A 115343-nucleotide genomic window follows, 5' to 3' on the forward strand; every position below is an offset into this window, starting at 1 on the left:
CAACAGATTAAGCACCGCAGGGAAAGCGGCATCCGCGCTGTGATTGACCAGTACGGCGGGCTTTTGATGGCGATCATTAAGCGCCACGCCCAGGGTTATGAGGCCTACCACGAAGAATGTTTTAACGACACCCTCTTAGCGATTTGGGACCATATTGCTGCCTATGACGCCAAGAAGTCATCCTTCAAGAACTGGATTGGCGTCATCGCCCGCTACAAGGCCTTGAATCTGGTCCGTGATAACCGGCGCATTGCCCAGCAGGAGACCTATGACGACCACTATGAATCTGGGGACAGGCAAATTCTCGACCAGTTGATCCTTAGAGAAGACCTCGAGCATTTAATTTCGTCCCTGTCTGAGGAGGACCAAGCCATCTTCCTCGCCCTCTTCTACGAGGGGCAGGACGTCAAGGAAGTGGCCCAGGCCCACCAGCTGAGCCCCAATGCCCTCTACCAGCGTATCCACCGCGGCCGCGAAAAATTAAAAGGAGAGAGAAAGCATGAACAAGACTAAGATCTACCAACTGCTCAACCAGACCAAGATGAACTTATCGGACTATCCCGACGAACAATTGTCCACCCAGCAAAAAGACCGCCTCTACGCTCAATTCCAGGCTTCTGTCGTCCAAGAAAAGACCAAATCCTATCGACGCCCCCTAATCCTAGGCCTAGTGCTTGCCATCGCCTTACTGACCCTCACCCCCTGGGGCCAGCAAGCCTCCGCTTCTGTCAAGTCGCTGATCGATACCACCCATTTTACCCTCTCTGCCAGCGCCGGAGGCATGGATGAAAAGACCTTCCCAGTCGGACAGACCATCCAAATGGGCGACCACCAAGTCAAGCTCGAAGATGCCCTTCTGGATGAGAACTCCGTGACCGCTTCCTTCCTGGTCGAATCGCCGGAAGCCTTATCTCCCCAAGATTTCTATGACTTTGTCGGCATGGCTATCGCCGTTAATGGAAAAACGACCCGGATCAATTCAGCAGCTGGGTCAGCGCGCTTGTTGGATAACGGCATCTACCAAACGACCATGACCTATAGCTTCGATGAACCGGTCGAGCTTCAGACCAATAACCAGATCTACCTACAGATTTCTGGCTTGATGAAGAATGCTAAGGAAGTCATTTCCATGAACGACGCCGCCTTTGACCTCAGCGGACGCCCCGAAGACTTAAACGGGGGCAGCCGGTATATTAACCCCAATAAGGGCGCCCCAGCTAAGCAAGACGCTGTCAACATCCAAGCCGTCAAACTCCACCCCTTAAAAACCCAAATCCAAGCTCAAATCCCTGAAGCAGACGCTAAAGACGCCATGATCGAAGCCGACCTTATCCTCCCCGATGGCCGCCGCTTGACCCTGACAGGCGCTTCTGAAATGAAAGCCTCAGCCACACCCGGCCTAGTCGACTTCCAAGCAGCCAACTTTGACTTCTCAGGCGATGCCAGAAGCAAAGAGACCTACCAAGACCTAATCAAGCAAGACGCCATCCAAGTGGAACTCTTTAAGATCCCCCTACCTGAAGAAAGCGGTCGAATAGCAAGGGACCAGCGGACCTCCTTGGGTGAACCAGTGACGGTTGAGTTGGATGGGGGAAGACAGTAAAGTGATTAAAAAGTCGCAGCATTCTTAACAGATTACTTGTAAAAGGCCTAGCCTCATAGCCTCCTATCAAGATTTCAGATAATCGCTATGAGGCTTTTTATTGTGGATAGGGTCCTTCAAATAAATTATTGACATCTAAAATAAGAAATAGTCTGGAGCCAGCAAAATTTACACAAAATTTACATCTTTTTTACAAAAAAAAACAATCCTCAGGTATGATGTTAACTGATCATATTTAAAGATTATTTTGGAGGTTATATTTTATGAAAAAATGGCTTAAATCTGCTGGGGTTCTGTTAACTTCAGCTCTTATGTTAACTGCTTGTTCAGGTGGCGGCGGTGAAAGTTCAAGTGCTTCCTCTTCGAATGAGGGGGCTGCTGAAGCTGATTCTAAACTCGTTATCTACTCCAACTCCTTGAGTGATGGCCGTAGCGACTGGTTGAAAGAGAAAGCAAGCGAAGAAGGTATGGAGCTTGAATTCGTTGATGCAGGAGGCGGTGATATCTATAACCGGCTCTTGGCTGAGAAGAATGCCCCACAAGCAGACGTCACTTTTGGGATGGATGAAGGCTACTTCAAGAAGTTAGACGAAGAGGGCATCCTCCACAATTACACAGCAGACTGGGTAGCTGATATTCCTGAAGAAATGCTTCAAAACAAGGAAGCCTATGCCCCATTGGTTGAGCAACGGATCTTTATGATCGCTAATCCAGACCATATCGATGAAGCAGACCTGCCTAAGTCTTGGGAAGAACCTGCTAAAGACGAGGCCCTTAAGGAAAAATACCGGGTACCTGCTGGCGTTGGCGGTGGTACCGACCAAAAGGCAACCATGAGCGTCCTCTTCAATTACCGTGATGAAAACGGTGAACTCGGCATCTCTGAAGAAGGTTGGAATACCCTTCAACAATGGTTCGACAACGGCTATATGCCTTCTGAGTCAGAAGAAGCCCTCCAACTATTCGCTGATGGGACCACGCCAATCTCTTACTACTATTCGTCAGGTATTCCAGCAGCTGAAGAAGAATACGGCTTCAAAGCTCAACCAATTAATAGTGAAGGCGGTGTCTTCTCCATGTCCGAACAAATCGGTATTGTAAACAAAGGCGACGACCACAACTACGAGACTGCTGAGAAATTTGTCAACTGGTTTGGTTCAGCTGACATCCAACGGGAATGGGCCAAGGAATTTGGGACCTGGCCTGTGAACCCTAAGGCCCAAGACGGTGCCTCTGACCGTATGAAAGAATTAATGGAACAAACCACAGCTAAGCGTGTCGATTGGGACTTCATCAACGAAAACATCGACGCCTGGATTGAAAAAGTCGAATTAGACATCTTACCATAACATAATGCCACAGGGGAAAGCCATTTTTCCCCTGTCATTTATTTAAAGGAGAAAAAATATGTTATTAGTCGAAGATTTACAAGTAAAATACGGTGACTTTGTTGCTATTGATGGGGTCAACTTAGAGATTCAGGATGGCGAATTCTTTACCCTGCTCGGGCCATCTGGCTGCGGGAAGACGACCACCCTCCGAGCGATTGCGGGCTTCCAATTTCCTTCTAAAGGGAAGATCGTCCTCAATGATCGTGACCTGACCCATGTACCAGTTGAAAAGCGTGAACTAGGCATGGTCTTCCAATCTTACGCTCTCTTCCCTACCATGAGTGTCTACGACAACATCGCTTATGGGATGGAAGTAAAGAAAGTCAGCAAAGAAGACATCAAAAAACGGGTCATGGAACTCGCTGCACTCGTGGACATGACGCCCGAACAATTAGAAAAAAACGTATCTGAATTATCTGGGGGCCAGCAACAGCGGGTCGCCATTGCTCGTGCCCTGGCCATGCGTCCAGATGTCGTTCTCTTTGACGAACCCTTGTCCAACCTGGATGCTAAGCTCAGAAAGCAATTGCGGGTGGAGCTCAAACGTATCCAACGCGAAACGGGCATGACTGCTATCTATGTGACCCACGACCAGGAAGAAGCGCTCGAACTTTCTGACCATATTGCCGTCTTTAATAAAGGTTTTATCGAACAAATCGGTACCCCTGAAGAAATTTACAACCATTCAGCAACTGAATTCGTCTGCGACTTTATTGGTGAATCGAACTTATTAAACGATGGCTTAGTCCAGAGCATTAATGAGCAGATTCCAGCCCAGCTTGATCCCAAGCTGCGCCATTACATCCGTCCCGAAAAGATCCGCTTCTACAGTGTCGATGAAGGCAATACAGCTAAAGTGACCGGAACCGTCCAACGTGTCGGCTACAAGGGATCTTTCAGCAGCCTCTTTGTTGATGTCAACGGTAGCGACTTGCTTGAGGTGATTAATAAAGAAGACCGGAATTCTAGATTTGGCATTGGCGATACGGTGACTTTACTCATTCATCCGGAAGACATTCTAAGCTATGAGGTGGTCTAAGATGGACAAATTATTCAAGAAACAATCCAATGACCTCAATCTCTTCAAGATTATCTTTATTGTCTTTTTAATTTGGTTCGCCATTACCTTCTTAGTCTATCCGCTGGTTGGCGTCTTTTTACAGACCTTTGTCCAAGACGGTAGCTTCTCTTTTACAGCGATTGATAAGATTTTGGATTCCGAGCGGGCTCTCAAGTCCGTGGGCAACTCTTTCCTCTTGGCAGTTGTCTTGACCTTCACAGTAAATATCGTCGGCACCTTTATCGTCTTAGTCACCGAATACTTCGATATTAAAGGGTCAAAAATTCTTAAAGTCGGCTTTATGTCGACTCTAGTCTTTAGCGGATTGATTGTAGCCAATGGTTGGCTCTACCTCTATGGCCAAGAAGGTGTCATTACTAAGTTTCTGAACAATTTCTTTCCTAATATGAATACAGCCTGGTTCACGGGTTTTCCAGCGGTCCCCCTGGTGATGACCTTTGCCTGTACCTCTAACCACATGCTCTTCTTGAGCAATGCTGTACGCAGCTTGGATAACAATACCATTGATGCCGCCAAAAACTTGGGAGACAGTCAATGGTCTATCCTAAAGAAAGTTGTGCTACCTACTTTTAAGCCTACTTTTCTGACCTTGATTGTCATGACCTTCGCCACTGGTCTGGGTGCCTTCTCAGCGCCCTTAATGGTTGGAGGCAAAGATTTCCAGACCATTGCGCCCATGATTCTAACCTTCTCCGGACGGCCAGCATCACGTGATATTGCTGCCTTGCTTTCCATTATCCTCGGGGCTGCACAAATACTCTTACTCTTTGTTATTACAGCCAACGAGCGCAAGGGTAACTATCTCTCGATTTCAAAGACCAAGGGAAAGTTAGTCAAGCAAAAGATTAATAATCCGACGGCTAATCTAATTGTCCATATTGTCTCTTGGGCCCTCTTTGTGATTTATACCTTGCCTATCGTCTTTGTGATCCTCTTCTCCTTTATGGATACAGCTTCGATTGCAGCTTCTAAGCTGTCACTCTCAGGCTTCACCCTGGAGCACTACAGTAAGATCATCACCAATCCCGCTACCTATGAGCCCCTCCTGCGTTCAGCAGCCTTCTCTGCCTTTGCGGCGGTTGGGTCCGTACTTCTAATGCTCCTCCTGGTGCGCTGGATTATGCAGAAGAAGAGTGGCATCTTCCGAACAGCTATGGAATACACCTATTACATTCCCTGGCTCTTCCCTACCATCATGATTGCCCTGGGCTATATCCTAACCTATGACCGGCCCCACCCCCTACTCATCGGCCAATCCGTCATCGGGTCGCAGTGGATTCTTCCCATCGCTTACATGGTTATTCTCCTGCCCAATACCATGCGTTATCTAAAGAGTGCCTATTATTCTTTTGACTCCAACCTCGAAGATGCTTCTAAAATCTTAGGGGCTTCCAGCATGCGGTCCTTCTGGAAGGTCATCCTGCCGGCTCTCATGCCAACAGCCCTGGCCTTGATTGCCTTGAACTTCAACAGCAATCTGGCTGAATACAATATGTCAGCCTTCCTCTTCCAGCCAGGGAGCGAAACCCTCGGGATAATTATCCGGGCCAACTCCGACCCCTCGTCGACCATTGACGCCAAAGCTATCAACTTGGTATACTCAGTACTCTTAATGGTGATTAATACCCTAGTAATCTACTTCGTCTACGGGCGGGGAGCCAATCGGACACTTGGAGGCAAGAAATAAGATGAAACAAGCACCACTGAATAAATTTACAGACCGTTTACAAGGAACTGACTTCCTCATCATGGCCCACCGCGGCTTCTGGGGCGGGAATGTTATCCAGAACACCCGGCAGGCGGCAGTCCTTGCCAAGCGAACCGGAGCGGACGTGGTGGAAGTCGATGTCTGCCGGTCCAGCGACGGGGTCTACTATCTCTTCCATAATGAGAATGAGGCCAGCCTGCTCGGTATTCTGGGCAAGGACTTCTCCGAACTGCCCTCTAGTCTGATTGACCAACTGGAATATACCAATTCCACTGGCGACCCATCGGGCTTCTATCCCGAACGCCTGGCCGACTTCCTAGACTGGCTACCGGCAAATTACCTGGTCAATATTGACCGGGCCTGGGCTTATTTTGGGGATGAAGCCTTTATTGACATCATCAGGAATTCAGGCAAGGCGGACCAACTCCTCTTTAAGTCACAGGTGGAGGAAGGCCCCCTCCAGGCCCTCAACCAGGTCAACCTGCCCCTGAACTATATGGCCATTATCCACAGTCAGGCGCAGGTGGAAGAAGTGGTCAAGTATGACAGCATCCACCTGGTCGGCTTTGAACTGATTGTTAAGGGCCAAACGAATGATCTAATGGATTCCGCTTGGCGCCAGGACCTCCTCGAGAAGGGCTATATTCTCACCGTCAACTCGGAGAAACTAGGCAAGCAGCCCCACCTCTACCTGGACTACAGTGACCAAGAAGCCCTTCTAGGTGAAACTGGCTATGAGGTTTGGAGAGCCATGCTTGGCCACGGCACTAATGCCTTTATCACGGACTGGCCCAACTTTATGGCGGACTTCCGTAGCCAAGGCAAGAAGTGTGAGTGATGGTATGCAGATTATTGAACAATTTCTCCAAGGTAAGGATGGCCCTCGGTCTTGTGAGGATATCATCTACACCTCCGAGGACTTTATCGCCGTGATTGACGGCGAATCAGCGAAGAGCTCAATCTGCTTCGACGGCCAGCGCCCAGGTAAGCTGGCTGCACAAATGATTCAGCAAGTCTTAGCGGACCTCCACCCCAGGGCTAGCTACTCGTAGTTCATCCAGGAAGTCAACCTCAGCATCCGGGACTACTATGCCGCCAAAGCAATTGACCCGAAACTGAAAGCAGTTGGCCTCCAAGCTGTGGCCGTCATCTATAGCCGAAACCGCCAGGAAATCTGGCTGATCGGCGACTGCCAAGCTCTGGTTGATGGCCAGCTCTACCAAAAAGCTCGCCCCGCTGACCAGGTTCTCGCCCACATGCGCCGCCTCATCGCCTACACCGAAATGCGGATTGATCAAAAGAAGCCCGCTATTTACTTCGACCAAGAAGACAGCGCCCGCCTGCAAATCCTGCCCTGGCTGGTGCGGGCCAGTGAATTCGCCAACCAAAGCGACAGTCCTTATGGCTACGCCATCCTCAACGGCGATCCCATACCGGCAGACCTCATCCAGATTATCCCAGTAGGCAGGAAGGACAGTGTCGAGATTGTCCTCGCCAGCAACGGCTACCCCGAGCTCGCACCGAGCCTAGAAGCTAGCGAAAACAAGCTCCAAGAGCTCTTGGCCGCCGACCCCCACTTGATTGACCAGCACATTGCGACCAGAGGCCAGGGGCAATCCGCGTCCTTTGATGACCGGGCCTATGTGCGCTTTCGAGTCTAGGAGCTGCTGACCGAGCTTTATAAAAAAGCGATCCCATCCCTCTACCCAGCTATTGCTGGGTAGAGGGATGGGATCGCTTTTTCTGTGGATTTTTCTTGGTTATGGTCGGAAATTTAGTTGATCATCTACAATCGACAAGTTTGTTTTCTTGATTCAACACTAGCAGAACCTCTTGTTGGTTGTTTTGACTTCAAAGTATATGCTATAAATGTGGGAGGCAAAAGTCCTTAAATGGGACAAACTATAATCGTAAAGCAGTATGAATAAGAGTAGATATAACTCTTAGTTCTTATAAAAGGTGGTCTCTTTTCAACGAAACTTTGAAACCTTTTATAATCGACATATGCAATAAATATTTTATTGAATTCATAGGCGGTTAAAGCAATATTTAACGATTTCCATTAAACTCTCTTCATCATTATTGATGTTTTCTTTCGCCTTGTTCTAAATAGTAGAAAAAGTGGGACATACTATGTTCATTAGAATCAACGGCCTTATTATGTCTATCTTTTGCTATTAAATTAGAAGGATGAACACCTATTGAATATAAAAAATTATTAAATGGCCCATTTATCTTATATGATTTATAATCTTTCTCTTTCCCAAATGATATAAATTCACTTAATTTAACATCATAATTTTTTAAATGCTCAGTAATATTATTTTTATTTTCTTCTGAATCATTCTCTGTATCTAACGATTTTGTTAAATGATTTGCTAAACCTGGGTTATCAAACGTTACCAAACTAGTTGCACTATTCCCTTTTTTATATAGTTCTTTTGCAACAGCTTCTGCTAAGAATCCCCCTAAGGAGTGCCCCACTACATAAATATTCTTAAATCCTTTTATTTGCTCAAGAGCAAAAGAAATCGCGCTGGCCACATAAGGATGATTACCATTTATTATTGGATAATTAATAAGGAGTAATTCATATCCTTTTTTGAACAAATCCTCCTCACTCGTCCCTCTATAAGATAATATTATTGTTGAATTTTCATTATTATTTGACTCATTATTTTTAAATGCAATAATATTGGAATGGAATATCGAAGATACTGGTTCGGGTATTTGATCTTTATTATCAGCTACACCTACAATATATTCAGATGGATACTCTTTAAACTCAGTGTCAAATTTTTCTAAAATTCCTACATCAGACCCGGACGATTCTGTTTTAAAATTTATACCTTGTAATTTTTTTCTAGACCTGTTAAATTTAATTTTTTTAAATTTTCATACTCATTTTTACTAAGATAAGCTAATTGAGCCATTATCGCTAAATCTCTATCTCCTATATTCCAGTATAATGGTTCTTCATCATTAGAATCAATAACCCCATCCATGTCACTATCTAATGAATTTGGATCAAAATCTACTTTTAAATGACTACCTGTTTCATCATTTACAGTAATTAATTCTTCTCCATTTAGTAATCCATCTTTATCCATATCTTTAGGCAGATCATTTATCAAATAGTCTAGTATCTCTTCATCTGTAGGATTTTGCTTCTCTATATTCTTTTCTACAAAATCTTTAAAAAATTCCTCATAGACATTAAGTCCAGTACGTACCAAAGATGCCTTAGACTTAGATTTATTTTTTATAATAGCCCGAATAATATTATCGCTAATTCCATCTCGATTGCTGTCTTTGCTATTATATTTTAATTGTTCTCCTAAAATATTCAAATCTGAAATATCTGTAGCATAGAAGAAAAGTCCTCCTGTCTTATGTGCAATATCTCTAAGGATATCATTATATTTATCAACATTAGCTAGTGCAATTACATAAATTTTAACAGCTTTTTCTTTAGCCAAATCTATAATCTTGGAATTATCAGAAATCTTAGCCACTCCATCTGTTAAAAGAATTATACTTCTGTTTTCACTATGCTGATTTGATTTAAGATATTCAAATTGATTAAGTGAAATCTGTAAGCCTTCAATAAGTTCTGTACCTCCATTGTTGGTCTTATTTTCATTTAAAAAACTAATAACTCTTGAAGTGGGAAGATTCATATCTACTTTTATTTCAGCAGTATCATCAAAAGTAACAACTCCTATTCCATTTTTTATGGCTTTATCATTTTGGATAGAAGTAACTAGTTCATTTATAAATTTATATCTATCATTATTTTTATCATTCCAATCCATACTTTTGGATGTATCAATAGTAAAAATAATATTGGGATTATCTTTTAAGAAATTAACATCATCCCAAATATATTGTTTATCTAGATGTACTTGTGTTTTATCTGCCAGTAAGTAAGTAGATGGTTTAAGTAATTTAGCAACTGCTTCTAGTTTTCCGTTTTTATTTGGATAAAGACTAAATCTAGTATTCACTTCTTCTAAGCTTTGTAAACTTTCATTAAAGGAATAGATAGTAGGAGTAACATAACTTCCGTCTTCATTTTTTTGAATATCTAGTTCAAATTCAAATTTAATATTGGCAAAATCTTTAGGCGTTACCATGTTAACGCTAACCGGATTTGACATTAACCCCGGTAGAGTTTCAGGAAGTAGTAAATTATTAACTTTGTTGATTTTTAATTTTTCAGCTTTTTGACCCGGTAGTTTACTTGTTACTGTAACTGTCACGCCTCTATCATCTTTGAAACTTTCTGAAACTTTCAATAAGTGATCAAATGTCGTAGGATTGGCCCCATGCTTAACTTCCCACCCATCACTAGCTCCATCTCCATCGGTGTCTACTTTAAAAGGATCAGTATGATGAATTTTAACTTCTTCACCATCTTTTAAGCCATCGTAGTCACTATCGTCAAAACCTGGATTCGTCTGATAAGTTTCTACTTCTTCAATATTTGTTAAACCATCTTTATCACTATCTTCACTTGCGTCGGGAACACCATTTCCATCCGTGTCAGCGAGCAAAGGATTCGTAAAAGTACGAGAGATTTCAATAAAATCAGTCAGCTGATCATCATCTGTATCAATTTTAAATTTATTAGTCCTATAGTGCTCTTCAAGATAATCTGGCAATCCGTCACCATCACTATCCAAAACTGCTAGAATTGCTTCAAATGTTAATTCCTTGCTTGAACCGTCAATAAAATTAACTTTAACTGTATTCTTACCTGAAGCTTGTGCAGAAATTGTAAGAGCTTCTTCATTAAGAATCTCACTAATTAGTTTGCCTTCTTTCTTCTTCTTATTTTTTCGAATGAAGTCAAAAGCATAATTAACAATCTTATTATGTGTTCCAACAACATCTGTCAAACTATCCATTTCAATAACTGTTGCAGGAATTGTAAGATCAAATTGATCAGCCATTGTTTTTGTCTGATTTCGATTAATTCTAACACTAAAAGGAATAAATTCTTTTCTTCCATCTTTGTAATCTAGGTATATTCGGCGTTCACCAGAATCTTCATTAATATTAAATTCTGATCTTATTTTATTTAATTCATCTTTAGAATATAAATTTTGTAGATAGGGATTAATAGACTGATCTAATTGTTTTTGAATGTCTTTAGCAACGGCTAAAGGATCGCTATTATCTTCCCATTGAATAGAAATTTCTGGGATATTAAGTTCTTCATTCTGAATATAATTTGTATTTTCTAGATTCTCTGTTTTTCTTTCTCTTTCAGATTCTTTTTTATCTTCATATGACTTCCCAAGTGATTCGCCAACAGTGGGATCATCCTCACTTTTATTTAAAAATGAGTTAATTGCTAGTTTAGAATTTTCACTCTCTATTGATGACACAACCGTTGCCTTATTAAAACTTTCTGTACGAAGGTTCGCCTTATCTTCCTTACTTTCAGACATGTTAATATCATCTATACCTTCAGCTTGAACTGAATCAATAGAGTTCATAGCGAAACAAGACGCTACTGCACATGAAACTACACCAATTGATAATTTTTTAATACAGTACCGAAAACATTGATTATATTGTCTTGACTGTTTTTCTTTCAAATTATTTAATCCTAACATGGCTTCCTCCATTATTTATTTTTTAGGTGCCTTAAAAAGAAACGATATGCCCACTGAACTAAGTAGGATTCCCAATGAATTCATGAATTCTGGAATTGAAGCTCCGGTTAGAGGTAATTTTTGTAAATTTGAACTTACACTAGTAGCGAGTGCTTTAGCATTAGCTTTCTCTTGATTTGATTGCTTCATTACTTGTTTTTTATCTGAATTACTAGAATCCACTTTTAATGTAATTGAAGGAGACACAGAAGTTTTTCTCTGAATAAGTCTTGTACTAATTTTGTCAGTCTTACCTACTGGTGTAGAAATATTGTTTACTGATGGCATTGGCGTATCATCTTTACGCTTTGGATTATTATTTACTAGTGGCGTTGGCGTATCATCTTTACGCTTTGGAACATTGTTTACTGGTGGCGTTGGCGTATCATCTTTACCTTTTGGATCATTGTTCACTGGTGACGTTGGCGTATCATCTTTACCTTTTGGATCATTGTTCACTGGTGACGTTGGCGTATCATCTTTAACTTTTGGATCATTGTTCACTGGTGACGTTGGCGTATCATCTTTACCTTTTGGATCATTGTTCACTGGTGACGTTAGCGTATCATCTTTACCTTTTGGATCATTGTTCACTGGTGACGTTGGCGTATCATCTTTACCTTTTGGATCATTATTTACCGGTGGATTAATTATATTAGCATCATCAATAGGCTGTTTCGTTTCTTTTGTACCTAAAATAACCACCTTATTAATTGGTGACTTAATAATACGTCCTAATTCGTCTTTTAGACCTAGGACTCCCTGAACAATAACAACTTCTTGTCCTTTTTCTAAACTAGCATCTTCATGATAAATAATTTGGTAAGGTATTTCTAATGTTGATGAGATAGAATTTGTGGTAGATAAAGAAAAAGCTGGAGTGATAGTTTCACTTGCGTGAACACTTTCTGTATTTGTTAAATACAAGCTAGTTAGAGCTGTAATTGATAACATAGCTAATTCTTTTTTGGGATAATCCATAATATTTCTCCTTTAGTGTTATTTTTTAAAATTATATTAACACAAGAAGATCTATAATTGTTTATTCACCCCTGAATAGTACGATTTAACTCCTAATTCCTAATAATGTAAGAATTTACTCAAAAAAGCCAATTGACATCTCTTTCATCACTTGAGCCTTGCAGGCGAAGATAATCTAAAATGCCAATCAGCTTTTTAATATCGTTGCTACTATCTACTTACTCTACTCTTCAATTTTCTCTTTCTTTCTGCTCTTTAAGAAATTAACCATCAAAGCTGTTACTAAACCACCAATCAAAATAGAAATAACATACGTAATCATGTTATCTACGAATGGGATTGCCATAAAAGTAGACATCATCGTTTGGTGTGTTCCACCAAAGAAACCGTTCAATCCTGCACCTACCGCCGTTCCGACAACAATACTTGGAATAACTCGCGTTGGATCAGCAACTGCAAAAGGAATCGTTCCTTCAGTAATACCGATAATCCCCATGATTAAAGCAGACTTACCATTATCTCGTTCGGCTTCTGTATATAATTTTTTATTTAGTACAGTAGCTAGCCACATCCCAAAATTAGGTAAGCCTATACCGATTAACATGGCTGTACTTGCTACATACGACCCTGATGTAAATGCTGCTGTACCAAAAGCATAGGCAATCTTATTAATTGGGCCACCCATATCTACAGCCATCATAGCTCCTAACAGTGCTGATAATATTACAGCATTTGTTCCCTGCATACCATTTAACCATGATGTTAATAAATTAGTCAGGGCTGTAATTGGTGGACCTACAACATACCACATTAAGATACCAACAACTGCTGTTGCAACAAATGGAATAAAGATAATTGACTTAAGCGAAGCTAGATTCATTGGAACTTTAACTTTCTTAAGTAACTGAACAAAATATCCAACTGCCAGGCCCGTAATCATCCCACCAAGGAAACCGGTTCCCATTTCATTTGCCACAATACCTGTAATGAAACCTGGAGCTAAACCAGGACGATCAGCTACACTATATGCAATATATGCCGAAATCATTGGAACAATGAATTGCAAACCTGACTGCCCAATAAGTCGAACGACTCCCCAGAAAGTATCAGTTTGATCCCATACTTCTTGCCCACCAAAGATAACAGCTAATGAAGTTAATAAACCAGCTGCGGTTACTAAAGGAATAATATAAGATACACCACTTTGAAAGTGCTTAACGATATCCTTTCCAAACTTTCGATCTGCCATGATCTTTTCCTCCTATTTTATAAGTTCTTCAGCTTTCTTTATAACTGCTTCGCCATCACGAATTGTTTCTTTAGTTGATACTTCTAGTATCTCTTTTCCTTCAAATCGATCACGTTCTGTTACATTGGTATCGACAGAGAAAATGACAACATCAGCTTCAGTAACTTCTTCTGCTGAGATTTTGTTTTCGAGACCCATCGCACCTTGTGTTTCAACCTTAATCTGATGACCTGCTGCTTCTGCAAATTTTTCTAGATTGGCTTTTGCCATATAGGTATGTGCTAAACCGGCGATACAGGCTGTTACTGCAACTATTTTCATTTTGATTACCTCGTTCCTTTACTTTATTAAAGTAATAAATTTATTTTTATTCAATTCTTTTACATATTCTTCTTGATTCGTTTCATCTAATTTCACGGGAGTCCATTCAAGTAATTCATCAGGTAAGTCTACCGTTCTTTTCAGATAAGGATTAAATACCCTTAGAACACTTTGACCTTTATTATTTATATCGCCTTTTAAGCATGATACGCCTAAATCTTCCACATCAACTTCCATAAAGGAGTCAGAAATCTCGTAGAGTTTTTCTTCTCGTTTTTGACTAAATATCATCCGTCCATTTAAGAAGTCTGCACGTTCATAACTAGGAATATGCGTTAAATAATCTTTAGAAAGACGTGATAAATTCATAGCTTCAATATTTTGACTGCCGTTGATATGAACTGCAAATTCACAACTTATCTTCCCTAATAATTGAGCATCTGGTGTTTCAACAATCGATTCACCTGAAGCACGTCCAGGACGATACAAGAGATCTTCCTTCCCCATATGACTAAAAGTTCTAAATAGGGTCAATTTTAGGGTATCGTCTGCATCACCCACAACTTCGTATTCCCGAACTCCTCCAGTTATTACTGAAAAAGTCTCCTTATCTTGACTTAAAGCACAATAGCTTTGCATGGGTTCAATTGATATGGGCATTTCATCCCACTCTTCTTCTTCCCATATAGCCAATTCTGGCAGATGAACTTTACGTTGAACAGGGCCGAATAACTGATCAGCATAGGAATATTCTGAAGGAATGCCAGTCTTAAACTCAACAGCAAATTTATGACTCAATATTTGATTGTCCACATCAACTTTAAATTTAATAATTTGACTGTCTTTTTCGAGATCAATTCTTACTGTGAGAGGAACTGTAACCGAGTTTTCTTTCTTCGCCCGCTCCTCAAGATCATAAGGTAGCTCTACTTGCAATTGGATGATTAACGCCTCATTGATTTCAGATTGATATTTTTGAACTTTTATACGCGTAGCTTGAGTAGAATCAATTCTATGATCTTGGCGTGGTGGAGAATAGTTATATGAATCTCCATCATCCCCTTGATCAACAAATATCATTTGATCTTTATAAGTTTTCCCTGTTTGTTTATCTAAAATACTGATGGCATTATTATCTTGTAAAGTTACTACATAATTATCATTTTCAATCTTTAGATCATCTTCTATCAATTCATACCGATTCGAGTCAATTGTATTTTTACTCTCTATAGCATAAGAGTTGTACCCCAGGCCATTAAGATCCGTAAAATAAACTTTAAATTTAACTTTATATACTTTTTCTGGAATAAAGATTGGCTGACTTGAGTCAATTTTAATCGTTTGATTAAGTACATAATCCGTTAGGTCTACACTTTTCTCAATTACAATTGGAACAGTTTTATTAGTTCTTAAATCTTTTAATTGAAAATTGAGACTAGGCACATAGGCTTCGACTTCAACCATTCCTGTATATTTTTCTGGAAATGGATTGAAAACTGTTAGTAAAATTTGCTCATCTGATCTTATTCGATTGGAAATTGTTCGCATAGTTCGTTCCAATAAATTAGATGCTAAATCGTTAGCTACTTTATAACGATACTCAACATCACGGTTGGTCCAATCGCTATTGCATCCACCAATACTGTCGTGAGCAGCATTTTTAAATAATTGCTTCCAAATCTTCTCCACAACCCCATGTGGGTATTCCATTCCTAATTTTTGACTTATTAATAGAACTGGCTCCAATACATTTACCAAGTAATTTTCAGTTTCATTATTTAGTTGCTTTAAATCGGCGCGAGTTGAGAAGATTGTCTTATGAATTCGACTATGTTTCCCCTGAGTCAATTCACCCGTCCAGGTTGTTAACTCCTCTTCTTTTTCATTTAATTCTTTAAAGAAATTCTCAGGATCTCCCATCACATACTGATTAGAAGAATCAACCTGGTTCATTCTTTTAACTAATTGCGGTAAATTTTCACGAATTGGAGCTTGATCATGGCCATAGGGAGCATATACAACATTAGTATTTGACTCCTCGGCAACAACTTTTTGGAAACGATTTAAATAGTCTAGCATATCCTCCTCTTTTTCTGGTACTCCAAATTCACCTCCGAAATTATAGCCATGTCTGAAGTTGTTAGCTATTACTATGCTACCATCGTCACCTTGCCACTTAAATTGAGTGTCTTTAAAACTTGTATCTGCAATACCTCGCCAAAAAACAACATCTGTAATTCCAAAACTTTGGTAAATTTGTGGCATATTGCCTCCTTGACCAAAGGCATCTGGCACATAACCAATTTGCATAGAATGGCCTAAACTTTTTGCTAATCTTTGACCATACAATAAGTTTCTAACAATTGATTCCTGGCTAACAACTAACTGGTCGGTTTGTGTATACCAAGGTCCTATATAGAGCCTTTTATCAGTTACTAATTTTTTAAATCTATCAATATCTTCTGGATGATAGTCTAAATAATCTTCCGCCAAAGAGCTCTGTGCATCTAAAATATAGGCCGTATACTCTTTATCTTCCTCCAGAACATCCATCACTTCTTTAACATGTTTTAAAAGATAAACTGTCGATCGTGATGTGTTGAAATACCATTCTCTATCCCAGTGTGTATGAGGTATAATATGAATCTTTTTCGACATATAATCTCACTCCTTATAATTAACGCTGATTCAAACTTATAGTTAATTCATCTAGATTTTCTGCTTGTTTTAAAGCTTCAACATAAGAATCATCCATTAATTTAGTAGACAGGTAAGCTAACTGTCTCAAATGTTCATCTTTTTCGTCTCCATCTTTAATAGCTAGTAAAAAAACATATTGCACTGGTTCTTCATCCTCCTGAGACCAAGAAACAGGATATTTCAAACGGGCCATAGCAATTGAATACGATTTAACCGTTCTGCTCTTACCATGAGGAATAGCAATTCCTTTTCCTATATTTGTCGGGATTTCTTTTTCTCGTTTCCATACGCTTTCAATGAATTCATCTAAATTACTAATATTATGTGATTCCAATAAACATTTACTTAAAGATTCAATAACATCCGATGGTTCTGTAGCTACTAAATCATAAATTATATTTTCTTTTGTTATTTCTATGGTTATATTACTCACTACCCTAGCTCCTCTCTAATAATTGTCTTGAATTCCTTGTAGCTTTGAGATTTGATAAGATTGTTGACAGTTGATTCTGAAGAGATTAGAGCATTAAAATCAGAATAGATTTGTGATAAATGTTCTTTTATTTCTTGATTAACCATAAACATAAATACTATATATACTTTATCTTTATCCCATTTAATTCCTGATTCATTCTTATAAACCATTACAGCTGATTGCTTGACATAATGGTAATCACCGTGCGGCATTGCAATTCTTCCTATGGCTGTGGAAGATAATTTTTCACGATTTAACACACTTGTTTTAAAGTCTGCTGAAATGAATTCTTTCTCTTCAGCTTTAGAAATAAGCTTAGCAATAACAGATTCTTGTGTATCTAACTCGGTAGATGAAGTTATAAATAAATCTGAATCTATTAAATCAATAAATCTCACAGTACCTTCACTAGGTTCATTCAAATAACGAGAAATACGTTTAAAATCGTTACCATCCATAATTGGCTTTACATTAATGATTGGAGTATTTGTTTCATTAATAGGAATGGTTGATATAATCGTTACATTCTTATAATTATTTTGCTGGTATTGTGTTAAACCAACTGTATCGATAATATTAATTTGATGGCCAAATTTATTTTTTAACTGCTGCTCTAATAATTTAGCAGTTCCTAGACCACTTCCACATACAATAAGTACATCATTTGTTAAGCTTTGCTTTTTACGTTCAAAAAATGCCTGAATATGAATGGCTACATATGCAATTTCATCCTCTGTAAATGAGAAATCCTTTGACTTGAATAAATGGCGTACAAGTTCCTCGCTTAGTTCAAAAGCATAAAAATATTTCTCTTTAATTTGATTTAAGTACGGATTTCGAATACTCATATGGTTTTTTATACGATTAACTGCTGTTTGTAAATGAATTTCTAAATCTCTGAGTAATTCAGCATCAGGGTTAATCGTCCTAAGATCTTGGTAAATTTTTTGCTGCAAGTCACTATTATTTGCTCGTATATCATCTTTTTTTGGATAGTTAATTTGATTAACATTATTTTGCTGAATCATTTTAATATGTAAATTCAAATAGTATTGTTCTTCATCTGGCATCTCAAGGCCAAATTCATTTTCAACCTTAGTTTTTAATATTATAGTATTATGCTCTAATGGTTCCTTACTATTTATATTTGAAACCAAAAATTTTTTTAACATTCTTTCAACTGCAATACTTGTGTGAATGACTAAGGAAGAGAATTCAAATTCCCCCAAATATAAACTAGTTTCAACAGTAAATTCATTGATAAGTTTGCAAACTCTATCCACAGTTTCTAAATTGACTAAGTCTTCAGCAGCTTTCGATATGCGAAGAGACAGATCCAAATGATTTTTTGGATTTGATTTTGCTACAATTTTATTTTTGTAAGAATTGATTAATGTTGATAATAATTGCCTCTTTCCTTTTTCATTACAATCAATTTTTAAGCCCCGCGCATTTCCTATAATTTCGATATCATATTCAGCTAACTCATCTCTAACTTCTTGAAGTAAGCGCTCAAAGGTGGTGCGACTAACAAATAACTGATCAGAAAGGTATTGAATTGTTAACTCCTCTTCAGCATTTAATAACATTGCTAGTGTTTCTAATTTACGCTTCTCATTCACTTGATAGTCACTAGTTTCACTCCATTGTGAATTTACTATTTTTGACAATTCTCCCTTAATTTGGGCTCCCTGGTAGGGAATCATTTCAATTTGAATATCATAGCCTTTCTCCTTGAATTGTTGATTAACATCATCAATTAGACTGCTTACTTTATATCGCGAAAGATTTAATTCTCTGGACAAATCACTATAAGTTAAATGCCTATTATCTAAAATTAGTTCGATGAGTTTTTCAGATTGATTCACATCTCATCCCCTCCTAAACCTTTCATACTTATTATACTTTAGGAAGATTTTTTGAAAACGCCAACTATTTTAAAACGCTTTCAATTCTATGAGGTACCTATTAATAAAATAAAAAACGCCTTGGAGCAGTTTATTCAACTGCCTCGAGGCGTCTTGATAAATCCACATTATTGTTATTGGTTAATTTGTTTAAAAGCTTCTGTTTGAGCTTTAATGCTTCGTTCTGAAGCTAAGCGTTCGATACTTGAAGCTCCAAAGAAACCAACAATACCATCTACACGATCGATAATATACTTAGCATCATTTGGTTCTGCAATTGGACCACCATGACAAATGACTAAAATATCTGGATTGACTGATCGGCCGGCATTCACAATTTCTTGAATTCGCTCAACACAATCATCGAGTGTAAGAGCCGTTTGAGCTCCGATATTACCTTTCGTCGTCAAGCCCATATGAGCGACCAAGAGATCTGCTCCAGCCTCTGTCATTTGTTTAGCCTGGTCAGCATCAAATACGTAAGGCGTCGTTAGCATATCCAGTTCATGAGCTTTTCGAATCATTTCAACTTCTAGATCATAACCCATTCCAGTCTCTTCTAAGTTTTGACGGAAGGTGCCATCGATTAAGCCGACCGTTGGGAAATTCTGCACTCCGGCGAAGCCTTGAGCTTTCAATTCTTTCAGGAAAACATCCATTACACGGAAAGGGTCAGTTCCGTTAACGCCAGCTAACACTGGAGTATTCTTCACTACTGGGAGAACTTCATGTCCCATTTCTTGGACAATTGCATTAGCATCACCGTAAGCCAATAGACCAGCTAATGAGCCTCGGCCGGCCATACGGTAACGGCCTGAGTTATAGATAATGAGGAGATCTGCTCCACCAGCTTCACTGCTCTTAGCAGTAATCCCTGTTCCTGCACCGACTCCCAGTAAGACATGCCCCTCTTCAACTTGTTGTTTAAATTGTTTTAATAAAACTCCTCTTGATTGTGTCATGAGTATTTACCTTCCTTTTCTATATTTTTAATGAGTTCATCTACGGCAGATTTAGCAAATGCTTCATCATTAATATGCAAGTCTTTTTCTATAATCGCAACATCTGTTCCAGACAGTTCTTCCTTTATTGTATCCATGACTAGTTGATCAACTTCAGGATTATAAAATTCCTTACCTACTTCATCTAGCCCTGAGAAACCTTTTTTAGGAAATAGAATGCTCGTTTCCTTGCCTGCACTTTTAAGTTTCTGAGCGATTATTCCAGCAATATCCTTAGCCTCTTCTTTGGTCACTCGCATCAGAGTTACTGTCGGATTATGTTCATAGAATAAACGATTTGAAAATTCTTTAGGTACAGTTTCCTTGGGTCCAAAGTTGACCATATCCAGAGCCCCTAGAGATACGACTTGAGGTACTTTCTTGGAAACGGCTGCTTCTAAGCGGTGGGGACCTGCATTCAAAACGCCGCCTACGACTTCATCACACCATTCGGTTGTTGTCAAGTCAAGAACGCCATCGAAATAATTTTCAGAAATCAAACGCTCCATTGTTCGCCCGCCGCTACCTGTCGCATGGAAAACAATCGTCTCATAACCTCTTAATTCAAGTTCTTTTTCAGCATATTTAATAGCTGGTGTGGTCAAGCCAAACATACTAGCAGCAATCAGCGGTTTATTATCCTTTTTCGCTTTGTAGTCATAACTTAACATACCAACCGTGGCATGAATCGCATTTGAGAAGATATGCCTCGAAATGTCATTCAAGCCCTCAACATCAACAATTGAAGGAAACATCACAATATCACTAGTCCCTACATATTGACTAACATTTCCGCTAGCCATTGTAGATACCATCACTTTAGGAACACCAATTGGTAGTTGACGCATACCCGCTGTAGCAATGGAAGAACCGCCAGATCCTCCAAGGGCAATTACACCATCAAATTTTCCTTCTTGATAGAGTTGCGGAAGAATTTTTTCCAGTCCTTGACTAAGAACTTTGGTTGCTTTAGCTCGGTTTCTATCTTTTGCTATTTGTTCAATATCTTCATTGACTGCTCGTGCAATCTCTTTATTATTCACCTCAACTTCTAATTCTGATTCAAAAACACCAATATGAATCAAATAGGTCTTTAAGCCTAGTACTTCAAATTCTTCTTTTACAAAACTAAATTCGCGTGCTTTTGTGTCAAAAGTTCCAACAATGGCAACTGTTTTATCCATAATTGTCACCTCATAAATTATTAGTTATCGATAACTTACAAGGCTATGATACCGTTTACAAAATCAATTATACATGTCTTTAGATAACTAGTCCTTGTCTTTATATGACTTACGATAAAAACTTGGTGATTGCCCGTAATATTTTTTAAACAGTTTACTAAAATGACTGTAGTTAGGGTAACCGACTTGTTGTGCTACTTCTTTAAGGGGGAGAACCGAGCGGCGGAGTAATTTTTTACTCAAATTCAATCGATAATTAACTACATATTCCGTAAAACTTATTCCAATCTCCTTCTTAAATAAGCGTGAGAGATAAGCAGTAGATAAATGCAACAAATTAGCTAATTCAGATAAGGAAATCTCCGATGCGTAATGCTCATCAATAAAGCTCTTTATAAAGCGGATATAGTCCGATGGTTCCATCGTATCATCTGTTAGATTCATTAAATAATTACGGGTCTCTTCATTACGAAATTCATTCACTAGATACTTAAAACTATGTTCAGAAGGTATCCGTTCAAAGACTGATCCCCCAATATATCCATCCACGTAAGGATTATTATTAAAAATAAAATGAGTATCTGGCGCATTATCAATTGGTCCACCGTATATCATAAAAAAATGATTGCTTTGTTTGTTGATACGTTTGAAAGTATTTAAGACGAAACGATGGGTAGATTGTAATGAAGATATCTTCTTGGCACCTAGAGAGCCTCCAGTTGTCAATCCAAGATGCAAGCATAGGATATCAGGGCTAATTTTCTGCATAGTCAGCGCTTCTTCAAGAGTATGGACAAAGGCCACGGTAAAAAGGCCTTTCTTTTTGGCTGCTTCTAATAACTTGACCTCGGTCATGAAGCCTAACTCCCGACTCTCTAAGGCTGAACGAAAACGACCATCAATTAAAGTGACCGTAGGATAATTCGTGATACCTGCGACTCCTCCATCTATTAGATCATCCATGTACTGGTCCAGATCAATCGTTGGATCACTAGCAAATAGGCCTAATATCAATGGACTTGCCAAGTTGCGTGGCCAAATTTCATGCTGGTAGAGCTTTAGAACCTCCTCGTTACTATTAGATGAAGACAAGTAGGCTCCGTAAGAACTAACACCTCTTTGACGGTAAATTCCTGAGCTTAAAATAAGCAAAAAATCGACATCACTCTCTTCTGCATTCTTAGCGGTTAACCCTGATCCCACTGAAGCACCAATTAAATATTCATGATTATCTCTTTTGCGCTCAAGACTTTTGAGAATATCGTGTCGCTTCATAGCCCTCTCCCTCCAAATGAATTTATTTTATTATAGCATTAGACATTCAAAGGTGAAATCTCTTGTCCTAGCAAGTACTTTAGCATTCCAATCCAAACTAATTCCCCCTTTACACATTCCACACACAATCTTAACCCAATCTCAACACGCCTCTGCTATATTTGAATTAGAATACCACACTTATATTTTACGAGGAGGTCAGCCATGCATACGCCCAAAATTTTCTGCACCAAGTCTAGCCGCTTTCTCTTATCCTTGATGGCTTCTGGAGCAATCTTCGTCGCTGCTAATGTGGTCCAAGCATCTGAGCTTTCCACGAACCCGAATTCGAGTGAAAGCCAACCAACAAGCACTCTTAGCCCCGAGACCGAACCTAGCAGTCTACCTGTTTCTTCTACGCAAGCAGCTGGTCAGATCATAGACGATCCAGCTATTCCGAGCCAGGGGCGCTGGACCAGTGGGGAAGTCCATGTCCACACCACTTCTTCCAATGATGCGAATGCTTCTTATAATGAATTTGAGAATATTTTAAATGCAGCCTATCGAGAAGATGTGGACCAGATTCCTAGTGCGGGTCAGGCGACGCTTGACCACAATAGCGGTTTTGATTATTTAATGGTGGCGGATCACCTGCGCAAGTCTTCCCGGAATCCTCAGGGTCAGGAAGAAGTCACACCACAGTACAAGGTCATTGAACAGCAGGTTGACCAATTTAACCAACTTAAAGAACAGGGCACATATAAGGGTAAGATCTTCTATTCAGGTTTTGAATGGGATATGTTCCAGTTCGACCACGGCACTGTAGGTATCATTGAAGCTGGGACCAACCGCGTGCCGATTGAAGCCATTCAAGAATTTGAGTGGAAGTTTGCCTATGACACGCCTACTGAGATCTTTAATGACAATGAGCGAGACAAATTCGGTGAACGCCAAAATGAGAAGGCAGATATCAATAACACCTTCAAAGGACTCCACTGGCTGCAAGAGAATTATCCGAAATCTATTGTAATCGCCAACCACCCTTCCCGCCATGCTGAGGGGAAGGGCGAAGTGCGAATTGAACACCTGCGCAAGATGCATGATACCGCACCCGATGTCTTTATCGGTCTTGAAGGCATGCCGGGTAACCAGCTAGGCTATGACCGGGCAGAACTCCCGAATGGTTATACCCTAGGCGGTGCTGATAAGATGATTGCCGAAGTTGGTGGGGTATGGGACGCTCTTCTAGGAGAAGGACGTCATCTCTATAATTTCGCTAATTCGGACTTCCACTTTAAGGTCAGCGATAACCGCATCTATAGTTCGGGCTACTGGCCAAGCGAGTATTCACGCACCTATACTTATGTAGAGGGCGATACTTTCGAAGATGTCGCCGATGGCATGCGGGCTGGTCAATCCTTCAGTGTTTATGGTGACCTCATCACGGGACTCGATTTTACCATTGAGCAGGGCAACAAAATTGCTGATATGGGTGGTGACCTAAATGCTATCAAGGGTCAGGATGCTAAACTTGTCATCCGTTTTAGAGAGGGCGACTTTAACAATTACCAGCCCATTAGCCCTGACCACCAGTCCAAGCTAAGCAACCAGCCCCACTTAGACCACATCGATGTCATTTCTGGACGCATCCTAGGGCCAAACGCTGACGTCACCCAGGCGACTAATCCAAGCACTGAGGTCATCTATCGCATCACCCGCGACCAATTTGGTAAGAAAGATACAGAGGGCTTCTATACAGTTACTCTTCCCATCCAGGTAGACCAAGACCGCTACTACCGGCTGCGTGGGACCAACCATGGCTTGAACGTGCCCGGTGAAACGGATGCTGAAGGGAATCCACTCCCCGACTACCATTTGACCAAGCCTCAAAAAGAGGAGGGTGAATTGGATGCTTCCTATGTTGAACGCATGGCTGCCCACCTGAACGAAGTCAACGATCGAAACTATAGCGACTTATGGTTCTACTCCAACCCTATCTTTGTTTGGGCTGTAGCGGTTAAGTCGCAACCTAAACCCATCACTCCCCTACCAGGTCAGCCTAGCTCAGACCCTACTAGAAAGCCTAGTCCTTCTCCAGTAAAAACTGAGAATCAAGCTTCTAATCCTGTGACTCCAAATCTGAACAAAGATGGTCAAGAGCCGGTCATTGAGACTATACATTCTAAAGCTAAACATGGAGTGAAAGCCTCCGAAAAATGTCAGCTTCAGCCTGTCCAAAATTCGACTAGTGCAAGCTCAGATTCAAGCCAAACAAGCTCTCATTCTAAGCATCAGTCAACTAAAGCAGCCAAAGCTAATAAAGCAAACTCTACCCAGTCCAAACTCCCTCAAACAGGCGCCAATACCCTAGCTGGACTCGGCCTCAGTTTGATTACGCTAGGTAGCTTATTGAGTTTCAGAAGCAAGAAATCCTAATTTCCTTCATAATTTATAGCCAAAATAAAAATCCAGCAGCTTCACTGATTTCTCCGTGGAAGCTGCTGGATTGATTGTTTTTTTATTCCTTATAAAATAAAATTAGCATTATTTTCAGGCTTTAAATAAAACTAGTATTAAAAATTTTCCTGCTATTTCTCCTAGTGAGCAGGAGTGGAGCTTGAAAGTGATCGTTAGCCGTGATCCAGCAAGCGAAGCGAATTACGTATCGTAGGCGGAGCCATACGAGACGTTTGAGTCTCGCTAGGTGAGGGACCTTGGCCCGAACCGGTGCCACGGCTCTTTAACGATCACTTTCAAGACGGAACGCATGCTCACCAATACAATTCACTAAATATTTTTTCATTTAATAAAACCCTATCCCCTAAAATAATCCAACAAATGCTGCCAGACCTCGCCGTCAAAGACCTTAAGGAAGAAATAGTCGCTGACCAGGCCATAGCCTAGCATGAGGCCGATAAGAAAGAGGCAGACCAGGGCCAGGAGATAGAGGCCCCAGCGCTGCCAGGTCCTCAGGCCGCGCCTTGATTTCGCCATAGGACCACCTAGTCGAAGAAGTCGCTGGCTGGCCGGCTTTGCAATTCGTCGGCGTCAATCCGCTTGATATCCGCCCCCAAGGCTTGAAGCTTATCTTCCAAGTGGTGGTAGCCCCGGTCCAGGTACTGCAATTGAGAGACAACAGTCGTGCCTTCTGCCACCAGACCCGCGATAATCAAGGCTGCAGCGGCTCTCAGGTCGGTCGCTTGGACACTGGCAGCTTGGAGTTGACTAGGGCCTTCGAAGCTCACGGTATCGCCGTGGATCTTGAATTGGGCATCCATACGGCGGAGTTCTTCCAGGTGCATGAAGCGGTTCTCGAAGACCGTCTCTTCCATAACCGAACCACCTTCTGCACGAATTTGGGCGATGGTAAAGGGCGCCTGGAGGTCGGTTGGGAAGCCGGGATAAGGCAGGGTTTTGACATTTGTTGCCTTCAACTGGCCTTCTGATTTCACCAGGACAGCGTCCATTTCTTCCACGATTTCGACTCCCATTTCTCGTAACTTGGAGATCAGAGGCAAGTTGTGTTCGACCAGAGCATCCTTGACCAGGACCTCGCCCCCGGCAACGGCAGTGGCTAGGATAAAGGTTCCGGCTTCAATCCGGTCGGGGATGACGCAGTGGTCGGTCCCGTGCATGGATTCGACACCCGTAATCTTAATGGTATCGGTCCCGGCGCCCTGGACTTGGGCTCCCATCCGGTTGAGGTAGTTGGCTAAGTCGACGATTTCTGGTTCCTTGGCCACATTTTCAATCGTGGTGACTCCTTCGGCCAGGACGGCGGCCATCATGATGTTTTCGGTCGCACCGACGCTGGGGAAGTCCAGATATATATCAGTCCCCACAAGCTGGTCGGCCCGGGCTTCAACATAGCCATTGGTCATGGTGACCTCAGCTCCCAAGGCTTCAAAGCCCTTGATATGGAGGTCGATCGGCCGCGAGCCAATGGCACAGCCACCTGGCATAGCGACCTTGACATGGCCAAAACGGGCCAGGAGCGGACCCATGACTACAACGGAAGCACGCATCTTGCAGACCAGTTCAAAGGGCGTTTCGGTCCTTAACTGGCCTTCTGAGACCACTTCAATTTGTTGCTTGGCTTCGTCAAAGTGGACTTCTGCGTCCAAGTAAGCCAGCACTTCTTTCATAATATAGACGTCCGATAAGAGCGGAACGTTGTTGATTAAATTTTTCCCTTCAGAGGCTAAGAGGGTCGCAGCTAAAATCGGTAGGACCGCATTCTTGGCCCCATCAACCTTGACCTCTCCCTGGAGGGTCTTGCCTCCCCGCACAATTATATTCTCCATGTAACTGGAAACACCACCTTCATCAGTATTCAATTAACTATTATACACAAAAAAATCCAAGTGATAAAGTCTCCCCACTTCTAGTGAGGGACTGACTTGGATTTTTGTATGCGGCTGGCTTAGAGGGTCCCGAAGAGACGGTCACCAGCGTCACCGAGGCCCGGAACAATATAGCCATGTTCATTTAGTTTTTCGTCCAGAGCGGCTGTATAGATGTCGACTTCTGGATACTTGTCTTGAATAGCCTTAACCCCTTCTGGTGCGGAAACCAGGCAGACAAAGTCAATGTGGGCAGGGTCCACATCGCGTTTCACCAAGGAGTCGATAGCCATAAGGGCTGAGCCCCCAGTTGCGAGCATGGGGTCGACAATAATCACTTGGCGCTCTTCAATGTCATTAGGCATCTTGAAGAAGTATTCTTGGGGTTCCAAGGTTTCTTCATCACGGAACATGCCAATATGGCCCACCTTAGCAGCTGGTACCAGGGTGAGGATCCCATCAACCATACCCAAACCAGCTCTCAGGATCGGTGCGATAGCGACTTTTTTACCGGTGATCATTTTTTGTTTGGTCATAGCAACTGGTGTTTCGACTTCCACTTCTTCAAGTGGTAGACTGCGGGTGACTTCATAGCCGAGGAAGACCGTAATCTCATTGACAAGTTCACGGAAACCCTTGCTCCCTAAGTTCTTATCCCGTAACAAGGTCATCTTATGTTGGACCAATGGATGATCAATCACGTGTAATTTTCCCATTTTTTGCCTCCAATATTTAGATTCGTAGTCAAACTTCTCTACTTACTTTACCACTAATTCAGCTAATTGCAAAGAGAAATAGCTGTTTAGTCGATGAAAAGCTCAGCCTAGGCAAAGACCTGGCTGCTGGCCTTGAGCAGGCGGTTCTGGTAGCCTGCTGAGGCTTCGCCCGCGTCGATCCATTCCACGAGGATCAGGTCAATATCCTGGCTGTCATCGGCTTTCCGCAAGGCGTCGAAAAGGCGCTGGGTAGCAGTCTCCAGGCTTGGGCCCAAGGAATAGGTCTGGGCGACAGGAGGCAGGCCAGCCAAGCTAGCCTCCTGTCCGGCGCAGAAGATGGCCTTATCAGTATTAGCTTGAATGACTTCCGCCATCCGCTCAGCCGCCACGGCATAAACCGTCTCATGGGGGCTGTAGTGGCGGTACTTCATCCCGGGTGCCTTGGGTTGTTGGTCAGCTTCCACCGTTAATTGGTCGGGGTAAGATACCTCAGGCCCATCAAGAACCGTCTCGATCTCGCCCCTAGAGATATGGCCTGGGCGCAGGATAAAGAGGCCGCGCGGGTCTGACAGATCGAGGACCGTAGACTCAACCCCGATTCGAGTGGGTTGGCTAGCTAGGATACCCGCAATCTTCCCGTCGAAGTCGTGGCGGACATGGTCTAGCTTGGTCGGACTAGGCTTCCCTGACAGGTTGGCAGAAGGCCCCACAAGCGGAAAGCCCACCGCTTCGATTAACTCTAGGGTCAAGGGATGGTCCGGCATCCTGAGCCCTACCGTATCCAAGCCACCCGTCACTGTAGGGGCGAAGACCCCTTCCTTGACGGGCAGGATTAGAGTCAAAGGACCTGGCCAGAAAGCCTCCTGGAGTTTTTTCACCCAGCTTACTTGGTCAGGGGTCAGGTCTCTCACATAGGCGAAGAGGTCTTCCTTGTGGGCCAGGTGGACAATCAGGGGATTATCGCTCGGCCGTCCTTTGACTTGGTAGACGGATTGGACGGCTTGGTCGTTATTGGCGATGGCGCCGAGACCAAAGACCGTCTCTGTGGGAAAAGCCACCAGTTGGCCATCCCGTAATTGCTGGGCCGCTTCGTCAATACGGTCACTCTGATAAATTTCCGTCATCTTCTCGCTCTCCTTCCTTGGACACCACCAGAAAGCGGTCGTGCCCGGCAAAATCTTCTTCAATACGGTAGTGGTAATTATGCGGCAAGTGAGTCTGGCAGTAAGCTAGGAGCTGGTCGCCTTGGCGGTAGCCGATTTCTGCGATGAAACTGCCGCCTGGTCTGAGATAGGCATCCAGGTCATCGATAAGTCGGTAGTAGATAGCATAGCCCTCTTCTTCAGCAAAGAGCGCTAGGTCGGGTTCATAGCGCTGGACATCTTCCGCTACTTCATCTATCTCCTGGCGACCAATATAGGGCGGATTGGACACGATCAGGTCAAAAGTCTGCCCCTGGATGGCCTGGTAGAGGTCGCCCTGGGCCAATTGGATATCTGCTTGAAGGGCTTGGGCATTGTCCCTGGCCACGGCCAAAGCCTCTTCTGACAGGTCAGTCGCTGTGATTTGCAGGTCGGGGCATTCCTTCTTCAGAGTCAGGGCAATGGCTCCCGTCCCTGTTCCAATATCGACGACCTGGGCCTGACGGGGAAGCTCTCCCTTAGCAAGCAAGTCTTTCACCCGGTCCACCAAGAGTTCAGTCTCCTGGCGGGGAATCAGGGTGGCCGGCGTCACCTTAAACTTGTAGCGGTAGAAGTAGGCCTCCCCCAGAAGATACTGGTAGGGATAATGGTCCTTGGCAATACGCTGGATGCCCGCTTCATAAGCTGCGTAGTCTTCCACTGACATGCTTTGGAATTGGTATCGGTACCAGTCGTTGGGCTCCCAATCCATCAGCCCTAGGAGATAGTGGTAGGCAATGGCCTCCTCACAGCCCCGGTCGCTTAAAAAAGAAGAAGCCCCTAAGAGAGCTTCTCGGTAGGAGCCGTTAAATACTTTGTTCATTGAGTTCCTCTAATTTCTGAGCCTGGTCAGCCAAGATGAGGGCATTGATAATTTCTTCCAGTTCACCTTGCATGATCCGGTCCAATTTTTGGATGGTCAGGTTGATCCGGTGGTCGGTGACCCGGTTTTGGGGGTAGTTATAGGTCCGGATCCGTTCCGACCGGTCCCCTGTCCCTACCAGGTTCTTCCGCTTGCTGTCGTATTCACTCTGTTGTTCCGCTTGGACATGTTCATAGACCCGGGACCGTAAGATCAGCATAGCTTTCTCCCGGTTCTGTTGCTGGGACCGTTGATCTTGCATGGCCACTACAATCCCAGTTGGAATGTGGGTCAGACGGACAGCGGAAGCCGTCTTGTTGACGTGCTGGCCCCCAGCCCCTGAGGCATGGTAGATGTCGGTCCGGATATCGTTGGCATCGATTTCGAAGTCTAGGTCTTCCAATTCTGGCATCACGCCGACTGTCGCTGTTGAGGTATGGACCCGGCCCTGGGATTCGGTCTTGGGTACCCGTTGGACACGGTGGGCCCCACTCTCGTATTTGAGCTTGGAATAGACCTTGTCGCCAGTAATTTGGAGGATAATTTCCTTGTAGCCGCCGATGTCATTGCTATGGGCTTCGACCACGGAGATCCGCCAGCCCTGGCTCTCCGCATAGCGAGAGTACATTTCATAGAGGTCAGCCGCAAAGAGCTGGGCCTCATCCCCACCTGCTGCCCCGCGGATTTCCATGATAATGTTCTTGTCATCATTAGGATCGCTCGGCAGCATGAGGACACGGATTTCTTCTTCTAATTGGTCGCGCTCTTCCTTGAGCTCTTTCAGTTCTTCCTTGGCCATTTCTAAGAGTTCTTCATCTGATTCATCAGCCAGGATTTCTTCGGCCCCTTCAATTTGGTCCACGACATCCTTATAATGTCTGAAGGCCTCAACTTTAGGTCGGAGGTCAGCTTCTTCCTTGGATAGGTCGCGGAAGCGCTTGGCATCATTGATGACATCGGGGTCGCTCAATAACTCGGCCAATTCCTGGTAACGGTTGATAAAAGTATCAATTTGATCTAATAGCATGCAATCTTCACTCTCTTTTCCTTTTATACTCGCTTAGCAATCTTACCGTCCTGCATGGGCGGTTGCTTGTAGTGTTTACGGCAAACGGGATAGTAGGATTCATTTCCCCCAATTTGCACCTGGTCGCCATCATAGCAAGGCACCTCATTATGGACCCGCATATTCATGATCGCCTTCTTCTCGCAGAACCAGCAGATGGTCTTCACTTCTTCAATCTTATCCGCCACTAGCAAGAGCCGTTCTGAACCGGTGAAGAGATGGTATTGAAAATCATTCTTCAAGCCAAAAGCCATGACCGGGATATTCAAGTCGTCGACGATCTGGGCGCACTGGTCGATATGGTCAGCGCTCAAGAACTGGCTCTCATCGATAAGGACACAGAAAACACGCTCTGCCTGGTTTTCCCGAGCAACATAGTCATAAATATTTAAGGTTCCATCAATCGCCACAGCAGGCCGCTCATGACCCACCCGGCTGGCAATCACGCCCTGGCCGGACCGGGTATCCACGGCGCTCGTCATCACGATCACCCGCTTAGCCTGTTCTTCATAATTGTGGGCCACCTTGAGAATTTCAATCGATTTCCCACTGTTCATTGCTCCATAGCGAAAATATAATTGTGCCAAAATACCACCTATTCCTTCCCGACTATTCACTTAGTCAGATAAATACCTTATTAATCATACTTGGCAGTCGGCACTTAGTCAATATTTGCCCCCAAGTTCTTGGCAGAAGATGGGAAGTTCGAACGCTTAAATTATAACATGTTTGCATAAATTTATACATTTAGGCCCTTCAAATTATGGTATCATAGGGAGCAGACAGGGTCCAAAACCCGATGAAGTGGAGTAAGAACAAAGCGCTCTGGTTCACACCCTAGTTGGGTTCGGTCTGGCAGCTTTCCTGTCACTTCATAAGTCTCCGCCGCAGTCTGTTAGACTGCTCTGCTGACTTGTTCCAGTGAAGGAAAGCTAAAACGCCAGCCTTCATACCCTTTACAGTCGGGTTCGAGGATGCATAAAGGGCTCCTCTTCGCAAAAGCCCGTCGAAGGCTTTCAGCCTTCTCTGGTTTTTTACTCCAGAGGTCCCTTTCTCCCGCATCCTCTCACACCCTTTAAATTAGAAAGGAATTTATCCATGCGTTTGAAAACTCAATTGGCGGCTTTGGCTGGCCGGGCTTCTTACTGGGGGCTCCATACCTTTACTAAAGGGGGATCGAGTTTGCCTGGTAAGATTGCCAAGAAAGTCGATCCGGATGTCTTACAGGAGCTAGCTAAGGACTACCGCATTGTGCTGATTACAGGAACCAATGGCAAGACGGTGACGACTGCTTTAGCGGTCAATATCCTCAAGCAAGTCTACCCCCATGTCTTGACCAATCCTACTGGGTCCAATATGATCCAGGGCATTACGTCGACCTTCGTGAGCCAGGCTTCGACCAAGTCAGGCCAAGACAAAATTGCTATTCTCGAAGTGGATGAGGCCAGCCTGCGCCATGTCACCGCCCAAGTGACACCTGAATTAATTGTTGCGACCAATATTTTCCGCGACCAGATGGACCGTTACGGCGAGATCTATACCACTTACGACTTGATCTTAGAAGGGGCCGCTAAGACGCCTCAAGCCCGCCTGCTCTTGAACGGGGACGCCCCTATTTTTTCTTCTAAAGAGACAGCTAATGAACGAGCCTACTTCGGCTTCGCTAATGGAAATAAGGAAGAAGACTTCCTAGCCCACTACAATACCGATGGGGTGATCTGCCCTAAATGTGAACAGATCCTCCACTATCATATGATTACTTATTCCAATCTGGGTGACTTCTACTGCCCGAATTGCGGCTTCCAACGCCCCGAGCTCCAGCATGCGGTGACGGCTATCCACGACCTGACCCCAGACCAGGCTAGCTTCGCGATTGACGGCGAGGACTACACCATTCCCGTGGCCGGACTCTACAATGTCTACAATGCCCTAGCCGCCTATTCCGTGGCCAAGCACTTTGGCCTCGACCACTTGACCATTAAGCGCGGCCTAGCCTCTGCCCAACGGATCTTCGGTCGGCAAGAAACGATCCAGATTGAAGACAAAGAGGTCCGGATCAACCTGATCAAGAACCCCGTTGGCCTCAACCAAATCATTGAACTGATCAAGCTCGAAAAAGATGATTTTGACCTCATCTCCATCCTCAACGACCAGCCGGCTGATGGCCAAGACATTTCTTGGATCTGGGACGGCAACTTCGAGGACCTAGCCCAACTCGACAAGGTTCAAGACACCGCCTATGCCGGCATGCGGGCCACTGACTTGAAACAGCGCCTGGTAGTAGCTGGCTTTGACAAGGACCAGCTAGACCCGGTTGAAGACGCGGTCAGTCTCATTAAATACATTAAAGAATCACAGTCACAGAAAGTTTATATCTTAGCCACCTATACCGCCATGCTCGAACTCAGACGGGCCCTGGCTGCGGAGGGCTATGTGAAGGAGCGGATGCAAGCATGACCCTCAGAATCTGCCATCTCTACGGCAACTTGATGAATACCTACGGCGACAATGGCAACCTCCTCATGCTCCAATATATGGCCAAGGAGAAGGGAGAAGCAGTTAAAACCGACCTCGTCTCCCTCAATGATCCTTTCGATCCCGAAGCCTATGACCTGGTCTTCTTCGGCGGCGGCCAGGACTATGAACAATCTTTGGTAGCTAAGGATATCCAAACAAAAAAAGCGCCCCTGACCCAATACATTGAATCAGGCGGCGTCCTTGTGGGCATCTGTGGCGGCTTCCAGCTTCTGGGCCACTACTATATCAATGCCCAACACGAGCGTTTGGAAGGCTTAGGAGCGATTGACTACTATACCGAAACCGAAGCCAACCGTCTGATTGGAGACATCGAGATCTACAATGAACGCTTTGACCTGACCCTTAAAGGCTATGAAAATCACGCCGGCCGCACCTATCTGGGTCCTGGCGTCCAAGCCCTGGGCCAAGTCAAAAACGGTTTCGGCAATAACGGCCAGGACCAAACAGAAGGCTGCCTCTACAAGAACACCTTCTGCTCCTACTTCCACGGCCCCCTCCTCGTCCGCAATCCCAAGCTGGCAGAGATCATCATCGACCTCGCCCGGAAAGTGGACTAAAAATAAAAGCCTATAAAAAATCTCTTTACCCACTGGACTTTAAAAAACAATAATATTTTTTCCACTAAAAAGAGGCTGGATACTTGTCCAGCCTCCTTTATATTTAAATCCAAAATTCAAAAGCAAAACGGATGCTCACCAGCACAATTCAAATTAGAACAAGTTTTTTTAGAGGATTTTATTCATCCGAATCCCATTCAGCCAGCAGGTCTTCCTCATAGAGCCCTGAAACTTTGCGGTACCACTTGAAGAAGTAGGTAAAGATCAGTTTGAGGATGGCGTAGCTTGGAATGATAATAATAATCCCGATAATGCCGAAAAGTTTCCCCCCAGCGATCAAGAGCAACATAATGGTAACGGGATGGATGTCCAAGTTGGAACCCAGGATGTGGGGCGAAATCACCCGGCCTTCGATGGTCTGCTCGATCATGAAGACGACGAGGACTTTGACCACCATGATAGGCCCTTGGACAAGAGCGATAATAACCGCTGGGATCATGGCTAAGAAAGAACCCAGGTAAGGGATCAAGTTTAGGAAGCCCGCCAAGACACCGAGAATAATCCCGTACTGAAGGCCAATAATCGAATAGCCCAGCATAAACATAATGGCTACCGAGATGCCGACCATAATCTGCCCACGCACATAGGCTGAGACTTGTTGGTTCATCTCAAAGAGCAGCTGCATGGTCGACGAGCGAATCGGATTAGGCACCACCAAGGCCAGGTTTTGTTTCAACTTGGGCCCGTCCTTTAACATGTAGAAGAGGATAAAGGGCGCCGTTACAATGGCCAGGATGAAGTTGGACAGGACGCCCACAATAGACCCGATAGAATCAATGGCCGAATTAAAAATCGTCGACCAATTAATGGAATTGCCCTGGATGAAGTTGAGCCCCCAGTCGTTCAAGAGATTGACCCCTTCTTCAAACAAGGGATTGTGGTAGAATCGCTGCAAGGGCTGGTCATAGCTTGAGATCAGCTCATCCCAGTTGGATACTAGAGACTGGGACTGGGCAAAGAAGACAGGCGTCAGATAGGTCAGGATCAAGACTGCTATCCCCATCAAGACGAGGACCAGGATAGCCCCCCACTGCCGCTTGACGCCCCGCTTTTCCAAGCGGTTGACGATAGGCACGGTCAGGTAATAGAGGATGGCTGCTAAGATAATGGGCAAGGCAATCACGCTCACGAAATCTAAGACGGGATGGAATAAGTGGGCAATCCGACTAAAGATCAATAGGAATAAGGCAATTAAGATGAGTACAAGCAGCAATTGAAGCCAGCGATTGCTCAAGAAAGACCGGAAGGAATGGTAGTTAATCTTCTGCAGTTGGTCGCTTCGTTCTTGCCAGTACTGGTTCATTTTATCATTTGGGTTTCGCTTATCAGTCATCGAACTCCCCCTCTAGGAATAATTTACTTTTATTGCTTAAGTATACAATATATTTTGTTTTTGGCCTAACCCAGGTCCTGAACTTATAGTAAAATTAATATGAAAGGTGGATTAACATGGACCAATTTTATCTTGGGGCCTATACCGATGGCTCCAATACGGGCATCCACAGCCTGAGCGTGGACCCTAACTTAGACCAGCCGCTTAAAGTCGATCGCCTCATAGAAGAGGCCGACCCCTGCTACTTCTGTCTGTCAGCCGACCAGAAGTCGCTCTTCACTCTGTCCAATGCAGGGTCAGAGCCGGGTGTTAGCTACTACCGTTGGACGGGTGAAGGCTACCAGCTCGCAGACCGCTTAGCTTTTCTCGAAGAGCCAGCCTGCTATGTGAGCCTGAGCACAGATGAGCACTATGTCCTCTGCGCCTCCTACCGACAAGCTAGTCTTATCTTAATCAAAGTCCAGGCAAATGGCAAACTCGAGCTAACGGATATTGTCCAGCGCACCGGCTCAGGGCCCCATCCCAACCAGGACCGACCCCACTGCCATTACTTCAAACAGTACCGGGACAGCCCCTACTTCCTAGCCTGCGACCTAGGGACGGATGAAGTCCTTAGCTACCGCATCCAGGAAGACAAGCTCCAGCTGGTCGATACTCTCGCTATCCCAGCCGGCTCAGGCCCCCGCCACCTGGTCGCCCATCCCACGCTCCCCTATGTCTATGTCCTGAGCGAACTCTCTTATACGGTAGATGTGGTCCAGATCGATGAGACGACCAGCCAGCTAACAGCTCTCGGCCGCTACCAGACCCTGGATCAAGCCCCCCAAGCCTTCAACTCCAGCGCTGCTATCCGGATTTCTTCCGACGGTCGCTTCCTCTACTGCTCCAACCGAGGAGAAAACACTTTGACAGTCTTTGCCCTGAGTAGAGATGGTCGAAGCCTGGACCGCATCCAAGTCATTGCCAGCCAGGGCGACTTTCCTCGGGACTTCAACCTATCTCCCGATGAATCCTATCTCCTGGTGGCCCACCAAAACGATGGCCACTTGCGCCTCTTCGACCGCGATCCCGAAACTGGCCTTCTAACAGCTAAAGACTTCGACTACCAGCTCGACCAGGTCGTCTGTGTCCAAAGTATTTCTTAAATTTTCTTCAAATTTAGGTCAGAAGCCCGTGGTAGAGGCGAAACTTTGTTATATTGGAAGCTGCTTATTTAAGCGCTAAGAAGTAACTCACAGAAAGGAAAAGCTGTCTATGCTTGAACTCTTAAAAATTATCTTAATTGGCCTGATTGAGGGCATCACCGAATGGCTGCCCATCTCGAGTACCGGCCATATGATCCTCGTGGAGGAATTCGTCCAACTCCAAGTCCGCCCCGAATTCTGGGACATCTTTATCGTTGTCATCCAGCTCGGCGCTATCTTGGCAGTCATTTGGATTTACTTTAACCGACTCAACCCCTTCTCCCCGCAAAAAACTAAGGAAGAAAAACGAGAAACCTGGGAGACCTGGTTTAAAGTAGCGGTTGGCTGTATCCCTGCCGCCGTCCTCGGTCTCTTGATCGATGACTGGATGGAAGCCCACCTGATGAACTGGTTGGTCGTGGCCCTGGCTCTAATTATCTACGGTATCGCCTTTATCCTGGTAGAAAATTACAACAAGACCCGGACCAGCCAAGTCAACAGCATGCGCGAACTCTCCTACCGACGGGCCTTTGAAATCGGCCTCTTCCAGTGCCTGTCCCTAGTGCCCGGCACCTCCCGTTCCGGGTCTTCAATCCTCGGGGCCACCATCATGGGCACTTCCCGTCCCGTTGCCGCTGACTTCTCTTTCTTTATGAGTATCCCCATCATGTTCGGCGCCAGCTTCCTAAAACTGGTCAAAGGCTTCCTTGAAGGCTTCCGCTTCACCGGCTTAGAGCTCGGTTATCTGGCAGTGGGCATGGTCGTTGCCTTCCTGGTCTCCGTTATCACTATCAAGCTCCTCCTCCGCTACATCCAAAGCAACGACTTCAAGCCTTTCGGATGGTACCGGATTGTCCTGGGATTAGTCGTTATCATCTACTTCGCTTGGATTCGTTAAGCAGAGTTTAGTTTTCCTAAAACATAAGCAAAGTTATTTTCATTCGATTGAGTCGATGCATAATATACCTGAAGCTTAATAAGGCTCAATTAGCCCACAGCAACTATCATTGAACGATTGAAATTAAATTTTCCCTTTAGAGTAAATATGCTACAAGCAGAATCTACTCTAAAGGGATATTTTTATGGATTTCAATGAATTTAAATAATACAAGCTACCATCCTTTTTAGTATTGGATAAGGAGCTTTAATTAATTATGAGCAGTAGGGGAGCTTTGAATTTGATCGTTAGCCATGAACAAGCAAGCGATGTGAATTACGTATAGTAGGCGTTAGCCGTACTAGACGTTTGAAGCTCGCTAGGCGAGAGACCTTGGCTCGAGCCGGTGCCATGGCTCTATAACGATCAAATTCAAAAGCGCAACGGATGCTCATATGTACTATTTAGTTTAAATTAAAAAAGGGAAGACTCAGCTTCCCTAGTTAAATTAATTCTTTATTTATTATCAGATTCGAAAAATTCCTTATAGATAGCGGCAACGGCGCGTTCTTCTTCATTTTCGTTGATACCAAACATAATGGAATTCTCGGATGAACCTTGGTTGATCATGTCGATATTAACCTGAGCTTCACCTAAGGCCTTGGTTGCCCGAGCCATCAGTCCAATCTTATGTCGCATATTTTGCCCCACCAGCATAACTAAGCAAAGATTGTCCCGTTTTTCCACCACGTCGGCCGCTGTCTTGACCTTGATCTCCACTAAGAGGTCTTGGAACTGTTTAGCAGTAATCATTTCTTCCTTGAAGACAATATCAATGTCGTCGATCCCCGAAACAATGTGTTCCAAACTGATATTATAATCTTCCAAGACATCCAGGACCCGGTTGATGAAGCCAACTTCCCGGTTCATCATGTACTTGCTGATGTAGATGGAAGCAAAACCAGACTTGCTAGCAACGCCAGCGAGGGGGTATTCAGATTCAGACCGCGTCCGGGTGATCTTAGTCCCTGGCGCTGTTGGATTATTCGTGTTCTTGACCACAACGGGAATCCCTTCCGCAAAAGCAGGATAGAGGGCTTCATCGTGGACAACAGAGAAGCCAGAGTAAGAGAGTTCTCGCATTTCGGTATAGGTTAAGTCTTCAATCGGCACTGGCTTCTCGATAATACTTGGGCTGGCTGAATAGATACAATCCACATCGGTAAAGTTTTCATACAAGGTCGCCTTGACCCCATTAGCCAGGATAGCCCCGGTCACATCGCTCCCCCCGCGTGAGAAGGTCACCAGCTTGCCAGTCTTGGTAAAGCCAAAAAAACCTGGGAAGATAATAATCTCGTCATAGTCTCTCAAGGCAAAGAGATTTTGATAGGATTCGGGCAAGATTTGGGCATTGCCCGGCTCGTCGGATAAGTAGAGGCCCGCTTCCTTCGGGCTAATATAGCGGGCAGGAATGCCTTCTGAGCGCAGGTAGGCGGCAATGAGTTTGGCACTATTATCTTCCCCGCTGGCTTTCAAAGCGTCCATGAAATAAGATTCTTCCGTCGTGTCCCCTTCAATCAGCTCTTGCAGGCTGTGGGAAATTTCACTCACAATATCCTCATCAATGGCCAGGTCCGTCGCAATTTCTTTGTAACGGTTGACAATTTGATTAAAGACATGAGAGACCCCCTTATTCCCATTAAGCACCTGAGAAGCTAAGTCGATTAAGAGGTCGGTCACCTTGGTATCTTCTGGAAAACGCTTACCAGGAGCCGAAACGACCACGATACGTCGGTCAGCGTCACTTACAATGATATCTTTAATTTTTTTAATCTGCTCAGCACTAGCCACCGAGCTTCCACCAAATTTAATCACTTTCATCAGCATAACCTCATTCATGTTTAATTTTCTCATTTCTCTATAATATATCATACCTGTTCCTGCTAGACAAGAATCTTTCATTGGCTTTTTCAGGAAAGTATTGTTTTTCGACGGCCTTTAGGCTATGGTAGAGGTATTATATTTTGAACGCTAGGAGAAAGGGAGAATAACAATGAATGGGGACTTAGAGGCTTTATTTACGGCAGTTGATGACATGGAGGAGGACTTGATCCAGCTGAGGCGGGACTTCCACCAGTATCCGGAGACAGCCTGGTTGGAATTTCGAACGACTTCACAAATCATCACTTACCTAGAAGAAGCCGGGATTCCAGTCCACTTCGGTCCTGACCTGGTCAATCCCGATTTTGCCTGGGGGCGCCCTGACTATGCCAGTCGCCAAGCAGCCAGGGACCGCGCCATCGACCAAGGGGCTGATCCTCAGATTATCCGGCAGATGGCTGGCTTTCCTGGAGCAATCGCCCAAATTGATACAGGTCGACCGGGACCCCATCTGGCCTTCCGCTTCGATATCGATGCCAATGACCTCCATGAAACTCTGAAAGCCGACCACTTCCCTAACCAAGCCGGCTTCCGGTCAAAGAATCCGGCTGCCATGCACGGCTGCGGTCATGACGGCCATACAGCAATCGGCCTCGTGCTCGCCAAACTGGTCCACCATTACCAAGAAGATTTCTGCGGGAAAATTAGCTTTATCTTCCAAATCGCCGAAGAAGGGGCACGCGGGGCCCGGGCCATGGTCGAGGCAGGCGTCTTAGAAGATGTTGACTATCTCCTAGCCTGCCATATCCTGAAGAGCCCCGATAATGAGCTGGCATTCTATAGCGACTGGTCCGGCCTCTACGCCACCAGTAAATTCAATGTCAGCATCCACGGTCGGTCCGCCCATGCTGGCCTGGCCCCAGAGTCTGGTCACAATGCCATTCTCGCAGCCACCTCAGCCATTGCCAATATGAACATGTTTTTCCAGGATTCCCATGGCAATGGCCGACTCAATATCGGGACCATTAACGGTGGAACCGGACGCAATGTCATTCCCGACTTCTGTTACTTTGAAGCCGAGACCCGGGGGCCCAGCCGGGAAGTCAACCAGCACCTCTATGACAAGGCGGTGACCTCCATTCGAGCAGCCTGTGAGATCTATGACTGCCAGTATGAGCTAGAAATCGTCGGCGGCTCCATCAATGCCCAGGCCAGCCGCGAATTCGCCGAAAAGGTCTACCAGGCTAGCAAGGCAGTCCCCGACTTCGACCATTCCTACCGCCAATATGCCAACCGCGGAGCGACCGATGACTTCGCCTATATGATGCAAGCCGTTCAAGACCAGGGCGGCCAGGCAACCTACGCCGTCCTCGCCTGCCCCCTAGCTGCCGGCAACCACAACGATGCCTTCGACTTCGACGAAGCCTGTCTTAAAGCAGGCGCCAAAGCCTTCCTCTCTACCCTCTACCAGATCAACCGCTGTTAATCATCCAACACAAAGGCCCTGCCCCAGAACTTGACTGGGGGCAGGGCCTTTTATTTTAGGCTTCCAATAAGGATTGGTAGACTTGGATATAATCTTCAGCCGGTCCTTGCCAGCTGAAATCGCGGCTCATAGCCTCTTGAATCAAAGCTTGCCAGGCCTTCTTATCATGCTCATAAACATCAACCGCATAGTTAAGAATCTTCAAGAAGTCGCGGCCATTGAATTGGTTGAAGCTAAAGCCAGTTCCCTCGCCTGTAAAGTGGTTGTAGGGTTCAACTGTATCGGCCAAGCCCCCCACCTCATGGACTAGGGGCAGGGTTCCGTAGCGCATAGCAATCATCTGGGACAGGCCACAGGGTTCAAAGGCACTCGGCATCAAGAAGAGGTCAGAACCCGCATAGATCTGTTGGGCCAGGTGGATGTCAAAGTCAATATAGGCACAAAAGCGGCCTGGATACTTGTGTTCAAAGTAACGGAAGGAGTGTTCAAATTCATCGTCCCCCGTTCCCAAAACTAAGACTTGGACCCGGCGCGTATTCAAGAGCTCTTCCGCCTTCTCTTGGATCAACTGCATGCCCTTCTGCGGTGTCAGCCGTGACACCAGGCCCAATAGAGCTGCGTCTGGGTCTTTAGCTAGTCCAACTCGCTCCTGGAGCTTGATCTTATTCTTAAGCTTAGCGGACTGGACAGTCTGAGCGTCATAATTCACCGCTAAATTCGGGTCTGTTTTCGGATTATTTAAGTCATAGTCAATACCGTTAATAATCCCTCGAATCTTAAAGTGGTTGTCACGCAAGCAGGCATCTAATCCCTCACCGAATTCTGGCGTCTGGATCTCACCAGCATAGCGGGGACTCACTGTTGTCACAATATCGGAGAAGTTAATGCCCCCTTTGAGATAGTTAACCGCGCCATGGTGCTCACAACCCTTGTCGTGGAAGGTAGCGTCCGTCGTATTGAAATAAGAGTAAAGGGCTTCCTTGTCCGTCCAACCCTGGAATTGAATATTGTGGATGGTCAGGACCTTACGGATATCGCGGTAATCTTCCAGCCAATGGTACTTGTCCACTAGGAGGGCAGGAATCATGGCCGTCTGCCAGTCATTGACATGGATAATGTTTGGAATAAAGTCTACTTTCTGCATCATTTCAATCACAGCTAAGTCAAAGAAGGCAAAGCGTTCACAGTCATCCTCATAACCATACAAGGAAGGTCGATTGAAATAATCCAAATTATCCACAAAGTAATAGGTTAAATCGTCTAAAATCAGGCGTTTGATCCCTACATAAGCTTGACGTTGGTAGCCCATCTCCACTTGGAAGTTCAAAAGGTCTTCACAAGCCTCCTTATACTCTTCAGGCATGAGAGTGTAATAAGGAAAGACTACCCGAACATCAATGCCCTGGGCTTTTAGGGCCTTAGGCAGGGCATAGGACACATCGCCCAAGCCCCCTGTTTTAAAAAAGGGGGCTGCTTCAGCTGAAGCAAATAAAATTTTCATTTTTGTCTCCTTTAAACTATTGCATTAGGCTTTAATCCGTGTATTCTTAGCAACCACTAGGGGCTCTTCGGGCGTTCCTTCGACCACAGCCCCGGCCTCAACATAGACCCGCTTATCCAGGATGGCATGCTTGACCCGGGCGCCCTCTTCAATGACACAGCCTTGGAAGAGGATAGAATTCTCGACTTCTGCCCCCTCGTGAACCTCAACCTTGCGTGAAATTTGCGAGTGGGAAATCTTACCTCGGATATCGGTATGGGTCGCGATCTGTGCATTGTGAACCTCAGCCTTTTTGCCGTAATAAGTTGGAGCCCCATTATGGGTCCGGGTAATAATCGGCAACTCAGTGTGGAAAAGGCTAGTGAAGGCTTCCCCTTCCAGCATGGAGAGACTGGTATCATAATAGGCCTTAACGGAATCAATATTGGCCACAAAGCCCTTGTGTTCATAAGCTTGGACGGTATAATCCAGGAGATATTTCTCAATAATTTGGTCGAGATTATCATTGAGGTTCTCCGCATTGGCCTTGTCAATAATTTCAAGCAAGATATTGGCAGGCATGATGGTCATGTTCATATCGAAGTTAACTGTTTCGCCTTCAATTGGCGTAACGCCTTCCTTAGCCAGGTCAGTCACATAGCCCTTGTCATCGATGGTCAATAAATTCTCATCAGGATGATATTCGACGAAAGTCTTTTCCTTCTTAGCATACATCCGCATCACTTCGGCGCTGCCCGCTTCAAAAGTATCCAGCATGTCCACTAAGTTGACGCTAGATAGGATCTTAGACCCCGAAATAAAGACATACTCGCTATTGGCCCGTTCGATAAAGATCTTGTGGTCTTCATAGAAGTCACCAATCCGGCTGGCCGCTTCATAGAGAGCCTTCTTATGCTTCATCTGCGAATAAGTGAAGATCCCGCCTGAATTCGTATCCAGGTCCCAAGCCTGGCCGCTGCGGATGTGGTCATAGACGGACCGGCCCGTTTCATTAATGAAGATAGCTGCTGAGCGCACATCGGCGTGTGACAAGCTCGACAGGGTAAAATCTAGAAGGCGATAGCGGCAGGCAAAAGGCAGGGCGCCAATTGGCCGACTATCCGTCAGCGGAGCTAGCTTGTTATCATCTTCAGTCATATTAATAATGGCACTTAATTTATTCTTCTTCATTGTCGCTACCTCCCACTACTTCTTCATAGCCGACGACTTTAATTTCTTCTGGGGTCCCAATCACTTGGGCATTGTCCGCAATTTGGGCGCCTTCCCCGAGAATAGCATACTTAATCACGGCATTTTGTCCCACGCGCGCTCCAGTCATCAGGATTGACTTCTCCACTTGGCTGTCTTTGCCAATCTTCACGTCTTGTGAAATAACTGAGCGGTTGACCCGGCCACGGATGAAGGCTCCATCACAGACCATGGATTCCGTCACCTCCGCCTCTTCCGTTAATAATTGAGGAGGTGACACGATATTTTTACTATAAATAGGCCAGTCATTTGAGCGAATATTGAGGGGGTGGTCAGGGTCCAGGAATTCCATATTGGCTTCCCAGAGACTTTCGATGGTCCCCACATCCTTCCAATAGCCATCAAAAGAGTAAGCATAGAGGGCTTCATCATTGTCCAGATAGGCTGGAATCACGTCTTTCCCGAAGTCTTCCATTTTTTCAGGGTCTGAAGTGAGATAGTCCCGCAGCTTGTCCCAAGTAAAGATATAGATCCCCATGGAAGCTAGGTTCGACTTGGGATGCTCAGGTTTCTCTTCAAACTCAATAATCTTATCATCGTCATCGGTATTCATAATCCCAAAGCGTGATGCCTCTTCCATGGGCACCGGAATGACCGCAACGGTACAGTCTGCCCCGTTGGCCACATGGTCTTCTAGCATGCGTTCATAGTCCATCTTATAGATATGGTCCCCCGACAGGACTAAGACATATTCCGGCTTCTGGCTATCGATAAAGCTAATGTTTTGGTAGATAGCATTGGCTGTCCCTCTAAACCATTTTTCCCCATCTTCCGTAGAAGAGTAAGGTTGGAGGACATAGGCGCCACCTTCGTTAGAATCTAAGTCCCAAGGCACTCCCACCCCAATATGGTCATTGAGGACTAAGGGTTCATACTGGGTCATGACCCCCACTTTTTTGATGCCAGAATTGGCACAGTTACTCAAAGGAAAATCAATAATACGGTATTTGCCTCCAAAAGGAACAGCTGGTTTGGCAATTTCTTTGGTTAATTTACCGAGGCGGGTCCCCTTACCCCCAGCAAGTATCATAGCTAATAGTTGTTTTTTCATAATGATCGAGATTACTCTCTTTCCCCTCCTTAAACTAAATCTTCTTTCTTTAATGGTTCTGGCCTCTCCGTCAAAAGCTGATCGGGCTTCAATAGGAAGGTCGACAGGGAGGGCAATACGACAGATAGCGAATAATCAAAGCCTTGGTGGGGCACTTGCTCTGCCGTATAAGTTTCCTGCTGGTATTCCCAATTGCCTCCAAATTCCTGCATTTCACTGTTCAAGAGGACACGATAAGTTCCTGGATACGGTACCCCCAAGCGGTAATTCTGACGTTCCACGGGGGTAAAGTTATAAGCACACACAATAAAATCTTCTGGATCTTGGCTCTTTCGGATAAAGGCCGCCGTAGTTTCTTGGTCATCATCCGCTTCCAGGAAACGGATACCTTCTGGGCTCAGGTCCAATTGGTGGAGGGCTGCTTGGTCTTGGTAGAGCTGGTTCAAGAACTGGATGTAGTGCTGGTATTCCCGGTTATAGGGCCGGTCCAGGTCCTCCCATTCCAGCTGGCTGTAGAAGCGCCACTCTAAGAATTGGCCAATTTCATTGCCCATGAAGGATAATTTCTTACCTGGATAGCACATCCGGTAACCCTCTAGTGTTCGCAAGTTTGAGAACTCATCATAACGCGTTTGCCCCGGCATCCGCCCTAAGAGGGACTCCTTGCCGTGGACCACTTCGTCGTGGGAGAAGGGCAAGATGAAGTTCTCATGGAACATATACATGAAGGTAAAGTTCACTAACCTATAGTTGTGAGACCGATAGATGGGGTCCAAGCTAAAGAAATTCAAGGTATCATTCATCCAACCCATGTTCCATTTGAAGTTAAAGCCCAAGCCCCCCTCGGAAGTGGGGCGGGTCACCCCATCCCAAGCCGTGGATTCTTCCGCAATCATGAGATAGGAGTCATCCCGCAAGAAGATCTCCTGGTTCAAACGGCGGAGGAAGTCTACCCCCTCCAAGTTAACATTATTGCCATAGCGGTTAGGCTGCCAGTCCCCAATATCATAGTCCAAGTAGAGCATATTAGAAACGGCATCCACCCTCAAGCCATCGACATGGAATTCCTCCAGCCAAAAAACAGCATTCGAAATCAAGAAGCTGTGGACTTGGCTCTTGCCTAGGTCAAAATTATAGGTCCCCCAGCGGTTATTAACCGCACGCTGGGAATCTTGAAATTCAAAGCACGGGGTCCCGTCGTAATAGGCCAGAGCATCATCATTGCGGACAAAGTGGCCGGGCACCCAATCCACCAAGACCCCAATCCCCGCCTGGTGGCAGGCATCCACAAAACGCATTAGGGGTTCAAAGTCGTGGCCGAAGCGACCTGCGATCGAAAAATAGCCCGAAATCTGATAGCCCCATGAAGCCTCCAAAGGGTGCTCCATCAAAGGCATGAATTCGATATGGGTATAGCCCATTTCTTTGACATAAGGAATAAGTTCCTTCCTCAAGTCATCGAAGCTATAAGCCGACCCATCCGGATGACGGCGCCAGGAGGACATATGGACCTCGTAGATGTTTAATGGCCGGTCATAGCGCTTAGCTTTCCGACGCTCGGCCAGCCACTCGGCATCCTGCCAGTCATACTGGGGCAAGTTCTGGATCACCGAAGCTGTCTTGGGTGGGACCTCACTGGCAAAGGCGAAGGGGTCTTGCTTTTCCTTTTTACGCCCTGCTTGGTCCGTGATCACAAATTTATAGAGGTCCCATTCCTTAGCCCCAGCCTTAAAGATGGTCCAAGCCCCAGTCTCCCCCACTGCTTCAAGGGCCTCTTCCTGCCACTGGTTAAAGCTTCCAATAATTGCAACGGTCTTAGCCCGGGGAGCCCAGACTGTAAAACGATAACCCTCTTGGCCGGATTCATCGCGGCAAGGCTTGGCACCTAGAAAATGATAAGCGGAAAAATGATTGCCTAAATTGAAATAATACATTTCTGTTGACAGTTGGTCTTTGGTCAATTGCGGCATATTCCCCCTCCTCCCTTTTTATAAAAACGCTTGCATTTATTTCTAAAAAAAAGCGAGAACAAAGTTAATTGTTCTCGCTTTCTCCTAGACAAGGGATAAAGCTGTTCACAGCAACTTTATCCGAGCACCTACTTCCTGTAGTGTTGCTAAGCAACGTGTGCTCTCTATATTCTCAATACACAGTTAAGTGTACTCAGCTCATCGCGAGATAAGTATAGCACAGTTTCCACTAAAAAGGCAAGTTATTTCCAAGCCTCTTCGTCAATAACTTCAATCTTGTAGCCATCTGGGTCAGTCACAAAGTAGTAGAATGGCTCTGTCCCAGGTAAGCCGACATAGTCTGTTACAGGATAACCCGCTTCCTTATGAGCTTGGTGGAGTCCTTCGGCATCTGCGGTTACAATCGCAATATGCCCATAACCATTCCCTAAATCATAGGCTTCATGGTCATAGTTATAAGTTAACTCTAATTTATAGTCTTGGCCTGGTAAAGAAAGATAGCAAAGCGTAAATTCATTATCTGGGAAATCCCGACGCTCCACCTCTTCAAAACCAAAGGCATCTTGGTAAAACGTAATGGACGCTTCTAAATTTTTAACGCGTACACATGTATGATCCACTACTGGCATTCAATCATCACCTTTCCTTATGTCTATTCTACCTAACTTTCATCCTTTTTTAAAGAAATATGATAAAAAAATGATAAGTTTATCAAAGAAATTCTTTAAAGCACATAGCCCAGCACACTGATAGCTTTCTCTTTTTCAGAATGAAAAACTTATCCTAGCAAGCTTTCTTCCCTAAAAACCGACTCAAAACTTTTCTCAAAGTAAACAATAGCAGCCACAAACTGGCTAAGATCAGATTCCTTGTTAACATCATCAGGCCCAGACAGCCAGCCCCTCCTTTCATGACAGGTCATAAGTTCATTCTATCATGAAGTGAGGATATTTGCCTGCTTGATTGTTAAAAAGGCCCTCCTTTGTGGCAAGCATTTCGGGCAAGCGCAAACGATTTCGGGTGCAAAATGCATGCAAAAATATTTTTAATTCTTTGCACTTCTCCTGAAAGCTCAAATTTTTTTAAAAATAGAAAAAGGCTAGAAAGCATTACTTCTACAATACTTTCTAGCCTTTTCTCACATTCAGTAAGCTTCTTGAGCTTTTTATGAATGCGGGTAACAGGACTTGAACCTGCACGGGAGTTACTCCCACTACCCCCTCAAGGTAGCGCGTCTGCCTATTCCGCCATACCCGCGTTGCTTAACACAAGATATATCTTACCGCATATCGGTTAAGCTGTCAACCGTTTTTCCTAATTTTTTTAGAAAATAATGTTCACTAAGAAAATATTAAGCAAGACAAAGCAAGCAATAGCGATTAATGCTGCATAGTAGCGGTTGATCCAGGATACCCGCGACTCATAGAGGTAATAGAGGAGCGGGATCGAAATCAGGAAGACGATGAACTCCAAGAGCATTAAGAAGAGAACCAGGATGGAGAAGAGCAAGGGCGCGATTAAACTACAGAGCATGGCCAAAATGGCAAGGACCACGGTCAGACTATTCATGCCCATAAAGCGCGTCACCCATTCCAAGTTGCTCTGGTCCAGCTTAAAAATCAAGCGCATGGTGGCCTGACTAATCGCGGCGATTAACCAGAACATCACAAAGAAGTACACCAAGGCCTGGATAAAGAACAACCAAGGATTAAAGTAATAATCAATGTTGGGTAAGATCGAGATGCTGGATAGCCAGGCATAATTAGAGAAAGCAAAATTCGCCATGGCTGTTAGGGTCACCGTATTGGTCAGGGTGAGGATCACCAGCATAGCCACCCCATAGTAGGAATTGATATAACTAGGATTTTGGATATTCTTAATCGGATTCTTCAAAAAGGCCAAGAAGCAACGGGAGAAGTCTTTGGCATAGGCGGTCCACTTCTCCTGGTCAGCCCGTCTTTTCCGGCTCATTTTTTTGGCCTTCTTATCTGTTTCTTCTTCAGTCTTACTGTCCGCTTCTTGCAGGTAGAAATCTTGCTCAGTCTGGATAACCTGTCCACACTTAGGACAAACTAGGTCATCCTCTGCAAGCTGGCAGTCACAATTTTGACATCTTTTAATCACGGCAGACTCCTTTCATTTTAATGTAAGGGTGTGAGAAAAGGCTAGCCCTTAACTGTCACCAAGGCCATCTTCAGGCCCCTCGACTTGTACTAAGACCCCTAAGCAGTCGCCACACATGGCGCGAGGGTTGATGCGGCGCTCGCGCTCATAAAGTTCATGGCAGCATTGACAGCGGTAGTAATAGAGCTTTCGCTCGGAGGGATCAAGCAAGTCGGGCACATAGTCAATCCCCCCAACTGCTTCTAAAAGCTCCTTGAATTGCGAGTTGCCATGCCGGTAACCACTTCCTTGTCGGTAAAGGTGGTAGTGGCAAAGCTCATGGCGGATCACTTTAACGAGCAGGTCTTGGTCATAACGGTCAAGAATTCTAGGATTAAAATCTAACTTACAGGACGGGGAATGGAAGCGCCCGCCGGTTGTCCGCAAGCGCCGGTTCCATACCGCCTGGTGGCAAAAAGGGCGTCCGAAGTCTTCAAGAGACACCTTCTCCACTAGAGCCTGTAAGGCAGCATCTGAATAAGTCTTTTTAGTTTTCAATCATCGTCAGTCCAATCCGGCCTGTTTGGGTATCCACCGATTCCACCCAAACATTGACAATTTCACCCACAGCCACGACATCACTTGGGTGTTTCACAAATTTCTTGCTGAGCTTGGAGATATGGACCAGGCCGTCCTGCTTGACCCCAACGTCGACAAAGGCCCCAAAATCGACCACATTGCGGACGGTTCCTTGTAAGGCCATGCCTTCTTTGAGGTCACTCAGTTTCAAGACATCTGAGCGCAAGATTGGCGCATCCAAGTCATCCCGCGGGTCGCGACCAGGTGCCAGGAGGGAATCTTGGATGTCCGTGAGGCTCTCTTCCCCTATCTGGTAATCAGCCGCAAGACGTGAAATATTCCAGTGTTTAATCTGCTGGCGGACAGCATCTTCATGGATGTCGGCCAGGCCAATGCCCTGGTCAGCTAGAATTTTATTAGTGAGTTTGTAACTTTCCGGGTGGATAGCCGTCGCATCGAGGACTTCTTCCCCGTTGAGGATACGCAAGAAGCCGGCACATTGTTCGAAGGCTTTAGGACCTAAGCGGGAAACATCCTTGAGTTCTTTACGGTTCTTAAAGAGCCCATTGTCATTGCGATAGGCCACAATATTCTTGGCCACCGACTTGTTGACGCCTGACACATGGACCAGCAAGGAAGGACTCGCCGTATTCAAGTTCACCCCTACCCGGTTCACCACGGTTTCGACGGTAAAGTCAAGAGAGTCGGAGAGTTCTTTTTGGGAGACGTCGTGTTGGTATTGGCCGACCCCAATGGATTTCGGGTCAATCTTCACCAATTCTGCCAGCGGGTCTTGGAGGCGGCGGGCAATGCTGACGGCAGACCGTTCTTCGACATTAAAGTCTGGGAACTCCGCCCGGGCCACTTTACTGGCGGAATAGACCGAAGCCCCGCTCTCATTAACAATCATATATTTGAGATTTGGGAAACGATTTTGGATTTGGTCGGCCACGAATTGCTCCGATTCTCGACTCGCAGTCCCATTCCCAATGGCCACCATTTCTACCCCATATTTTTCAACCAGTTGGCCGAAAATTTTAGCAGCTTCTTCGACTTTATTGACTGGGTGGGTTGGATAGATAATTGCCTTATCGAGGAATTTCCCCGTTTCATCCACGACTGCTAACTTACAGCCGGTCCGGAAGGCGGGATCGAGGCCTAAAACAACCCGGCCCTTGAGCGGAGCCTGCATGAGCAAGTGGTAGAGGTTATCAGAGAAGGTTTCAATGGCGTGGGCTTCAGCCTCCTCGGTCAATTCGGAGCGGATTTCCCTTTCCACTGCCGGCAGGAGGAAGCGCTGCATGGCGTCCTGGATCGCTGCCTGGAGCTCCTTCAAGCTGACAGGGTGCCCATCGATCACCTGGTTAACTAAGTACTCTAAGACTGGAAATTCATCAAACTCAAAGTTCAAGCGCAGGATTTTTTCTTTCTCGCCGCGGTTCAAGGCCAGAACTTGGTAGGGTTTGAGCTTACCGAGAGCTTGGGAGAAGTCATAGTAGACCTTGTAGACCTGCTTATTATCTTCCGCTCCCTTGGCCTTCTCACTCACTAGGCGCCCCTCTTCTTTGACATAGCGGCGCAGCCATTGCCGGTAGCGAGCCGTTTCGCTGATCCATTCACAGAGGATTTCATGGGCTCCAGCTAAGGCTTCTTCTAGACTAGGGACTTCTTCAGTGACATACTTGGCCGCTTCCTCTTTAGGATCTCCCGTTTTAGGACTGGCATAGAGCCATTCAGCCAAGCCTTCCAAGCCCTGGTCTTTGGCAATCGTTGCCTTGGTCCGGCGCTTGGGTTTGTAGGGTTCATAGAGGTCTTCTAATTCTTGGAGCTTATCTGCCTTTAGGATTTCTTTTTTTAGCTTGGGTTCCAGCTTACCTGCAGCTTCAATGGTGTCGAGAATCGTTTCCCGGCGTTTCTCCAGATTTTCAATATAATCATAAGTTTTTTGGATCTTACGAATTTCCACTTCATCGAGGGATCCCGTCTGTTCCTTCCGGTAGCGGGCGATAAAAGGAACCGTATTGCCCTCCTCCAACAAGCTGAGGACACTTTGGATTTGTTTCTTCGAATAAGTCGGCATCTCTTGATGCACTAACTTCAAATAATCTTCATTCATGAATATTTGACACCTAACTTCCTTTAAAAATTCCCTTATAATTTTTTATTATAACACGCGAAATATAAGTAAATCTAATTTTACTTGCACGCTATTAATGCAATGCTTTTATTCTCTATCCTACTGATTCTAGATATAGTAAAATTGATAGATATTTTATCGAGTTACATTCTTATTATAAAAATTTTGAAGCTTTGTCAACTTAGCTAGCGTTAGATTATCAATTCTCTTTCTATTTCGTGCATTATTAAGAGAAGAACGTGATGGTATTTCGCACTCTACACAAATCTCATAAATTGAAAAATCACTATCGAATAAAAGATATTCAATTTCTTTAGTATTAATTATCATACTGCTTACCTTCCTAAATAAAGACAGGGCTTACGCCCCGTCTAATTCAACCTTCTCTATGCTGCTCCATTATAGCATTCTTCTCTCGCTTGCACACCTTAAAATAATTAACAAGAATTCGAGTTATAAATTGCATTTTCGTCTTTTATCCTCTATACTAACTATACATATTAGTGTACAAATCATAAGGGAGTAACCTGCAGCATGTCTGCGGTAATATCAACAGGCGCAGTCAATTGTATTGCTGGTATTACCTTAATTTGGTGAGACTTATGCTACTGGGGGACGACAGTAGTATGAGTCTTTTTTTACACTATTATATAATAAACTGCTCAGTTGAGCGAAGAAGGAGTGTTTATAATTGGACCAACAAGAGTCAGGGAAGAAGTATTTCACCATGGATGTTCCTGCCGTTGAAGATGAATTCCAAACGTCAACGACAGGCTTGACCAATGCCCAAGCCAAAGAACGCCTGGACCAATACGGCCCCAACGAGATCCAAGAAGGTGAAAGTAAGTCTACTTTCCAAAAGTTTATTGATCAGTTCAAGGACCTCATGATCATTATCCTGCTTATTGCAGCTGTGCTTTCCGTTATCCTGGAAGGCTATGAGGGGATGGTCGACGCGATCATTATTCTTGCCGTTGTTATTATTAATGCCATTCTTGGGGTTATCCAAGAGAACAAGGCTGAAGACGCCATTAATTCATTGAAAGAAATGTCTTCGCCCCAAGCCAATGTCCGCCGTGACGGTGAGATTCGTGCCATTGATTCACGCGAAATTGTGCCTGGCGACGTTGTTTTACTAGAAGCTGGGAATGTTGTGCCAGCCGATATGCGCTTGATCGAAAGCAATTCTTTGCAGATTGAAGAAGCGGCCCTTACCGGGGAATCTGTACCTGTTACCAAGAACTTAGAATTGGCGGACGACACAGCAGCTATCGGGGACCGTAAAAATATGGCCTTCTCCTCCACTAACGTCACTTATGGACGCGGTGCCGGGATCGTTACTGGGACTGGAATGAATACAGAAGTCGGCCATATCGCGACCATGCTGGATAATGCCGAAACTAAGAAGACGCCACTCCAGGAAGACCAAGATAAGTTGTCTAAATTCCTTACCGTGGCAATCATTGTTATCGCTGTTATTATCTTTGTGGTTGGTTTAGTTCAAGGCCGCTACTGGGTCGATATGCTCTTAACCGCGATTTCAATCGCTGTTGCTGCCCTTCCTGAAGGGCTGCCAGCCATCTCAACCATTATCCTCGCCCTGGGGACACAAAAGATGGCCGACCGCAATGCCCTTGTGCGTAAGTTGCCAGCTGTTGAAACCCTGGGTGGAACTGAAGTGATTTGTTCCGATAAGACAGGTACCCTGACCCAAAATAAGATGACCATCGAAAAGGTCTACTACAATGGCCAAATCCATGATGCTAGTGAAGACATTGACTTCGAAGAACCTGTCTTCAAGATCATGAATATGGCGAATGACACCACGGTTTCATCCGACAAGAGCCTGGCTGGGGACCCAACCGAGACCGCCATGGTTCAATTCGGGATCGACAAGGGTTTCAAACTCGATGAAGCTCTCCAAGCCCAACCTCGGATTGGTGAAATTCCTTTCGATTCTGAACGTAAGATGTCAACCACTGTTCATCCAAGCTCAGACAAGGCTCAAGGTCAATTCGTTGTGATGACGAAGGGTGCGCCTGACGTTATTATTGACAACTGTGACTATTACTATGAAAATGGTCAGATCCATGAAATGACCGAAGCCTACCGTGACAAACTCTTAACAGCTAACCACGATATGGCTGTTGAAGCCCTGCGTGTCCTCGCTATGGCTTTCAAGTATATCGATGAAGAAGCTGACGAGTATACCAGTGAAGAACATGAACGTCATTTGGTATATGCTGGTATGGTCGGTGAAATCGACCCTGAACGTCCAGAAGCTAAGGACGCGATCGCTACCGCTAAGGCAGCTGGTATCCGGACTGTTATGATCACGGGTGACCACCAAACAACAGCTGCTGCCATTGCAGAACGTTTAGGTATCATTACCGAAGAACATGATGAATCTGCGGTAACCACTGGGGCTTACCTCGATACCATCGACGATCAGCAATTAGAACAAGAAGTCGAACAATACTCTGTTTATGCTCGGGTTGCCCCTGAACATAAGGTAAGAATTGTTCGTGCTTGGCAATCCAAGACCCACAACAAGGTTGTTGCTATGACCGGTGACGGGGTCAACGATGCACCATCCCTCAAACAAGCCGACATCGGGATTGGTATGGGGATCACTGGTACAGAAGTTTCCAAGGGTGCTTCCGACATGGTGCTGGCTGACGACAACTTCGCCACCATTGTCCATGCGGTCGAAGAAGGACGTAAAGTCTTCGCTAATATCCAAAAAGCGGTTCAATACCTCTTATCAGCTAACCTAGGTGAAGTCATGACCCTCTTCATTGCCACCTTTGCCAACTGGACGATCTTAGAACCTATCCATATTCTCTGGATTAACCTGGTTACCGATACCTTCCCAGCCATCGCCCTAGGTCTAGAAGAAGCGGAACCTGACGTGATGGAACACACCCCACGCGGTCGCCGGACCAACCTCTTATCTGGTGGGGTCTTGGAAGGCATTATCTACCAAGGGATTTATGAAGGTGGGATTACCCTCTTCGTTTACTGGTATGCCATTAACCGGATGCAGGTCGAACACGTTGACGCGGAAGCCATGGCCTTCTTAACCCTGGCCTTTATCCAATTGGCCCACGCCTTCAACTGTAAGTCCGTATACCGGTCACTCTTCTCAAGTAATCCATTTAACAACAAGGCCTTCAACTTGGCCATCCTAGTTTCTGCTGCCATGCTGATCATTACCGTCTTTGTTCCAGGCTTAAACGATGCCTTCGGTACCATCCACTTGGTTAATGATCCAAATGCCGGTCAAATGTGGACAGTTATCATTGTTGCTGCTCTGTCTATCATCCCTTACGTAGAGATTATCAAATTCTTCCTACGTCAATCCGGCTATGCAGCCAAATCAGAAGATCACAAATAAGAAGCCAAGTCTCTTAACTCGGCTTAAGTAAAAAACAGAGCCTCCTGTCCAAAAGACGGGAAGCTCTGTTTTTGTGTTGTCGAAAAAAATTAAATAAAAAGATCCAAAATATCGCTTAGAGACTTTCCAAAAATGGTCTTCCCTTCCTCTGCTTCGGCCTGCTCAAGGGCCTCTTGGCGGTAGCCATTGCTATGGAAGCGGATAGTTTCATCTTTATGACTTCTCTCTTCTTTCGCAGACTGGTCATCTGCTGTCTCTGGCAGCTTTTCTAAATAAGCGTAGGAGAAACAATACTTAGCTGGGAGGACGGCTTGGGACTGACCGTGGTTGTCGTAGCAGCGAAATTCCAAGTCCCCCTGGTCATTATAGCGATAGGCGTAGGCCAGAAGCCAGTGATTACCATAGGGAGACCCTAGGAGACCTGCTGTTCCCACGACAAAGGGCCCGTAGCCTGCAGCCATTAAGTCAGGGACTTTAACTTCTGAAAAGAGACCGACCTTGACCCGGTAGCCTTGGGGTCCCAAGAGACTGTCTAAGCCCGAATAAATGTTCCAAATAAAGGTACCCTTGTGTAAGTGCTTGTCATCGACTAACTCTTGGCTGGCCCCGAGTAAGCGGCCCGGGTCCAAGGCCCGTCCTGTATCAGCCAGAACACGGTCATGGACTAAGGCAGCAGTGACATAGGACCCACAAATTCCAGGCTCCTCGCGGTTAATCCAACTTCTATATTTTGCAAAGCGGTCTGCTGGCAGACCCTGCCATTGTTCAACCATTCATTTCCCTCCATATCGCGAATATCATATCCCTATTCTACCATTCTTACTTGCCTTTGTCAGAGGATGAGGATCGGCCGAGCAAAGCTGGTCTTGATTTTAGAAATTCTTTGTACTTCTCTAGCTATAACGTGGTATCATAGTAACTAATGATAAGTTATAAAGGAGGAGGTGATTCGCATGAAGACCCTCTCAAGCGATCGTTTACCCTGGGACCTGCAAGCCTTGCTCTTGATGATCTTATTAATTAGCAACTTCTTCCCCTTCTATATTACGGTCACCGTGATGACGGTTATTTTTATTATTTTAGGGGGCTGCGGGCTTTTCCGCCCCAGCTTTACGGATAATAGTGGGGTCATGGCAGCCTTTTGGATATTTATCGCTTACAATATTAGCATTTCCCTCGTCTATCAAAACTGGTTGGGTGTCCTCATATCTTTTGGCTTTGCTATCTACTTAATTTTTTTCAAGTATTATTTTGATGCCATCAAGCCTTATTTTGTGGAAGACTTGATCAATGTCAGCCTTATCGCCAGTTTTATTCTTTTTATTTTTGCCCTGCTCGAGCACTTTCAGTTCATCCAGGAATGGGACTACACCTTTATTTCCGAAGCTATGGGCAAGCAGCATGCGGACCGGGTCGAAGCGACTTTTTTTAATCCGAATTACTATGCTATGATGCTTGAATTCTTCATCATTATTGGCCTCTACAAGTTGACGCGAACCAAGAAATTGCGAAAGAAATTAGCCTTCGCCTTCATTACCCTCTGTAATCTGTCCGCTATATTCTTTACTGGAGCTAGGACCAGCTTTATGGTGGTTGTCGGATCAATCGTCGTCTTCTACTATGTTTACGGCTACCACAAACAGGCCTTGGTCAGCTTAGGGCTGATGGTGCTTGGCGTTCTTGGTTTAATGGTGACCGACCTCTTCCCCCGCATGGACTCCCTATCTTGGGCCTTGGGGGACCGGATCCATATCTGGCAGACAGCCTTGCGAGCGCTCCGCCATAACTATCTCTTTGGCCAGGGCCCCTTGACCTACTTGCAGGTCTGGAACGAGTACCCTGGGGGAAAATCAACCATCCATTCCCACAGCATCTACCTGGATCCCCTGCTCAGCTATGGGATAGTCGGCTGCAGCATCCTCTTTCTCCCTTTCTACCGCTTTGCTAGCTTGATTAATACCATGAGAAAGCATCCTGCTCTCCGTCTTCGTTTGGCCCTGATCTGCTCCTTTATTTCCATTGTCCTCCTCCACGGTCTCCTAGACCTGACGATCTTTTGGATCCAGACCAGCTTCCTCTTCCTTATCATCGTCCTACCGATTAAAAATATGATCCAAGAAGCCGAAGCCGGACTCTATCCCGAAAAATAAAAAGAAGCCTTGACCCTTTCAGTCCAACTGATTGGTCAAGGCTTCTTTTAATATGATAATTGATTGCTCAAGTTTTTAGCCCTTCCCTACATTTCATGTGGTGCAGCGACACCGAGCAGGTTCAAAGCTGCTTCTAGAACAATTGTCGTTGCTTTAACGAGGGCTAAACGTGACTCTAAGCCTTCATCCTCTTCAAGGATACGGTTGTGAGCATAGTAGCGGTTAAAGTTCTGAGCGAGGTTGATCGCATACTTAGCAATCACGCTTGGCTCATAGTGGCGGTAGGCCTTTTCAATGGTTTCTGGGAAGTCATTCAAGGCCTTAACAATAGTATAGGCTTCTGAATCTTCTAAGGTATAGTCAGCCGCCAGGTCAAGGTCGCGACCTGATTTGCGCAGGATGGAATGCGCCCGAGCATTGGCGTATTGGACATAGGGCCCAGTCTCCCCTTCAAACTGGACAATTTCACTGAGTTTGAAGTCAAAGTTATTCATCCGGTCATTCTTCAGGTCGTGGAAGATGACAGCTCCGACCCCAACTTGGTGGGCGACCTGGTCTTTATTGGCTAAATCTGGGTTCTTTTCTTCGATTTGTGCTTCAGCCAGGCGGATAGCTTCATTGAGAACCTCTTCGAGAAGGACCACCTTACCTTTACGGGTAGATAGCTTCTTCCCATCCTTGGTCACCAGACCGAACGGAATATGGTGGATGTCATCGTACCAGTCGTAACCCATTTCTTTGAGGACCGCCTTCAATTGCTTGAAGTGGATACTCTGCTCATTGCCCACCACATAGAGGGACTGAGCAAAGTCATAGTGGTCCTTACGATAGAGGGCAGCGGCCAGGTCGCGGGTCATATAAAGGGTCGCTCCATCTGACTTTTTGACTAAGGCAGGAATCAAATCATACTTGTCTAAGTCAACAATCGTCGCCCCATTATCGACCTTGAGCAGGTCCTTTTCTTCCAGGAGCTCGATCACTCGGTCCATCTTGTCATTGTAGAAGGCTTCACCCTTGTCAGAATCGAATTCAATGCCTAACATCGCATAGATGCGGTTGAATTCTTTGAGGGACTCGCTTCTAAACCAACGCCAGAGGGTCAATTCTTCTTCCGAACCTTCTTCCAAGGCCTTAAAAGCTTGGCGGCCCTTGTCATTTAAGCTCTCATCTTCCTCGGCTTCTTCGTGGAACTTCACGTAGAGGCGTAAGAGTTCCTGGATCGGATTCGCCCGGACCTCTTCTTCCGTTCCCCATAAGCGATAGGCCACAATTAATTTCCCGAACTGTGTCCCCCAGTCACCCAGGTGGTTGATCCGAATGGGGTTAAAGCCGACCTTGGCCAAAATATTCCCAATCGCATTCCCAATCACCGTAGAACGCAGGTGGCCCATGGACATAGGTTTTGCAATATTCGGGCTGGACATATCGATGGTGACATTGCCCCCATGGCCTAAGTCCTGTTGGCCGTAATCTGAACCCTGGCTGAGAATTTCTTTTAAGACTTGCTTAGACACTTGGTCCGGCTTGAGGAAGAAATTCAAGTAAGGGCCCACTGCTTCAACCTTGTCTAAAGCAGGGTCATTTATCTCAGCAGCGAGTTCTTGAGCAATGGCTTGGGGTGCCTTGCGCAAGGCCTTGGCTAAGAGGAAGCAGGGAAAGGCAATATCGCCGTGGTCACTATGCTTAGGAGTTTCGAGGGCAGCTTCAATCTGATCCACATCCAAGTGGTCAGAAACTGACTCATAAATCACTTCGGCAACATGATGTTTTAAATCCATAACACAACTCCTTGTCTTTTTGGGTGCGGATTTGAGCACCTCTTTCATCTTAACTATTTTAGCATAGAATCTTCTATACTTATAGCACCTACCAAATCACCACACGATTTTCTTTGGCTAGGTACATGGGATCGCCCTCCTGGATGCCAAAGCAAGTATGGAAGGCATCGATATTCTTGACTTGAACATTAGCTCTCAGTGGACTTGGGGCATGGACGTCCATATTGAGCAGCAATTGCTTGTATTGGTCCCGAGCTTTTTGGCACCAGATCCTTGCCCAATTAATGAAGAAAGCTTCTAGGTCATAATCTTCCTCGTGCTGGCAGGCCTCAAGAGCCGCTTGGAGACCGCCGGCATCGGCAATATTTTCAGAAACCGTCATCCGTCCATTCACTTGGCCCCCAGCAAAAGGCAGGCCGTCAAATTGGTCGACCATCTCTTCTGCTTTAGCAGAAAAGACCTCATAATCTTTTGCTTGCCACCAATTGGTCATATTCCCCTTCTCATCGAACTGGGCCCCATTGTTGTCGAAGGCGTGGGAAATTTCATGAGCAATCACGGCTCCAATCCCCCCGTAGTTCTGGCTCCGGCTCTGGTCAATGGCATAGAAAGGCGCCTGTAAGATGGCCGCAGGGAAACAGATATGGTTGAAACTTGGGTTATAGTAGGCATTGACCGTCGCTGGTGACATCCCCCATTCCGTCCGGTCAACCTTTTGGCCATAACGCCCCAAACGGTCAGCAATCTTTATCCGGCTGAAAGCTTGGAGGTTGCCGTAGAAGCTGAGCTCAGGGTCTACCTTGAATTTGCTGTAGATGTCAGGATAGGTATCCGGATAGCCGACCAAGATATCGATGGCGTCGAGCTTGACAATGGCCTTGTCAATGGTTTCTGGACTCAACCAATCGTTAGCTTCTAAGCGTTTCTTGTAAACTTCAATCATTTCCACAACCATCTGGCGGACATCTTCACGGGCTTGGGGGCCAAAGTGTTTCTTGCCGTAATAGAGCCCGATGACTTGGTCAAACATGGCTGTGCTAGCGTAGAAGGCTTGTTTCTCCTTAGATAGGGTCTCAGGATTACCGGACAGGGCCAGGCTATACTGGCTGCCGATCTGGCGCATTTCTTCACTGAGGCAATTCGACGCTGCATTGACCACTTGGACGAGGAGCCAAGCTTTCATTTGGTCGAAGGAATCGGCATTAACAAGCTCATCAAAATGCTCAAAGAAAACCGGCTGGGTCACAATCACCTGGTCCGGCACTTGACCTAAGAGGGCTTCAAAGTAAGCTTTAAAATCAAAGCTAGCCGAGTAAGCTTGCACCTGGTCCATCGACCGTGGGTTATAGAGCTTGGGATAGTCCGCTAATTCTTCATTGCTCTTCATATACTGGACCAAGGACCGGTCAAAGGCCAAGGCATGAGCGGTGACTTGTTCCGCTTGATCAATCCCACAATAGCTCAATAATTCCTCGGACTGCTTGGCATAGACAGCTAGTAAGCTTTGGCCCGCTTCGTTTCCTTCTTCATAATAGGTCGTGTCTGGCAAGACCAAGCCTGGGGTATCCAGGTAGAGGGTATAGTGGTCGGTATCCTTCATATCCGCTTCCACGCTGATCGCAAAGGGCAAGTCATTATTCTTAAGGGACCAGTCTTTTGCAAAGGCTTGCAGGTCAGCTAAGCTCTCCAAGGCTTTGACTTGGTCAATTTCTTCTTCTAAGGGCTGACTCCCTTGGGCTTCGCGCCCCTCGAAGTCGAGGGCCTTATTGTAATAGGCCACGAATTCTTCCAATTCTGGCTGGTCCAAGGCTAATTTGCCCTCGCGCATGGCTTGGGTTTCTTCTAATAAGAGGTCTTCCATCTGGTCTCTTAAACTGGTAAATCCGCCTGTAGCTGGCTTATCAGCAGGAATCTCCGCTTGGGCTAGCCAGTCTCCGTTAACTGCTAGGTAAAGGTCATCTTTAATCGAATCGTAATCGATAGTCATTATCGCTCTCCCTCTCCATATAGTCTGTACCCTCTATTTTAACATACGGTATCGGCCCCTGACCTTTTAAAGTTTACTAAAAAGTAGTTTTAACTCACTTTTGCCAGCTAGTAACAAGTGCCCATAATAAAATATTATCCACTCAAACTGTGAATTTATTTACAAAAACTTGTAAACGCATACATTTATAGGTACAATTAATAAAGGAAAGTCACTGTAGAGCTAGGAGGAAATTTACATGTCCAAAGAACTGATCACTTTCTTAGAGTACGAGTACCGGGTCCAGCCCGGCCAATATTTTCAATTTGATTATTCCTTTACTGAGGATTATTTAATCCGCAATGTCATTATTGACCAGGATGATGTCTTCACTAAATTGTTAACCATCTATCCGATTAACGAGACCCGAGACTTCGTCATGTACATGGAGCAGAACCAAGAAGGCTCACTCTACCGAACCAATTATCCCCTCAAATTAAAGGAAAATTCAGACGTCTATGAAGCCATCCTTCCCAACTTTAATTAAGCAAAAAGCAGCAAAGTATCTGCTAAACTTTGCTGCTTTTTATTTGATTTCTAATTGGTCCGGATGAATATTTAAAACCTCTGCTATTTTTAATACATTAGCATAAGAGGCATGGTAGAGATTCTTGGGGTCTTTCTCATAATTGGCAATGGTCCTGGTCGTAATGTGGACAGCCTGAGCCAATTGTTCCTGGGTCATTCCCCTACTCTTGCGCCAATCTCCTAAATATTTTCTTTTCATAGCAAGCCTCCTCATATGAATTATATAGTTAGGGTATATGTAAGTCAAATTTATACGCCTGGATTTCTAAAATAGCGAACTGTAATTCTAATAAATAGAAACGAAATTAATTTCATGAATTTAGTTTCATTATTTATATGAACATGCTATGATTAATATAAATACTAAGGAGGCTTGCCTATGTTGGCAGAAAATTTAAAATTTTTACGCGAAAAAAATAATTATTACCAAAAGGACATCGCCAAAAAGCTCAACCGCAAAACAAATTCAACAATTTCTGACTGGGAAAACGGTAAGTACGCCCCTTCCCTGGATGTCGTCGAAGAGCTAGCCGCCATATACCATGTCGGCATCGACGAACTCTTAAAAGAAGATTTGCGAGAAAAATACCAGAGTCCTAGCGACCAACTCATTGAAATTTATGAATCCCTAGATACCGATAAACAGGCTCAGCTGCTTCACTATGCTCAAGACCTAAAGGAATAAAAAAGAGAATCTACCCACTAGCAACTAGTGACGTGTAGATTCTCTTTTATTTTGTTCAATTTTACTAGGGCTGCAATAAGCCTTTCAGGATGGACTGCTAACTGGCTCCAGCGAACAAAAGCTAACCGCCAAGTCTCACACCCCCTTATAGTCGGGTTCATGCTGGCAGAAATAGGTCTTCTTCACAAAAGGGAACGTTCGGCTTGCAGCCGTTCTTATCCCTTTTGCTCCAGAGGTCCACTTCTACCCGCGCTCCCTCACACCCTATGTAGTCGGGTTCGGTCGCACAGAAGTGGCTCCTCTTCACAAAAGGGAACGTTCGGCTTGCAGCCGTTCTTATCCCTTTTGCTCCAGAGGTCCACTTCTACCCGCGCTCCCTCACACCCTTATTTATTAGAGAAGTTTTCCCAGTCTTTGAGGAAGCCCTCGATTCCGGAGTCGGTTAAGGGGTGTTTCCATAATTTAGGGAATAATTTGCCTGGGATGGTAGCGATGTGAGCGCCTCGTCGAACGACTTCTTCAAAGTGAGGCAGGGTCCGGATGCTAGCTGCAATAATTTCCGTATCATAGCCGTAGAAATCCAACATGTCCCGAATATCAGAGATCAGGGCATAAGCGTCTGTCCCAATATCTTCTAAACGGCCGACAAAAGGACTCACATAGCTAGCTCCAGCCTTGGCAGCCATGACTGCTTGGCTGAGGGTAAAGACCAGGGTTACATTGGTCTTGATGCCTTCTCCTGCTAATTGGTGGACTGCAGCCAGCCCAGCTTCGGTCATGGGGATTTTAACGACTACATTGGCTGACCACTTAGCCAGTTCACGTGCTTCTTTGACCATGCCTTCTGTATCTAAGCTGACCACTTCCGCGCTGACGGGCCCATCAACAACGGAGCAGATTTCCTTAATCACTTCTTCAAAAGGCCGTCCCTCACGCGCGATGATGCTAGGATTAGTTGTTACCCCATCTACCAAGCCCAAAGCGGCGATGCGTTTGATTTCACCCACATTGGCTGTATCTAGGAAAAATTTCACCTGATCTCCCCCTTATAATCATTTTTTAATTTTATATCTTCATTCTACCACACCCTGCCAAGACCTAACAAGCTATATCCCAGTTAAAAAGTTTTAGGCAATTGAAATATAAATGTTGGTAGGGATTTCAAGTGTACAAGTTTAAAATCCGAGCATGGTCATGGCTAGGAAAGTAGAATAAGAAAGAAATAAGAGCCTTTCGGGAAGATATTGGCTATCATACATGCAGAGCTTTTTCTAGTATGCTTGATTCATTTAGTATACAGTAGCTTATGAAAAAGTATCTGTTTCAGATTATTTACATATCTTTCCATAGTTAGTTAATCAAACTTTTTTCACCTTGTGACTAAGGGGGCTAAACTTACTTCCCTTTATAGTTATTGTAGCAAAGGAGACGATAGGCAATGGATATTCTATCCACAGACTAAATCTCTACTTCTAGAGGCTGGGACAAAAGTTCCAGCCTCCTTTTAAATAACAAACATTTTTCAAAAAACTACTCCAAAAGTCAGGCCTGACATCCACTTCACGAACTATGAGAAATCGTTAGTAAACGTTTTCTCTTAGTTTGCTCCAGTGCTTCAGGCCTGATCGACTTTTGTCATACTCTCTTTTGTATCTCCAAGCACTCTATAAATTTCCAGCTAAATAAAAAGACGCCCAGCGTCATCTGATGGATGGACCACCACGACGACACTGGACGTCTCTAGCTATTTTATAAAAATTACCACACAAATTTTTCCTAGGGGCAAGATTTGAAGAGATTAACGATGACAGAGCTAAGAAAGGCCTGGCCATCAACCTCCTATCATCTTCTAGCCTACAGACCCTTCCATTTCATAAGAAATCAGACGGTTCAATTCAACCGCATATTCCAGTGGGAGTTCCTTGGAGAAGGGTTCTACAAAGCCCATGATAATCATCTCAGTCGCTTGGCCTTCGGTGAGGCCCCGGCTCATGAGATAATAGAGCTGTTCTTCTGAAATCTTGGAGACCTTGGCCTCGTGTTCCAAGTCAACTTGGGAGTTATGGATCTCGTTCATCGGAATAGTATCTGACTTGGAGTCCTTGTCGATCAGGATAGTATCGCATTCAATGTGGGACTTAGAGCCCTTTGAATTTTTACCAAATTTCACATCCCCTAGGTAGTCGGTGATTCCTGACCCCTTGGCGATCGACTTGGAGATAATAGAAGATGAGGTATGAGGGGCATTGTGGATCATCTTGGCCCCAGTATGTTGGTGCTGGCCTGAATTCGCAAAGGCGACAGACAACATGGTTCCCCGGGCCCCTTCGCCATCCAAGTAGCAGGATGGATATTTTTGGGTAAGCTTGGCGCCGAGGTTGCCGTCTACCCATTCCATGGTCGCATTTTTACCAACCTTGGACCGTTTGGTAACCAGGTTGTAAACATTGTCCGACCAGTTTTGGATGGTGGAGTAGCGGCAGTAACCCCCCTCTTCAACGAAGATCTCAACAATCGCAGCGTGCAGGCTGTTGGCCGAATAAGTTGGGGCCGTACAACCTTCGATGTATTCCACTGAGGCCCCTTCGTCGACAATGATCAGAGTCCGTTCAAACTGCCCCATGCTTTCGTCATTCATCCGGAAGTAGGTCTGGAGCGGGATGTCGACCTTAACACCCTTAGGCACATAGATAAAGGTCCCCCCTGACCAGACACTGGAGTTGAGGGCCGCTTGGAAGTTATCCGATGGTGGCACTAAAGTAGCGAAGTATTTTTTGAAGAGTTCGGGATATTCTTTCAAGGCCGTATCGGTATCGGTGAAAATAACCCCTTGGTCTTCATAAATTGCCTTGGTGTTGTGGTAAACGGCTTCAGATTCATACTGGGCCACGACACCGGCTAAGCTATCCCGTTCAGCTTGGGGGATCCCAATCCGTTCAAAAGTTTCTTTAATCTTATCAGGGACATCATCCCAAGTTCTGGAATTCGTATCTGACTTCTTCTTATACAGGGTAATGTCATTTAAATTTAAGTCGGAGATATCTGGGTTCCAGTCCGGAATGTGACTGTTTTGAAAGCGTTTAAGGCTCTTGAGTCGGAAGTCTAACATCCACTCAGGTTCCTCTTTTTGGGCGGATATTTCACGGATGACTTCCTCAGTTAGGCCGGTATCAATCCCAATTTCAACTTTGGAATCCACATCGTCGTGAAAACCATATTTATAATCATCAATTACTGGAAGTTCACTCATTTATTCGTCTTCCCCCTCTTCTACATCTTCTTCAACTGTTTCTTCGTCACTATGAATACCTTCTTGGAGGGCCTGCCAACCTAAACTGGCACACTTGACCCGGGCCGGAAACTTGCGGACTCCAGATAGGAGGGAAGCTTCGCCGAGTTGGTCATGGTAGTCAGTATCCTCATCCAATTCAGGCAAGGTAATCATTTCATTAAAATTATGAGCTAAGCTAAGGGCTTCTTCCACAGTCTTGCCCTTAATTAAGTCCGTCATCATACTAGTACTTGCCGTAGAGATAGCACAACCTTGGCCATGGAAGGCGAGGTCTGTGATCTTGTCATCTTCGATCTTCAAGTCTAAGAAAATGACATCACCGCAAGTTGGATTGAGCATTTCAATCGTCTGAGTGGCCTGGTCCAAAGCCCCATGGTGGTGGGGATTTTGGTAGTGGTCCACGATGACAGCGCGGTATAGATTTTCCATTTTAGATAAAGCCATCGGTGAAAAATTCCTCCACTTCTTTTAAGGCGCTGACTAAGCGGTCAACATCAGCTTTCGTATTATAGTAAGCGAAACTCGCCCGGGCAGTTGCCCCTTGGCAGAGTTCCCGCATCAAGACCTGGGCGCAGTGGTGTCCGGCCCGGACAGCAACGCCTAGTTGGTCAAGACCAGTTGCCAGATCATGGGGGTGGACCCCTGCCAGGTTGAAGCTAATCACACCGTGGTGGTGGTCTGGATTAGCAGAGCCGTATATAGCCACCGCCTCATAGTCAGCTAGGGCAGCCATGGCATAGCGGGTAAGTTCTTTTTCATGGTCGGCAATGGCCGCCATCCCACCGACGCTCTCAATCCAATCGAGAGCCGCCGAAAAGGCAACTACACCAGCTATATTTTGCGTCCCGCCTTCGAATTTATAAGGCAGCTCTGCCCAGCTGCTTGATTCACGTTGGACCAGGGTAATCATCTCGCCCCCGTACTCCAAGGGTTCCATGTCTTCGAGAAGCTCGCGCTTGCCATAGAGGATACCCACCCCGGTCGGCCCATAGACTTTGTGGGCACTGAAGCAATAGAAGTCGCAGTCCAGGGCCTGGACATCAACGGGTAAGTGGGCCGCTCCCTGGGCCCCGTCCACTACGATATAGCCTTGGTTATCATGGATGACTTGAGCCAGGGCTTGGATATCTTGGGCAGAACCGAGCACATTGGAGACGTGGGAGATAGCCAGGATCTTAGTTCGATCGCTTATCGCTTCCTTCAGATCTTCGGCTGTCCAGATCCCCTCCTGGTTCATCTCCAGATAGCGTAACTTAGCCTGGTTACGCTTAGCTGCCTCTTGCCAAGGGATGAGGTTGGAATGGTGCTCTATCGGTGATATTAAGATTTCATCGCCAGGCTCAAGCACGGCATCCGCAAAGCTGCGGGCAATCCAGTTGATGCCCTGGGTCGTGCCCTTGGTGAAGATGATTTCTTCTCTTTGGCCGGCATTGATAAAGGCTTGCACCTTGTCGCGGGTTCTTTCATAGGCCTCGGTTGCCCGGTTGGCTAGGCTATGGACTCCGCGGTGGATATTGGCATTGTCGTGGAGATAATAAGCTTCTAGGGCATCAATTACTGCCTGAGGTTTCTGAGTGGTTGCTGCATTATCCAAGTAGACCAGGTCTTCATCATTCACTTTTTGCTTGAGAATGGGGAAATCCCGGTAAATATTAGTCATTGTCAATAGCCATCAACTTCTTATCTATAATTTCAATTAATTCTTCACGCATTTCTTGTAAAGGAATCGCTACAATCACACTACCTAAGAAGCCACGAATTACTAAGCGTTGGGCTTCTTTGCCGGAAATTCCCCGACTCATCAGATAGTAGAGTTCTTCCTGGTCGACCCGGCCCATGGAAGCGGCGTGGCCTGCCGTCACATCATTTTCGTCGATCAATAGGATAGGGTTGACATCGCCCCGCGCCCGGTCAGAGAACATCAGGATCCGTTCTTCTTGTTGGGCATCAGCGCCTACTGCCCCACGGTAGATGTGGCCAATCCCATTAAAGGCCAAGCGTGAGCGGTCGAGGATGACCCCTTTTTGGTAGATATGACCGACACTGTGACGGCCATAGTTGGAAACTCGGGAGTTGACCCCTTGCGTTTGCTTGCCATCCGAGATGCCGACCACATTCACATAGCTGACCGAGCCATCTCCGATCAATTCAGCATTGTAGTCAGCGACCACATTGCCATCGTTAAGCATACCGACGGCCCAATCAATCCGCGCTTCAGGGCCACAGTGACCGCGGCGGGTAATAAAGCCCGTCGTATTTTCGCCGAGTTCGTCCAAGGCAGCATAGTGGACTTCTGCATGGTCAGCTGCAATGATTTCGGTTAAGATATTAGCAGAATTGGCTTGGTCGCCATGCGTTTGGAAGCGTTCCACAAAGCTGAACTTGGCATGGGCTTCTGCCACAATCAAGACATGGTGGTTATAGGCCAAGTCTTGGCTGGCATCTTGGAAGGCGTTGACAACAATCGGTTCTTCGACCTGCACATTTTCAGGGACATAGAGGAAAATCCCACTATTCATATAGGCCGTATGGTAGGCGGTAATCTTGTTGTCGCCTGGTTTAGCGGCCTTGGTCATATAGTAGTCCTTGAAGAAGTCTGGGTAAGCTTGCATGGCTTCGAAGATATCCATCAAGATAACCCCTTGGTCCTTCAAGTTCTGGCTCAGGTCCAAGCTCAGGGTCTGGTCGCCGAATTGGTTCATGAGGGCTTCTTGTCCCTTGTGTTGGTAGCGCTCATCCAATTCAAAGTCTGTGGTCCCTTCCCCCTGGATCTTGGCTCCATATAGAGGCCAGCGTTTGACATCCATCTTAGGGGTATCGGGTAAGTCTAAGTGATCAATATTTTGAAAAGCTTTCTCTCTCAAGGCAAGTAAAAATGCAGGTTCCTTTTTAGCTTGGGAGAAGGCTTGTATGGCTTGCCAGTCTTTCTGGCTCATTTGTTCTGACATAGAATCCTCCCTTATCAGCTAGTCTTCATCCAATTCGATGTTAAGCTCTTGTGCAAGGCCCTTGTAGCCTTCAGCTTCTAGTTTTTTAGCCAGCTCAGCATCACCAGATTTGACTACCCGGCCGTCCATCATCACGTGGACATAGTCAGGCACGATATAGTCTAAGAGACGTTGGTAGTGGGTAATGATGAGCGAGCCAAACTTATCACCACGCATGGAGTTCACCCCATTGGCGACAACCTGTAAGGCATCAATATCTAGTCCAGAATCAATCTCATCTAAGATAGCAAAGGTTGGTTCAATCATCAGCATCTGTAAGATTTCATTACGTTTCTTTTCCCCGCCTGAGAAGCCTTCATTGAGGTAACGTTCTGCCATTTCTTCAGGCATTTCTAAAACTTCCATCTTGTCATCAAGCTTTTTAATAAAGTCCATGACGGAAATTTTATCGTCTTCTGGCCGTCTGGCATTGATCGCTGCGCGCATAAATTCCGCATTGGTAATCCCAGGAATTTCAGAAGGATATTGCATGGCTAAGAATAAACCAGCTAGAGCCCGCTCGTCCGTTTCCATTTCCAGGATATTTTCGCCGTCTAATAAGATTTCACCTGAGGTCACTTCAAAGGCTGGGTGGCCCATGATGGCAGCAGATAGGGTAGATTTCCCTGTCCCGTTAGGCCCCATGATGGCATGGACTTCCCCCGTATTGATGGTTAAGTTAACCCCTTTTAAAATTTCATTCTCTTCTACTGAAACATGTAAGTCTTTAATTTCTAATGTCGACATAATGCCCTCCTTATAAAACAATCGTTAGTCTCTTCTTATTCTAGTCTATTTGATAATACTTTTCAAATATGTGAACCAAAAGACTCTCTGACTCGTCATTGACTTGAACCATTCTAAATTAATTCTAGCCTTCAGAGATCAATTGACGAAGTGGAAAGCGTTTTAACTTCCCCAGTTTTTAGTTATAATGACTAGTAGTGATTGATAGAAAGGAAAAGCGAAATGCCTATTGATGTTGAATCTCTATATAACCGCCGTAACGATAGCCCCTTCAATCGGACACTTGTTGGCGACCTCTTAGAAAATCTCGGCCATAACCGTCCTGATGACACCGCCCTCGTCGGCGGACCAGGCGCTTACAGTCTACCCGACCACCAAGTCTTGAACTATGGGACTTATAATAGCAAGGCTAACCAATTTGCCCAGAGGCTCGACCAGCTTGCCCTCGAACGAGCCAGTCGTATCCTCTTTATCTGCGAAAATTCAACTGAGGCCCTAATTGCTAAGTTTGGAACAGCCAAAGCTGGCATGGTCTCGGTACCCGCTAATCCCAATTTCTCAGAGGATGTCATGGCCCATGTGATTGACCTGACCCAGCCTTCTGTCCTCGTCATCGATGCCGAATTTATCCCCAAATTCGACAGCCTATTAGCGGGCCACAGCTTCCAAGTTAAGCTCGCCATTCCAATTGGTGGACAAGTCGCCGCTTCCTACCAGGACTTTAATGCTTATTTAGCCGACCAGCCCAGCCAGCAACCGGACCGCTATCCCCTCCATGGCGATGACATTTGGGAGATCCTCTTTACTTCGGGAACGACCTCCTGGCCCAAGGGCGTCATGATCAGCCACCATTACAGCTACCATGCGGCCTCTATCTACGGCATGCACATGAGCCGGGGCGTGGACCAAATCCACCACTACCGCGTGGCTTCCTTTCTCCCACTCATCTACCACTGTGCCGATCTCACCCTGGCTATTTCCGCCATGCTCTATGGCGGCACTTTAATTTTCGGACGTCGGCAAAACGCTCAGGAAATGGCCCAAGTCCTGGCTCAGAGCCAGGCCACGGCGCTCTGGACGGGGCGGATTGATATCATGGAAGCAGTCTTTGCAGCAGCTGACCGAGAAGACCTAGACCTGACCAGCCTTAGCTGTCTGCTCTACGCCTATTCTCACTTAGAGCCCGAACTTTATCAAAAGATCCAAGCCCACTGCTCGCCACGAGTCCAAGTCATCAATTCTTTCTCCCAGACCGAAGTTCTTGCCGGCTTTAGGCTCTACCATGCAGGCAATGAAGCCCTCTTAGCCGACCATCCAGGCGAGAATGTGATCGGGACGGCCGATGCCCGCCTCCAACAAAAACTTGTCAGCCCAGACCAAACGATGACTGGCGAAGTCGCCTACCGGTCACCAGCCGCCTTTTCAGGATACTATCGCAATCCCAAAGATACAGAAGAAGCTATCCAGGATGACTGGTTCCGTTCCGGTGACCTGCTAAAGCTAGAAGCAGCTGACCGAGCCATCATGGTCGACCGGAAGAAGGATGTAATTAAGACGGGCGGCGAAAACGTCTCCTCTGCCCGAGTAGAGACCATCCTCCTCCGCCATCCTGAGATCAAACAAGCTGCCGTGCTGGGAATGCCTGATTCGCATTGGGGTGAAGCCGTCACGGCGGTGGTTGCTTCCGACACACTCAGCCCAGCCGATGAGAAGCGCTTGATTAGCTTTTGCCACGACCAGCTGGCCGGCTTCGAATGCCCTAAACGCATATATTTTAAGCCCCACTTAGACGAATCGATCGGGGGCAAAGTTAAAAAAGCCTCCCTCAAATCATGGATAAGGAGTAGAGAAAATGAAGAATAAAATCACTATTATCGGTAGCGGCTTTATGGGTAAGCAAATTGCTGCTGCCTTCGCTAATGCCGGCCTAGCAGTCTGCCTGGTCAAGTATGGCAGGGCTAGCGATGAAGACATGGCCCAGATCCAGACCGCCTGCCAAAAATTAATCCATCATAAGAAAGCTAGCGGAGCTCTCAGCGTCATCAGCTATCAAGACTACCGCCAAGAAGGACAAGTCAGCGGCCTAGTGATCGAATCCATTATTGAAGACCTAGGAGCAAAAAAGGACCTATTCGCAGACCTAAGTCAAATTTTAGGGCCTCAAGTGATCTTAGCTAGCAATACCTCCAGTCTATCCATCCAGGCCTTAGCAAATGACTTGGATACCAGTGCCCAAGAGCGCTTTCTCGGCCTCCATTTCTTCGCCCCGGTGACCAGCAATCCCCTAGTGGAAGTCGTTCCCCATCCCGTTTTTCCCGAAGACAGGCTGCAAAAGCTCTGCCAGTGGCTCAGCAATCGGGTGGGCAAAAAATATATTATCGCCCAGGATGTCACCGGTTTTGTTGCCAACCGGATCGCCTATTACAGCAACTATGACATCATGTACCGGGCGGAAGCTGAAAACTGGCTGCCTAGTCAGACCGACGCCCTGTCCGGCAAGTACCTGGGTCGGACCAAGATGGGGCCCTACCGGCTCGTCGACTATACAGGCTTGGACCTCTTCGAACAGGCCCTGGCCAACTACCAGGAGGATCCGACCTGCCAGGACTACTTCCCTTCCCGCTCAGCCCATCTTCCCCTCCTAGAAGCTAGCTACTATGGGGACAAGGTCGGCCAAGGCTACTACAAAAAAGACCAGGGCAAACGCTATCACTATAACTTCCAAAAGCAAGCCTACGAAGCGACCAGCTTCCCCCGCTTTGACATTATGGATAACTTAGACCAGCTAGACACTAGGGATCGTTTCCAAGCTATCCTAGATGCTGAAGACCCCTATGGCCAATTTATGGCCCAGAGCCTGGTCAACCTGCTCGCCTTTGCCGCTCAAAATGTAGGTATCGCCTGCCAGGACTACCGGGATATTGACCGGGCCATGGTTTGGGGTTACCAATGGACATACGGCCCCTTCCAGATCTGGGACTTGATCGGCTTCGACCAGGTGAAGGACCTCCTAGCCAAGCGCCAGGTCAGCCTACCGGGCTGGCTGGAAAACTTCCAAGGCCCCTTCTATCCCGATAGCCACTGCCTGGCCCGCCACCAGTCCTTGGCAGCTTATGATAAAGACCTGATCCTCGACCAGGGGGCGGATTATAGGCTCTACCCGGGGCCCAATCAGACTTTGGTCTTTAGCCTCGAAGCCAAGAACAGCGTCATTAATTTAGATTTGTTAAGGGGCTTGGACCAAGCCCTGGACCGCCTGGAAGACTCACCGGCTATTGGGCTGGTTATTTACAGTCCCCAGGAGCATTTTTCTCGAGGCTATGATATCAAGGCCTTTGAAGCCAGTATTGCCCAAGACCGTGTGGTTGAAGATTGCCAGATTTCTTTTGATCTCGGCCATCGCATTATACAGCGGATGAAATATAATCAGAAGCCGATCGCTGTAGCCTGCCGGGGCTACTGCCTGGGTGGGGGAGCCGAGCTTGCCCTCCACGCCAGCCGGATTTTTGCCAGCCCCCAAGTTAAGATGGGCCTGCCTGAAGCCAACTTAGGCCTCATTCCTGGAGCAGGAGGCCTGGTCGAGCTGGCGGAACGCATTTATACAGCAGCTATGACCCGGATGGAGCGCAAAAACCGCCTGCTCGCTTGTTTCGAAACGGTCGCCTATGGAAAGATTTCGGCTCACGCTAAAGAAGCCCAAGAGCTGGGCTATCTCACTGAGGAAGACGTTATTGTGCCCAACGAAGACTATCTCCTCGAAGCCGCTATCGACTGGCTCACTTACCAGGGCCGCTACCAGAGCTTCCGCCCTCAATTTCCACAATCTTATCCTGTTTTGGGCAAGGAATTCATGGCCCTGGTCATGGGGACCACCCAGAATTGGCGCCAAGGTCTCTTTATTAGTGACCATGACAAGTACCTAGCCGATGCCATTGGTCAGGTCTTAGCTGGTGGAGAGCTTGCTATGGGGATCCAAGTCTCCCGCGAGGACTTATTAGAAGTCGAAAAGACCGTCTTTAGCCAGCTTTTAACTAGCCAAAAGACCCAGGACCGCATCCAACACTTTGTCAAGCACAAGACCATCTTGCGTAATTAGAAGGAGGAAACTATGTCTGAAGCTTATATTGTCGCCTTTGCCCGGTCAGCTGTGGTCAAGGGCAAGCCCACTGGTCAATTTGCCTATGATCCGGCAGAGGACATCGCTGCCCAGGTGCTCCAAGGCTTGATCCAGAAATTAGGCCCCCACTTCGATCCCCAGCTAATCGATGACCTGATCGTTGGCTGCTCCATGCCAGAAAACCGCCAAGGGGGAAACATTGCCCGTAAGCTTGGCCTAGGCGCGGGCCTTCCCTATGAAGTTCCCGCCGAAACTATTAACCGCTTCTGCGCCTCTTCCCTGCAGGCTCTGGCCCATGCCAGCCAAGCTATCCAGGCCGGCCAGGCAGACTTGATTATCGCGGGGGGTCTAGAATTCCAATCCACCACCCCCTACGCGAGTCTAGAAGCCCACAATAACTATGCCCTAGAAAGTCAAGGCTGCCATCTGAGCGATTGGATGGGTTTGACAGCTGAACGTGTCGCAGAGGACTATCAGATTAGCCGTGAGGACCAAGACCAATTCTCTGTCGACAGCCACCACAAGGCCCACCGTGCCCAAGCTGCTGGCAAATTTGACGCAGAAATCATTCCCGTCAAAGCCCATACTGCCCAGGCCCGTCAGAGTCAGCTAGTTCAAGCTGACGATGGCATCCGTCCCGATACCAATCTGGACCAGGTCAGCCGGCTCAAGCCAATTTTCAAACGAGGGGGGACCGTCACCGCTGCCTCCTCCTCCCAGATTTCCGATGGCGCCAGCTTTTTAGCCCTTGTTTCAAAATCAATGCTAGACCAGCTCCAGCTCAAACCCCTGGCGATCTTTAAGGGCTACCAGGTAGCTGGCGTTGACCCCGCTGTCATGGGCATCGGCCCCGTCCCAGCCATCCAAAAATTACTCACCCGCCAACAGATTAGCTTGGACCAAGTCGACCTCATCGAACTCAACGAAGCCTTTGCAGCCCAAACCCTGGCCGTGATCAAGGCCCTCGATTTAGATATCGATAAGGTTAACCCCAATGGCGGGGCTATCGCCCTGGGGCACGCCAACGGAGCAACAGGGGCCGTTCTCAGCTGTAAATTATTAAACGAAATGGCGAGACAGCCTGAATCCCGCTACGGCCTTGTCTCCATGTGTATCGGCGGAGGCATGGGAGCTGCGGCTCTCTTTGAATCTTTATATTAGGAAGGTGATTGCATGACATTTTTTCAAGAAATAGGTGTCCAATATCCGATTGTTCAAGGGGCTATGGCGCGCATTTCCAAGCCTCAATTAGTGGCAGCCGTGAGCCAAGCGGGTGGCCTCGGTATCTTATCCAGTTACGGTCTATCGGCAGATGAGCTAAAGGCTTCCTTGGATGAAATCCGCCAGCAGACCAACCGGCCCTTCGGTGTCAATCTCATGCTCCAGCAGGATAATATTTCGGACCTCCTTCCCATCCTCTACCAAGAGGATATTGCGGTCGTCACAACAGGAGCAGGGACACCCAAGGCCTTTGCGAAAGACTTGCGCGCTTCAGGGACCCGGATTGTTCCCGTCATTGCCTCGGTTAAGCATGCTCAAAAAATGGGCAAGCTGGGCGTCGATGCTCTCATCGTTGAAGGCCGAGAAGCCGGTGGTCATATCGGACAGAGCTCGACTCTGCCCTTGCTTCAAGCGGTCCGCCAAGTGACCCAAGTCCCTCTCATCGCAGCGGGAGGCTTTGCGACTGGGGCCAGCCTTCTTGCGGCCCAGGCCCTGGGTGCATGCGGCATCCAAATGGGGACGCGCTTCCTAGCCTCTGTGGAATGTCCCATACCAGATGCTTATAAGGCTGCTATTCTAGCGGCTGACGACCAGGGCACGATTGTCACGGGGCAAAGCTGGGCACAAGCTGTCCGCAGCCTCAAAACGCCCTTCCTAGAAGATATCCTAGCGGCAGAATTCAAGGGCCAAGACCCCGCCAACATCCAAGCAGCCCTCAAGCAATCCTATCAGAAGGCGCTAAGTGACGATGAATTCGACCAGGCCAGTCCCATGGCTGGGGAAAGTGCTGGCGCCATCCATGATATCCGCCCCGTTCAAGAAATTATCGACCAAATCATAGAAGAAGCTCAAACAGCCCGCCAGCAGCTTTGCCAAGACTAGACAAACAACAACAAAAAGCCTCCCAGTCAGTTCACACATCAAACTTGACTGGGAGGCTTTTCTTTCCTGGTTCTATCATTTTATTTACTGGTCCAACCATTGAGCGAGAGCTTGCTCGCGGCTACCCGCTGAAACATGGTCCCCGTCAGTTAAGAAGGGGCGCTTGATTAACATCCCATCTTTGGCCAGGGTCATCACGATATCTTCCTTAGACATATCAGGAATCTTATCTTTAAGCCCCGACTGGCGGTAGGCTTGGCCCGAGCTGTTAAAGAGTTTTTTGACATCGGGCCAGACTTGGTCGACCGCCGCTCGGATGAGTTCGGCTTGGGGTGGCGTCTGGCGGATATCGATCCAATTAATATCGTAGCCAGCTGCTTCTAATTGCTTGCTGACTTTTTGGCAGGTGCTACACTTCTTCAGTCCGTATAAATCTAAAACGTTCAAGATTAGCCTCCTTTGTTAATTTGCGTGCCAGCCGAATAACAAGATTCTGCTGGTGGTCTTTCTCTGTTTGACGTTCATTGTAGCGAATCGAGGCAACTAGGCCCACACACATCATATTGGTAATCAGGGCCGATCCCCCCTGGGATATGAAGGGTAAGGGAATCCCCGTCAGCGGTAAGAGCCCTATCGTCATCCCGATATTTTCGATAATGTGGAAGGCGAAGAGGGTGACAATCCCTGCTACCATGGCCACATAAAAGCTATCATTGGTCTTAAAGGCAGCGGAGATCATGCAATAGATCAAGATAAAGTAGAGCAGGATTAAGAGTGAACTACCAATAAAGCCAAAGTTCTCAGCAATAGAAGAAAAGATCATATCAGATTCTCGTACCGGTACATAGACTTCAAAATTACCTAGGCCCTTACCGAACATCTTCCCTGATCCCACAGCCTTGATCGACTGACTGAGCTGGTAGGATTCAGATGCCGTATTCTCAAAGGGCGCGAGCCAGGAATCAATCCGGGAGAATTGGTAATCCTGGAAGCCTAAATTCAAGAGCAGGTCCCTATCGTAAACCACTAAAAAGAGTAAGATCAAGAAGAGAAGCGTAATCACCAGGAAAGTTGGCAAGATAATGTGCCAAGAAATCCCGGATACAAAAATAATTCCAACTAAAATCATCATAAAGACGAGCATGGTCCCGAAGTCATTCTGCAAGACCACTAAGAGCATAGGCGGCAGGGACCAAGCAAAGAGTTTTAAAAGAAAGCGCCAGTCTAAGCCTACCTGGTCCCGGACTGCCATCTCATCATAGCCGATCCGGTTACAATCCCGGGTGTAATCATCCACCAAGCGTCCCATCATTATAATGTAGAAGAGTTTCATCAATTCGGAAGGCTGGAAGGTCAATCCCCCAATTGAAAACCAAGATCTGGCCCCACTCGCCTGGGCCAGCCCGCGGTCATAGAAGATCAAGACCAAGATAAGGAGGAAGAGGCCAAAGAAATAAGCCAGGGGCGCTAAACGGAAGAGGGTCTTCCGGTCCAATTGCATCATCAGGTAAACCAAGACCAAACCGACCAAGAACCAAGCCCCATGCATCAGGGTCGGTAGGAGGGAGGCCTCCTCATACTGGAGGTAGGTCGTCGAAAAGACCGTAATCATAGAATAAAGCATGAGGGCCAAAAGAGTTAAAAGCAAAGGAAAATCATAGCGGGTCTGGGTTAGATTTTTGACTCGCTGGTACTTGCTTCGTTTCATATCCATTATTCATCACCAACTTCACTAAAATAATTATCTTCGAAACGAATCGGCGCGTCCATTCGTTTGAGGTTGCCATATGCGATCTCTTTCTCTTCGGCCGCCTCCCAAGTGCTTGACCGGCGATTAATATAGGCTGGCTGCTCTCTTAAATAATCGGAGAGGTGGTCAAAGCGGTAGTAGAGAACATTGATCAGAGCCCCTGATACAATCGATATACAGAAGAGGTAGATATAGATCATCAAAACCACAAAAACGCCAATGGTCGAGGAGGTCAAGGATTGGCCGACAAAATAATCCACATAATAGCTAAATAAAGTACTGATCAAATACATCATCAAAGTCGATACCGAGGCCCCAATCAACGAATACTTAATATGCCAGCCGGGCATAGGGACCACTTGGTAGAGGTAGCTATTGAATAAGAAGAGGGCCAGCACCAACCAGAGATCCTGGACCGAGAGCAAGCCACTAATGATCTGGACTAATTGCTCAGGTAGGCTGATATGGGCCTCCAGGAGTTGGAAGAAAGCTTCGCCAAACATATAGAGGAGGCTAAAGACAGCCACCACTAAGACCAAGGCAAAAGCCAGAAAGAAGGAAATCAGTCGGGTAAAGATCATATTATTTTTGTGGCCGATCCCATAGACCCGTTTAAGCACCCGCTGCAAACTCGTAAAACCTGTCGATCCCGACCAAATAATGGCAATCGATGACAGAGAAATTACACCCATATTTACATTGCCCAGGTATTGCTTGAGGACCGGAATAATAAAAGGCGCCACCTGGTCAGGCAAGAAATCCGTAATCAGTTGGATCACCTGACCAGTATCCATGGGAATAATCGGAATCACATTTGCTAGTAAGATGAGCAAAGGGATTAAGGCGAGTAAGGTATAGTAGGACATTTCTGCAGCACTTCCTCCTACATAAGCATCTTGTACGCTGCGTTGAATGACTGACAAATACTTCTGCTGGAACTTTGCAAACATCAGCTTGCCTCCCTTTTCATTAATCATATAAAAAATCCTGCACCTATCGAAGAAGTGCAGGACTCCGTGTGCAAGTTATATTTTAACACACTTATGGGGTAACATCATTCCAAGTGTTATTTAAAATATCTTGTTGCAATAACTGGCCTGTATCAGGTTGGTAACGGTAGATAGTCACCAGGTTAGACTGCTGCATATTCTCAGGAGCCTGCCGGCGAACTTCCACTTGGAAAGTCCCATCCTCTAAGAGGCTAGGCATGAAGTAATAGTCTTCATTGTTATAGATATTCCCTGAGGCTTGATGGATCAGGCTTGAGACCTTGGGCAGGAGGTCCTTGGACGAATCCAAGTTTGATTCTGTATTCGAAGCTAGGCCTTGGTCCTGGCTAGTCGCTGCCGCCTTGTCCTTAGCACTGGCCACTTGCGGCTTATCTCCTGCTGAGCTCTGATCTGCGCGCTCTCCCCCCTCTTCAACACTGGTCGCTGATTCTTCTTGGTCAGCCGCCTGCTTATTGGAGGTTTGCTGACTGGCCTGGACTGTTTGCGAGGAGGTCTTGGCCTGGTCACCAGAGAAGGTCAGTGACTGGTCGGAGCGTCCACAAGCAAATAAGAAGAAAGTCAGACTGAAGAGGCCTAAGCTAGTCACAAATTTTTTCCACATCTGATTTTACCGTCCCATCTAATTTTTTTCTGCCTATATTTTAGCACAAAACTCCGCTTTAAAAAGCCTTTTCAGAGCTTTCTTAAGCGAAGTTTAATAGATTAGCTGGGGCTATTGTTCCTTGTCCCAGACCGGAATACTAGACCCATTAGTCATCTCGTCGATGATCTTGGCTACCTCATCTGTTTGATAATATTTCACAATGGTTTGGTAGATGTCCTTATCCTTCTCATCTTGACGGGCTGCAATCACATTGTAATAGGGCTTGGAAGACTCCGCTACAGGTTCTAAGTAGATACTGTCTTGGGTTGGCACGAAGCCCGCATCCGAGGCCATATCGTTATTGATTAGCGCAATGTCTGCATCACCCAGTGAGCGAGCTGTTTGATTGGCTGCCATAGATTTAAAGTTTAGATTTTTTGGGTTTTCGGTAATATCACTAATAGAAGGGAGCAGCCTCTTGTCCGGATCCAACTTAATTAAACCCGCTGTCTGCAAGAGCAAGAGGGCCCGACTTTCATTGGACACATCATTTGGCAGGGCAACAACTGCCCCATCTCGCAAGTCATCAAGGGAATCAATCTTTTCTGAGAAGACACCCATGGGATTGAGGGTCGTATAAGCAATCGTGGTATTGCTGTAGCCCCCTTCTTTATTGACCTCTTCCATAAAAATTTCCGTCAAGGCCGCGTGCAGGTCAATCGAGCCATCTTCTAAGGCTACAATAGGGCCCCGATAATCGGTAAATTTCACCAATTCTAAATCGATATTTTCCTTGTCCTTCAGTTCCTTTTGGATATATTCCCATTGGTCGTTCTTATCGCCCACTACCCCTAACTTAACATGGGTTGTTTCCTTAGAAGAACTCCCGCATGCCGTTAGAAATAAGGTGAAGACCGCCACCAATAAAAACAATTTCTTTTGCATCATCTGCCACTCCTTGTTATTTTATTCATCCTGACCATGCTAAAAGAGGCAGGATAAGCTCTTATCATTATATAAAGATTCTTAAGGAATAGCAAAGATCTATCTATAGGATTTATTGATAGATGATGGAAGCTTCATCCGATCAGTCTCTGCAATAGTTAGCAGGGATAGCTATTATTATTTATTTCTATCCTCAAAAACTTTAATTAATGGTAGACTAGTCCTTGCAAGCCAAATGAAAGGATGATCAGCTTGACTAAAAAACTTACTGATACCGTCAAATTCCGCCACGGTGCTGAAATTAAAGGACGGATTGTCCAACCCCCTATGCTCACTAATAGTGGCCTCAGCCAGGGCTTCGTTAGCCAAGACACCCTCGACTACTACCAAGCTCGCTCAGAATCCGCTAGCCTTGTCATCGTCGAATATTGCTATGTCATCAAAGACGGTGGACCTTCCCACACCTGGGCCGCCAACAAAGAACAGCTCGGCATCCAAACTGATGCTCACATTGAAGGTTTAAGCCAAATCGCCAAAGCTTTGAAGGCCAAGGGCAACAAGGCCATGGTCCAAATTAACCACTCTGGCCGGGAGTCCAACTTCCCTGCCCGCCATGGCGGACGTGCTCTCGCCCCTAGCGCTATCGACTTCTCCTTCTTAGATTACCCCGTAGAAGAAATTACTGAAGAAGAAATCTACCAAGTCATCGAGGCCTTTGGAGACGCCACACGCCGGGCCATCCAAGCTGGCTTCGACGGCGTAGAAATCCACGGGGCCAACCACTACCTCCACCAGCAATTCTTCTCCAAGTGGTCCAACCAGCGGACAGACCAATGGGGTGGCTCTTATGAGAATCGAACGCGCTTTATCCGTGCGGTCAATGACAAGGTCTTCGAGGTCGTTCGTCAGGAAGCTCCTAAAGACTTCATTGTTGGCTACCGGATCAGTCCAGAAGAAATCCACGGTGATAATGTAGGCTACACCTATGAAGATTCTACCCGCCTCGTCGCAGACCTAGGCAAAGCTTATGACTTCGACTATATCCACGTCTCTCACCTGGACTATAAGCACAAGCCTGAAGGTCAAGACCTGACCTATGCCCAGCTCTACCGCCAAGTCCTTCCCGAAGAAGTCAAGTTGATTGTCGTTGGCGGTATTACTAATGAAGAAAAAGCGGCTGATGCCCTCAACTATGCTGACCTAGCGGCTGTCGGACGCGGCACCCTGATCGACCCTCAATTTGGCAAGAAAATTATGGAAGGCCGCGGTCAGGATATCGTAACGAAAATTTCACCCGAACAAGTGAAAATCTCTAAACTACCACCCGCCCTGGTCACCCTCTTCTCCGATCCCCAAATGCCCCTGCAATTGGCCGGCCGGGAATCGATCTTTTCCCTCCACGGTCAAGATAGTGACTACTACCGGGAAGGTTATTAAAAAATGCAAGAGAGCTAGTCAACAATCTAGGAATAGCTAAGATTAAGAAAGAGTAGACAAATTTACTAAATACAGGATCCCTTAAATCTTGTGTACAATTTTGCTTACTTTTCATAATAATCAGCAAAATAAAAGCAAAAAGAAAAAGCAGCAATTGCGGCCTAAAGCCTACAATTGCTGCTTTTATAGTACCTCGAGAGCGAGATTCGAACTCGCGACCTACGGTTTAGAAGACCGGTGCTCTATCCAGCTGAGCTACCCCGAGAACTCACAAGATATATTGTACCGCGTCCTAGGGATAGCTGTCAAGTGACATCCTAGCCAAGTCTCCGGTACGGTCCTGTAAAAAGAAAACCAGCTTAGAAAAGACGCATCAGCGTTGGACTAAGCTGGGTTAATAGTCTTTGGCGGGAACGTGTGAGAATCGAACTCACCCAAGAAGCTTCTAACTCCTTATACTGGTTTTGAAGACCAGAGGGAACACCAGAACCCATCCGCTCCCAGGACAAATTCTATTATAGCATTTATTTTCAAAAGAAGCAAAAGATTCTTCCCTTTTTTAAGCTTAATTTCTCTTAAAGCAGAGGACCGCATTGTGGCCCCCAAAGCCAGCACTATTACTTAAAGCATAGCGCAAGTTAGCAGGCCGTCCCTGCTTAGGCACATAGTCGAGGTCTAGTCCTTGGTCTGGATTTTCCAAGCCTAGGGTAGGAGGTAGGAAGCGGTCAGATAAGGCGCACAAGGTAAAAATCGCCTCGATGGCACCCGCTGCCCCCAACAAATGACCGGTAAAGGACTTAGTAGAGGAAACGGCCAGTTCTTGGGCATGGTTCCCAAATACTTGCTTAATCGCTTCACTTTCACTCGCGTCATTGGCTGGGGTTGAGGTCCCATGGGCGTTAATATAATCAATCGCTGTGGGATCGATTTGTGCCTCAGCTAAAGCTTGGGCCATGGCCTGGCCGAGTCCTTGGGCATGAGGAGCGGGAGCCGTCAAGTGATAGGCATCACTGGTCGCCCCATAGCCCACAATTTCACCATAGATAGGAGCTTGGCGGGTTTGGGCTGATTCTAAGGATTCTAAGAGCAGGAAAGCCGCCCCTTCCCCCATCACAAAGCCGTCCCGGTCCCGGTCAAAGGGTATCGATGCCCGATTAGGATCTGATCGATGGCTAAGAGCCGTTAAATTATCAAAGAAAGTCAGACCAGCAGGGTTCAAGCAGGCCTCACTTCCTCCTGCCATCGCTAAGTCTAAGTGGCCATTTTTGATGGCGCGGAAGGCTTCACCGACCGCTGAATTCGAGGAGGCAAAGGCCGTTGCAATAGCTAGGGCTGGCCCCCTAAAGGACAGGTCTTGGGCTAATTTCATAGCGGTCTGTCCAGCCAGATTCTGAAGAAAGACTTGGCTTTTGCTTTGACCTTTGAGGGCCCCTTCAATGGCAGTCAAGCCACCGAGTCCATTGCCCAAGTAACAACCGGCCCGGTAAGGATCAAAGTCTTCCACCTGCAAGCCACTCATCTGGTAGCAGGCCTTAGCCGCAGCCCGGGCCAAAATCGCATAGGCTTCCTCGCCACTGGTTGATGCATAGAGACTGCGATCTGGAAGGGGGGCACAGACCTTGACACCTAAATCTGGGCAAGTCATACCAGCTGCTTCCAGTGTCTTCAGCCCATGCTGTCCCGCTCGTACCCGCTGCCAATTCTCTTCCACGCTCTCTCCTAAGGGGCTGATGGCAGCCATGCCTGTTACTACAACACCTTGCGTCATATGTCACCTCTCCTCATTTATTCATTCAACAAAAAAGGCCCGGCTCATAACGACCAAGCCTCAAGCCTTTTATAAGTCATCTAAAGATAATTTATCGGTATCAATGCTCCACATCAAAGCAAAAGCATTGGGGCCGCTGTGGACACCGACCGTGGGGCCAATAATGCCCTCATCTAAACGCATGTCGGGGAATTTCTCTTGAACGATAGCCTTGAGTGACTGGTAAGGTTCAAAGTCCTTGCGTCCTGAAATCGTCGCACGCAGGGGCAAGCCCTTAGCTGCATCCTCTTCTAAGCTCTCAACAACCCGCTGGATAGCCTTCTTCAGACTCCGGGTACGAGCAGATAGTTCCAAACGATCCTGGCCGACCTTGACAATCGGTTTAATCTTGAGGAAGTTCACTAGGGCTGTCGCCGCTGAGCCCAAACGTCCCCCCTTGAGCACATAACGTACATCGTCTAAGATCACATAGAGCTTACTATAAGGGGGCAATTTATCGAGATTAGCGATAATTTCTTCAACTGACCGGCCTTGGTCGCGCTCCTTAACGGCTGCTTCAATATAATAGCCCTGAGCTTGAAGTCCGATTTGAGAGTTAAAAGGATAAACCTCCAAATCTTCCTCTTGGGCAGCTGCCATCTTCAGAGTTTCAAAAGTTCCTGACGCACGAGGAGTCACCATAATAGCGAGCACCTGGTCATACCCCTTGGCTTGGATCTCATCAAAGGCTTCCATAAAAGCGCCGGGACTCGGTTGGGATGACTTCGGAAATTCCCCGCTAGCTTCCACCTTCGCATAGAAGCTTTTATCATCAATATCTACCATATCGCGGTAAGTCCCATCCGAAAACGTTACAGACAGTGGAACCACAAAAATATCATGTTCTTCTTTAAAAGCCGGATCCAGGTAGGCTAAACTATCGCAGAGAATTGCGATCTTTGACATGTACTTTCTCCCCTTTCTCATCGGAAACTGTCATTCCTTTTAATTTTAACATACGTTTTTTATAAATACAATTTTTTATTCCGCTCAAAATAAATACTAAAATTGCCAAGCGAGCATTTTAGGGTAAAATAAAGCTATGGAGGTGCATCATATGCATAAGATTCTATTTATCGGTGACAGTCAAGTGGCTGGGGGCCGCAACCAAGCCAAAAGCTCAAAAGACCTCGGTTCAGGCTTTGTCGCCCAACTTGACCAAGTCTGGCAAAGCCAACAGCTCCCCCTTCAGGCCATTAACAAAGCCTACAAGGGGGCCCAGATCAAAGATGTATGGACTGACCTCAGTCGAAATTTAGAGCAAATTGGAAGTGTCGATGGACTAGTCCTGGGGGCTGGTATTAATGACGTTTATTTCCACCGGCAATTAAATCAGGCCGGCTGGCAGGCTTATCTCGAAAATTGGCCGGAGATTTTTTACCGCTTATGTGACCACTTAACCAAGCACTTTAATCCCCAATTTATGCTCTGTTTAGATGTGAGCGCCGGCTTCGAGGACCCCCGCTTACAAGAACGTCTACGCGACTTTCGACAAGTTTCTAGACAAAATGTCCAGGCCCAAGCTGAACTGGTAAGCTTTGCTGAAGTCTTTGAACAAGCTCCCCACACTTACTTTGTGAGCGACCACATCCACTTCAGCCCTGCTGGCCACACCTACATCAGCCAGGCCCTCAACCCCCGCATCCAAGACCTTATCCGCTAAAAAGAGAGGTCGGCCAAGGCCAGACCTCTCTTATAATAGTAGCTATCTATTTTTTAATATTAATTGCTAGGCATCAAATCATCTATACCATTTATTTTTGAGCAGGACTGAAGCGTTGAAGTTGGGCCTTAGCCGTACGGACCGTTGGAGTCTCGCTAGCTGAGGGACCTTGGCCCGAACCGGTACCATGCTTTAGCCGTTGGAGCAAAGCGACTTACGGATAAAGTACAAGACGGCTTCAGCCGTTGTTGATCCTCTAAACGTTCAAGGGCAAAATTTAAAAGCGAAACGGATGCTCACAAATATAATTAACAAAGAAATCTTTATTCTTCCATGAAGTCTTTCAATTGCTTAGAACGGGAAGGATGGCGCAACTTCCGCAGAGCCTTAGCTTCGATCTGACGGATCCGTTCCCGGGTCACACCGAACTGCTTACCAACTTGCTCTAAAGTTTTGGATTGACCATCTTCTAGACCGAAGCGTAAACGAAGGACATTTTCTTCCCGGTCGGTTAGGGTATCTAAAACTTCATTGAGCTGTTCTTTCAGCATTTCTTGGGAAGTAAATTCCTCTGGGCTCATCGCTTCATTATCTTCGATGAAGTCGCCCAAGTGGGAGTCATCTTCTTCCCCAATTGGAGTTTCAAGCGAAACAGTCTCTTGAGAAATCTTCATGATATTGCGGACTTTTTCCGTTGGCAGGTCCATTTCGGCACCAATTTCCTCTGGCGTGGGTTCGCGCCCCAAGTCTTGGAGGAGTTGCCGTTGGATACGGACCAGTTTGTTAATGGTTTCTACCATGTGGACAGGGATCCGGATGGTCCGGGCCTGGTCAGCGATGGACCGGGTAATGGCTTGACGGATCCACCAAGTCGCGTAAGTTGAGAACTTGAAGCCCTTGGTATAGTCAAACTTTTCAACTGCCTTCATCAATCCCATATTTCCTTCTTGGATCAAGTCAAGGAAAGACATGCCCCGGCCTACATAGCGCTTGGCAATAGAGACCACCAAACGCAAGTTGGCTTCGGCCAGTTCTTGCTTGGCAATCGGATCTCCTTCTTCAATCCGTTTGGCCAAGGCCACTTCTTCATCAGCTGTTAGAAGGGAAACACGACCTATTTCCTTGAGGTACATGCGGACAGGGTCATTCATCTTGACATTAGCTGGAATACTGGTTTCGTCCTCTTCTTCCTTATCCTTAGCTTTTTTGTCCTTAGCGTTCTTGCTGTCCGCTTTCTTATTGGTCTTCTTATCCTTATCAACAATTTCGTCGATGGTCTCGTCATCAATTTCTTCTTCTTTGATCTCGTCTGATTTTTCAGCGGTCCGCTGGAGTTGGCGGTTAGTCGGGCCACCGTCGTTATCCACTACGGCTACCCCGGCTTCTTCGAATTGTTCAATCAGATCATCGATTTGCTTGTCATCTAGGCCGTAGGGTTGGGCAATGGTGTCGCTTAATTCATCATAGCGAATGGAACCAAAGATGCGTTTTTCATTAATTAAAGCCTTGCTTGCTTGCTTTAAACTCGGTTTTTTATCGTCTGCTTTAGCCAAATAAATCTCCCCCATTTACTATCTTTTCATCTGTCTCAATATTTGAATCCGTCTAAGGTTTAAGTCGCCAATCCGCGCTTGGTCATTGGTCAGTTTAGCCTGCTCCATTTCATCTTTGAGCGCTGCTAACTGGGACTTCAAGTCCGTCTTAGTCGTGATATTAAAGACCAAGTCCTCAATTTCCATATCTGTCACTTCTTCTGGTGTATCCAAACAATAAATATCTACCAGTAAAGCCTGGTCTGCCTGGTCTAATAAGCGGTTGTAGAAGGCCTGAGGGGAATAATTCTCTCCCTGGTCCTGGCGGTAGGCTTCCAACAAAGTGAACAGCGTCTGCATTTTAACCGACTGGAACTGAAAATCTGGATACTTTACCTTGAGCATGACCCAGGCATCCTCTTGCTTCAATAAACGATTGAATAAGTGCATTTCATTAATCTCTAAGGGACTATAAGCCTCTTGGGCCGGCTGGCGAGACAGGCTTTGCCAAGAAGTATCTGCCCCTTCTCTAAGAGGTGAATTGTCCGGCCGAGAAGCTCCTTGCTGAGGCAGGTCACGATGAACTTGGAGAAGTTGCTCTTTGAGACTATCTACAGCTAGCTGGGTCTCTTGGCTGAGCTCCTTGAGGTAGAGCTCCTGCTCCACGGCTGTATCCAGGCGGGCAATCCGTTGAATAATGGCTTCAATATATTGAAGTTTACCCGAGTCAGTCGCCAAATCATAGTGCATGCGGTAGTAATACCGGTAGAAATGCATAATGGACAGGCGCTGGTTGACAATAAAGTGCCCAAACTGTTCACTGCCATAGTGTTCGATATATTCATCCGGGTCCATTTGATCGGGAAAGACACAAACTTGAACTTTGACATCCGATGCTTCTTCAGCAAAGTGGTCAAGCGCACGGTAGGCCGCTTCAATCCCGGGTTTATCCCCATCATAGGCCAGTAAGACCTCTTTCGTCTGCCGGCGGATCACTTGGATATGGGCGGACGTCAAGCTGGTCCCCATTGAGGCCAGGCCATTCTTGATTCCTGCTTCACTAGCCTTAATCACATCCATGAAACCTTCAAAAAGAATGACTTCCTTGACCCTCCGAATTTCTGGCCGAGCCAGGTCCAGGTTAAAGAGAAAGCGGCTCTTTTGGAAGAGAGCTGTTTCCGGACTGTTCAGGTACTTGGCCTGCTTACTTGTTTCTCCCGAATCATCAGGCAAGATCCGTCCAGAAAAAGCCAGGGTCTCCCCTTCTGGACCGCGGAGGGGAAAGATGAGTCGACCGGCAAAACGGTCGCGAATTTCTTGGTCATAGTCGCTCCGGATAAAGATTCCTGAAGCGATTAGGGCCTCATCCGAAAATTCCTTGGTCCGCAAATGCTGGTAAGAAAGCTGACCATCCTTAGGGGCAAGGCCAATCTGATAGCGGTCAATGGTTTCTCGGCTAAAACCTCGGCCCTTTAAATAGGCCATGGCCTCCTGCCCATACTGGGTTACCGTCAAAAGATAATGGTAGAAATCCTTAGCCGCTTCATGTATGGCAATTAAGTTCTCTTCATCAGCAGACCATCGCCTTCGCTGACGGTTAGTGGTACTTTCAAAGTCAAAGTCGACACTGGCGTGGCCCTTCTGCGCAACCAAAGCCACCGCTTCCTGGAAAGAACAGCCTTCAATATCCATCATAAAAGAAAAGACATTGCCACCCCGACCACAGGAAAAGCACTTGAAAAATTGCTGGTCTGCTTCAACAGAAAAAGATGGCGTCCGTTCATCATGGAAAGGACACTTTCCAAAGTAGTTCTTCCCGCGTTTCTGCAAGTCCACATATTCCCCGACAATATCCAGGATGTCAACTTGTTCTCTGATGGATTGGACCACTTCATTTGGTATTACTTTTGCCACTGGGTCACCCTCTTAATGACATAGGATTGTGCATTGTATAGTATACTTCAAGTTCTAGCCAATTGCAAGAAAAGGCTTAGTCCTCATAGGCTCCTGCAATGACATCTTCGATAATCTCCCAGGCTTCATCCTTGGCCTCTGCAGTCTTCGAAGAAAAAGGTAAGATCTGGTCTTCCGTTACCAGGTCTAGGCTCTCTTTGATCTGAGCCAGGTGCTTATTCCACTGGGACCGTTTGACCTTATCAGATTTAGTAGCGATCACAAAATAAGGAATCTCATAGGCTTCGAAGAATTCCTTCATTTGGATATCCTCCTTACTTGGTGCATGGCGGAAGTCCACCAAAAGGAGGGCTAACACTAAATTGGTCCGGGTCCTGAAGTAACGCTCAAGCATCTCCTGCCACTTTTTCTTTTCGCTCTTGCTCACCCGGGCAAAGCCATAGCCCGGCACATCGACAAAATAGAGACTATCTTCAACGTCATAATAGTTTAATTGTTGGGTCTTTCCTGGTTTACTTGAGGTCCGTGCAATATTTTTCCGTCGGACCATGGTGTTGATAAAGGAACTCTTGCCTACATTTGACCGGCCAGCTAGGGCGATCTCTGGGCGATCGGCTTCCGGGTATTGTTCGGGGCGCACCGCACTAATTAAGAATTCCACTTGGTGAACTTGCATTGTCCTACCCTCCTATCAATAAAAACGAAAGGGGCTGGGACTTTTCCCAACCTCTTGCGTTACTATCCTTGCTTAGCCTTCAATAGCCTTGCCCTCAGCATCATAAATCTCAGGCTGGGCCTCTTGGTTGATCACATCTTCTGTGACGATAACCTTGGCTGCCCGATCATGACTAGGGATATCATACATAATATCAATCATGCTCTCTTCAATAATAGCGCGCAAGCCTCGAGCACCGGTCTTACGTTCAATGGCCTTCTTAGCAATGGCTTGGAGGGCTTCATCAGTGAATTCCAATTCCACATCATCCAAGGCCAGCAATTGTTTGTATTGCTTGATTAAAGCATTCTTTGGTTCGGAAAGAATTCGCACCAGGTCGTCCTCAGTCAATTTATCGAGCACAGTAATAATTGGCAAACGGCCAATAAACTCTGGGATTAAACCGTAGGACTGGAGGTCTTGTGGAATAATATGGTTAAGGATCTGTTTCTTCTCTTCAGGACTTTCCTTTTCCGCTGTTTGACCAAAGCCAATCACCCGTTCACCCAAACGTTCTTTAACAATATTTTCAATTCCGTCGAAGGCGCCGCCAACGATAAATAAGATATTAGTCGTATCTAATTCAATAAACTCTTGTTGGGGGTGCTTACGGCCGCCTTGTGGGGGAACATTAGCGGTAGTCCCTTCCAAGATCTTCAGCAAGGCTTGTTGGACCCCTTCTCCACTGACATCCCGGGTAATAGAGACATTCTCAGATTTACGGGCGATTTTATCGATTTCATCCACATAAATGATCCCGTACTGGGCCCGTTCAGGGTCATTATCGGCAGCTTGAAGGAGTTTAAGCAAGATGTTCTCTACGTCTTCCCCAACATAACCCGCTTCCGTCAGCGAGGTTGCGTCGGCAATAGCAAAAGGCACCTTCAGCAAGCGGGCTAGGGTTTGGGCAAGGTAAGTCTTCCCAGAACCAGTTGGCCCGATCAGGCAGATATTAGACTTTTGCAGTTCGACCCCTTCAATTTCTTTGTCCTTATCTGTTTGAAGGTTACTATTGACCCGCTTATAGTGGTTATAAACGGCAACAGATAAGGCTTTTTTAGCATCCTCTTGGCCAATCACATATTGGTCCAAGACTTCATGGATTTCCGCTGGTTTAGGTGGGTCTACCATGACCAGCTCATCCGAGATTTCCATTTGCGCTTCGTCATCAATTATTTCTTGGCACAGGCTGACACATTCATTACAAATATAGACATCCGGCCCAGCAATAATCTTGTTCACTTGGTCTTGGGACTTGCCGCAAAATGAGCAGTGTACTTGACCCGTATCATCATTAAACATTTATTGCCTCTCTCCCTTCTTACACATCAACTAATTTTGTCAAAAAAAGAGGTTGAAGTCAACTGTTCCAACTCCAACCTCTCTTTCTCAATAAAAAGCTTATTCTTCAATCGCAGAATCTGTGATCAAGCTCATGGCTTTCTTAAGGGCAATGTCACGTTTCAGCATATCTGAAGTAACAACTTGACGAACTTGTTCTTCAGGCATGTTGTAGGTTTCTGCTAAGGACTTGATTTCTTCTTCAACATCTTCGTCGCTAGCTTCGATATTTTCATCAGCAACGATTTGTTCAAGGATTAAGTTTGTCTTCACGCGTAACTCAGCATCTTCAGCAAATTGTTGACGGAGGTCTTCTTCTGAAGTGCCAGTTAATTGATAATACAAGTCAGGGCTGATGCCTTGGCGTTGCATTTCATTTAAGTAGTGTTCTAACTGATGGTTCACTTCTTCGTCAACCATAGCTTGTGGTAGGTCTTCGATTTCAGCATTGTCAACCGCTTGGCGGATAGCTTCTTCATCACGGGCATCGTCAGCTTGGCGAACTTTAGCTTCTTCGATTTCTTTCTTGTAGAGGTCTTTGAGTTCATCTAAGCTGTCAACTTCTTCGTTAACATCCTTAGCGAATTCATCATCAAGTTCTGGAACTTCTTTAGTTTTCACTTCATGAACTTTCACTTTGAAGGTTGCTTCTTGACCAGCTAAGTCTTCGGCATGGTACTCTTCAGGGAAGGTTACCTTCACATCTTTTTCGTCGCCTTCTTCAGCTCCAACTAATTGGTCTTCAAAGCCAGAGATAAAGCTATTAGAACCGAGCTCTAAGGAGTAGTTCTCATCCTTACCACCTTCAAAGGCTTCGCCATCTTTAAAGCCTTCAAAGTCGATCACTACGGTATCGCCTTCTTCGGCAGGGCCTTCTTTAAGGCTGAGTTCAGCCAAGTTATTTTGAGCAGCTTCTAGGCGTTGGTTAACTTCCTCTTCGCTGACTTCACGGTCTTGTTTAGCAACTTTAAGGTCTTTGTAGTCGCCTAATTTAACAGCTGGTTTAGTAGCAACTTCAGCCTTGAATTCCCAGTCTTGACCTTTTTCAATCTTTTCGATATCGAATTGAGGTTGGCCGACAATATCCAAACCAGATTCTTCAACGGCTTGAGCATAGGCTTGAGGGAGAACCAGGTTAATGGCATCTTCGTACAAAGCAGCTTCCCCAAACATCTTAACAAAGACTTGGTAGTTCACTTTCCCTTTACGGAAGCCAGGTACGCTCACATCTTTTTTTACACGTTTGTAAGCTTGTTTCAAAGCCTTTTGGGCATCTTCTTGGGCTACGGTAAAGTGTAGAACGCCTTCATTAGTACTTGTCTGTTCAAAATTTACTGTCATGTATTAATTCCCCTAACTCTTCAAAATTTCATTTTTAGATTAATCGATTGATAGCTTTTAATCAAGCAAATTGCCTCTATAGGCATATCATCGTTCACATTTTGACATATTACACTAAAAAGCTTAAAATGTCTAGTTTAAACCAAATAAAGTTCTTGGTCTTGGTCAGCCGACATGCCAAGTCATGGCTGGACAAACTTGTAAGGCCCTATGTATTAAGAAGCTTGCAAGCGTGTTATAATTGTGTTAATTTTTGTGCAATTTATTCCTTTTATCCGGTAAAATTGCTATACTTATAGGGATAGATTGGAGGAGTAGACGATCTGATGCATTACCCAAATGGTAAAAACTTTGAAGGAAAACGGGATCAGGCCAAGTCCCGACCCGGCCCTAAGACTAAAAAGGTCCAATTCGGCCAGCGGGGGATGCGGCTTGAGAACATGCTAAACCAATCCAACCAGTGGTACCTCAACCGCGGCCTTGCAGTGATCCATAAAAAACCGACCCCTATCCAGGTGGTTAAAGTGGACTATCCCAAGCGGGCCCGGGCCAAGATTACAGAGGCCTATTACCGGCAGGCATCAACCACCGACTACAATGGCATCTATAAGGGTTGGTATGTAGACTTCGAAGCCAAGCAGTCTGACCGCATGCAGAGCTTCCCGCTCAATAATATCAAGGACCACCAAGTCAAGCATATGACTGCCTGCAGCCAGGCAGGCGGCTTGAGCTTTGTAATCTTTTGGTTCTCTAAGCGCCAGGAAGCCTACCTGTATCCTATCGAAGCCTTGCTTGAAGACTGGCGGGCCTATCAGGATAGTGAACGGTCTTCCATCCCCTTCCAGCGGATTGAAGACTATGCCTATCCCATCGCCCTAAAATACCAACCTTACTTAGATTATCTCCCCTTGATAGACCAATATATTGCAGACTATGGCAAAAGTCACTAGTCACTGATTCATATTTATAGGAAGAAGGTTTTAATATGTCTGAAAAAGACCGCCGCCACCAGCGCTACAATAAGAAGCGACAACCGCGCCAGGCCTTATCAAATCAGTCACTTTGGAAAAAAATCATCCTTGCTATCGTCGGTTTCTTTGCCGTCATAGCCCTCCTCTTGGGCCTAGTCTTCGCCTACTGGGCCTTCAGCGCGCCCGAACTGACTGAAGACGAATTGCGGGGCTCCATGGCCTCCATTGTTTACGACAACCAAGGGCAGGAGATCTATGAAACCAGTCAGAATGAACGGCGGATTGTCAAAGAAGATGAAATTTCTCAGTTAACCTTTGATGCCGTCACTTCGATCGAAGACCAGCGCTTCATGAAGCACAACGGGATCGACCCCAAACGGATTATCGGCTCCCTGATTGCTAATATCAGAGCAGGGGGAATATCCCAAGGGGGGTCTACCCTGACCCAGCAATTGGTCAAGCTGTCTGCCTTTTCAACTAAGTCCGAAGACCAGACCTATAAGCGTAAGGTCCAGGAGATGATGCTCGCCCTCCAGCTCGAACGAAATTATACCAAAAAAGAAATTTTCGAATTCTATATTAATAAGGTTTACATGGCTAATGGAGTCTATGGCATGGGGACGGCAGCTGAGGTATACTATGGAACTAGCTTAAATAATCTTGGCTTGCCGCAGACCGCCCTCCTAGCTGGGATGGTGCAAGCGCCGAATAATTACAACCCCTATACGAATCCTGAGGCAGCTAAGGAGCGGCGCGACTTAGTACTCTCCGAAATGCTGGAAAATGGCAAGATCAGCCAAGCAGACTATGAAGCTGCGGTCAATACACCAATCGATGCTGGACTCCAGCCCTTAGAAGAAAACCGTGAAAAAGAGAATTCCGTCAACCAAGTGGTGGATTCCTATATCCAACAAGTGGCTGAAGACGTCAAGGCCGCTGGTTACGACATGTGGTCAGACGGCTTGAAGATCTATACCCACTTGGATATGAATACCCAAAACTATATTACCGAACTCTTGAACGATCCCAACGGCGCTTATTTCCAAGATTCTGAGGTCCAAGCTGCCGCTTCAATTGTCGATACCAAGACAGGACATATTATTGCCCTCTTCGGCGGCCGTAACCAGACTGAAGCCTTGAGCTTAAACCGGGCCACCCAGTTAAACCGGAGCGTCGGTTCTTCTATTAAGCCTCTGAGTGACTACGGTCCTGCCATCGAACACTTAAATATCAGCCCTGCGACAGGAGTTAAGGATGAGCCTTACCGCTATAGCAGCGGCGACCCGATCAATAACTGGGACCGCCAACACCAAGGCCTCATCACCATGCGCCAAGCCTTAGCCGAATCTAGGAATATTCCGGCCCTCAAGGTCTTCCAAGCAGTAGGTGCTGAAAAAGTGAATGACTTCCTCAATAACTTAGACATCAACCTCAATAATGGTGAAGGCGTCTATGAATCCAATTCGATTGGCGGGGAAATCACACCCTTGAAATTATCAGCCGCCTTTGCAGCCGTGGGGAACTATGGGGAATACAATGAACCTAAGGCTGTGGATTATTTCGTTACCCTTAACAATGAAAAAGTTGAAGTCTCAGGCGAAAGTCGCCAAGCCATGCGGGAATCCACCGCCTATATCCTGACCGACATGATGAAATCGGTTTTCACCGAAGGCCTATCTGCCCCCTACCATAATGGCGGCATCATTGAAGCCGGTAAGTCAGGTACGACAAATTATACGGACGATCAAATTGCCCGCTTCAGTATTCCATCCGGAGCCGCACCAGACCGCTGGATGTCCGGTTTCACCACTAATTATTCAATCTCCATTTGGATGGGGTATGATAATCCAAACTCACCTAATGGTTACATCACAGAAAGCGCCGGTCATGCGGTGGACTATCTCTACCGGCAGATGATGGACTACGTTTCTAACGGTGCCCACAATGAGGACTGGCAGAAACCCGATACTGTCCACGAAGCCAACCTAGTCGCCTTATCCAACCCGGTCCGGCTCGCCACAGCTTCGACACCTTACAGTCAAACCACCCGCGACTTGATCAATGAAAACCTCTACGAAGAATTCAAAAACTCTGCTTCAAGTCCTGGAAACTTGGACCCTAACGGCAGCTACTATAGCCACTCTACCCGCCGTTACAACCGGGCACCAAGCTATGAATCCACTTACCAATCTGGCTACGACGACGAAGACTATGAAGACAGCTCTGGTCGGTCTAGCCGGTCTGTATCGGATAGCCAGGTTGATGGGCAAGAAGGTTATGAACGAGGACAGTCATCCTCCTATGAAAACCAAACACCTACGAGACCAAGTCAGCCAGGAGAAAGGCCAGCTGAAGCTTCAACTTCCGCACCAGCTAATCCATCCGGTGGAGGTACCGGTAATGCTGGAACCCCACCAATGTCTGGTGATCCTGCAACTGCATACTAAAAAAAATCTCGCTTCCCTCCTTTCCTGGAGTTGAAGCGAGATTTTAGTTTGCTTATTATCTTTTTGCCGACTTGTACCCTAATTAGCCAGTAAGTTATTAGCTGAATAAACAGGGTCATTGGTAATATCAATCCCCAAACGTTTGATGGTCTTTTCATTCTCCCGGCTGAGGATAAAAGTCGCGTGAGCCTGGCAGTTCGCCAAGGACTCTAATTGGTCATAAGCCGCCTTGGCAGTCGGATTGGTTACCGCACTCATGGACAAGGCGATCAAGAGTTCATTGGTCGTCAGGACAGGCACCCGGCTGTGGAGGGCCTCCCGCTTGAGGTCTTGGATGGTGTTGAGGATCATAGGAGCAATCAAATCGATCTCATCATTAATGCCGGCCAGGGCCTTGAGACTGTTAACAATTACAGCCGCCGAAGCATCCATAATCTCGCTAGTCCGGCCGGTAACGATCCGTCCATCTTCCAGAGCCAAAGCAACAACCCCTTGGATTTCATTCTTGCCGAAGCGTTCTTGGACTTCAACCTCATAGTCGCGAGCGGGTTGGACAACTGCCCGGTCCGTCGCATGGAGGTCACTTTCTTCCATAATAATTTGCATCCGGCGCCGGCAATCCTCGTCCAAGGTACCTTTGACAAAGTCGTTTTCAATAGCGAAGTAGCGGCGAATAATCTCTTGCTCCGCTGCCTTCTTGCAGAGCTCGTCATCAATAATCCCATCAGCAATACAGTTAACGCCCATGTCGGTTGGCGATTTATAAACAGATGGGGCTTCAGTAATGTTTTCAATAATGCGGCGGATGACTGGGAACATATTGATATCCCGGTTGTAATTAACAGCCACTTCGCCGTATGCTTCGTAGTGGTAGTTATCGATCATATTGACATCCTTCAGATCCACCGTAGCGGCCTCATAAGCAATATTGACTGGGTGCTTCAAGGGCAGGTTCCATACCGGGAAGGTTTCAAACTTGGCGTAAGAAGCATTCACTCCCCTAGTATGCTCATGGTAGAGCTGGTTCAAGCAAGTGGCGAGTTTGCCGCTTCCAGCCCCTGGAGCAGTAACCACCACAACAGGTTTACTGGTCTCAATATAAGCATTCTTGGCAAAGCCTTGGTCGCCAAAAATCGCTTCAATATCAGTCGGATAGCCTTTGATAGCTTCATGGGCATAGACCTTAATGCCGCGGTTTTCCAGGTTGGTCATAAAGGCTTTGGCATTGGGTTGGCCATTGTAGCGGGTCAGTAAGACACTGTTAACAGGGATCCCATAGCGCTGGTACTCCGCAATCAGACGTAAGACATCTTCATTATAGGGAATCCCATAGTCGCCTCGAATCTTATTATTTTCAATATCGCCAGCATAGATACAAATAATGATCTCAGCCTGGTCCTTGAGTGTCGCCAAGAGCTTCATCTTTGCGTCTTCATCGAAACCAGGAAGGACCCGCTTGGCATGCTTATCGCCGATCAATTTACCGCCAAATTCAATATAAAGTTTATCCTTGCCAGACACGCAATCCAGGATATGTTTGGACTGGTGGGCCAGGTATTTTTCTGTATCAAAACCAATTTTATTCATTTGCAACCCTCTTTATCTCTTAATTTTAACGGTCCATGGTCTGAGAATAATTCTCCTTCATACTACTTTAGCACCCTAAAGATGACTTGTAAATTAAATCATCGAACTTTAATCAAAATCTCTGGAAATGAGAGCAAGCTTAAGTTATCATGCAAGAAGAGTTAACTTATTTAGCAAAGGAGCCGCGCCGTGACCTACCAAGTCTACACCCACATCCCCTCAGCCTTAAAAGAACGTCCCTATGTCCCTGTCCATGCCTGGGAGGTTGACCAGCCCCGGGCCATCCTCCACGTGGTCCACGGCATGTCCGAACATGGCGGCCGCTATGAAAAATTGGCCCACTATTTTAACCAGCGGGGACTGACGGTTATCGCCCATGATCAATTAGGCCACGGCGCCCTCGCACGTAAAAACCATAACCTGGGCTATCTGGGAGCGCCCAAGCAAGCCAAGGACATTCTCGTTGCCGATACCTTAGCTGTCGTCCGGGACTTTAAAAAGGATAGCTTACCCTATATCCTGCTGGGCAATAGCATGGGGGCCTATGTCACCAGGCTCTTCCTTAAATCCTACAGCCAGGAAATTGACGCCTGCATCCTGTCCGCTAGTCACGCCCATGTCCCCTTCATCGGCGGCCTGCGCCGGGCCCTCCAAGTCCTCACCCTGCGAAGTAAGCGAGAGACCAATCTCAAACTCCACCAGCTCATCTTTGGGCAGGAGCCGGTCAAAGCCAAGAACTCCCCTGCCTACCAGGCCACTTGGCGGGCAGGCCAGACCCTCAAAGAAGAGCCTCTGACCGGCTTTGTCTTCACCAATGCTGGTTTCCAAGCCGTCCTCGACTTAGCCCAGCATGCCAGCCAACGAAATTGGGCCCAGGGAGTCCGCCCAAACCTGCCCATCCTCATCCTCAACGGGGGAGCAGATCCCCTGCATTTTAGAAAAAATGAGCAGGAGCGGCTCAAGGCTGAACTGGAAAGGCAAGGCCTCCGCCAGGTCAACACCAAACGCTTTGCTGGCCATGGCCACGAACTCTTCTTCTATAACCGGGAAGAGGAGGTCTTTGCCTACATCGGAGCATGGTTAGAGAAAGAAATTCTCTAAAATTCATATAATATTCACATTTAGGTCTTATACTGTAAGTGTACTAGCAAAAGATGTTGATAAAAAGATATTCCTTACTTCCTCTCCCAATTAAGTTAAGGAATGTTCGGTAGAACCAAAAAGGACTGCTTAAGCAGTCCTTTTTAAAACGTAAATCGTTTACAAACGTAGCCATAATGGAGATGATTAGATGTTATCAGGACAAGAAAAATCGGTTAGCCCAGCAGAATGGCAAATCATGCGGGTGGTCTGGGCGCAAAAGGAAACCAGCAGTCGCTATATTATTGATTGCCTGGCCGAAGCCATGGCTTGGAAGGATTCCACCATTAAGACCCTGATCCGGCGCTTAGTGGACAAGGGTTGGCTAGATAAGCAGAAACAAGGTCGGTCCTATATCTACCGAGCTCAGGTCAGCCAGGAAGAAGCCAGTCGTCTGGAACTCAAGACGATTTTTGACAACCTCTGCCAGTGCCAGGCCGGAGAGCTCATCGTCCAATGTATTGAAGACACCCCCCTCTCCCAAGACATGATTGACCATATTCAAGAAGCCTTGGATGAGAAGGCGCCGCAAGCTGTGACTTGTTCCTGCCTGCCAGGTCAATGCCAGTGCCAGGTCAAGCACTAGGGAGTTAATTGCCAGTTGATCGGTGCTTGACCGTCCGCTACAAGGATTTGATTGCACTTAGAGAAAGGTTTGGAACCAAAGAAGCCGCGGTGGGCCGACAAGGGACTGGGGTGGACCGAAGTCAAGACAGCGTGCTTAGTCTCATCGATCAAAGGACGCTTAGCTTTTGACGCATTTCCCCAGAGAATAAAGACGATCTTCTCCTGGCGCTGGTTAAGTTGGGCGATCGCATAGTCTGTTAGCTCTTCCCAACCATGGTTCTTGTGGGAGTTGGCCTGACCCTGGCGGACAGTTAAAACCGAGTTCAATAAGAGCACACCTTGGTCCGCCCATTCCGTCAAGTTCCCGTGCTGGACAGGCTGAAAACCCACATCGTCTGCTAATTCCTTGTAGATATTGCGCAAGGATGGCGGAATTGCTACCCCCTTTTGCACAGAAAAGGAAAGGCCATGGGCTTGCTTAGGACCATGGTAGGGATCTTGACCAAGGATAACCACCTTAACTTGGCTAAAGTCCGTCCGTTTGAAGGCTTCGTAGATGTGGAACATATCGGGGTAAACCACCTCTTCTTGGTATTCCTTTTTTAAAAATTCGCGTAGCTTTTGGTAAGTCGGGCCTTCAAAAACGGGGTCCAAAACCTCCTGCCACTGGTTCTCGATAATTTGATGCATGGAAAGCCTCCTTTTGCTTTTAACTAGCAGATTTCTAGTCTCTTCGGCCTTAAAATGGTAGAATAGACATAGACTTAAGATAAACTTATTATAGGAGGAAATTAGTGATGATTCAACTGATTGCTTCAGATATGGACGGGACCTTACTCAATGGTAATATGGAAATCCCCCAGGCAAATATTGATGCCATCATGCATACTTACAGCCTAGGAATCCCTTTCATTGTCTGTACCGGACGTAACTTTGAAGAAGCTAAGATTGTGCTCAATGAAGCAGGCATTCGCTGTCCAATTATCGGTCTCAATGGGGCAATCGCCTTTGACCGGGACGGGACGGTTGATTATGAAATCCCCTTGGCGGATAAAGAAGCCCTGGCTATCCTTGACCGGGGACGTGAACTCGGCTACTACATGGAAGCCATGACTTCAAAGAATGTCTATTCTAGTTCCAGAACCCAACGTATCCAAGGCATTACCCGATTGATCCAGCAGATGAATGTTGGTATGAGCCAGGAGGAAGCGGAAACAAGAGCCACCCAATCAACTGAAGTTACTAATATCGACTACCGAGACGACCTCAGAGACCTGATCAATAAAGAAGGACAAAAGATCGTGAAGATTACCTTCACCCACCAAGACCCTGACCGCCACCTAGTCCCTCTCAAAAAAGAATTCCTACAAAAATTCGATGACATTTATGTCACCTCTTCCTTCAAGTATAATATTGAAATCAGCCAGACCCACGCCAATAAAGGGGCAGCCCTCAAACGTTACTGTCAAGAGCACGGCTACGACCTCGACCATGTCCTAGCCATTGGCGATAATTATAACGATATCCCCATGCTAGAAATTGCCGGCCACAGCTTTGCCATGGAAAATGCCGTAGACGCAGTTAAAGAAACCGCCAAGTACCAAGCTCGGTCTAATAATGCAGCTGGTCTTGCGGGAGCCATCCAAGAAATTCTTGACCGAGAAAAAGAAGGCTAGTCTCAAGCGCTGCAGCTTCTAACTGTGTTATACTAATAGTAATAAATGATTACAGTTGGAGGAAGCCCATGTTTAATTTCAACCGCATTCGTGTTCTCTTTGTCTGCCGGGCCAACATTTGCCGGTCTCCCATGGCTGAAGCTGTCCTTCGCCAAAAGGTCAAAGAAGAAAAATTAAGACGCAAAATTTCTGTCGATTCAGCAGCCATTGAAGATTGGCGGGTGGGAAATCCCCCCCATCCAGAAACCATTAAAATCCTGGAACAATTCCATATCGATCCTGGGAAAATGAAAAGCCGCCAACTGACCGCAAAGGATGGTAAGAAATTCGACTATATCATCTGCATGGACCAAGACGTTAAAGAAGATGCCCTAGAACGTATCCCCAGCCCCTACCATGACCGCGTTTACTTATTCAATGAATTCTTGGGAAGTGATGACGATGTTCTAGATCCAATTATAACTAAAGACTTTTTAACAACTTTTGATGACATTTACGAAGGTGTCAATGCCATTACAGAGACGATCGTAAAGGAAAGGAAGTTATCGTAATGGAATCTCTAGCAAAAGAATGTCGTGACCTGGTTGAAGAATTGATCCAGGAAGCCAATTTGAAAGCTGGTCAAATCGTTGTGGTTGGCTGCTCATCATCCGAAATCATTGGGGAGCGGATTGGTAGCCAGTCCTCGCCTGAGATTGGTCAGGAAGTCTTCCAGACAATTCACGAAACACTCAAAGCCCATGGTATTTACCTAGCGGCCCAATGCTGTGAGCACTTGAACCGCGCCCTAATCTTGGAGCGGGAAGCCCTTCCCCAAGCTATTGAGGTCAATGTGGTTCCCCAACCCAAGGCCGGCGGATCTTTTGCGACCGCGGCCTACAAGGGTTTTGAAGATCCCATTGCTATTGAAGCCATCCAAGCCGACGCCGGTATTGATATCGGCAACACTTTGATTGGTATGCACATCCTGCCAGTCTGCGTCCCGCTCCGTCTCCAACACCACCGGATTGGTGAAGCTTGGGTCAACACCTGCCGGAGACGGCCTAAGTCTATTGGCGGGGAAAGAGCCCACTACAACAAAGATTTAAAATAGCTTATTTTCTCTAATGGGTTTATAATAGAGTCAAGGAGGAATTTGACATGACATTTGAAAAATCAAAAAAGAATCTCAACCAATTAGTTGCAGACTTAAGCCAAATGAAGTTGATCCTACATAAGACACACTGGTACATGCGTGGGGCTAATTTCCTTTTCCTCCACCCTCTCCTCGATGAGTGGATGGATGACATTGATGGACAATTAGATGAAGTGTCTGAACGTCTCATCACTATCGGTGGTTCACCCTATGCGACCATGGAAGAATATATCGAACACAGCAAATTGACCAATGAAAAAGGCAACTGGGAACAATCCACCCAGGAACGTTTCGCTGAACTCCTCGATAATTACCGTTATCTAGTTGGCTTCTACCGTGAAGCTGTCATTGAAGCGGATGAAGAAGGCGACGGCGTGACCAATGACCTCTTGCAAGGCCACCAAAACGCTCTTGAAAAACGTATCTGGATGTTAGCCGCTGAACTAGGCCAAGCCCCTGATATCTATTAAATTTAAATAGCCAAACAAAGGGACCCCTAAGGCAATCAACGCCTTAAGGGTCCCTTTTACTGGATTAGAATAAAAATTTAACCAAGGTCATGAGGCTGGGACAAAAGGTCCAGCCTCTTTTTTTGAATAGTGAACATTTTTCAAAAACCTGCTCCAAAAGTCAGGCCTGACATCCACTTCACGAACTATGAGAAATCGTTAGTAAACGTTTTCTCATAGTTCGCGGACAGTTGCTATAGCTGTTCGAGGCGCAGCGAGTTACAGATATAGTATGCGTTAGCTGGTTAAGGCCTGATCGACTTTTGTCACACTCTCAATCTCGAGCTTACGATCTTTCAGATATGCCTTTAGACTGATGGGGTCATTGGTGATGAGGCCATTGATTCCTTTATCCATCAAGCTTTCCGTTAAATCGAGGTCATCCACCGTCCAAACATTTACCTTGATGTCCCTAGCCAAGAGATCCTCCAGCATGGCCTCATTAATAGCGAAGAAATGGGGATGGTAATAGTCAGCCCCATGTTCCTGGCAGTAGCGGCCGGGCGAAATAATGCTGTTGACTTCAAGGAAGGCGCAAGATAAGTCTGGTGCTAGGTCTCTCACCTGCTGGATGCTGTAATGGTTGAAAGAGGAAATAAGCACACGGGCCCCACACTGATACTTTTGGACCAAGTCGACCACTTTTTGAGCCAGGCCAGGATATGGGTATTGGTTGGTCTTTAGCTCAATGTTAAGGAGCATATCATTGCCTTGCAGCCACTGGAGGACTTCCTCCAAAGTGGGAATCTGCAGGTCTTCGCTAGGGCCAACTGAGGCGAAACCATAAGAAAAGTCAAAGCTTTTGAGCTCAGCCAAACTGTAATCCATGATCCGGCCGCTTCCATTAGAGGTTCGGTCGATGGTCTCATCGTGGCAGACCACAACTTGACCATCCCGGCTTAACTGGACGTCCAGTTCTATACCATCCGCCCCAGCAGCGTGAGCTTCTCTAAAAGCGAGTATGGTATTTTCTGGGAATTTGGAACTGTAGCCTCTATGCGCTAATATTTGCATATTTACCTCCTCGATTATTTTTAAAAACGCTTGGGAGCTAAGAGTGATTCGCCTGTTTCCTTATCAAATAAGACAATTTGGCTCAAGTCCAAGCCCACATAGATATCCGTATCATATGGAATATGGATGGGCGGGTTAAAACGGGCCGTGCATTCTTGGTCGGCTTCGTGGAAGTCAAAGTAAACATAGGTGTCTGACCCGACTTGCTCCACATTATTGGCGTGAACATGGATAACATTCGATCCTTCGCGACTCTCTGCATGATAGAGATTTTCAGGACGGATACCAATCAAAATATCCCGGCCATCTGCTTCAACCAAGAGACGTTCTTTTAAGTCGTCTGTTAACATGAAGCATTCATTAGCGCTCTGCATAGCTGGTCCTTGGTCAGTAGAAACCAAACGAGCATTGATCATGTTCATCTGCGGACTCCCGATAAACTCAGCCACAAAACGGTTGACAGGATTGCGATAAAGATTGTCTGGCGTATCAAATTGTTCAATCCGCCCCTGATTGAGGACAGCAATCCGCGTCCCCATGGTCATAGCCTCCGTCTGGTCGTGGGTCACATAGATAAAAGTGGTCCCTAACTCGCGGTGGAGTCGAACAATTTCTGAACGCATGCTTACTCGCAATTTGGCATCTAAGTTAGAGAGGGGCTCATCAAGCAAGAAGACTTTTGGCTTTCTCACCATGGCCCGGCCCAGAGCAACCCGCTGTCTTTGTCCACCTGATAGAGCAGCCGGCTTACGGTCGAGAAATGGCGTTAACTGCAGAACTTCAGCGACTTCTTCTACTCGTTTATAGCGGTCTTCCTTGGAAACGCCCTTCATCTTCATGGCAAAGGCCATATTATCCCGCACATTCATATGAGGATAGAGGGCATAAGATTGGAAAACCATAGCGATATCCCGGTCCTTGGCCGGCACATTATTGACCAGGTCATCCCCAATATAGAGCTCACCTTCCGAGATATCTTCCAAGCCTGCGATCATACGCAGGGTGGTCGACTTCCCGCAACCGGAAGGCCCTACTAATACAATAAATTCCTTGTCGGCAATATCCATATCAATATTATGGATGGCCTTATAACCATCTTTGTAAATTTTTCCGACTTTATTTAAAACTACTTTAGCCATTTTCTACCCCTTTACTGCACCTTGTGTTAAACCTTTTACCATATTCCGTTGGCCGAAGATAAAGATAGCCAAACTTGGTAGCATACAAATTACAACTCCAGCAACCATGAGCACCATGGACTGGGAATCAACACTGTTGAGCATGCCAATCCCAACTTGAACCGTCCGCGCCTGGTCATTATTGGTCACTAGGAGTGGCCACATGTACATATTCCAACCCGATAGGAAAGATTGGACGGCCATGGCGCCAATTGTTGGCTTCAATAACGGCGTCATAATGGTGAACAGGAAACGGATATCAGAGCAGCCATCGATCTTAGCTGCCTCGTAAATTTCATAAGGGAAGTTCTCCAAGGCTTGGCAGCACAAGAAAATATTGAAGGCTGAAACCATATAAGGGACGATGAGAACAACTAAGGTATCATTCCAACCCCAAGAAGATACCATCAAGAATTGGGAAATAATCACTGCCTCACCTGGAATCATCATGGTCGATAGGATGAGGGCATAGATAATCTTCTTGCCCTTAAATTCAATAAATTGGAAGGTGAAGCCAGCCAATAATGAGGTAACAATCTGCGAAACTGTGATGGCTAGGGAAACAATGAGGGAGTTTTTGATATAAGTGGCAATTGGTGCCATGGAGAAAACATCAACAAAGTTAGTGAAAGTAATTTCTTGAGGAATGAGGATGCTTTCTGGATTATAGAGTTCACTAGCTGGTTTGATAGCCATTAAGAAGGCATAGATCAGGGGAAACATCACGAAGAGCCACATGATCACATTTAAGATTAAGAGCCACCAGCGATTCTTGGATTTACCCCGCGGTGGATTAGCTTGTTCTTTCTTTAGGCTTTTGTCTTGACTGAGTACGGATTCCATTAATGATCTAGCCCCTTTCTGACTCTAAACATGATAAAGGTGAGTAGCATAACGATGAGGAATAAGATAACCGACTCCGCTGAAGCAAAACCGTAGCGGTAGTTCATGAAGGCATTGCGGTAGATATCATAGACAATCACGTTAGTCGCTTCACCAGGTCCACCCTTGGTCAAGATATTGATTTGTCCGAAACCTTGGAAGGCATTAATAATATTGGTGACCAGAACGAAAAACATGGTTGGTTTCAGGGACGGAAGGGTAATATTGGTAAACTGTTGGAAAGAGTTGGCCCCATCAATCGAAGCCGATTCGTAGAGGCTATCATCAATACTAGCCAAGCCCGAACTAAAGTATAAGAAGTTCATCCCGCTATTCAACCAGCCGGTCAAAACACCGACTGCGATCAGGGCCAGTGTAGGATCGGTCAGCCAGTTAACCGACATGTTAAAGGCCTGGTTGATAATCCCAATCGAAGGATTCAACATGACCTGGAAGATCATGGCCATCCCTGCCGAAGCAATAGCCATGGGCATGGCATAAGAAGTTGAGAAGAACTTCAAGCCAGGGAAAGTTTTTTGACAGAGCAAGGCGGTCGCGAAGCCGATAACCACCCCTGTCGCTACCACAATCAGTACAAATTTAAGGGTTACAATGATAGAGTTCCAAAAACTAGGGCTTTGAAACAATTCAATGTAATTATCAAATAAAATAAATTCTGTGCTCCGTCCCATCCCGTCCGTTAAGAAACCGCTCCGGACGATGGTTTGGATAAAGGGCCAGAACATAAAGAGCACTAAGATTAAAATGGCTGGAATGAGGTAGGTATAACCTTGCAGCTTCTTCCAGCTGCTCTTTTCTTTTTTAACCATAGGAATTTTTGCTTCCAATCCGATCTCTCCTTCTAAAAGAATAAATAGCTGAGAGATAGCACCCAGCTATTTATGGCATCATCGAGTTGTTGATTTATTTGTTAACCTTGTTGTAGTTTTCAAGGGCAGAATTGGTTTGGTCAGCCATCCGTTTCACCACATCAGCTGGTGCATCTGACCCATTGAGCAGAGTTTCTAGCTCAGCTTCATAGATTTGACGAGCTTCTTGGTTAACCCCTGAAATAGCCCCTTGGTCGGATGGTTCAGAATTGTGTAATTGGTTAATAGCTGTTTCAAATTGCGGGAATTCTTCCAAGTTCTTCTTGAACTCTTCTTCTTCGTGGGAATTTAAGTTAACAGGGAAGTAACCTGTTGCTGCATTCCACTTAGCTTGGACTTTAGGTGATACCAGGTATTCGATGAACTTCCAAGTCGCATCTTTCTTAGCATCATCTCCAGAGTCGATCATCCAGAGGGAAGCCCCACCGATCGATACCCCTTGGTCATCTTCTTCTGTCAAACCTGGATAATAAGCCGTTCCAACTTCGAAGCGGTCATTCACTTCGGTCAAGATTTGACGGAGGTTGGCGGTTGAGCCAACGGTCATTGCCGCTTGGCCTGAAACAAATTCAGGTTGGCCACCTTCGCGGCCTACATTTGGCATATAGCCCTTCTCTTCGCCTTCATTCCACATCTCGAGGACACGTTCCATCGAGCCGTTGTCATCGAAAACTACTTCCGTTGGTGCGGATTCCCGACCGTTGCCGTTGTTGAACATATCTTCGCCCATCTTATTAATCCATTGTTCAATATACCAACCATAAACCCCAACAGAGATAGGCATGGTAACGCCATCTTGTTCAGTTAGTTTATCTGCATTCTCAAAGATTTCTTCCATGTTAGAAGGTGCTTCGGACATGCCAGCTTGTTCAAGGACATCCTTGTTGTAGTATAAGATCGGCGTGGATGAGTTAAAAGGCATGGAATGGAGCTTGTCATCCAAGGTATAGTAAGCTAAAAGGTTAGGTTCTAATTGACTTAGGTCAAAGTTGTTCTTGTCAACATATTCTTGAACAGGAACCGTTAGCCCTGAATCAATCATAAAGGCTGTCCCCTGCTCAAACACTTGCACCAGGTCTGCCCCTACCGCTTCACCAGAAGCAGAAGATCTTAACTTGGTCAAGGTTTCATCATAGGTCCCTTGGTACTGGGCATTAACGAAGACTTCATCTTGGGAATTGTTAAAGTCTGCCACTAACTCATCTAGGGCTTTCCCTGTTTCCCCGCCCATGCCGTGCCAGAAAACAAGTTCAGTCTTGCCTTCGCTGTCAGCAGAATTGGCTTGACCAGAATCTGTACTGCCAGCGTCGCCAGAATTACCGCAACCGGCTAAAAGCAAGCTGAGTCCGGATAAAATCACGGTTGATTTCAATAATTGGTTAAGTTTCATTTTATTTTTTCCTCCAAAGATTTATTTAAGCTATCTGTATTGTAACCATCCATTATTAATTCAATGTAAATTCAGCGTAAATTTTACATGAATATGTAAAAAATGTGTAAATCCTCCCTGCTTTTTACTACAGACTTTCCACAGTCTCCGTTATACTAGGACTAGACAGTGAAAAAAGTCTAGAAACGGAGTGACCCTATCATGAAAGAAAGAATTGGCCTCGTCGACATCGGTTCCAATACCATCCGTCTGATTGTGGTGGATATTGACGACCATTTTGGCCTGCATGAAATTCAAAATATTAAGATCCCAGCTCGTCTTTACCATCACTTAGATGAAGAAAATATCATGGACCAAGCCGGGATCGACCTACTCTGCCAAATCCTCGATAACTTCGCCCATGAATCCCAAATCCTTAAGGCTAACAAGCTTCTCCCCAAGGCCACCGCAGCCATCCGCCAGTCCAAAAACTACCAGGAAATTTTGGATACGGTCAAAGAGCGCACAGGCATCACGATCGATATCGTCTCCGGTGACAAGGAAGCCTACTACGGCTACAACGCCATCATCCACACCATGTCCGACCATGATGCGCTAACCATCGATATCGGCGGGGGGTCAACTGAAATTACCTATTTCAAAAACAAAGAAATTCAAGCTTCTCATTCCTTCCCTTTCGGAGCGGTCTCCCTAACGGAAAAATTCTTTGCTGACAAGGACCATGACGATAAGTCCGCCATCAAAAAAGCCCGCAAATTTGTACGCAAACAATTTGCCGACTTTGACTTTATTAAAGAAGCCCAGCTCCCCATTATTGCTGTGGGGGGGTCAGCCCGTAACGTCACCCGGGTCCACCAACTCCAGAACGACTACCCTCTGGCCGGTATCCATAATTATCAGATGTCTGAAGAAGACCTCGAAGACACCCTGGACCTCTTTCTCTCCTTGTCCGATAAAGAACTGCGTAAATTGGACGGACTCTCAACCGACCGAGCAGATATCATCACCCCAGCTTGCCTGGTCTTTAGCGAATTGATGGCCTGTGTCCAAGCCCCCTGCTTTAAATTTAGTCAATACGGCTTGCGCGAAGGCATCCTCTATGAATATATTGAAGACCACTACCCTGCCCCCTACGATATCTTCCATATCCAGAGACAGACCATTGAGGGCTTAACCAACACCTATCACTTCTCCATGGCAGACCACGCCCAACGCGTGGATATCGTCCGCCAAGTCTATACCTGCCTCAGCCAGCAGGAATTCTTGGACTGGAATGACCAAGAGAAACGCCTGCTCATCTATGGTGCCTACCTCTATTTCTGCGGCCGCTTTATCGAAAGAGGGGCCGCCTCCCAACACACCTTTTACCTGCTATCCAACTCCAATATGAATGGTTTCGACCACAAAGAGCGGGTGGCTATTAGCCTCATTGCTTCCTATAAAAATAAAACACTTTTTAAACAATACAGCGAAGAATTCCAAGACCTCTTCACAGAAGACGAATTAGATCGGATCCAAGCAATGGGCGGTTTAATCAAGTTTTCAGAGTCGCTCAATGACTCACACTTCAATATTATAAGTTCAGTTGATATGATTATTCAAAATGATACATTAATTTTACGTATTTTTTACAATGGTACGTTAATATCAGAAGTGTACCGTGCGGAAGATCAGAAGAAACATATTGAGCGGATTATTGACCGCGATATCCAGCTCGATTTTATTCCGACGACTGCGCATAATCTATAAGTTTTAAACTTAGGAAGGGTTGTAAACTATGACTGAAGACAAAGCGAAAGATATTAAGAATCCGGACTACTATGACAACCGGGAAGTTTCCTGGCTATCCTTTAACTACCGGGTCCTTCAAGAAGCAGCGGACAAAAGAAATCCTCTGCTTGAACGTTTAGGCTTTTTAGCCATCGGCAGCTCCAATCTCGATGAATTTATGATGGTTCGGGTAGCTGGCTTACAAGACCAGTCCCACATGCAGGGCGACACCCGGGACTCGAAGAAACATTGGACTCCTGACCAACAGCTTGACGCCATTGCCAAGGCCAACCGAGAAAATGTGGACTACCAATACAAACTCTTGGACCGCTTAACCCAAATTTGTGCTAAAAACCAGATCCACTTCAGTCCGGTAGATAGTCTAGAAGATAAAGAAATTGACCAAGTCAAGCAATACTTTAACGAACAAATTTTCCCTGGCTTGACCCCTCTAGGCATCGATGCCTATCGCCCATTTCCCAATTTAAATAACAAGGTCAGCAACTTGTTCGTTAACCTGCATAGTGACCAAGGCGAAGAGATTGCCATCGTACCGATTCCCCAGCTCTTGGACCGCTACTACCATTTTGAAAAGCAGGGCCAGCACTACCTGGTTGACCTCCACGATATCGTCCAATATTTTATCGGCGAACTCTTTCCTGGCTACCAGGTGCTAAACAGCTTCTACTTCAGAGTGACCCGGAACGCTGACCTGGAATTACATGAAGAAGGGGCCCAGGACCTCTTAGTCGTCATCGAAGACTATCTTAAGAAGCGTCGCAATGGAATCGCTGTACGGATTGAATTCGACCAACGCCAAGTGGATCCTGAGAGCTTCCACCAAAATGTAGCCTTCCTCATGGATGAGCTCCAACTCCAGGACCGCGATGCTTACTTCTTGAACGGTCCCCTCGACTTAACTGGTCTCAACGAAGCGGTCGACCTCTTAGAAGATACTTTCCCAGAAATGACCTTCAAAGACTTCAGCCCCGTCTACCCACCTGAACTGGAACATGAAGGTCTCTTCGATTATATTGAAAAAAAAGACCTCTTCCTCCACCACCCCTATGATTCCTTCGACCCGATTGTCGAATTTATCTCCCAGGCAGCTGATGATCCAGCGACCATCGCTATTAAGATGACCCTCTACCGGGTATCCAGCGACTCGCCTATTGTCAAGGCACTCAAACGAGCTGCCGAGAATGGCAAGCAGGTCACCGTCCTAGTCGAACTTAAGGCCCGCTTCGACGAAGAAAATAACGTCCAATGGGCCAAGGTTCTCGAAGAAGCTGGCTGCCATGTCATCTATGGGAAGTCCCACCTCAAGACCCACAGTAAGATTTCCCTCGTTGTTAAGCGCCAAGGCAAGCAACTCAAGCGCTATGTCCACCTTGGAACAGGTAACTACAATGATAAGACGGCCCGGGGCTATACCGATATGGGCGTGCTCACCACCAATCCTGAAATTGGTGAAGATGCCACCAACTTCTTCAACTATCTGAGCGGCTATGCGGAACAACCCGACTACCACCACCTCCATGTATCACCTTTCGATATTCGCGATTCTTATATTGAAGATATAAATGACGAAATCGAAATGCATAAGAAATATGGGAATGGTAAGATCATCGCTAAGATGAATTCACTCACTAGCTTGGATATTATCCGTAAGCTCTATGAAGCCAGCCAGGCCGGTGTCCAAGTTGACCTCATCATTCGCGGCATCTGCTGCCTGATCCCAGGCATTCCCGGCCTTTCCGACAACATCCGGGTCATCTCTGTCGTTGGGCGCTTCCTCGAGCACAGCCGGATTTACTACTTCCATAATAACGGCCAAGAGAAGCTCTTCTTGTCTTCAGCGGACATGATGACCCGTAATATGATCCGCCGGGTTGAGATTGAATTTCCGATCCTGGATCCTTCCATCCACAATGAAATCATGAACATCCTCAAGGTCTATTTTGCTGATAATACCAAGGCTCGCTACAAGCTCCCCGACTCTTCCTATGCCTATGTCCAAAACGATAAAGCAGAAGTCTCTGCCCAAGAAGAGTTCATGAAAAAGGCCCTGGCCAAGAAAAACAGCCAAGGCCCTAGCCAAGCCAAGAAAAGATGGTTCCAGCGCTTACCCTTCTCCTTTAGAAAATAGGGAAATAAGCAGTAAGTATTGATTTCCTGCTCTCTTTCATGTAATATTCGAGAGAAACAATAAATTAAAAAGCGAGGTAAAGCATCCATGTTAACTGTCAGCAATGTCAGTTTGCATTTCTCAGATCGCAAACTTTACGACAATGTGAATTTAAAATTTACCCCCGGTAACTGCTACGGCATTATTGGGGCCAACGGAGCAGGTAAATCAACTTTTCTTAAAATCCTATCCGGTGAAATCCAACCCTCAACTGGCCAAGTCAACTTAGACCCTAATGAACGCCTATCGGTCCTCAGCCAGAACCACTTTGGCTTTGAAGATTATACCGTGATCGATACAGTGATCATGGGGAACAAGGAACTTTACGAGATCAAAAATGAAAAAGATGCCATCTATGCTAAGGCTGATTTCACCGAAGCAGACGGCATCCGTGCCGGCGAATTGGAAGCTCAATTCGCTGAAATGAATGGCTGGGAAGCCGAATCTGAAGCGGCCCAATTGCTCACCGGTCTCGGTATTGAAGAAGCCGTCCACAACCAATTAATGAGCGAATTGGACGAAAAAGATAAGGTCAAGGTCTTACTGGCCCAAGCCCTCTTCGGCAACCCCGATGTCTTACTTTTGGATGAGCCGACTAATGGTTTGGATGCCGCATCCATTGAATGGCTTGCCGACTACCTGATCGACTATGAGAATACTGTGATCGTTGTTTCCCACGACCGCTACTTCCTCAACCGGGTCTGTACCCATATTTGCGATGTGGACTTTGGACGGATCCAGCTCTATGTCGGTAACTACGACTTCTGGAAGCAATCTTCTGAATTAGCCGCTAAATTGCAGGCCGATGCCAATGCTAAAAAAGAAGAAAAAGTCAAAGAACTCAAGGAATTCATTGCCCGCTTCTCTGCCAACGCCTCCAAGTCCAAACAGGCAACTTCACGGAAGAAGATGCTGGATAAGATTGAACTCGACGACATCCGTCCTTCTAGCCGTAAGTATCCTTTTGTCGGCTTTGAACCTGAGCGCGAAATTGGTAACGACGTCCTCACTGTTGAAGGGCTGTCTAAAACGATCGATGGGGTCAAGGTTCTCGATAACATCACCTTCAATCTCAAAAACGATGACAAGGTCGCCTTCGTGAGCCGCAACGACGCTTCCGTTACCGCCCTCTTCAAGATTATCATGGGCGAGATGGAGCCTGATTCTGGTAGCTATAAATGGGGCGTTACTACCTCCCAAGCCTACCTACCACGGGACAGTTCTAGCGAGTTCGATGGCCGTCAAGACACTATCTTAGAGTGGCTCTGGCAGTATGCCAAGACCCCTGAGGAGCAGGATAATACTTTCCTGCGCAGCTTCCTCGGCCGGATGCTCTTCTCCGGCGACGATGTCAATAAGCAAGTCAATGTCTTATCTGGTGGGGAAAAGGTTCGCTGCCTACTCTCTAAGCTCATGCTTTCTAAGGCCAATGTTCTGGTCATGGATGATCCAACCAACCACTTAGACTTGGAATCCATCACCAGCCTCAACGAAGGGCTCATCCGCTTCAAGGGCGTCCTTCTCTTCAGCTCCCACGACCGGGAATTTCTTTCTACTATTGCCAACCGTGTCATCCACGTCAGCGGCAATGGTATGGTAGACCGTATCGACACGGGCTACGAAGATTATCTCAATAATCCAGATACCCAAGAACGCGTCGAACAACTTTATAACTAACAAAAAAGCGTGAAATCATGAGCTCGTGATTTCACGCTTTTTCTAATACTTTTTCATCCAAAGTTGGTCGATATAATGGTTGTCCCGCTTGTGGATTACCATATCCGCCCGGTTGCGAGTTGGTAGGATGTATTCATTTAAATTGACCAGATTAATCTCTTGCCAGATCCGCTTGGCTTCTGCCATGGCCTGGTCTTCCGCCATCTGACTATAACGGTAATGGTGGTTATCAGGATTCTCTGCTGCCTTATGCATGAGCATCTTGAAACGCTCATAGTACCAGCGCTCAATACAGGTCGTATCCGCATCCACATAGATCGATAGGTCTGCAAAATCGCCCACAAAGACTTGCTCCTTATCATCCAATTGGAGTACATTGATGCCTTCAACTATCAAGATATTGGGATTCTTCAAGATCTGCTTAGCCCCCTCGACAATATCATAATTCTCATGGGAATAAACAGGAAAGGCAATGTTCCGTTTATTGTTCTTCACATCCGTCAGAAATTGCAGAAGTTTGGGCATGTCATAGCTTTCGGGGAAGCCCTTGCGGTTAAGAATACCGCGTTTAATCAATTCCTCATTGGGATAAAGAAAACCATCAGTCGTGACTAAGTCCACATTTAAATCAGGGAAGGCCTGGGATAAAAAGAGCCGCAAGAGACGGGCGGTGGTTGACTTGCCGACCGCTACCGAACCTGAAATGGCAATCATAAAGGGTGGGATCTCGGCTTCAATTCCTAGGAAGTGGTTGCGCCGCCGCTGCAAACGGCTGTAATTGTCGCGGTAAATGGCAATTAATTGGGTCAGGGGCTCATAGACTTCCATGGCATCTGTTACCGATAATTCATCATTGAGGGAGATAATCTTTCTCAATTGTTTCTCCGTTAAATGAATTTCAATCGAGGGGTGAACTCGTTCCCGGTAGTCTCGCCACTGGACGCGGTCAATAATATGATAGGTTTCTGCTTCAATCAAAACAATTCTCCTTTAGTTTCCATCTCGTAAAAGCCAGCTCACATGGATCCGCGCACAGGAATTTTCTCCCATGAGAATCTGGTGCCAGCTCTGGGCTGGTGTCCCCTCTTCTTCAATTCGACTAGCCAGCTGATAGTCTTGGCCCAGGCCTATTTCATGGTCATAACTGATATCGAAGGTCTGGACGCGGTGATCGGCTATGAAAGTCCCCGGAACTTGGTTAAGGACCCAGCTAAGGTAGACCGAATTATTCACATGCTGGTTGGCATCAATTTCGCTATAGTGAACCCTTGCTTCTGACAAGCTATCAACTTGCTTTAATGTCTTTTTAAAACGGTAGGGACGTTCAGCCTTTTCACCAGTATTTTCTGCTTGGAGTTGGTCAGGAATCCGGACAATCTTACGCGCGGATAAGTCCATCAAGCTAAACTGGGACTGGCCCGAGACTACGACCTGACCGTCTGAATCATAGAAGCGGTAATAGCGGTAGATAAAGAAACGGTTGACCTCAATAATCCCTGTCTCTACTCGGACCTTATCGCCCAAGCGGGGGAGATGTTGGCAAGCAAAATGATGGTTCAAGACAATCCAATTATAACCTGCTGGAGTCAGGTCAGAAGGCCAATCATATTCCTGGTTAGCCACTAATTGGAAAACCAAGTCTACCATCCCCTTCATGGTCAGGTCTCCATAGGCATCACAAAAAAGTTCAGTCAAAACAAATTCCTTGCTATAGGCTGCCATCCAAATTCCCACTTTCCAACGTAATCTTCATCTAATTTTACAATACTGTCATCATACCAAAAAATTTAAAGTCTGCCTAGACCTAGGCGCTAAAGAAAAGGCTAGTCCTTGTGCTCTTTTTTCTCTTTTTCCTGTTCATTGCGGATAGCTTGATAGTCAGGATCCTTCTTGCCCCGTTTAAGGCGTGCCCTAAATTCGGACTGCATCAGCTTGCGGATACTCTTAGCCGATAGCTTCTCATTGCGGACATCGTGCTCAGCGATAACGCGAAGAACAGAAATATAGGACATAGCTAGGGCAGTGGTCACAATAGAGGCCGTTGCTCCAGAGATTGCTCCACCGGCTAGGCTACCCAAGCCTGGAATGAGCTTAAAGATATTGCCCACCAGGGTCCGGCCCAAGAAAGTCGCTCCCGTAGTGCCCCCCACTGCCCCAATCAGGCCCACTAAAGTCTGGTGTTCCAAAGAAACGCCAAAAATAGCGGTAATATGAGCAAGCATGGAGATCTGAAGGGGGACGATTAAAGCTGCGTCTGCGAAAGGAATGGGGGTAAAGCCCACACCAAATGTTGAAATAATATAGCGGCGCGCCCAACGTCGCGCCAGACGTGCTTTGCGGTCGAGATCTCCCTGTTGGGCATTGTTAAAAGCATCCTGAACATCATGGGGAATGACAGCCAGGGTTTGCTCAATCAAGTGGTCTAAGCCGTAAGCTTCCACCGTGTAGTCTGGGCTCACCGGATAATCCTTGGCCATGATCGGGACCACCGCTTGAACCTTTAAGTTCAGATTTTCCAAGTATTTTTTGAAGTCTTGGGCAGGTTGACCGATCGCCTGGGTTAAAACTAGAATAACCGGCATCTTCTCAGCTAGACCCTGGATAAAGTCCTTCTCCATAGGCTCAATTCGCGACGAGGAGGCGTTAATGCAGTAATAGGCGCAGTGCATGGTCTCGCCCTTGGCCTCCAATTGATCCAAACATTCATTGATCTCCCGTGCCACTTGGTCTTGGATGGCTGCGTCCAATTCCAAGCCTCTTGTATCATAGAGGACGAGGGGCAGGTTATCCTTGGTAATCTGGCGCAAATGCTTAGTAATCGGCTCGCCAATCCCTGTTTCTACTAAGCGTTCGCGAAAGACCCGGTTAATAAGGGTTGATTTTCCCACTCCTGTCTTACCAACGACTAAGATATGGATGGGTTTCATTTTTTTGATTTCATCTTGGGTCTGCTGGGTTAATTCCTCAATCAAAGAGAGGTCAACAGCTGATGCTTTCTTCATAGAATCCTCCTTGGTCATCATTAGAATGTTTATATAGATATGATATAATATGATTAAAAATGATAGGATGTGTTAACGTGCCCAGCCAACAAAATATCTTTAAGGATCCCGAAATTCTGCAATCCAAGTCTTACCAGGTCACGAATGAGGTCTTCTGCGCCGTTAGTCACGGCATCGGGCTCATTTTGGCCATTATCGCTTGCGTCAGCCTGTCGATCAAGGCTGTGCGCTTAGACAGCTCCCTCCACCTCTTGGCCTATCTTAATTTTACACTGGCTATG

At 46.1% G+C, this 115343-nt stretch carries 96 protein-coding genes and 3 tRNA genes (2 of these 99 cut by a window edge); 36 read left to right on the forward strand and 63 right to left on the reverse strand.

Going from position 1 to position 115343, the window contains the following annotated elements; all coding sequences use genetic code 11:
* The 8 genes from QP860_RS00580 to QP860_RS00615 all read left to right on the forward strand — a co-directional run.
* A protein-coding gene (locus QP860_RS00580; RefSeq protein ID WP_070619754.1) for a sigma-70 family RNA polymerase sigma factor crosses the window boundary here: on the forward strand, positions 1–513 show its 3' portion. Its footprint begins 24 nt before the window's first position; the window shows 513 of its 537 coding nt (coding positions 25–537); its start codon lies beyond the left edge, outside the window; it ends in the stop codon at positions 511–513.
* On the forward strand, positions 500–1603 hold the full coding sequence (locus QP860_RS00585) for a hypothetical protein (RefSeq protein WP_284912020.1): 1104 nt from the start codon (positions 500–502) through the stop codon (positions 1601–1603). Before QP860_RS00580 ends, QP860_RS00585 begins: the two co-directional genes overlap by 14 nt.
* Positions 1604–1866: 263 nt before the next feature.
* Positions 1867–2952, forward strand: a complete 1086-nt coding sequence (locus tag QP860_RS00590; RefSeq protein ID WP_070619761.1) for an extracellular solute-binding protein — start codon at positions 1867–1869, stop codon at positions 2950–2952.
* Positions 2953–3010: 58 nt separating this feature from the next.
* Positions 3011–4033, forward strand: a complete 1023-nt coding sequence (locus QP860_RS00595) for an ABC transporter ATP-binding protein (RefSeq protein WP_070619764.1) — start codon at positions 3011–3013, stop codon at positions 4031–4033.
* Position 4034: 1 nt separating this feature from the next.
* On the forward strand, positions 4035–5762 hold the full coding sequence (locus QP860_RS00600) for an ABC transporter permease (protein ID WP_284912021.1): 1728 nt from the start codon (positions 4035–4037) through the stop codon (positions 5760–5762).
* Position 5763: 1 nt separating this feature from the next.
* Positions 5764–6621, forward strand: a complete 858-nt coding sequence (locus QP860_RS00605) for a glycerophosphodiester phosphodiesterase family protein (protein ID WP_070619770.1) — start codon at positions 5764–5766, stop codon at positions 6619–6621.
* A gap of 4 nt (positions 6622–6625) precedes the next feature.
* Complete coding sequence (locus QP860_RS00610; RefSeq protein ID WP_284912022.1) at positions 6626–6835, forward strand: hypothetical protein; 210 nt, start codon at positions 6626–6628, stop codon at positions 6833–6835.
* A gap of 87 nt (positions 6836–6922) precedes the next feature.
* On the forward strand, positions 6923–7444 hold the full coding sequence (locus QP860_RS00615) for a hypothetical protein (RefSeq protein ID WP_284912023.1): 522 nt from the start codon (positions 6923–6925) through the stop codon (positions 7442–7444).
* Between the two features lie 418 nt (positions 7445–7862).
* Here the strand turns inward: QP860_RS00615 and QP860_RS00620 are convergent, their stop codons facing one another.
* From QP860_RS00620 to QP860_RS00670, 11 genes are all read right to left on the reverse strand, one after another.
* Complete coding sequence (locus tag QP860_RS00620) at positions 7863–8393, reverse strand: PGAP1-like alpha/beta domain-containing protein (protein WP_070619775.1); 531 nt, start codon at positions 8391–8393, stop codon at positions 7863–7865.
* 233 nt (positions 8394–8626) lie between these two features.
* A complete protein-coding gene (locus tag QP860_RS00625) occupies positions 8627–11407 on the reverse strand; it encodes a vWA domain-containing protein (RefSeq protein WP_284912024.1) in 2781 nt (926 codons plus the stop codon).
* A 15-nt stretch (positions 11408–11422) separates the two neighbouring features.
* Positions 11423–12427, reverse strand: a complete 1005-nt coding sequence (locus QP860_RS00630) for a G5 domain-containing protein (RefSeq protein ID WP_284912025.1) — start codon at positions 12425–12427, stop codon at positions 11423–11425.
* 223 nt (positions 12428–12650) lie between these two features.
* Positions 12651–13676, reverse strand: a complete 1026-nt coding sequence (locus QP860_RS00635; protein WP_070617386.1) for a PTS fructose transporter subunit IIC — start codon at positions 13674–13676, stop codon at positions 12651–12653.
* Between the two features lie 12 nt (positions 13677–13688).
* On the reverse strand, positions 13689–13997 hold the full coding sequence (locus QP860_RS00640; protein WP_070617383.1) for a PTS fructose transporter subunit IIB: 309 nt from the start codon (positions 13995–13997) through the stop codon (positions 13689–13691).
* Between the two features lie 18 nt (positions 13998–14015).
* Positions 14016–16655, reverse strand: a complete 2640-nt coding sequence (locus QP860_RS00645; protein WP_284912026.1) for a glycoside hydrolase family 38 N-terminal domain-containing protein — start codon at positions 16653–16655, stop codon at positions 14016–14018.
* Between the two features lie 19 nt (positions 16656–16674).
* Positions 16675–17130 carry a PTS sugar transporter subunit IIA gene (locus tag QP860_RS00650; RefSeq protein ID WP_284912027.1) on the reverse strand — a complete coding sequence of 152 codons (456 nt, stop codon included), beginning with the start codon at positions 17128–17130 and terminating at the stop codon, positions 16675–16677.
* The gene (locus tag QP860_RS00655; protein WP_070617376.1) at positions 17130–19040 is read right to left on the reverse strand and encodes a BglG family transcription antiterminator; all 1911 of its coding nucleotides are present in this window, start codon (positions 19038–19040) and stop codon (positions 17130–17132) included. The genes QP860_RS00650 and QP860_RS00655 overlap by 1 nt, the downstream gene beginning before the upstream one ends.
* Positions 19041–19213: 173 nt before the next feature.
* Positions 19214–20041, reverse strand: coding sequence for a phosphoenolpyruvate hydrolase family protein (locus QP860_RS00660; RefSeq protein WP_070617372.1), 828 nt, complete (start codon positions 20039–20041; stop codon positions 19214–19216).
* Entirely contained in the window at positions 20038–21264 is a 1227-nt protein-coding gene (locus QP860_RS00665) for a Tm-1-like ATP-binding domain-containing protein (RefSeq protein ID WP_070617369.1), read from the reverse strand. The genes QP860_RS00660 and QP860_RS00665 overlap by 4 nt, the downstream gene beginning before the upstream one ends.
* A gap of 87 nt (positions 21265–21351) precedes the next feature.
* The gene (locus tag QP860_RS00670) at positions 21352–22539 is read right to left on the reverse strand and encodes a phosphoenolpyruvate hydrolase family protein (protein WP_284912028.1); all 1188 of its coding nucleotides are present in this window, start codon (positions 22537–22539) and stop codon (positions 21352–21354) included.
* A 204-nt stretch (positions 22540–22743) separates the two neighbouring features.
* On the opposite strand from QP860_RS00670, the gene QP860_RS00675 reads away from it, so the two are divergent.
* The gene (locus QP860_RS00675; RefSeq protein WP_070617363.1) at positions 22744–24954 is read left to right on the forward strand and encodes an LPXTG cell wall anchor domain-containing protein; all 2211 of its coding nucleotides are present in this window, start codon (positions 22744–22746) and stop codon (positions 24952–24954) included.
* 378 nt (positions 24955–25332) lie between these two features.
* Here QP860_RS00675 and QP860_RS00680 read toward each other — a convergent pair whose 3' ends face one another.
* From QP860_RS00680 to QP860_RS00710, 7 genes are all read right to left on the reverse strand, one after another.
* Positions 25333–25512 (reverse strand): DNA-directed RNA polymerase subunit beta, encoded by a 180-nt coding sequence (locus QP860_RS00680; protein WP_070617360.1) that lies wholly within the window; start codon positions 25510–25512, stop codon positions 25333–25335.
* Between the two features lie 8 nt (positions 25513–25520).
* Positions 25521–26822 (reverse strand): UDP-N-acetylglucosamine 1-carboxyvinyltransferase, encoded by a 1302-nt coding sequence (murA, locus tag QP860_RS00685; RefSeq protein ID WP_070617353.1) that lies wholly within the window; start codon positions 26820–26822, stop codon positions 25521–25523.
* Between the two features lie 119 nt (positions 26823–26941).
* Positions 26942–27577, reverse strand: coding sequence for a uracil phosphoribosyltransferase (gene upp, locus QP860_RS00690; RefSeq protein WP_070617351.1), 636 nt, complete (start codon positions 27575–27577; stop codon positions 26942–26944).
* A gap of 107 nt (positions 27578–27684) precedes the next feature.
* Positions 27685–28701, reverse strand: a complete 1017-nt coding sequence (locus tag QP860_RS00695) for an L-threonylcarbamoyladenylate synthase (protein ID WP_070617347.1) — start codon at positions 28699–28701, stop codon at positions 27685–27687.
* Positions 28679–29581, reverse strand: coding sequence for a peptide chain release factor N(5)-glutamine methyltransferase (gene prmC / locus QP860_RS00700; protein WP_070617344.1), 903 nt, complete (start codon positions 29579–29581; stop codon positions 28679–28681). The genes QP860_RS00695 and prmC overlap by 23 nt, the downstream gene beginning before the upstream one ends.
* The gene (gene prfA / locus QP860_RS00705) at positions 29565–30647 is read right to left on the reverse strand and encodes a peptide chain release factor 1 (protein ID WP_070617339.1); all 1083 of its coding nucleotides are present in this window, start codon (positions 30645–30647) and stop codon (positions 29565–29567) included. Before prfA ends, prmC begins: the two co-directional genes overlap by 17 nt.
* Positions 30648–30670: 23 nt before the next feature.
* Complete coding sequence (locus QP860_RS00710) at positions 30671–31273, reverse strand: thymidine kinase (protein WP_284912029.1); 603 nt, start codon at positions 31271–31273, stop codon at positions 30671–30673.
* A 511-nt stretch (positions 31274–31784) separates the two neighbouring features.
* Here QP860_RS00710 and QP860_RS00715 point away from each other — a divergent pair.
* Both QP860_RS00715 and QP860_RS00720 read left to right on the forward strand, forming a co-directional pair.
* The gene (locus QP860_RS00715) at positions 31785–33143 is read left to right on the forward strand and encodes a Mur ligase family protein (protein ID WP_070617332.1); all 1359 of its coding nucleotides are present in this window, start codon (positions 31785–31787) and stop codon (positions 33141–33143) included.
* On the forward strand, positions 33140–33781 hold the full coding sequence (locus tag QP860_RS00720) for a type 1 glutamine amidotransferase (RefSeq protein WP_070617331.1): 642 nt from the start codon (positions 33140–33142) through the stop codon (positions 33779–33781). Before QP860_RS00715 ends, QP860_RS00720 begins: the two co-directional genes overlap by 4 nt.
* A gap of 178 nt (positions 33782–33959) precedes the next feature.
* Here QP860_RS00720 and QP860_RS00725 read toward each other — a convergent pair whose 3' ends face one another.
* A complete protein-coding gene (locus QP860_RS00725; protein WP_083294319.1) occupies positions 33960–35174 on the reverse strand; it encodes an AI-2E family transporter in 1215 nt (404 codons plus the stop codon).
* Positions 35175–35290: 116 nt separating this feature from the next.
* On the opposite strand from QP860_RS00725, the gene QP860_RS00730 reads away from it, so the two are divergent.
* Entirely contained in the window at positions 35291–36319 is a 1029-nt protein-coding gene (locus QP860_RS00730) for a lactonase family protein (RefSeq protein WP_284912030.1), read from the forward strand.
* Between the two features lie 109 nt (positions 36320–36428).
* On the forward strand, positions 36429–37256 hold the full coding sequence (locus QP860_RS00735; RefSeq protein ID WP_284912031.1) for an undecaprenyl-diphosphate phosphatase: 828 nt from the start codon (positions 36429–36431) through the stop codon (positions 37254–37256).
* Positions 37257–37751: 495 nt separating this feature from the next.
* Here QP860_RS00735 and QP860_RS00740 read toward each other — a convergent pair whose 3' ends face one another.
* Positions 37752–39116 carry an aspartate kinase gene (locus QP860_RS00740; RefSeq protein ID WP_070617392.1) on the reverse strand — a complete coding sequence of 455 codons (1365 nt, stop codon included), beginning with the start codon at positions 39114–39116 and terminating at the stop codon, positions 37752–37754.
* A 172-nt stretch (positions 39117–39288) separates the two neighbouring features.
* Between QP860_RS00740 and QP860_RS00745 the strand changes: the two genes are divergently transcribed.
* Positions 39289–40602, forward strand: coding sequence for an amidohydrolase (locus tag QP860_RS00745; RefSeq protein WP_284912032.1), 1314 nt, complete (start codon positions 39289–39291; stop codon positions 40600–40602).
* A gap of 55 nt (positions 40603–40657) precedes the next feature.
* Here QP860_RS00745 and glgA read toward each other — a convergent pair whose 3' ends face one another.
* The 9 genes from glgA to QP860_RS00790 form a co-directional block, all read right to left on the reverse strand.
* Positions 40658–42103, reverse strand: coding sequence for a glycogen synthase GlgA (glgA, locus tag QP860_RS00750; protein WP_284912033.1), 1446 nt, complete (start codon positions 42101–42103; stop codon positions 40658–40660).
* Between the two features lie 24 nt (positions 42104–42127).
* Positions 42128–43273: a glucose-1-phosphate adenylyltransferase subunit GlgD gene (gene glgD / locus QP860_RS00755; RefSeq protein WP_284912034.1), complete on the reverse strand. Its 1146-nt coding sequence runs from the start codon at positions 43271–43273 to the stop codon at positions 42128–42130.
* Positions 43260–44402 carry a glucose-1-phosphate adenylyltransferase gene (locus tag QP860_RS00760; RefSeq protein WP_284912035.1) on the reverse strand — a complete coding sequence of 381 codons (1143 nt, stop codon included), beginning with the start codon at positions 44400–44402 and terminating at the stop codon, positions 43260–43262. Before QP860_RS00760 ends, glgD begins: the two co-directional genes overlap by 14 nt.
* 29 nt (positions 44403–44431) lie before the next feature.
* Entirely contained in the window at positions 44432–46372 is a 1941-nt protein-coding gene (glgB, locus tag QP860_RS00765; RefSeq protein WP_284912036.1) for a 1,4-alpha-glucan branching protein GlgB, read from the reverse strand.
* Positions 46373–46614: 242 nt separating this feature from the next.
* Positions 46615–47001 (reverse strand): lactoylglutathione lyase, encoded by a 387-nt coding sequence (gene gloA / locus QP860_RS00770; protein WP_067971571.1) that lies wholly within the window; start codon positions 46999–47001, stop codon positions 46615–46617.
* Positions 47002–47544: 543 nt separating this feature from the next.
* Positions 47545–47629, reverse strand: a tRNA-Leu gene (locus QP860_RS00775).
* A gap of 66 nt (positions 47630–47695) precedes the next feature.
* The gene (locus QP860_RS00780) at positions 47696–48496 is read right to left on the reverse strand and encodes a hypothetical protein (RefSeq protein WP_284912037.1); all 801 of its coding nucleotides are present in this window, start codon (positions 48494–48496) and stop codon (positions 47696–47698) included.
* A 48-nt stretch (positions 48497–48544) separates the two neighbouring features.
* Positions 48545–49033: a SprT family protein gene (locus tag QP860_RS00785; protein ID WP_284912038.1), complete on the reverse strand. Its 489-nt coding sequence runs from the start codon at positions 49031–49033 to the stop codon at positions 48545–48547.
* A complete protein-coding gene (locus tag QP860_RS00790; protein ID WP_284912039.1) occupies positions 49023–51170 on the reverse strand; it encodes a Tex family protein in 2148 nt (715 codons plus the stop codon). The genes QP860_RS00785 and QP860_RS00790 overlap by 11 nt, the downstream gene beginning before the upstream one ends.
* A gap of 748 nt (positions 51171–51918) precedes the next feature.
* Between QP860_RS00790 and QP860_RS00795 the strand changes: the two genes are divergently transcribed.
* Positions 51919–54588, forward strand: a complete 2670-nt coding sequence (locus QP860_RS00795) for a cation-translocating P-type ATPase (RefSeq protein ID WP_284912048.1) — start codon at positions 51919–51921, stop codon at positions 54586–54588.
* 89 nt (positions 54589–54677) lie between these two features.
* On the opposite strand, the gene QP860_RS00800 is transcribed toward QP860_RS00795, so the two are convergent.
* Positions 54678–55361 carry a hypothetical protein gene (locus tag QP860_RS00800; RefSeq protein WP_070617307.1) on the reverse strand — a complete coding sequence of 228 codons (684 nt, stop codon included), beginning with the start codon at positions 55359–55361 and terminating at the stop codon, positions 54678–54680.
* 180 nt (positions 55362–55541) lie between these two features.
* Here QP860_RS00800 and QP860_RS00805 point away from each other — a divergent pair, with 180 nt between their 5' ends.
* Positions 55542–56738 carry an O-antigen ligase family protein gene (locus tag QP860_RS00805; protein ID WP_070617305.1) on the forward strand — a complete coding sequence of 399 codons (1197 nt, stop codon included), beginning with the start codon at positions 55542–55544 and terminating at the stop codon, positions 56736–56738.
* An 86-nt stretch (positions 56739–56824) separates the two neighbouring features.
* Here QP860_RS00805 and argS read toward each other — a convergent pair whose 3' ends face one another.
* Together argS and QP860_RS00815 are read right to left on the reverse strand one after the other, a co-directional pair.
* Positions 56825–58516, reverse strand: coding sequence for an arginine--tRNA ligase (argS, locus tag QP860_RS00810; protein ID WP_070617303.1), 1692 nt, complete (start codon positions 58514–58516; stop codon positions 56825–56827).
* An 88-nt stretch (positions 58517–58604) separates the two neighbouring features.
* A complete protein-coding gene (locus tag QP860_RS00815; RefSeq protein WP_070617301.1) occupies positions 58605–60503 on the reverse strand; it encodes a M13 family metallopeptidase in 1899 nt (632 codons plus the stop codon).
* A 238-nt stretch (positions 60504–60741) separates the two neighbouring features.
* On the opposite strand from QP860_RS00815, the gene QP860_RS00820 reads away from it, so the two are divergent.
* Positions 60742–61029 carry a hypothetical protein gene (locus QP860_RS00820; RefSeq protein ID WP_070486541.1) on the forward strand — a complete coding sequence of 96 codons (288 nt, stop codon included), beginning with the start codon at positions 60742–60744 and terminating at the stop codon, positions 61027–61029.
* A 39-nt stretch (positions 61030–61068) separates the two neighbouring features.
* Here QP860_RS00820 and QP860_RS00825 read toward each other — a convergent pair whose 3' ends face one another.
* On the reverse strand, positions 61069–61269 hold the full coding sequence (locus QP860_RS00825) for a helix-turn-helix domain-containing protein (RefSeq protein ID WP_070617299.1): 201 nt from the start codon (positions 61267–61269) through the stop codon (positions 61069–61071).
* A 180-nt stretch (positions 61270–61449) separates the two neighbouring features.
* On the opposite strand from QP860_RS00825, the gene QP860_RS00830 reads away from it, so the two are divergent.
* Positions 61450–61755: a helix-turn-helix transcriptional regulator gene (locus tag QP860_RS00830; RefSeq protein WP_070617297.1), complete on the forward strand. Its 306-nt coding sequence runs from the start codon at positions 61450–61452 to the stop codon at positions 61753–61755.
* A 386-nt stretch (positions 61756–62141) separates the two neighbouring features.
* Here QP860_RS00830 and fsa read toward each other — a convergent pair whose 3' ends face one another.
* From fsa to sufC, 6 genes are all read right to left on the reverse strand, one after another.
* Positions 62142–62789, reverse strand: a complete 648-nt coding sequence (fsa, locus tag QP860_RS00835; RefSeq protein WP_070620403.1) for a fructose-6-phosphate aldolase — start codon at positions 62787–62789, stop codon at positions 62142–62144.
* Between the two features lie 815 nt (positions 62790–63604).
* Positions 63605–65005 (reverse strand): Fe-S cluster assembly protein SufB, encoded by a 1401-nt coding sequence (gene sufB / locus QP860_RS00840; protein WP_070620402.1) that lies wholly within the window; start codon positions 65003–65005, stop codon positions 63605–63607.
* A complete protein-coding gene (gene sufU, locus QP860_RS00845) occupies positions 65006–65491 on the reverse strand; it encodes a Fe-S cluster assembly sulfur transfer protein SufU (RefSeq protein ID WP_284912040.1) in 486 nt (161 codons plus the stop codon).
* Positions 65478–66707 (reverse strand): aminotransferase class V-fold PLP-dependent enzyme, encoded by a 1230-nt coding sequence (locus QP860_RS00850; protein ID WP_070620394.1) that lies wholly within the window; start codon positions 66705–66707, stop codon positions 65478–65480. Before QP860_RS00850 ends, sufU begins: the two co-directional genes overlap by 14 nt.
* Positions 66700–67995 carry a Fe-S cluster assembly protein SufD gene (gene sufD / locus QP860_RS00855; protein WP_246818951.1) on the reverse strand — a complete coding sequence of 432 codons (1296 nt, stop codon included), beginning with the start codon at positions 67993–67995 and terminating at the stop codon, positions 66700–66702. Before sufD ends, QP860_RS00850 begins: the two co-directional genes overlap by 8 nt.
* An 18-nt stretch (positions 67996–68013) precedes the next feature.
* Positions 68014–68781: a Fe-S cluster assembly ATPase SufC gene (gene sufC, locus QP860_RS00860; RefSeq protein ID WP_070620391.1), complete on the reverse strand. Its 768-nt coding sequence runs from the start codon at positions 68779–68781 to the stop codon at positions 68014–68016.
* A 222-nt stretch (positions 68782–69003) separates the two neighbouring features.
* On the opposite strand from sufC, the gene QP860_RS00865 reads away from it, so the two are divergent.
* Genes QP860_RS00865 through QP860_RS00880 form a run of 4 tightly spaced genes read left to right on the forward strand, consistent with a single transcriptional unit; the run spans position 69004 to position 75001 of the window.
* Entirely contained in the window at positions 69004–70644 is a 1641-nt protein-coding gene (locus QP860_RS00865; RefSeq protein ID WP_070620388.1) for a class I adenylate-forming enzyme family protein, read from the forward strand.
* Complete coding sequence (locus QP860_RS00870) at positions 70634–72877, forward strand: 3-hydroxyacyl-CoA dehydrogenase/enoyl-CoA hydratase family protein (protein ID WP_070620385.1); 2244 nt, start codon at positions 70634–70636, stop codon at positions 72875–72877. The genes QP860_RS00865 and QP860_RS00870 overlap by 11 nt, the downstream gene beginning before the upstream one ends.
* A gap of 12 nt (positions 72878–72889) precedes the next feature.
* Positions 72890–74059 (forward strand): thiolase family protein, encoded by a 1170-nt coding sequence (locus QP860_RS00875; protein ID WP_284912041.1) that lies wholly within the window; start codon positions 72890–72892, stop codon positions 74057–74059.
* 12 nt (positions 74060–74071) lie between these two features.
* The gene (locus QP860_RS00880; RefSeq protein ID WP_070620379.1) at positions 74072–75001 is read left to right on the forward strand and encodes an NAD(P)H-dependent flavin oxidoreductase; all 930 of its coding nucleotides are present in this window, start codon (positions 74072–74074) and stop codon (positions 74999–75001) included.
* A gap of 84 nt (positions 75002–75085) precedes the next feature.
* Here the strand turns inward: QP860_RS00880 and QP860_RS00885 are convergent, their stop codons facing one another.
* From QP860_RS00885 to QP860_RS00905, 5 genes are all read right to left on the reverse strand, one after another.
* Positions 75086–75448: an ArsC/Spx/MgsR family protein gene (locus tag QP860_RS00885; protein ID WP_070620376.1), complete on the reverse strand. Its 363-nt coding sequence runs from the start codon at positions 75446–75448 to the stop codon at positions 75086–75088.
* The gene (locus tag QP860_RS00890; protein ID WP_070620434.1) at positions 75411–76709 is read right to left on the reverse strand and encodes an FtsW/RodA/SpoVE family cell cycle protein; all 1299 of its coding nucleotides are present in this window, start codon (positions 76707–76709) and stop codon (positions 75411–75413) included. The genes QP860_RS00885 and QP860_RS00890 overlap by 38 nt, the downstream gene beginning before the upstream one ends.
* A gap of 5 nt (positions 76710–76714) precedes the next feature.
* Positions 76715–77701 carry a YihY/virulence factor BrkB family protein gene (locus QP860_RS00895; protein WP_284912042.1) on the reverse strand — a complete coding sequence of 329 codons (987 nt, stop codon included), beginning with the start codon at positions 77699–77701 and terminating at the stop codon, positions 76715–76717.
* 91 nt (positions 77702–77792) lie between these two features.
* On the reverse strand, positions 77793–78362 hold the full coding sequence (locus QP860_RS00900; RefSeq protein ID WP_070620373.1) for a hypothetical protein: 570 nt from the start codon (positions 78360–78362) through the stop codon (positions 77793–77795).
* 111 nt (positions 78363–78473) lie between these two features.
* On the reverse strand, positions 78474–79289 hold the full coding sequence (locus QP860_RS00905) for a MetQ/NlpA family ABC transporter substrate-binding protein (RefSeq protein WP_284912049.1): 816 nt from the start codon (positions 79287–79289) through the stop codon (positions 78474–78476).
* Between the two features lie 252 nt (positions 79290–79541).
* On the opposite strand from QP860_RS00905, the gene QP860_RS00910 reads away from it, so the two are divergent.
* Complete coding sequence (locus QP860_RS00910) at positions 79542–80726, forward strand: oxidoreductase (protein WP_070620367.1); 1185 nt, start codon at positions 79542–79544, stop codon at positions 80724–80726.
* A gap of 191 nt (positions 80727–80917) precedes the next feature.
* Here the strand turns inward: QP860_RS00910 and QP860_RS00915 are convergent.
* The 4 genes from QP860_RS00915 to QP860_RS00930 form a co-directional block, all read right to left on the reverse strand.
* Positions 80918–80991: transfer RNA gene (locus QP860_RS00915), tRNA-Arg, on the reverse strand.
* Between the two features lie 140 nt (positions 80992–81131).
* Positions 81132–81228 (reverse strand) — tRNA-Sec (locus QP860_RS00920).
* A 63-nt stretch (positions 81229–81291) separates the two neighbouring features.
* Positions 81292–82494 (reverse strand): beta-ketoacyl-[acyl-carrier-protein] synthase family protein, encoded by a 1203-nt coding sequence (locus tag QP860_RS00925; RefSeq protein ID WP_070620365.1) that lies wholly within the window; start codon positions 82492–82494, stop codon positions 81292–81294.
* Between the two features lie 69 nt (positions 82495–82563).
* Entirely contained in the window at positions 82564–83439 is an 876-nt protein-coding gene (locus QP860_RS00930) for a DegV family protein (RefSeq protein WP_070620362.1), read from the reverse strand.
* Between the two features lie 151 nt (positions 83440–83590).
* Between QP860_RS00930 and QP860_RS00935 the strand changes: the two genes are divergently transcribed.
* Positions 83591–84196 carry an SGNH/GDSL hydrolase family protein gene (locus QP860_RS00935; RefSeq protein WP_070620359.1) on the forward strand — a complete coding sequence of 202 codons (606 nt, stop codon included), beginning with the start codon at positions 83591–83593 and terminating at the stop codon, positions 84194–84196.
* Positions 84197–84519: 323 nt separating this feature from the next.
* On the opposite strand, the gene rpoD is transcribed toward QP860_RS00935, so the two are convergent.
* From rpoD to tig, 5 genes are all read right to left on the reverse strand, one after another.
* The gene (gene rpoD, locus QP860_RS00940; protein WP_083294425.1) at positions 84520–85764 is read right to left on the reverse strand and encodes an RNA polymerase sigma factor RpoD; all 1245 of its coding nucleotides are present in this window, start codon (positions 85762–85764) and stop codon (positions 84520–84522) included.
* A 3-nt stretch (positions 85765–85767) separates the two neighbouring features.
* Complete coding sequence (gene dnaG, locus QP860_RS00945; RefSeq protein ID WP_070620356.1) at positions 85768–87642, reverse strand: DNA primase; 1875 nt, start codon at positions 87640–87642, stop codon at positions 85768–85770.
* Positions 87643–87718: 76 nt separating this feature from the next.
* Positions 87719–88318, reverse strand: coding sequence for a ribosome biogenesis GTP-binding protein YihA/YsxC (gene yihA, locus QP860_RS00950; RefSeq protein WP_070620353.1), 600 nt, complete (start codon positions 88316–88318; stop codon positions 87719–87721).
* A gap of 72 nt (positions 88319–88390) precedes the next feature.
* Complete coding sequence (gene clpX, locus QP860_RS00955; RefSeq protein ID WP_284912043.1) at positions 88391–89659, reverse strand: ATP-dependent Clp protease ATP-binding subunit ClpX; 1269 nt, start codon at positions 89657–89659, stop codon at positions 88391–88393.
* Between the two features lie 99 nt (positions 89660–89758).
* Complete coding sequence (tig, locus tag QP860_RS00960) at positions 89759–91039, reverse strand: trigger factor (RefSeq protein ID WP_070620347.1); 1281 nt, start codon at positions 91037–91039, stop codon at positions 89759–89761.
* A gap of 326 nt (positions 91040–91365) precedes the next feature.
* On the opposite strand from tig, the gene recU reads away from it, so the two are divergent.
* The gene (gene recU / locus QP860_RS00965; protein WP_070620343.1) at positions 91366–91989 is read left to right on the forward strand and encodes a Holliday junction resolvase RecU; all 624 of its coding nucleotides are present in this window, start codon (positions 91366–91368) and stop codon (positions 91987–91989) included.
* Between the two features lie 35 nt (positions 91990–92024).
* Positions 92025–94457: a PBP1A family penicillin-binding protein gene (locus tag QP860_RS00970; RefSeq protein WP_070620341.1), complete on the forward strand. Its 2433-nt coding sequence runs from the start codon at positions 92025–92027 to the stop codon at positions 94455–94457.
* A 78-nt stretch (positions 94458–94535) separates the two neighbouring features.
* Here QP860_RS00970 and QP860_RS00975 read toward each other — a convergent pair whose 3' ends face one another.
* The gene (locus QP860_RS00975) at positions 94536–96044 is read right to left on the reverse strand and encodes a DUF1846 domain-containing protein (RefSeq protein WP_070620338.1); all 1509 of its coding nucleotides are present in this window, start codon (positions 96042–96044) and stop codon (positions 94536–94538) included.
* A gap of 189 nt (positions 96045–96233) precedes the next feature.
* On the opposite strand from QP860_RS00975, the gene QP860_RS00980 reads away from it, so the two are divergent.
* Both QP860_RS00980 and QP860_RS00985 read left to right on the forward strand, forming a co-directional pair.
* Positions 96234–97145 carry an alpha/beta hydrolase gene (locus QP860_RS00980; RefSeq protein ID WP_284912044.1) on the forward strand — a complete coding sequence of 304 codons (912 nt, stop codon included), beginning with the start codon at positions 96234–96236 and terminating at the stop codon, positions 97143–97145.
* A 190-nt stretch (positions 97146–97335) separates the two neighbouring features.
* Positions 97336–97770, forward strand: a complete 435-nt coding sequence (locus tag QP860_RS00985; protein WP_070620332.1) for a CopY/TcrY family copper transport repressor — start codon at positions 97336–97338, stop codon at positions 97768–97770.
* On the opposite strand, the gene QP860_RS00990 is transcribed toward QP860_RS00985, so the two are convergent.
* Entirely contained in the window at positions 97767–98441 is a 675-nt protein-coding gene (locus QP860_RS00990; protein ID WP_070620329.1) for a uracil-DNA glycosylase, read from the reverse strand. The two genes, QP860_RS00985 and QP860_RS00990, sit on opposite strands and share 4 nt — an antisense overlap.
* Positions 98442–98548: 107 nt before the next feature.
* Between QP860_RS00990 and QP860_RS00995 the strand changes: the two genes are divergently transcribed.
* From QP860_RS00995 to QP860_RS01010, 4 genes are all read left to right on the forward strand, one after another.
* Entirely contained in the window at positions 98549–99427 is an 879-nt protein-coding gene (locus QP860_RS00995; protein WP_284910076.1) for a Cof-type HAD-IIB family hydrolase, read from the forward strand.
* A gap of 68 nt (positions 99428–99495) precedes the next feature.
* On the forward strand, positions 99496–99978 hold the full coding sequence (locus tag QP860_RS01000) for a low molecular weight protein-tyrosine-phosphatase (RefSeq protein ID WP_284878957.1): 483 nt from the start codon (positions 99496–99498) through the stop codon (positions 99976–99978).
* Positions 99978–100520: a TIGR01440 family protein gene (locus tag QP860_RS01005; RefSeq protein WP_070620320.1), complete on the forward strand. Its 543-nt coding sequence runs from the start codon at positions 99978–99980 to the stop codon at positions 100518–100520. The genes QP860_RS01000 and QP860_RS01005 overlap by 1 nt, the downstream gene beginning before the upstream one ends.
* Positions 100521–100567: 47 nt before the next feature.
* Positions 100568–101032: a Dps family protein gene (locus QP860_RS01010; RefSeq protein ID WP_070620317.1), complete on the forward strand. Its 465-nt coding sequence runs from the start codon at positions 100568–100570 to the stop codon at positions 101030–101032.
* A 276-nt stretch (positions 101033–101308) separates the two neighbouring features.
* Here QP860_RS01010 and QP860_RS01015 read toward each other — a convergent pair whose 3' ends face one another.
* From QP860_RS01015 to QP860_RS01035, 5 genes are all read right to left on the reverse strand, one after another.
* Entirely contained in the window at positions 101309–102085 is a 777-nt protein-coding gene (locus QP860_RS01015) for a glycerophosphodiester phosphodiesterase (RefSeq protein WP_070620314.1), read from the reverse strand.
* A gap of 20 nt (positions 102086–102105) precedes the next feature.
* Positions 102106–103224, reverse strand: a complete 1119-nt coding sequence (locus QP860_RS01020; protein ID WP_070620311.1) for an ABC transporter ATP-binding protein — start codon at positions 103222–103224, stop codon at positions 102106–102108.
* A 3-nt stretch (positions 103225–103227) separates the two neighbouring features.
* Complete coding sequence (locus tag QP860_RS01025; RefSeq protein WP_070620308.1) at positions 103228–104106, reverse strand: carbohydrate ABC transporter permease; 879 nt, start codon at positions 104104–104106, stop codon at positions 103228–103230.
* Positions 104106–104993: a carbohydrate ABC transporter permease gene (locus QP860_RS01030; protein ID WP_246818949.1), complete on the reverse strand. Its 888-nt coding sequence runs from the start codon at positions 104991–104993 to the stop codon at positions 104106–104108. Before QP860_RS01030 ends, QP860_RS01025 begins: the two co-directional genes overlap by 1 nt.
* Before the next feature lie 76 nt (positions 104994–105069).
* On the reverse strand, positions 105070–106425 hold the full coding sequence (locus QP860_RS01035) for an ABC transporter substrate-binding protein (protein WP_070620305.1): 1356 nt from the start codon (positions 106423–106425) through the stop codon (positions 105070–105072).
* Between the two features lie 201 nt (positions 106426–106626).
* On the opposite strand from QP860_RS01035, the gene QP860_RS01040 reads away from it, so the two are divergent.
* From QP860_RS01040 to QP860_RS01050, 3 genes are all read left to right on the forward strand, one after another.
* Positions 106627–108174 (forward strand): Ppx/GppA family phosphatase, encoded by a 1548-nt coding sequence (locus QP860_RS01040; RefSeq protein ID WP_070620303.1) that lies wholly within the window; start codon positions 106627–106629, stop codon positions 108172–108174.
* 28 nt (positions 108175–108202) lie between these two features.
* A complete protein-coding gene (locus tag QP860_RS01045) occupies positions 108203–110344 on the forward strand; it encodes an RNA degradosome polyphosphate kinase (protein WP_070620300.1) in 2142 nt (713 codons plus the stop codon).
* Between the two features lie 87 nt (positions 110345–110431).
* The gene (locus QP860_RS01050) at positions 110432–112060 is read left to right on the forward strand and encodes an ABC-F family ATP-binding cassette domain-containing protein (protein WP_284910084.1); all 1629 of its coding nucleotides are present in this window, start codon (positions 110432–110434) and stop codon (positions 112058–112060) included.
* A gap of 42 nt (positions 112061–112102) precedes the next feature.
* On the opposite strand, the gene coaA is transcribed toward QP860_RS01050, so the two are convergent.
* The 3 genes from coaA to QP860_RS01065 form a co-directional block, all read right to left on the reverse strand.
* Positions 112103–113038 (reverse strand): type I pantothenate kinase, encoded by a 936-nt coding sequence (gene coaA, locus QP860_RS01055; protein ID WP_070620293.1) that lies wholly within the window; start codon positions 113036–113038, stop codon positions 112103–112105.
* 12 nt (positions 113039–113050) lie between these two features.
* Positions 113051–113782: an acyl-[acyl-carrier-protein] thioesterase gene (locus QP860_RS01060; RefSeq protein WP_070620290.1), complete on the reverse strand. Its 732-nt coding sequence runs from the start codon at positions 113780–113782 to the stop codon at positions 113051–113053.
* 101 nt (positions 113783–113883) lie between these two features.
* Positions 113884–115062: a GTPase gene (locus tag QP860_RS01065; RefSeq protein WP_070620287.1), complete on the reverse strand. Its 1179-nt coding sequence runs from the start codon at positions 115060–115062 to the stop codon at positions 113884–113886.
* Positions 115063–115139: 77 nt separating this feature from the next.
* Here QP860_RS01065 and trhA point away from each other — a divergent pair, with 77 nt between their 5' ends.
* On the forward strand, positions 115140–115343 hold the 5' end (the start) of the coding sequence (trhA, locus tag QP860_RS01070) for a PAQR family membrane homeostasis protein TrhA (RefSeq protein ID WP_141744620.1). Its footprint extends 471 nt past the window's final position; the window shows 204 of its 675 coding nt (coding positions 1–204); its start codon is at positions 115140–115142; its stop codon lies beyond the right edge, outside the window.

Source organism: Aerococcus sp. UMB1112A (genome assembly GCF_030230715.1).
In the GTDB taxonomy this organism is placed as follows: domain Bacteria; phylum Bacillota; class Bacilli; order Lactobacillales; family Aerococcaceae; genus Aerococcus.

Excerpts from the sequence above, each read along its gene's own strand:
- QP860_RS01035 (WP_070620305.1), bottom strand. The coding sequence starts at position 106,425 with ATGAAACTTAACCAATTATTGAAATCAACCGTGATTTTATCCGGACTC.
- QP860_RS01000 (WP_284878957.1), top strand. The coding sequence starts at position 99,496 with ATGTTTAATTTCAACCGCATTCGTGTTCTCTTTGTCTGCCGGGCCAAC.
- sufD (WP_246818951.1), bottom strand. The coding sequence starts at position 67,995 with ATGTCAGAACAAATGAGCCAGAAAGACTGGCAAGCCATACAAGCCTTC.
- glgA (WP_284912033.1), bottom strand. The coding sequence starts at position 42,103 with ATGAAAATTTTATTTGCTTCAGCTGAAGCAGCCCCCTTTTTTAAAACA.
- QP860_RS00930 (WP_070620362.1), bottom strand. The coding sequence starts at position 83,439 with ATGTCAAAGATCGCAATTCTCTGCGATAGTTTAGCCTACCTGGATCCG.
- QP860_RS01060 (WP_070620290.1), bottom strand. The coding sequence starts at position 113,782 with ATGGCAGCCTATAGCAAGGAATTTGTTTTGACTGAACTTTTTTGTGAT.
- QP860_RS01050 (WP_284910084.1), top strand. The coding sequence starts at position 110,432 with ATGTTAACTGTCAGCAATGTCAGTTTGCATTTCTCAGATCGCAAACTT.
- QP860_RS00985 (WP_070620332.1), top strand. The coding sequence starts at position 97,336 with ATGTTATCAGGACAAGAAAAATCGGTTAGCCCAGCAGAATGGCAAATC.
- QP860_RS00800 (WP_070617307.1), bottom strand. The coding sequence starts at position 55,361 with ATGGTTGAACAATGGCAGGGTCTGCCAGCAGACCGCTTTGCAAAATAT.
- QP860_RS00665 (WP_070617369.1), bottom strand. The coding sequence starts at position 21,264 with ATGGATAAAACAGTTGCCATTGTTGGAACTTTTGACACAAAAGCACGC.
- QP860_RS00720 (WP_070617331.1), top strand. The coding sequence starts at position 33,140 with ATGACCCTCAGAATCTGCCATCTCTACGGCAACTTGATGAATACCTAC.
- clpX (WP_284912043.1), bottom strand. The coding sequence starts at position 89,659 with ATGTTTAATGATGATACGGGTCAAGTACACTGCTCATTTTGCGGCAAG.
- QP860_RS00730 (WP_284912030.1), top strand. The coding sequence starts at position 35,291 with ATGGACCAATTTTATCTTGGGGCCTATACCGATGGCTCCAATACGGGC.
- QP860_RS00895 (WP_284912042.1), bottom strand. The coding sequence starts at position 77,701 with ATGTTTGCAAAGTTCCAGCAGAAGTATTTGTCAGTCATTCAACGCAGC.
- QP860_RS00595 (WP_070619764.1), top strand. The coding sequence starts at position 3,011 with ATGTTATTAGTCGAAGATTTACAAGTAAAATACGGTGACTTTGTTGCT.
- murA (WP_070617353.1), bottom strand. The coding sequence starts at position 26,822 with ATGGAGAATATAATTGTGCGGGGAGGCAAGACCCTCCAGGGAGAGGTC.
- QP860_RS00970 (WP_070620341.1), top strand. The coding sequence starts at position 92,025 with ATGTCTGAAAAAGACCGCCGCCACCAGCGCTACAATAAGAAGCGACAA.
- QP860_RS01020 (WP_070620311.1), bottom strand. The coding sequence starts at position 103,224 with ATGGCTAAAGTAGTTTTAAATAAAGTCGGAAAAATTTACAAAGATGGT.
- QP860_RS00735 (WP_284912031.1), top strand. The coding sequence starts at position 36,429 with ATGCTTGAACTCTTAAAAATTATCTTAATTGGCCTGATTGAGGGCATC.
- QP860_RS00975 (WP_070620338.1), bottom strand. The coding sequence starts at position 96,044 with ATGAATAAAATTGGTTTTGATACAGAAAAATACCTGGCCCACCAGTCC.
- gloA (WP_067971571.1), bottom strand. The coding sequence starts at position 47,001 with ATGCCAGTAGTGGATCATACATGTGTACGCGTTAAAAATTTAGAAGCG.
- upp (WP_070617351.1), bottom strand. The coding sequence starts at position 27,577 with ATGGGAAAATTACACGTGATTGATCATCCATTGGTCCAACATAAGATG.
- QP860_RS01025 (WP_070620308.1), bottom strand. The coding sequence starts at position 104,106 with ATGGAATCCGTACTCAGTCAAGACAAAAGCCTAAAGAAAGAACAAGCT.
- QP860_RS00865 (WP_070620388.1), top strand. The coding sequence starts at position 69,004 with ATGCCTATTGATGTTGAATCTCTATATAACCGCCGTAACGATAGCCCC.
- sufU (WP_284912040.1), bottom strand. The coding sequence starts at position 65,491 with ATGGCTTTATCTAAAATGGAAAATCTATACCGCGCTGTCATCGTGGAC.
- prfA (WP_070617339.1), bottom strand. The coding sequence starts at position 30,647 with ATGCTATTAGATCAAATTGATACTTTTATCAACCGTTACCAGGAATTG.
- QP860_RS01010 (WP_070620317.1), top strand. The coding sequence starts at position 100,568 with ATGACATTTGAAAAATCAAAAAAGAATCTCAACCAATTAGTTGCAGAC.
- QP860_RS00635 (WP_070617386.1), bottom strand. The coding sequence starts at position 13,676 with ATGGCAGATCGAAAGTTTGGAAAGGATATCGTTAAGCACTTTCAAAGT.
- sufB (WP_070620402.1), bottom strand. The coding sequence starts at position 65,005 with ATGAGTGAACTTCCAGTAATTGATGATTATAAATATGGTTTTCACGAC.
- QP860_RS00990 (WP_070620329.1), bottom strand. The coding sequence starts at position 98,441 with ATGCATCAAATTATCGAGAACCAGTGGCAGGAGGTTTTGGACCCCGTT.
- QP860_RS00675 (WP_070617363.1), top strand. The coding sequence starts at position 22,744 with ATGCATACGCCCAAAATTTTCTGCACCAAGTCTAGCCGCTTTCTCTTA.
- QP860_RS00725 (WP_083294319.1), bottom strand. The coding sequence starts at position 35,174 with ATGACTGATAAGCGAAACCCAAATGATAAAATGAACCAGTACTGGCAA.
- QP860_RS00630 (WP_284912025.1), bottom strand. The coding sequence starts at position 12,427 with ATGGATTATCCCAAAAAAGAATTAGCTATGTTATCAATTACAGCTCTA.
- QP860_RS00790 (WP_284912039.1), bottom strand. The coding sequence starts at position 51,170 with ATGAATGAAGATTATTTGAAGTTAGTGCATCAAGAGATGCCGACTTAT.
- QP860_RS00670 (WP_284912028.1), bottom strand. The coding sequence starts at position 22,539 with ATGAAGCGACACGATATTCTCAAAAGTCTTGAGCGCAAAAGAGATAAT.
- QP860_RS00890 (WP_070620434.1), bottom strand. The coding sequence starts at position 76,709 with ATGAAACGAAGCAAGTACCAGCGAGTCAAAAATCTAACCCAGACCCGC.
- QP860_RS00905 (WP_284912049.1), bottom strand. The coding sequence starts at position 79,289 with ATGCAAAAGAAATTGTTTTTATTGGTGGCGGTCTTCACCTTATTTCTA.
- QP860_RS00590 (WP_070619761.1), top strand. The coding sequence starts at position 1,867 with ATGAAAAAATGGCTTAAATCTGCTGGGGTTCTGTTAACTTCAGCTCTT.
- QP860_RS00660 (WP_070617372.1), bottom strand. The coding sequence starts at position 20,041 with ATGACACAATCAAGAGGAGTTTTATTAAAACAATTTAAACAACAAGTT.
- QP860_RS01015 (WP_070620314.1), bottom strand. The coding sequence starts at position 102,085 with ATGCAAATATTAGCGCATAGAGGCTACAGTTCCAAATTCCCAGAAAAT.
- QP860_RS00585 (WP_284912020.1), top strand. The coding sequence starts at position 500 with ATGAACAAGACTAAGATCTACCAACTGCTCAACCAGACCAAGATGAAC.
- sufC (WP_070620391.1), bottom strand. The coding sequence starts at position 68,781 with ATGTCGACATTAGAAATTAAAGACTTACATGTTTCAGTAGAAGAGAAT.
- QP860_RS01065 (WP_070620287.1), bottom strand. The coding sequence starts at position 115,062 with ATGAAGAAAGCATCAGCTGTTGACCTCTCTTTGATTGAGGAATTAACC.
- QP860_RS00825 (WP_070617299.1), bottom strand. The coding sequence starts at position 61,269 with ATGAAAAGAAAATATTTAGGAGATTGGCGCAAGAGTAGGGGAATGACC.
- QP860_RS00805 (WP_070617305.1), top strand. The coding sequence starts at position 55,542 with ATGAAGACCCTCTCAAGCGATCGTTTACCCTGGGACCTGCAAGCCTTG.
- prmC (WP_070617344.1), bottom strand. The coding sequence starts at position 29,581 with ATGAACAAAGTATTTAACGGCTCCTACCGAGAAGCTCTCTTAGGGGCT.
- QP860_RS00695 (WP_070617347.1), bottom strand. The coding sequence starts at position 28,701 with ATGACGGAAATTTATCAGAGTGACCGTATTGACGAAGCGGCCCAGCAA.
- QP860_RS00935 (WP_070620359.1), top strand. The coding sequence starts at position 83,591 with ATGCATAAGATTCTATTTATCGGTGACAGTCAAGTGGCTGGGGGCCGC.
- tig (WP_070620347.1), bottom strand. The coding sequence starts at position 91,039 with ATGACAGTAAATTTTGAACAGACAAGTACTAATGAAGGCGTTCTACAC.
- QP860_RS00830 (WP_070617297.1), top strand. The coding sequence starts at position 61,450 with ATGTTGGCAGAAAATTTAAAATTTTTACGCGAAAAAAATAATTATTAC.
- QP860_RS00850 (WP_070620394.1), bottom strand. The coding sequence starts at position 66,707 with ATGACTAATATTTACCGGGATTTCCCCATTCTCAAGCAAAAAGTGAAT.
- QP860_RS00820 (WP_070486541.1), top strand. The coding sequence starts at position 60,742 with ATGTCCAAAGAACTGATCACTTTCTTAGAGTACGAGTACCGGGTCCAG.
- QP860_RS00745 (WP_284912032.1), top strand. The coding sequence starts at position 39,289 with ATGAATGGGGACTTAGAGGCTTTATTTACGGCAGTTGATGACATGGAG.
- recU (WP_070620343.1), top strand. The coding sequence starts at position 91,366 with ATGCATTACCCAAATGGTAAAAACTTTGAAGGAAAACGGGATCAGGCC.
- yihA (WP_070620353.1), bottom strand. The coding sequence starts at position 88,318 with ATGCAAGTTCACCAAGTGGAATTCTTAATTAGTGCGGTGCGCCCCGAA.
- QP860_RS00795 (WP_284912048.1), top strand. The coding sequence starts at position 51,919 with ATGGATGTTCCTGCCGTTGAAGATGAATTCCAAACGTCAACGACAGGC.
- QP860_RS00605 (WP_070619770.1), top strand. The coding sequence starts at position 5,764 with ATGAAACAAGCACCACTGAATAAATTTACAGACCGTTTACAAGGAACT.
- rpoD (WP_083294425.1), bottom strand. The coding sequence starts at position 85,764 with ATGGGGGAGATTTATTTGGCTAAAGCAGACGATAAAAAACCGAGTTTA.
- QP860_RS00925 (WP_070620365.1), bottom strand. The coding sequence starts at position 82,494 with ATGACGCAAGGTGTTGTAGTAACAGGCATGGCTGCCATCAGCCCCTTA.
- QP860_RS01005 (WP_070620320.1), top strand. The coding sequence starts at position 99,978 with ATGGAATCTCTAGCAAAAGAATGTCGTGACCTGGTTGAAGAATTGATC.
- argS (WP_070617303.1), bottom strand. The coding sequence starts at position 58,516 with ATGGATTTAAAACATCATGTTGCCGAAGTGATTTATGAGTCAGTTTCT.
- glgD (WP_284912034.1), bottom strand. The coding sequence starts at position 43,273 with ATGAAGAAGAATAAATTAAGTGCCATTATTAATATGACTGAAGATGAT.
- QP860_RS00900 (WP_070620373.1), bottom strand. The coding sequence starts at position 78,362 with ATGTGGAAAAAATTTGTGACTAGCTTAGGCCTCTTCAGTCTGACTTTC.
- QP860_RS00625 (WP_284912024.1), bottom strand. The coding sequence starts at position 11,407 with ATGTTAGGATTAAATAATTTGAAAGAAAAACAGTCAAGACAATATAAT.
- QP860_RS00715 (WP_070617332.1), top strand. The coding sequence starts at position 31,785 with ATGCGTTTGAAAACTCAATTGGCGGCTTTGGCTGGCCGGGCTTCTTAC.
- QP860_RS00600 (WP_284912021.1), top strand. The coding sequence starts at position 4,035 with ATGGACAAATTATTCAAGAAACAATCCAATGACCTCAATCTCTTCAAG.
- QP860_RS00740 (WP_070617392.1), bottom strand. The coding sequence starts at position 39,116 with ATGAAAGTGATTAAATTTGGTGGAAGCTCGGTGGCTAGTGCTGAGCAG.
- QP860_RS00880 (WP_070620379.1), top strand. The coding sequence starts at position 74,072 with ATGACATTTTTTCAAGAAATAGGTGTCCAATATCCGATTGTTCAAGGG.
- QP860_RS00995 (WP_284910076.1), top strand. The coding sequence starts at position 98,549 with ATGATTCAACTGATTGCTTCAGATATGGACGGGACCTTACTCAATGGT.
- glgB (WP_284912036.1), bottom strand. The coding sequence starts at position 46,372 with ATGCCGCAATTGACCAAAGACCAACTGTCAACAGAAATGTATTATTTC.
- QP860_RS00875 (WP_284912041.1), top strand. The coding sequence starts at position 72,890 with ATGTCTGAAGCTTATATTGTCGCCTTTGCCCGGTCAGCTGTGGTCAAG.
- QP860_RS00870 (WP_070620385.1), top strand. The coding sequence starts at position 70,634 with ATGAAGAATAAAATCACTATTATCGGTAGCGGCTTTATGGGTAAGCAA.
- QP860_RS01040 (WP_070620303.1), top strand. The coding sequence starts at position 106,627 with ATGAAAGAAAGAATTGGCCTCGTCGACATCGGTTCCAATACCATCCGT.
- QP860_RS00815 (WP_070617301.1), bottom strand. The coding sequence starts at position 60,503 with ATGACTATCGATTACGATTCGATTAAAGATGACCTTTACCTAGCAGTT.
- QP860_RS00760 (WP_284912035.1), bottom strand. The coding sequence starts at position 44,402 with ATGAAAAAACAACTATTAGCTATGATACTTGCTGGGGGTAAGGGGACC.
- QP860_RS00640 (WP_070617383.1), bottom strand. The coding sequence starts at position 13,997 with ATGAAAATAGTTGCAGTAACAGCCTGTATCGCCGGTTTAGCACATACC.
- QP860_RS00645 (WP_284912026.1), bottom strand. The coding sequence starts at position 16,655 with ATGTCGAAAAAGATTCATATTATACCTCATACACACTGGGATAGAGAA.
- QP860_RS01045 (WP_070620300.1), top strand. The coding sequence starts at position 108,203 with ATGACTGAAGACAAAGCGAAAGATATTAAGAATCCGGACTACTATGAC.
- QP860_RS00680 (WP_070617360.1), bottom strand. The coding sequence starts at position 25,512 with ATGGCGAAATCAAGGCGCGGCCTGAGGACCTGGCAGCGCTGGGGCCTC.
- QP860_RS00610 (WP_284912022.1), top strand. The coding sequence starts at position 6,626 with ATGCAGATTATTGAACAATTTCTCCAAGGTAAGGATGGCCCTCGGTCT.